General features: G+C 58.5%; 94 protein-coding genes and 14 pseudogenes (1 of these 108 only partly in view). 60 read left to right on the top strand and 48 right to left on the bottom strand.

All coding sequences use genetic code 11. The features are described from left to right. Positions 1–184 precede the first annotated feature (184 nt). Together purU and NLM31_RS07980 are read right to left on the bottom strand one after the other, a co-directional pair. Positions 185–425 (bottom strand): annotated as a pseudogene (gene purU, locus NLM31_RS07975) (formyltetrahydrofolate deformylase); the annotation flags it as partial. A gap of 10 nt (positions 426–435) precedes the next feature. After that, a complete protein-coding gene (locus NLM31_RS07980; protein ID WP_254191961.1) occupies positions 436–1,695 on the bottom strand; it encodes a Glu/Leu/Phe/Val dehydrogenase in 1,260 nt (419 codons plus the stop codon). Positions 1,696–1,786: 91 nt separating this feature from the next. Between NLM31_RS07980 and NLM31_RS43350 the strand changes: the two are divergent. Continuing rightward, positions 1,787–2,344 (top strand): annotated as a pseudogene (locus NLM31_RS43350) (M81 family metallopeptidase); the annotation flags it as partial. On the opposite strand, the gene NLM31_RS07985 reads toward NLM31_RS43350, so the two are convergent. From NLM31_RS07985 to NLM31_RS08030, 10 genes are all read right to left on the bottom strand, one after another. Next, a complete protein-coding gene (locus NLM31_RS07985) occupies positions 2,231–3,259 on the bottom strand; it encodes an ABC transporter ATP-binding protein (protein WP_254191962.1) in 1,029 nt (342 codons plus the stop codon). The pseudogene NLM31_RS43350 and the gene NLM31_RS07985 overlap by 114 nt on opposite strands. Further along, positions 3,252–4,262 carry an ABC transporter ATP-binding protein gene (locus tag NLM31_RS07990; protein WP_254191963.1) on the bottom strand — a complete coding sequence of 337 codons (1,011 nt, stop codon included), beginning with the start codon at positions 4,260–4,262 and terminating at the stop codon, positions 3,252–3,254. The genes NLM31_RS07985 and NLM31_RS07990 overlap by 8 nt, the downstream gene beginning before the upstream one ends. A gap of 1 nt (position 4,263) precedes the next feature. Then, the gene (locus NLM31_RS07995; protein WP_254191964.1) at positions 4,264–5,145 is read right to left on the bottom strand and encodes an ABC transporter permease; all 882 of its coding nucleotides are present in this window, start codon (positions 5,143–5,145) and stop codon (positions 4,264–4,266) included. Between the two features lies 1 nt (position 5,146). Continuing rightward, positions 5,147–6,088: an ABC transporter permease gene (locus tag NLM31_RS08000; protein WP_254191965.1), complete on the bottom strand. Its 942-nt coding sequence runs from the start codon at positions 6,086–6,088 to the stop codon at positions 5,147–5,149. Between the two features lie 6 nt (positions 6,089–6,094). Further along, on the bottom strand, positions 6,095–7,702 hold the full coding sequence (locus NLM31_RS08005) for an ABC transporter substrate-binding protein (protein ID WP_254191966.1): 1,608 nt from the start codon (positions 7,700–7,702) through the stop codon (positions 6,095–6,097). 205 nt (positions 7,703–7,907) lie between these two features. Beyond that, complete coding sequence (locus NLM31_RS08010) at positions 7,908–9,080, bottom strand: M20 aminoacylase family protein (RefSeq protein ID WP_254191967.1); 1,173 nt, start codon at positions 9,078–9,080, stop codon at positions 7,908–7,910. A gap of 850 nt (positions 9,081–9,930) precedes the next feature. Next, positions 9,931–11,100 (bottom strand): Xaa-Pro peptidase family protein, encoded by a 1,170-nt coding sequence (locus NLM31_RS08015; protein WP_254191968.1) that lies wholly within the window; start codon positions 11,098–11,100, stop codon positions 9,931–9,933. A gap of 238 nt (positions 11,101–11,338) precedes the next feature. Beyond that, complete coding sequence (locus tag NLM31_RS08020; protein WP_254191969.1) at positions 11,339–12,529, bottom strand: M20 family metallopeptidase; 1,191 nt, start codon at positions 12,527–12,529, stop codon at positions 11,339–11,341. Between the two features lie 257 nt (positions 12,530–12,786). Then, positions 12,787–13,098 carry a hypothetical protein gene (locus NLM31_RS08025; RefSeq protein WP_254191970.1) on the bottom strand — a complete coding sequence of 104 codons (312 nt, stop codon included), beginning with the start codon at positions 13,096–13,098 and terminating at the stop codon, positions 12,787–12,789. Positions 13,099–13,205: 107 nt separating this feature from the next. Then, positions 13,206–14,336 carry an IS630 family transposase gene (locus NLM31_RS08030; RefSeq protein ID WP_254191295.1) on the bottom strand — a complete coding sequence of 377 codons (1,131 nt, stop codon included), beginning with the start codon at positions 14,334–14,336 and terminating at the stop codon, positions 13,206–13,208. 37 nt (positions 14,337–14,373) lie between these two features. On the opposite strand from NLM31_RS08030, the gene NLM31_RS08035 reads away from it, so the two are divergent. From NLM31_RS08035 to NLM31_RS08045, 3 genes are all read left to right on the top strand, one after another. Next, entirely contained in the window at positions 14,374–14,667 is a 294-nt protein-coding gene (locus NLM31_RS08035) for a LexA family transcriptional regulator (protein WP_254128687.1), read from the top strand. Between the two features lie 408 nt (positions 14,668–15,075). Further along, the gene (locus tag NLM31_RS08040) at positions 15,076–15,408 is read left to right on the top strand and encodes a Crp/Fnr family transcriptional regulator (RefSeq protein WP_254196152.1); all 333 of its coding nucleotides are present in this window, start codon (positions 15,076–15,078) and stop codon (positions 15,406–15,408) included. A 1,832-nt stretch (positions 15,409–17,240) separates the two neighbouring features. Continuing rightward, entirely contained in the window at positions 17,241–18,752 is a 1,512-nt protein-coding gene (locus tag NLM31_RS08045; protein WP_254191971.1) for a porin, read from the top strand. A 565-nt stretch (positions 18,753–19,317) separates the two neighbouring features. Here the strand turns inward: NLM31_RS08045 and NLM31_RS08050 are convergent. Together NLM31_RS08050 and NLM31_RS08055 are read right to left on the bottom strand one after the other, a co-directional pair. Then, positions 19,318–20,099, bottom strand: a pseudogene (locus NLM31_RS08050) (SDR family oxidoreductase). A 295-nt stretch (positions 20,100–20,394) separates the two neighbouring features. Further along, a complete protein-coding gene (locus NLM31_RS08055; RefSeq protein ID WP_254191972.1) occupies positions 20,395–21,264 on the bottom strand; it encodes a LysR family transcriptional regulator in 870 nt (289 codons plus the stop codon). A 2-nt stretch (positions 21,265–21,266) separates the two neighbouring features. Between NLM31_RS08055 and NLM31_RS08060 the strand changes: the two genes are divergently transcribed. From NLM31_RS08060 to NLM31_RS08075, 4 genes are all read left to right on the top strand, one after another. Then, positions 21,267–21,665 (top strand): transposase, encoded by a 399-nt coding sequence (locus tag NLM31_RS08060; RefSeq protein WP_254191900.1) that lies wholly within the window; start codon positions 21,267–21,269, stop codon positions 21,663–21,665. Continuing rightward, the gene (gene tnpB / locus NLM31_RS08065) at positions 21,646–21,999 is read left to right on the top strand and encodes an IS66 family insertion sequence element accessory protein TnpB (protein WP_027584880.1); all 354 of its coding nucleotides are present in this window, start codon (positions 21,646–21,648) and stop codon (positions 21,997–21,999) included. Before NLM31_RS08060 ends, tnpB (NLM31_RS08065) begins: the two co-directional genes overlap by 20 nt. A 765-nt stretch (positions 22,000–22,764) precedes the next feature. Continuing rightward, a complete protein-coding gene (gene ltrA, locus NLM31_RS08070; RefSeq protein WP_254191973.1) occupies positions 22,765–23,940 on the top strand; it encodes a group II intron reverse transcriptase/maturase in 1,176 nt (391 codons plus the stop codon). 105 nt (positions 23,941–24,045) lie between these two features. Then, positions 24,046–25,647 (top strand): IS66 family transposase, encoded by a 1,602-nt coding sequence (locus tag NLM31_RS08075; protein WP_375167539.1) that lies wholly within the window; start codon positions 24,046–24,048, stop codon positions 25,645–25,647. A gap of 96 nt (positions 25,648–25,743) precedes the next feature. Here the strand turns inward: NLM31_RS08075 and NLM31_RS08080 are convergent. Further along, positions 25,744–25,851 (bottom strand): annotated as a pseudogene (locus tag NLM31_RS08080) (LysR family transcriptional regulator); the annotation flags it as partial. A gap of 104 nt (positions 25,852–25,955) precedes the next feature. Between NLM31_RS08080 and NLM31_RS08085 the strand changes: the two are divergent. The 5 genes from NLM31_RS08085 to NLM31_RS08105 all read left to right on the top strand — a co-directional run bounded on the left by NLM31_RS08085 (position 25,956) and on the right by NLM31_RS08105 (position 32,065). Beyond that, positions 25,956–27,455, top strand: coding sequence for a CoA-acylating methylmalonate-semialdehyde dehydrogenase (locus tag NLM31_RS08085; protein WP_254191974.1), 1,500 nt, complete (start codon positions 25,956–25,958; stop codon positions 27,453–27,455). Positions 27,456–28,587: 1,132 nt separating this feature from the next. Then, complete coding sequence (gene istA, locus NLM31_RS08090; RefSeq protein ID WP_254191935.1) at positions 28,588–30,093, top strand: IS21 family transposase; 1,506 nt, start codon at positions 28,588–28,590, stop codon at positions 30,091–30,093. After that, entirely contained in the window at positions 30,083–30,862 is a 780-nt protein-coding gene (gene istB, locus NLM31_RS08095; protein ID WP_254191783.1) for an IS21-like element helper ATPase IstB, read from the top strand. The genes istA (NLM31_RS08090) and istB (NLM31_RS08095) overlap by 11 nt, the downstream gene beginning before the upstream one ends. Beyond that, positions 30,859–31,080: a hypothetical protein gene (locus tag NLM31_RS08100; protein WP_254191782.1), complete on the top strand. Its 222-nt coding sequence runs from the start codon at positions 30,859–30,861 to the stop codon at positions 31,078–31,080. The genes istB (NLM31_RS08095) and NLM31_RS08100 overlap by 4 nt, the downstream gene beginning before the upstream one ends. 541 nt (positions 31,081–31,621) lie before the next feature. Then, the gene (locus NLM31_RS08105; RefSeq protein WP_254191975.1) at positions 31,622–32,065 is read left to right on the top strand and encodes a nuclear transport factor 2 family protein; all 444 of its coding nucleotides are present in this window, start codon (positions 31,622–31,624) and stop codon (positions 32,063–32,065) included. Between the two features lie 68 nt (positions 32,066–32,133). On the opposite strand, the gene NLM31_RS08110 is transcribed toward NLM31_RS08105, so the two are convergent. From NLM31_RS08110 to NLM31_RS08120, 3 genes and pseudogenes are all read right to left on the bottom strand, one after another. Continuing rightward, a complete protein-coding gene (locus tag NLM31_RS08110; protein ID WP_254191976.1) occupies positions 32,134–32,730 on the bottom strand; it encodes an aminodeoxychorismate/anthranilate synthase component II in 597 nt (198 codons plus the stop codon). After that, positions 32,727–33,999, bottom strand: a pseudogene (gene pabB / locus NLM31_RS08115) (aminodeoxychorismate synthase component I). The gene NLM31_RS08110 and the pseudogene pabB (NLM31_RS08115) overlap by 4 nt, the downstream one beginning before the upstream one ends. A 26-nt stretch (positions 34,000–34,025) precedes the next feature. Beyond that, a complete protein-coding gene (locus tag NLM31_RS08120; RefSeq protein ID WP_254191977.1) occupies positions 34,026–34,343 on the bottom strand; it encodes a Dabb family protein in 318 nt (105 codons plus the stop codon). Positions 34,344–34,762: 419 nt separating this feature from the next. On the opposite strand from NLM31_RS08120, the pseudogene bioB (NLM31_RS08125) reads away from it, so the two are divergent. From bioB (NLM31_RS08125) to NLM31_RS08165, 9 genes and pseudogenes are all read left to right on the top strand, one after another. Beyond that, positions 34,763–35,739, top strand: a pseudogene (gene bioB, locus NLM31_RS08125) (biotin synthase BioB). A 48-nt stretch (positions 35,740–35,787) separates the two neighbouring features. After that, complete coding sequence (gene panD, locus NLM31_RS08130; protein ID WP_254191978.1) at positions 35,788–36,207, top strand: aspartate 1-decarboxylase; 420 nt, start codon at positions 35,788–35,790, stop codon at positions 36,205–36,207. Positions 36,208–36,222: 15 nt separating this feature from the next. Beyond that, positions 36,223–37,374: pseudogene (locus NLM31_RS08135) on the top strand (8-amino-7-oxononanoate synthase). After that, positions 37,371–38,015, top strand: coding sequence for a dethiobiotin synthase (bioD, locus tag NLM31_RS08140; protein ID WP_254191979.1), 645 nt, complete (start codon positions 37,371–37,373; stop codon positions 38,013–38,015). The pseudogene NLM31_RS08135 and the gene bioD (NLM31_RS08140) overlap by 4 nt, the downstream one beginning before the upstream one ends. Beyond that, positions 38,006–39,267: pseudogene (locus tag NLM31_RS08145) on the top strand (adenosylmethionine--8-amino-7-oxononanoate transaminase). Before bioD (NLM31_RS08140) ends, NLM31_RS08145 begins: the two are co-directional and overlap by 10 nt. A gap of 680 nt (positions 39,268–39,947) precedes the next feature. Then, complete coding sequence (locus NLM31_RS08150) at positions 39,948–40,145, top strand: hypothetical protein (RefSeq protein ID WP_254191980.1); 198 nt, start codon at positions 39,948–39,950, stop codon at positions 40,143–40,145. A gap of 573 nt (positions 40,146–40,718) precedes the next feature. After that, positions 40,719–41,591: a 3-methyl-2-oxobutanoate hydroxymethyltransferase gene (gene panB, locus NLM31_RS08155; RefSeq protein ID WP_254191981.1), complete on the top strand. Its 873-nt coding sequence runs from the start codon at positions 40,719–40,721 to the stop codon at positions 41,589–41,591. Between the two features lie 13 nt (positions 41,592–41,604). After that, on the top strand, positions 41,605–42,474 hold the full coding sequence (panC, locus tag NLM31_RS08160; protein ID WP_254191982.1) for a pantoate--beta-alanine ligase: 870 nt from the start codon (positions 41,605–41,607) through the stop codon (positions 42,472–42,474). Positions 42,475–42,987: 513 nt separating this feature from the next. Further along, positions 42,988–43,905, top strand: coding sequence for a TauD/TfdA family dioxygenase (locus tag NLM31_RS08165; RefSeq protein ID WP_254191983.1), 918 nt, complete (start codon positions 42,988–42,990; stop codon positions 43,903–43,905). 57 nt (positions 43,906–43,962) lie between these two features. Here the strand turns inward: NLM31_RS08165 and NLM31_RS08170 are convergent, their stop codons facing one another. Further along, a complete protein-coding gene (locus NLM31_RS08170; RefSeq protein ID WP_254191295.1) occupies positions 43,963–45,093 on the bottom strand; it encodes an IS630 family transposase in 1,131 nt (376 codons plus the stop codon). 37 nt (positions 45,094–45,130) lie between these two features. On the opposite strand from NLM31_RS08170, the gene NLM31_RS08175 reads away from it, so the two are divergent. Then, positions 45,131–45,424 carry a LexA family transcriptional regulator gene (locus NLM31_RS08175; RefSeq protein WP_254128687.1) on the top strand — a complete coding sequence of 98 codons (294 nt, stop codon included), beginning with the start codon at positions 45,131–45,133 and terminating at the stop codon, positions 45,422–45,424. A 601-nt stretch (positions 45,425–46,025) separates the two neighbouring features. On the opposite strand, the gene NLM31_RS08180 is transcribed toward NLM31_RS08175, so the two are convergent. Continuing rightward, the gene (locus NLM31_RS08180) at positions 46,026–46,283 is read right to left on the bottom strand and encodes a hypothetical protein (protein WP_254191984.1); all 258 of its coding nucleotides are present in this window, start codon (positions 46,281–46,283) and stop codon (positions 46,026–46,028) included. Positions 46,284–46,470: 187 nt separating this feature from the next. Here NLM31_RS08180 and NLM31_RS08185 point away from each other — a divergent pair, with 187 nt between their 5' ends. The 3 genes and pseudogenes from NLM31_RS08185 to NLM31_RS08195 form a co-directional block, all read left to right on the top strand. Beyond that, positions 46,471–48,456, top strand: a complete 1,986-nt coding sequence (locus NLM31_RS08185) for a methyl-accepting chemotaxis protein (RefSeq protein ID WP_254191985.1) — start codon at positions 46,471–46,473, stop codon at positions 48,454–48,456. A gap of 739 nt (positions 48,457–49,195) precedes the next feature. Continuing rightward, positions 49,196–50,422, top strand: coding sequence for an ISL3 family transposase (locus NLM31_RS08190; RefSeq protein WP_254127840.1), 1,227 nt, complete (start codon positions 49,196–49,198; stop codon positions 50,420–50,422). Then, positions 50,413–51,345 (top strand): annotated as a pseudogene (locus tag NLM31_RS08195) (IS701 family transposase); the annotation flags it as partial. The gene NLM31_RS08190 and the pseudogene NLM31_RS08195, both read left to right, overlap by 10 nt. A gap of 87 nt (positions 51,346–51,432) precedes the next feature. Here the strand turns inward: NLM31_RS08195 and NLM31_RS08200 are convergent. Continuing rightward, a complete protein-coding gene (locus tag NLM31_RS08200; RefSeq protein WP_254191986.1) occupies positions 51,433–53,904 on the bottom strand; it encodes a CaiB/BaiF CoA-transferase family protein in 2,472 nt (823 codons plus the stop codon). Positions 53,905–54,720: 816 nt separating this feature from the next. After that, on the bottom strand, positions 54,721–55,956 hold the full coding sequence (locus NLM31_RS08205; protein WP_254191987.1) for an acyl-CoA dehydrogenase family protein: 1,236 nt from the start codon (positions 55,954–55,956) through the stop codon (positions 54,721–54,723). Positions 55,957–57,308: 1,352 nt separating this feature from the next. Here NLM31_RS08205 and NLM31_RS08210 point away from each other — a divergent pair. From NLM31_RS08210 to NLM31_RS08280, 16 genes are all read left to right on the top strand, one after another. Further along, the gene (locus NLM31_RS08210; RefSeq protein WP_375167472.1) at positions 57,309–58,064 is read left to right on the top strand and encodes an FAD-binding oxidoreductase; all 756 of its coding nucleotides are present in this window, start codon (positions 57,309–57,311) and stop codon (positions 58,062–58,064) included. Beyond that, positions 58,046–58,240, top strand: coding sequence for an FAD-linked oxidase C-terminal domain-containing protein (locus NLM31_RS43355; protein ID WP_375167473.1), 195 nt, complete (start codon positions 58,046–58,048; stop codon positions 58,238–58,240). The genes NLM31_RS08210 and NLM31_RS43355 overlap by 19 nt, the downstream gene beginning before the upstream one ends. A gap of 510 nt (positions 58,241–58,750) precedes the next feature. Continuing rightward, positions 58,751–59,632, top strand: a complete 882-nt coding sequence (locus NLM31_RS08215; RefSeq protein ID WP_254191988.1) for an ABC transporter permease — start codon at positions 58,751–58,753, stop codon at positions 59,630–59,632. Next, complete coding sequence (locus tag NLM31_RS08220; RefSeq protein WP_254191989.1) at positions 59,622–60,422, top strand: ABC transporter permease; 801 nt, start codon at positions 59,622–59,624, stop codon at positions 60,420–60,422. Before NLM31_RS08215 ends, NLM31_RS08220 begins: the two co-directional genes overlap by 11 nt. 35 nt (positions 60,423–60,457) lie before the next feature. After that, a complete protein-coding gene (locus tag NLM31_RS08225) occupies positions 60,458–61,519 on the top strand; it encodes an ABC transporter ATP-binding protein (RefSeq protein ID WP_254191990.1) in 1,062 nt (353 codons plus the stop codon). Positions 61,520–61,587: 68 nt separating this feature from the next. Next, a complete protein-coding gene (locus tag NLM31_RS08230) occupies positions 61,588–62,637 on the top strand; it encodes an extracellular solute-binding protein (RefSeq protein ID WP_254191991.1) in 1,050 nt (349 codons plus the stop codon). A gap of 253 nt (positions 62,638–62,890) precedes the next feature. Then, entirely contained in the window at positions 62,891–64,072 is a 1,182-nt protein-coding gene (locus NLM31_RS08235) for a M20 family metallopeptidase (RefSeq protein WP_254191992.1), read from the top strand. A 184-nt stretch (positions 64,073–64,256) separates the two neighbouring features. Then, on the top strand, positions 64,257–65,426 hold the full coding sequence (locus tag NLM31_RS08240) for a Xaa-Pro peptidase family protein (protein WP_254191993.1): 1,170 nt from the start codon (positions 64,257–64,259) through the stop codon (positions 65,424–65,426). 687 nt (positions 65,427–66,113) lie between these two features. Further along, a complete protein-coding gene (locus NLM31_RS08245; protein ID WP_254191994.1) occupies positions 66,114–66,464 on the top strand; it encodes a DUF6788 family protein in 351 nt (116 codons plus the stop codon). A 3-nt stretch (positions 66,465–66,467) separates the two neighbouring features. Further along, positions 66,468–67,610: a transposase gene (locus NLM31_RS08250; protein ID WP_254191995.1), complete on the top strand. Its 1,143-nt coding sequence runs from the start codon at positions 66,468–66,470 to the stop codon at positions 67,608–67,610. Between the two features lie 12 nt (positions 67,611–67,622). Then, entirely contained in the window at positions 67,623–67,889 is a 267-nt protein-coding gene (locus NLM31_RS08255; RefSeq protein ID WP_254191996.1) for a transposase, read from the top strand. 281 nt (positions 67,890–68,170) lie between these two features. Next, positions 68,171–69,094: a DUF1837 domain-containing protein gene (locus tag NLM31_RS08260; RefSeq protein WP_254191997.1), complete on the top strand. Its 924-nt coding sequence runs from the start codon at positions 68,171–68,173 to the stop codon at positions 69,092–69,094. Then, positions 69,094–69,315, top strand: coding sequence for a hypothetical protein (locus tag NLM31_RS08265; protein WP_254191998.1), 222 nt, complete (start codon positions 69,094–69,096; stop codon positions 69,313–69,315). Before NLM31_RS08260 ends, NLM31_RS08265 begins: the two co-directional genes overlap by 1 nt. A gap of 18 nt (positions 69,316–69,333) precedes the next feature. Continuing rightward, complete coding sequence (locus tag NLM31_RS08270; RefSeq protein ID WP_254191999.1) at positions 69,334–69,624, top strand: DEAD/DEAH box helicase; 291 nt, start codon at positions 69,334–69,336, stop codon at positions 69,622–69,624. Positions 69,625–70,606: 982 nt separating this feature from the next. Then, entirely contained in the window at positions 70,607–71,884 is a 1,278-nt protein-coding gene (gene ectB / locus NLM31_RS08275) for a diaminobutyrate--2-oxoglutarate transaminase (RefSeq protein WP_254196153.1), read from the top strand. Positions 71,885–71,909: 25 nt separating this feature from the next. After that, positions 71,910–72,800: a crotonase/enoyl-CoA hydratase family protein gene (locus NLM31_RS08280; RefSeq protein WP_254192000.1), complete on the top strand. Its 891-nt coding sequence runs from the start codon at positions 71,910–71,912 to the stop codon at positions 72,798–72,800. Between the two features lie 98 nt (positions 72,801–72,898). Here the strand turns inward: NLM31_RS08280 and NLM31_RS08285 are convergent. After that, a pseudogene (locus tag NLM31_RS08285) lies at positions 72,899–73,444 on the bottom strand (IS5 family transposase); the annotation flags it as partial. Between the two features lie 834 nt (positions 73,445–74,278). On the opposite strand from NLM31_RS08285, the gene istA (NLM31_RS08290) reads away from it, so the two are divergent. From istA (NLM31_RS08290) to NLM31_RS08300, 3 genes are read left to right on the top strand one after another with little or no spacing between them, the layout of a single operon-like run. Continuing rightward, complete coding sequence (gene istA, locus NLM31_RS08290) at positions 74,279–75,784, top strand: IS21 family transposase (protein WP_254191935.1); 1,506 nt, start codon at positions 74,279–74,281, stop codon at positions 75,782–75,784. Then, positions 75,774–76,553 (top strand): IS21-like element helper ATPase IstB, encoded by a 780-nt coding sequence (gene istB, locus NLM31_RS08295; protein WP_254191783.1) that lies wholly within the window; start codon positions 75,774–75,776, stop codon positions 76,551–76,553. Before istA (NLM31_RS08290) ends, istB (NLM31_RS08295) begins: the two co-directional genes overlap by 11 nt. Then, positions 76,550–76,771 carry a hypothetical protein gene (locus NLM31_RS08300; protein WP_254191782.1) on the top strand — a complete coding sequence of 74 codons (222 nt, stop codon included), beginning with the start codon at positions 76,550–76,552 and terminating at the stop codon, positions 76,769–76,771. The genes istB (NLM31_RS08295) and NLM31_RS08300 overlap by 4 nt, the downstream gene beginning before the upstream one ends. A 117-nt stretch (positions 76,772–76,888) precedes the next feature. Here NLM31_RS08300 and NLM31_RS08305 read toward each other — a convergent pair. Beyond that, positions 76,889–77,182 (bottom strand): annotated as a pseudogene (locus NLM31_RS08305) (transposase); the annotation flags it as partial. Between the two features lie 964 nt (positions 77,183–78,146). Between NLM31_RS08305 and NLM31_RS08310 the strand changes: the two are divergent. Then, positions 78,147–78,428 (top strand): annotated as a pseudogene (locus tag NLM31_RS08310) (hypothetical protein); the annotation flags it as partial. Positions 78,429–78,469: 41 nt separating this feature from the next. On the opposite strand, the gene NLM31_RS08315 reads toward NLM31_RS08310, so the two are convergent. Next, entirely contained in the window at positions 78,470–79,345 is an 876-nt protein-coding gene (locus NLM31_RS08315) for a DMT family transporter (protein WP_254192001.1), read from the bottom strand. Positions 79,346–81,677: 2,332 nt separating this feature from the next. Here NLM31_RS08315 and NLM31_RS08320 point away from each other — a divergent pair. Then, complete coding sequence (locus NLM31_RS08320) at positions 81,678–82,079, top strand: transposase (protein ID WP_254192002.1); 402 nt, start codon at positions 81,678–81,680, stop codon at positions 82,077–82,079. Further along, complete coding sequence (tnpB, locus tag NLM31_RS08325) at positions 82,076–82,285, top strand: IS66 family insertion sequence element accessory protein TnpB (protein ID WP_256561145.1); 210 nt, start codon at positions 82,076–82,078, stop codon at positions 82,283–82,285. Before NLM31_RS08320 ends, tnpB (NLM31_RS08325) begins: the two co-directional genes overlap by 4 nt. Before the next feature lie 6 nt (positions 82,286–82,291). On the opposite strand, the gene NLM31_RS08330 is transcribed toward tnpB (NLM31_RS08325), so the two are convergent. The 4 genes from NLM31_RS08330 to NLM31_RS43360 form a co-directional block, all read right to left on the bottom strand. After that, a complete protein-coding gene (locus tag NLM31_RS08330; RefSeq protein ID WP_254192004.1) occupies positions 82,292–84,409 on the bottom strand; it encodes a recombinase family protein in 2,118 nt (705 codons plus the stop codon). After that, entirely contained in the window at positions 84,406–84,714 is a 309-nt protein-coding gene (locus tag NLM31_RS08335) for a hypothetical protein (RefSeq protein WP_254192005.1), read from the bottom strand. Before NLM31_RS08335 ends, NLM31_RS08330 begins: the two co-directional genes overlap by 4 nt. Then, positions 84,711–85,175 (bottom strand): helix-turn-helix domain-containing protein, encoded by a 465-nt coding sequence (locus NLM31_RS08340; RefSeq protein ID WP_254192006.1) that lies wholly within the window; start codon positions 85,173–85,175, stop codon positions 84,711–84,713. Before NLM31_RS08340 ends, NLM31_RS08335 begins: the two co-directional genes overlap by 4 nt. Before the next feature lie 121 nt (positions 85,176–85,296). Continuing rightward, the gene (locus NLM31_RS43360) at positions 85,297–85,632 is read right to left on the bottom strand and encodes a DUF5372 family protein (protein WP_375167541.1); all 336 of its coding nucleotides are present in this window, start codon (positions 85,630–85,632) and stop codon (positions 85,297–85,299) included. A gap of 17 nt (positions 85,633–85,649) precedes the next feature. Between NLM31_RS43360 and tnpB (NLM31_RS43365) the strand changes: the two genes are divergently transcribed. Beyond that, the gene (gene tnpB / locus NLM31_RS43365; protein ID WP_375167474.1) at positions 85,650–85,781 is read left to right on the top strand and encodes an IS66 family insertion sequence element accessory protein TnpB; all 132 of its coding nucleotides are present in this window, start codon (positions 85,650–85,652) and stop codon (positions 85,779–85,781) included. Between the two features lie 34 nt (positions 85,782–85,815). Here tnpB (NLM31_RS43365) and NLM31_RS08345 read toward each other — a convergent pair whose 3' ends face one another. Both NLM31_RS08345 and NLM31_RS08350 read right to left on the bottom strand, forming a co-directional pair. After that, entirely contained in the window at positions 85,816–87,246 is a 1,431-nt protein-coding gene (locus NLM31_RS08345; protein ID WP_254128465.1) for an IS701 family transposase, read from the bottom strand. Positions 87,247–87,451: 205 nt separating this feature from the next. Next, a complete protein-coding gene (locus tag NLM31_RS08350) occupies positions 87,452–87,664 on the bottom strand; it encodes a hypothetical protein (protein WP_254192007.1) in 213 nt (70 codons plus the stop codon). Positions 87,665–88,917: 1,253 nt separating this feature from the next. On the opposite strand from NLM31_RS08350, the gene NLM31_RS43370 reads away from it, so the two are divergent. The 3 genes from NLM31_RS43370 to NLM31_RS43380 are packed head-to-tail and all read left to right on the top strand — an operon-like array spanning position 88,918 to position 90,644. Continuing rightward, complete coding sequence (locus NLM31_RS43370) at positions 88,918–89,799, top strand: hypothetical protein (protein WP_375167542.1); 882 nt, start codon at positions 88,918–88,920, stop codon at positions 89,797–89,799. Further along, complete coding sequence (locus NLM31_RS43375; protein ID WP_375167475.1) at positions 89,796–90,458, top strand: prolyl oligopeptidase family serine peptidase; 663 nt, start codon at positions 89,796–89,798, stop codon at positions 90,456–90,458. Before NLM31_RS43370 ends, NLM31_RS43375 begins: the two co-directional genes overlap by 4 nt. Positions 90,459–90,500: 42 nt before the next feature. Further along, positions 90,501–90,644 carry a hypothetical protein gene (locus NLM31_RS43380; RefSeq protein WP_375167476.1) on the top strand — a complete coding sequence of 48 codons (144 nt, stop codon included), beginning with the start codon at positions 90,501–90,503 and terminating at the stop codon, positions 90,642–90,644. Positions 90,645–91,496: 852 nt separating this feature from the next. Here NLM31_RS43380 and NLM31_RS08360 read toward each other — a convergent pair. The 10 genes from NLM31_RS08360 to NLM31_RS08405 form a co-directional block, all read right to left on the bottom strand. Next, positions 91,497–91,934 carry a hypothetical protein gene (locus NLM31_RS08360; RefSeq protein WP_254192008.1) on the bottom strand — a complete coding sequence of 146 codons (438 nt, stop codon included), beginning with the start codon at positions 91,932–91,934 and terminating at the stop codon, positions 91,497–91,499. A gap of 591 nt (positions 91,935–92,525) precedes the next feature. Further along, positions 92,526–92,822, bottom strand: a complete 297-nt coding sequence (locus tag NLM31_RS08365) for an aminotransferase class I/II-fold pyridoxal phosphate-dependent enzyme (RefSeq protein ID WP_254192009.1) — start codon at positions 92,820–92,822, stop codon at positions 92,526–92,528. A 204-nt stretch (positions 92,823–93,026) separates the two neighbouring features. Then, a complete protein-coding gene (locus NLM31_RS08370; RefSeq protein WP_254192010.1) occupies positions 93,027–94,616 on the bottom strand; it encodes a class I tRNA ligase family protein in 1,590 nt (529 codons plus the stop codon). Position 94,617: 1 nt separating this feature from the next. Further along, on the bottom strand, positions 94,618–94,947 hold the full coding sequence (locus NLM31_RS08375; protein ID WP_254192011.1) for a cupin domain-containing protein: 330 nt from the start codon (positions 94,945–94,947) through the stop codon (positions 94,618–94,620). Positions 94,948–95,055: 108 nt separating this feature from the next. Beyond that, a complete protein-coding gene (locus tag NLM31_RS08380; protein WP_254196359.1) occupies positions 95,056–95,403 on the bottom strand; it encodes a hypothetical protein in 348 nt (115 codons plus the stop codon). Beyond that, positions 95,294–95,821 carry a SidA/IucD/PvdA family monooxygenase gene (locus NLM31_RS08385; protein WP_309143678.1) on the bottom strand — a complete coding sequence of 176 codons (528 nt, stop codon included), beginning with the start codon at positions 95,819–95,821 and terminating at the stop codon, positions 95,294–95,296. Before NLM31_RS08385 ends, NLM31_RS08380 begins: the two co-directional genes overlap by 110 nt. 313 nt (positions 95,822–96,134) lie before the next feature. Beyond that, positions 96,135–96,719, bottom strand: coding sequence for an aminodeoxychorismate/anthranilate synthase component II (locus NLM31_RS08390; protein ID WP_254192013.1), 585 nt, complete (start codon positions 96,717–96,719; stop codon positions 96,135–96,137). After that, positions 96,716–98,110 carry an aminodeoxychorismate synthase component I gene (gene pabB, locus NLM31_RS08395; RefSeq protein ID WP_254192014.1) on the bottom strand — a complete coding sequence of 465 codons (1,395 nt, stop codon included), beginning with the start codon at positions 98,108–98,110 and terminating at the stop codon, positions 96,716–96,718. The genes NLM31_RS08390 and pabB (NLM31_RS08395) overlap by 4 nt, the downstream gene beginning before the upstream one ends. Positions 98,111–98,217: 107 nt before the next feature. Next, on the bottom strand, positions 98,218–98,553 hold the full coding sequence (locus tag NLM31_RS08400) for a Dabb family protein (RefSeq protein WP_254192015.1): 336 nt from the start codon (positions 98,551–98,553) through the stop codon (positions 98,218–98,220). Between the two features lie 148 nt (positions 98,554–98,701). Then, positions 98,702–99,334: a GntR family transcriptional regulator gene (locus NLM31_RS08405; RefSeq protein WP_254192016.1), complete on the bottom strand. Its 633-nt coding sequence runs from the start codon at positions 99,332–99,334 to the stop codon at positions 98,702–98,704. Positions 99,335–99,447: 113 nt separating this feature from the next. On the opposite strand from NLM31_RS08405, the gene bioB (NLM31_RS08410) reads away from it, so the two are divergent. The 5 genes from bioB (NLM31_RS08410) (at position 99,448) to NLM31_RS08430 (ending at position 103,996) form a co-directional block, all read left to right on the top strand. Beyond that, positions 99,448–100,443 carry a biotin synthase BioB gene (bioB, locus tag NLM31_RS08410; protein ID WP_254196154.1) on the top strand — a complete coding sequence of 332 codons (996 nt, stop codon included), beginning with the start codon at positions 99,448–99,450 and terminating at the stop codon, positions 100,441–100,443. Positions 100,444–100,494: 51 nt separating this feature from the next. Beyond that, complete coding sequence (panD, locus tag NLM31_RS08415) at positions 100,495–100,848, top strand: aspartate 1-decarboxylase (protein WP_254192017.1); 354 nt, start codon at positions 100,495–100,497, stop codon at positions 100,846–100,848. Positions 100,849–100,929: 81 nt separating this feature from the next. Beyond that, positions 100,930–102,075: an 8-amino-7-oxononanoate synthase gene (locus tag NLM31_RS08420; protein WP_254192018.1), complete on the top strand. Its 1,146-nt coding sequence runs from the start codon at positions 100,930–100,932 to the stop codon at positions 102,073–102,075. 6 nt (positions 102,076–102,081) lie between these two features. Further along, positions 102,082–102,726: a dethiobiotin synthase gene (bioD, locus tag NLM31_RS08425; protein ID WP_254192019.1), complete on the top strand. Its 645-nt coding sequence runs from the start codon at positions 102,082–102,084 to the stop codon at positions 102,724–102,726. After that, a complete protein-coding gene (locus tag NLM31_RS08430) occupies positions 102,713–103,996 on the top strand; it encodes an adenosylmethionine--8-amino-7-oxononanoate transaminase (protein WP_254192020.1) in 1,284 nt (427 codons plus the stop codon). Before bioD (NLM31_RS08425) ends, NLM31_RS08430 begins: the two co-directional genes overlap by 14 nt. Positions 103,997–104,387: 391 nt before the next feature. On the opposite strand, the pseudogene NLM31_RS08435 reads toward NLM31_RS08430, so the two are convergent. Beyond that, positions 104,388–104,603 (bottom strand): annotated as a pseudogene (locus tag NLM31_RS08435) (IS5/IS1182 family transposase); the annotation flags it as partial. Between the two features lie 138 nt (positions 104,604–104,741). On the opposite strand from NLM31_RS08435, the gene NLM31_RS08440 reads away from it, so the two are divergent. After that, positions 104,742–105,056: a hypothetical protein gene (locus NLM31_RS08440; protein ID WP_254192021.1), complete on the top strand. Its 315-nt coding sequence runs from the start codon at positions 104,742–104,744 to the stop codon at positions 105,054–105,056. A 16-nt stretch (positions 105,057–105,072) separates the two neighbouring features. Here NLM31_RS08440 and NLM31_RS08445 read toward each other — a convergent pair whose 3' ends face one another. Beyond that, the gene (locus NLM31_RS08445; RefSeq protein WP_254128687.1) at positions 105,073–105,366 is read right to left on the bottom strand and encodes a LexA family transcriptional regulator; all 294 of its coding nucleotides are present in this window, start codon (positions 105,364–105,366) and stop codon (positions 105,073–105,075) included. Positions 105,367–105,403: 37 nt separating this feature from the next. Between NLM31_RS08445 and NLM31_RS08450 the strand changes: the two genes are divergently transcribed. Continuing rightward, on the top strand, positions 105,404–106,534 hold the full coding sequence (locus tag NLM31_RS08450; protein ID WP_254191295.1) for an IS630 family transposase: 1,131 nt from the start codon (positions 105,404–105,406) through the stop codon (positions 106,532–106,534). A 137-nt stretch (positions 106,535–106,671) separates the two neighbouring features. Further along, a complete protein-coding gene (locus tag NLM31_RS08455; RefSeq protein WP_254192022.1) occupies positions 106,672–106,845 on the top strand; it encodes a hypothetical protein in 174 nt (57 codons plus the stop codon). Between the two features lie 885 nt (positions 106,846–107,730). Here NLM31_RS08455 and NLM31_RS08460 read toward each other — a convergent pair. The 5 genes and pseudogenes from NLM31_RS08460 to NLM31_RS08480 all read right to left on the bottom strand — a co-directional run. Beyond that, positions 107,731–107,937 carry a cold-shock protein gene (locus NLM31_RS08460; RefSeq protein ID WP_254128809.1) on the bottom strand — a complete coding sequence of 69 codons (207 nt, stop codon included), beginning with the start codon at positions 107,935–107,937 and terminating at the stop codon, positions 107,731–107,733. A 1,469-nt stretch (positions 107,938–109,406) separates the two neighbouring features. Beyond that, positions 109,407–110,603 (bottom strand): acyl-CoA dehydrogenase family protein, encoded by a 1,197-nt coding sequence (locus NLM31_RS08465; protein ID WP_254192023.1) that lies wholly within the window; start codon positions 110,601–110,603, stop codon positions 109,407–109,409. Positions 110,604–110,630: 27 nt separating this feature from the next. Beyond that, positions 110,631–111,419, bottom strand: a pseudogene (locus NLM31_RS08470) (ABC transporter ATP-binding protein). 50 nt (positions 111,420–111,469) lie between these two features. After that, positions 111,470–112,576, bottom strand: coding sequence for a dimethylsulfone monooxygenase SfnG (gene sfnG, locus NLM31_RS08475; RefSeq protein ID WP_254128807.1), 1,107 nt, complete (start codon positions 112,574–112,576; stop codon positions 111,470–111,472). A gap of 2,062 nt (positions 112,577–114,638) precedes the next feature. Next, on the bottom strand, positions 114,639–115,343 hold the final stretch of the coding sequence (locus NLM31_RS08480; RefSeq protein WP_254192024.1) for a hypothetical protein. Its footprint extends 999 nt past the window's final position; the window shows 705 of its 1,704 coding nt (coding positions 1,000–1,704); its start codon lies beyond the right edge, outside the window — the gene reads right to left on this strand; its stop codon occupies positions 114,639–114,641.

Here is a 115,343-nt window from a genome sequence, read left to right on the forward strand (position 1 = left end):
AAATTCGAAACGGCGCGCGCACACACAGGCAACCGGCCTCCATCTGCCACGGACACCAAAGCACACTTCGATCGGCAACGCTCGAACGTGAGCGGCCCGCTTGGGTGACTAGAATGGGCTCGCCGCGCGGGGCGATCACAGAGGAAGTCCGCAACGCGGCTGGCGCATGCCCTACCGAATCTCGTCAGCCGTTAAAGACAACGACTTTGCCATTGATCAACATCGATCCTCGAGGAGCCGGCAAACGACCCGCGCGAGTACGCGCCGTTCGATGTCCCGTCCCTTCCGGACCAGATCGTCTGGGTGCCGCGGGGTGAGATCCGTTCGACATCTTGCTTGGTGATAGGTCCCTCGTCGAGATCAGAGGTCACCTAATGTGCTGTCGCGCGGATCGATTTGACGCCGCGCTCGTGATCCTGGTGATAGAGCGTGGCCCTACGGGAATAGCCCACGCGTTTCCTTTGCTCGGCGCACACGCTCCACACCGATCGCCATAGCTGCGGTTCGGTTGAACACGTCGTCTTTCCTGCTGCGAGCCTGCACTTCCTCAAAGGCTCGGTCCAACACCTGATACTCGCGCCGCATAACTTCCTCCTCTTCCCAGAATAATCGCTGGAGGTCCTGCACCCATTCAAAGTAGCTGACCACTACTCCTCCTGCATTGCATAAAATGTCCGGGATCAGAAAGATCTCGTCGCGGCGTTGTTCCAGGACCAAATCGGCTTGAGGCGTGGTGGGGCCGTTAGCGCCTTCGGCGAGGATACGACAGCGCACGCTACTGGCCAGCTTCGCGTCAATCACGCGTTCGAGGGCGGCGGGGACAAGTATATCACAGGGCAAGGATAGGATCTCCGTCGGATCCAAATCGACCTCGTTGGAGTACCCCTCCAAGCTCCCTCGCGCAGCAGCATGTTCGATCAGTTCCGGGATATTGAGACCCTCGGGCCGATAGAGCCCCCCAGTGTGATCGTTTACAGCGATGACCTTGACGCCCTTGTTGTGCAGTTCCAGCGCGGCGATCGAACCGACGTTGCCGAAGCCCTGGACGACGGCCGTAGCACCACTGAGGCGGATGTTCAGCTCATCCGCGGCACGATGAATCAAATGCGCTACGCCTCGCCCAGTCGCTTCGCGCCTACCCAGCGTTCCGCCCGCGCTCACCGGCTTGCCCGTGACGATCTCGGCGACTGTTTGTCCTTGGTACATCGAGTATGTGTCCATGAACCAGGCCATTATTTGCTCGTTCGTGCCCATATCGGGCGCCATCACGTCGGTGTGCGGTCCAACGAATGGGATCATTTCCTGCATGTATCGACGTGAAAGAGCTTCGAGTTCACGCCTGGACAAGCTCAGCGGCTCGACAGTGATGCCGCCCTTCGCGCCACCATACGGCAGCCGGACCAACGCGCACTTCCAGCTCATCCAGATCGCGAGCGCCGCCACTTCTCCAAGATCGACGCTCGTCGCGAATCGAGTGCCTCCCTTCGTGGGCCCAAGCGTTAGATGATGTTGCACGCGATAGCCCTCGAAGACGGCCGTTGTGCCATCGTCGCGGTGAATCGGACAGGAGACCGCGACCGCTCGTTTCGGCATCAATAGTCGTGTCCTGGCATCGTCCGGTATGGACAGATAATCAGCGATCACGTCGAATTGCTTTACGGCCATGTCAAAAACTGGCCCACTGTACGCGGACATATCGGCTCCTTAACCACAAGTTGATCTAACTCGCTCACCAAGGACGCTCGCATGCGCAGAGCCGCTCTGGGTTGCGCGCCGCAGGGCGGCAACCGAGGGGTTCACACTTATCGAGGGGAGCTGCTTCGTGGCTACGCCAGCCGGCGCCACGAACCGGGATGCGTACGAGTTCATGCGCGGTCAAATCCTGGGCGAGCTCAAGGTGGCGATGCATCTCGACGGTGTGCTTCTAGGCCGGCGTGGCTTGAGGATGCTTGCCAGGCCGCAGGTAGATGCTCTCTCTAAAGCAGCCTCGGCTGGGCGGAAAGGCGAGAAGGTATTGGTTTCCATGGCGAGGGTGGCAGCGGACAAGCGCATGGACGGGCACTCCAACTTTGCAGAAATATACGCCGGAAGGCGGAGGGATCGGCAGCGAAGTAACGTCCCTTCCCTGGGTTATCGAGCGCCAGTCAGTGTGCTCTCGCTGACTTCTGACGTATCGATCGGAATTCAGCGATACCCATTCGTCCCCAAGATGCCGCCAAATAATTTGGGGCTATTCCACTGGAGTGAGTGGGGAATTGGCCGAAGTGACGGTCGGCGCCTGGACGCCAGGAGCTGGCGCGCGCACATGACAAGCGACTGTACGGCCATCTGCCATAGGGACTAAAGGCGGCAGCTCGATCCGGCAACGCTCGACCGCGAGCGGGCAGCGCGGGTGAAATGCACACCCGGCCGGAGGATTGATGGGACTGGGTACCTCTCCCTCCACAAGCACCTCCGGGCGGGCTCGCGTCGGATCCGGCACCGGTGCCGCTGCTATCAGCGCCTCGGTGTACGGGTGGACCGGCTTGGCGAAGAGCGCCTCGCACTGCGCGAGCTCCACGATTCGTCCCAAATACATGACCGCCACGCGGTGAGCGATATGCTCGACTACGCTAAGGTCGTGTGAGATAAAGACGAAAGCAATGCCCATTTGGTCCTGGAGATCCATGAGCAGGTTTAGGATCTGCGCTTGGACCGAGACGTCTAAGGCTGAAACCGCCTCGTCAGCAATGATCACCGATGGCTGGAGAGCCAACGCCCGCGCGATGCCGAGCCGTTGCCGCTGGCCTCCTGACAACTCGGACGGAAGCCGCTCCATCATCTCAGGGGACATACCGACTTTTCGAAGAAGATCGGCGGCAAGGGCTTGACGCTGCACTCGGTTGAGCCGCTCAAAGTTTTCCACCGGTTCGGTAATGATTTGGGCGACATTCAGCCGCGGGTTCAGCGATGAGTACGGATCTTGAAATACCATCTGCATCCGCCGGCGCCACGCGCGAAGGGCGTCCTTCGTGAGACCCGCGATGTCGGTCCCCTCGATCAGTACACGTCCGGCAGTTGGCTCCACGAGCCGCATCAAGAGTCGCGCGACGGTGGACTTGCCACAGCCGGATTCACCAACGATGCAAAACGTCTCGCCCGATTCCACGGAAAAGGACAGATCCTCGACCGCTCGGACGAGAACAGCTCTCTTCAGGATCCCAGCACCAATCGAATAATGCTTTGTCAGATTCTCAACTTTCAGCAGAGGATCACTCATGCGCCGCCACCTCCTCGGCCCGCCAGCAGGCCGCAGTGTGGCCCGGCAGTACATCGCGTAGGCTCGGGGCTCTCTCTCGACAAATGTCGCTCACAAACGAGCAACGAGGCGCAAAGCTGCACCCCACAGTGGGCTCGCGCAGGCTAGGCACAATGCCCGGAATTTCAGGAAGTCGTCGCCGCCGGCCGTGGCGCCGATCAGGAACCGATCGCATGAGGGCTTGGGTGTAGGGATGCGTGGGTCGCGCGAACAGGTCAACTACAGTTGCCTGCTCAACGATTCGGCCAGCATACATAACGATAACGCGTTGGCATGTCTCGGCGACAACACCTAGATCATGGGTGATGAACATGACTGCCGTCCCCATGCGCTCTTTCAACTCGATGATCAGCCGCAGGATCTGGGCCTGGATCGTGACGTCAAGAGCAGTCGTGGGCTCGTCTGCAATCAACAATTCCGGGGAGCAGGCAAGGGCCATAGCGATCATGGCACGCTGCCGCATACCACCTGACATTTCATACGGATAGTTCCGAATACGACGCTCGGGGTCTGCGATTCGGACCAGATTGAGCAATTCCAGAGACCTGGCCATCGCAGCTGACCGAGATGCCCCCGTGTGAATCTGTACCGCTTCTGCTATCTGGCGACCTACGGTCTGAACTGGATTCAAGCTTGTCATCGGCTCTTGAAAGATCATGGCCACCCGATCGCCCCGAATCTTCCGCATCTCCCCTTCAGAGAGTTTCAAGAGGTCACGTCCCTGGAAGCGGATCTCACCCCCGACGGTCTTTGCGGTCGCCTTCGGCAGCAGGCGAAGAATGGATAGGGCGGTAACACTCTTTCCGCATCCAGACTCGCCAACAACGCCGAGTGTTTCGCCACTCTTCACTTGGAACGTGATGCCGCCCAGAGCCCGAGTGACGCTGTCTTCACCGTAAAAATGTGTCTCGAGATCTCGAACATCGAGCAACACGTCGTCTGACGACCCCTTTTGGACTTGCATATCAGCGCCTCCGCTTTTGGCGGGGATCGAACAAGTCGCGCAAACCATCCCCAAGCAGGTTCACCGCGAGGATCGTGACGATTAAGCCTATGCCAGGAGCGAAAACGGTCCATGGAGCGATCGCGAGATACAAGCGAGAAGTTGAGATCATGTTGCCCCAGCTGGGTATGTCTGGCGGCACTCCCACACCTAGGAAGCTCAGCCCAGCCTCGGTCAGAATCGCAGTGGCGCAGAGATTGGCGCTTTGCACCATAAGCGCGGGCACGGTGCTCGGAATTACATGTCGCCACAGGACTCTCGGCTGACGTGCACCACCACAGATAGCGGCCTCCACATAGGGACGCTCCCGAACGCTAAGAACCAACGAGCGAACCAGCCGTGTGACACTTGGCATCTCAGGAATCGCGATCGCGATGATGAGAATGCCGATGCCCGGGGACGTTAGAGATATCAACGCGATGGCCAACAAGATCGTTGGGATCGACATGAGACCGTCCATGACCCGCATGATGATATTGTCGAAGGGGCGATTGTAGCCAGCGATCACACCAATCAGAACGCCACAAATAGTTGCTGTCCCTGCCGCTAATAATCCAACCACGAGAGAGATCCGAGCACCAAACGCCGTTCGTGCAAACACATCGCGGCCAAGATTATCAGTTCCAAGCCACATCTCCGCTGAAGGAGGTTGAAGGCTCTTGGCTGGATCCATGTTCAGTGGGTCGCCAGCGTAAAGCGGTGCGGCGATCGCGAGGATAACCAACAGCGACAACAGGCAGCCGCCTACATAGATCAGCGGATGTCTCCCCACCAAACGAGCCAGAGCAGATGCTTTTGGCCAGCCGCTCGGAACGATTTCAACTGTTGCTGAGGTCAAGGTCATGTCAGTAGCGGATGCGAGGATCGATTAAGGTGTACGACAGATCGACCAGAAGATTGATGAGGACGTACAGGCCCGAGACAAGGATGAGCACGCCTTGGATGATGGGATAGTCGCGATTGTTGATCGCATCGACGACCAGGCGTCCGACGCCAGGTATGTTGAACACGGTTTCTGTTATGACGACACCAGCGATCAGATAAGCGAAGCTTATGCCGATCACGGTGAGTATCGGGACACCAGCATTCCTCAAAGCGTGGCGGAAAAGCATCGAATATGACGAAGCACCTTTAGCGGCGGCCGTTCGCATATAGTCTTCCGACAGCACTTCGAGCATGCTGGCCCGCGTGATCCGGGCAAAGAGAGCAATATAACCAACGCCCAGAGCGGCTGTGGGCAGGATGAGGTGCACGAACCACGGCGCGAACCCTTGTTCGATGGCCCGGTATCCCTGAACTGGCAGCCAATGCGTGGTCACAGCGAACAAGTAGACGAAAAAGTAACTGACAACAAACACCGGGACAGAAAAGCCAAGAGCTGAGAAGGCTGTGAGGAAGCGATCAATGAAACCGCCCGCTCGCCAAGCGGCAAAGATGCCCAGGGCAACTCCGGTTGTCACCGAAAAGACCATCGTCAGGATTGACAGCGAGATGGTCGGCTCTATCCGCTGCGAGATCAGTTGGAGAACCGGCCGCCCGGCAAAAATCGAGGTCCCCAAATTGCCTCGGAAGATGTCCAGCGCCCAATGTACGAATTGAATTGGCAGAGCATCGTCGAGCCCCAGCTTTTCGCGAATGCCAGCAATCATCTCTGGTGTAGCAGTATCGCCGGCGATGATCATCGCCGGGTCACCTGGCGCCAGCCTGAGGAGCAGAAACACGAAGATCCCGATCATCGCCATGACGGAGACGGCCGAGACCAGTCTGCGAAGAATGTAAGCGGCCATTATCCCTCAGACCTTTTGCATGTTCCACATCGCCATGGAGGACGTTGGCATGGCAATCAGATTGGTGAGGTTCTTGCGCCGCGCGCTTGGCACGAAGACCTGGCCCAACAACGCCATGCCGGCGAAGTCCCAGTACTCGCGCTGCATCGAGCGGGCGAGCGCCTTACGCTCTTCAGTTGTTTCGACATCAGCCCATTTGGCCCGAAGCACCTCATATTCGTCGTTCTTCGGCCAGCCATACCAACCCTTCTCACCATTCGCAGCAAGGATTGATCCACCGATGGGATCGCTGAAGCCGTAGTTAGCCCAATAGGTGATGAAGATGCTCCAGCCGCCATTGTCCACGGGCCCCTTGTTCGCCCGGCGCGCGGCGAGCCCGCCCCACTCGCCCGGCGCTAGTTCAGCATTAACACCGACCTTCCGCAGCGTGGCCGCAAGAAGTTGCGCCGCATTATCGACCGCCGGCCAGTTCGTAGGATCAAGAATAACGACCTTCTCGCCGGCATAACCAGCCTCCTTAAAGAGCTGCCTTGCCTTTTCCAGATCACCGCCCTTTTTAAACCATCCCGTATTTTCGGCGTTTGTATAGAGCGTATCATTTCCAAAAAGAGAAGTGACGGGGCGATTGTATTTTGGGGCAGGATTAATGACGCGCAAGAACGCCTCTTGATCCACAAGGTGGAGCATCGCTTGGCGCGCTTTCACGTTGTCGAATGGCTTCTGTAGCCAATTCATGCGCAGTACGTAGTTGGTCCCCGACGTGTTGAGAACTTGCAGCTCCAGGTTAGGATCGCTCTCGAGCGTGGGGAGTAGATTCGCGGGTGGCGAATACAAGAAATCGACCTCACCCGCTTGCAGCGCCCCGAAAGCAGTTTGCGGATCAGGGATGTTGTCCCAGACGACACGATCGAGCTTAACGGTTTTGCCGCCAGCAAATCCGTCGGGCGCTTCGCTGCGCGCCAGGTAATTTTCGTTGCGATCGTACGTGAAGTTCGCTCCAGGTTTGGCAAGAGCATTGTTGAACCTGAACGGGCCCGATCCGATATTCTCAGTCACCTGCTCGGTTGCCGGGCGATTTGCATCCTTCTCACGCATAACAGACAGGTATAGGCTTGATAGACATCCCCCTAGCAGGTCGATCAGGAGGTTGAGCGGCGCGTTCAGCGCGATCGTGAAGGTTCTCTCGTCCTTCTTTGAAATATCCTTGGCCCGCGCCATGATCAACTGTCCACCAGTGTCGACTTGAGCCCAGCGGCGGATCGAGGCGACACAGTCCGCCGCAGTAACGGCCGTGCCGTCGTGCCAAGTCAGGCCATCCCGGAGTTCGAACGTATAGGTCTTCTTGTCGTCAGAAACGCCCCATTTTCCTACCATCTGCGGCCGAGTCACAAGCTTGGAGTCGGGCGCAAACAGAGTGTCATAGATCATCATGGCATGACTTTGGGTCGTGGCGGTCGTCGAATAGACCGGATCGAAGATACGCAGACTATCCATCACCATGCGAGCCGTCCTCCCGGCGCTAGGCGCCGTCTGCGCCCGGAGCAGGGACGGCATCGCGATCGTGGTACCGGCGGCTACACCCAACTTGACGAGATTGCGTCGCGAGATTTTCATGTTGTTCCCCTCTTCAGTTAGTTGCGCGGTCGATCCGCGCCGTTTTTGGGACTTCCATCGGGCACACCGAGGAGCCGCCAACGATTAGGTCAGGCCGCTCTTCCCGGCCGATCTGGGTCGCGTTGGCAAGCATGGGGCAGTTCATCTACCGTGCCCATCTCGTGAATGGGCGTCCTCAGCTTCGGCAGTAGATCAGCTCCCAAGATCAAACGGCCGGCATGGCTCGTTCGACTAGCCTCGTCCAATACGAGCAGCCGAAGGGAATCGCCTCGTCGTTGAAATCGAACTTTGGATGATGGACGCTCGCGCTGTCACCATTCCCGATGTAAATGAATGCGCCAGGACGCGCGTTCAGCATAAATGAGAAATCCTCGTTGCCGAGCTCTGGCAGAGCATTCCGATTAACGCGCCGCTCGTCTACCACTTCGGCAGCAGCGTCGGCCGCGAAGGACGTCTCCGCTTCGGAGTTGCGAGTGATGGGAACTCCTCGTTCGTAGGTGAGCACGGCTTTTGCGTCATGAGCATTGGCCGTGTGCTCAACGATGCGCTTCATCTGAGCCTCGATCAGATCCTGTACGCCGGCATCGAACGTGCGGACGGTGCCCTTGATTTGGACCGTTTGTGGAATAATGTTGGTAGCGTCCGTAGACGTATGAAACGACGCCACCGAGACTACGGCCGATTCCAGTGCAGGGACGGACCGCGATACGATCGACTGGAGCGCGACGACCATCTGCGCTCCAATGAGCGTCGTGTCGACGCAATTGTGAGGATAGGCCGCGTGCCCTCCCCGACCTTCGATGTCAATTGTGAACCCATCCCCCGCCGCCAGGAAAGCACCGGGACGGATCGCGAACTCGCCGACCGGCACGCCCGGCACATTGTGCATTCCGTAAACCTCTTGGATGCCGAAGCGCTCCATCATCCCGTCATCGACCATTGCACGCGCTCCATAGCCACCTTCTTCGGCCGGCTGGAAGATAACGACCGCCGTGCCATTGAAATTGCGCGTTTCGCAGAGATATTTTGCTGCCCCGAGAAGCATTGCGGTGTGACCATCATGCCCGCACGCGTGCATCCGGCCCGGGACTTTGGACGCATACGGCAGGCCCGTCGCCTCGAGGATGGGAAGCGCATCCATATCGGCGCGCAGACCGATGACACGTCCTGAGCGGGTCTGCCTGCCCCTGATCACACCAACCACCCCGGTCTTGCCGATTCCGGTTGCGAGCTCGTCAACGCCAAACTCTGTAAGCTTCTCAGCAACTAATCGAGCCGTCCGCTGGACGTCGTAGCCGAGCTCGGGATTGGCGTGGATATCGCGGCGCCATGCCGCAATATCCACGTGGAGATCGGCGAACCGGTTCACAATTGGCATGTCGTATTGTTTCCTCCCGGCACTTGGTTTACGCGACCTAGCTAGGAGCCGGATTGTTCATGTCGCAGGCAGTTATTGCCCAACCTTACCGCTGAATTTCACCAATATGGATGGTGATCGGGCCGGAATACTGCGCGCCCCCCGGGGAGGGTTGAAGGTTTCACGAGCGAACAGACGATCCGGCCTCTATGACTATAAGTCGCTTGTTGTCCGCTCTTGACGTGCGCTTCTCCGATGAAGGCTTTGCTCGCAATAGCAGCACGGGAATACCTGATTGCCTCGCAACGGTGGATGATCCCTCGTTGCCGATCTGAAATAGGCGGTCTCTAACAAGCAAAGGAAGCGACATTGAACCTTATGAGAGGCGGAAAATCTTTTCCGGATTCATAATGTTTTTCGGAACGAGCGCGCGCTTGATTCTTCGCCGAGCTCGGTCACCGAGCGGTAGTGTGCCAACTCGTCAATTTTTCGATGCCGATGCCATGTTCCACGAAGATCGAGCCTCCCACGGAGGTGACGAGATCGTTCACGACTCGCGTGATCGCGACAGAATAGCGGCGTCCAACATTTGGAGATTCTCCGCAAGGCCGGCGCCGTGTCCCCACAATACTCGGCAGATCAAAGACCAAAAAGTTGACCGCGACGATGAAACGGCGCGCTTTGAAGGTCCGAAAATCTGAGCGTCCCTCGTCTTCCTGAGAGCGATTACACATCGCCTCGATTCAGAAGCGGAACCGCCAAATACGGGAATCGCGCTTGTTCTGCGAAGCGATCTGCCACGAAAAGCCTGCAGCCACTGGATCGCTGTGCCTGCAGGCGGGCGGCAATTATCGTGATATCGCGTTCCGAATCAAATCTCGAATAGCTCGCGCGGCAATTTCGTGAAAGGTTCGCCGCCAGCGTCGGTAACGCGAAACGTTTCGCTGATCACATAGCCGACATCTTCATCGATCCAGTTTCCAAGCATGAGGTGAAAAGTCATGTTTGGCTTCAGGATGGTCATATCACCTTCCTTCAGGCTGGCCGTCGGTTCGGTCCAATCAATCCCGACGGCGTAGCCACACCGCGACTCCTTCTCAAAACCATGCTTTTTTAGCGTGGTGTTGAAAGCCACCGCGACATCGCTACAGGTCTTTCCGGTCTTGGCAGCAGCAAGTGCCGCTTCCAGGCCAGCAACCTCTCCTTCATGCAGCCGTCGTATACGGTCTGACGGCTTGCCAATTGACATCGTGCGCATCAGCGGGGATGTATAGCCGTGGCGCACGCCGCTAAATTCAAGGTTGATCTGTGAACCCTGTTGGAAGACGTCCTCGGTCCAGCGAATGTGACACGTAGACGTGCGAGGCGTAGCGCACAGAAAAAAGCTCGAGATATCGGTGCCGGGCTTTCCGTTAGCGCCGCGTACCAGCGTCGCAACGATCTCCGCGGACGCATCGGCTTCGCGCACGCCGGCCCGAATAACTTCCCTCGCCTTGAGCATTCCGGCGTCGGAAATGGCGGCGGCTTCGCGCATCATCGCAATTTCCAGGTCCGATTTCACGCCTCGAACCCAGGTAACAGCGTTGGTGCAATCGACAATTTTCGCTTCGGCCGCTCGTGACTTAAACTTCTCAACGGTCAGGGCCGGTAAAAGCTTCGCTTCAAGGCCGATTCCCTTGCGGCCAAGCCGCTTGTCCAGAATAAAGTCGATTATCGCATCATATCCGTCCCGATCAGGGTTAGCGATCAGAGCTTCCGGGTAGCCAATCACGCGACTGCGATCAATAAACATCTGGTGGAGTGCCGCTGGCCCGTCCATGCGCCGCGTAATGAAGGTCGGCTCTTCATCCGTTAAGGAGACGACCAGGCCTTGAGGCACGTATCCGGACTTTGACGTGTACCCCGAAAGGTACGTAATGTTGGCTGGCGACGTGACCACCAGCACTTCGACCTGGCGTCGTTCTATCTCAGACTTAACGGCAGTCAATCTTCGTAGATACTCAGAGCGGGGAAACGCCTGGGAACCTTTTGGCATTGTCATGGTCTTAACTCCTTCCGTGAAATGCTGGGTTCTTCTGTTGTGCTCTCGATTAGACCAGTGCGCGCACACCCGGTTTGTTGCGGTGGATCGGAGCGACTTGCCTTTCGCGGCGACTGGCCAACTTCAAACTCTACAACTGGAACGCTAGCAAGACGCCGATCCGACACGCGAGCGGCTTAAGCAGGGTACGATCCATCATCGACTTGCGGATCGCCTTGTGGCTCGGGTCGAACACCGCTTACGAATTCAGCATTTCCAAGCAAAATCGAACCGTCAGCTCAGTTGTCGGAACAAGCAGGTCGTCTGACGCTCCGAATGTTGGCGTGTGCACGCCGGACTCGTTTCCCGGTTCCTGGCTGCCAAACCAGAAATAGATCGAAGGCACGCAGGCGGAATAGAAACCGAAATCGTCAGCGCCGCCGCCGGCGGTTGGCGACTTTTTGTCCGAAAATTTCCCATCGCCCGCCGTCTCGATGACCAGTCGCCGAAAGCGTTCAACCATCACAGCATCGTTGATGACAGGCGGCTCGCCGAATCTGTGGGAAAATTCTGCTTTCCCTCGATGCATGGCGGCGACGCCTTCTGCTATTTCGCGAACGCGCTGAACCAAGAGCGTTCTTCGCTCTGCACTGCTTGTTCTGATTGTCCCGGTCATGGTCACGGAGGGACAAATGATGTTTGTAGCCTCGCCACCAGCGATAGTGCCAATGGTGATGATCGCGCCATCGTCGAACGGCATTTCTCGAGACACGACTTTTTGGACCTCGTTGATAAACGCACCTGCCATCGCAATTGCGTCCACCCCGGCATGTGGCCTAGCACCGTGAGCCATGATCCCGATGAGCTTGAGCGCGAATTGATCGGCCGATTTGGTCACCGCGCCTGCTCGTGCGCCGTACATTCCAGCGGGCAAATCAGTCTTGACGTGGAAGCCCACGGCGCCATCGAACCCTGTGAGCAACCCCTCTTCAACTACCGAACGGCCACCGAGTGGCTCAGCCTCCTCAGCAGGCTGGAAAAACACGCGAAGCTTGCCAGAAAAACGCTCGCGCATCCGATGGAATGCGAGCGCGGTGCCCAAAGCGATCGACGTATGCATATCGTGACCACAGGCGTGCATCACGCCCGGGACTTGCGACCGATAGGGCAGATCTTCCCGCGTTTCCTGGATCGGCAACGCATCGATGTCGCCGCGCACAGCGACGGCACGCCGCGGCCCGTGCGCCAAGCCTTCGATGTCGACGTAAAGGCCGGTTTTGTGAAACGTTTTCGCGCCCGTTAGTCCAAATCTTTCCAGGGTTTCGCGGAGCCGTTGCTGAGTTTTCCATTCATTGTTGGAAAGCTCGGGCTCGCGATGCATGGCATGACGCATCTCGATTATGGCCCCCTGTTCGGCATCGGAAAGCAAGTTATTTGCGATTGCGTTCATTCTCATCTCGCACCGAGTCGAGTCGAAGCTTGAGTCCTAAGATAGCAGATCGAGACCGACGGAAACCGTCGAGCTGCTGGCCACCCAGCGCAGCAATACTGCAAGATTTTTCCGGACGCGCACATTCGCGGTGGCGGCTAGTCTTAGATCAATGCTTCTCCGATGGTCATGTTCGTCCAGGGGACCCAGAAGGGCCCCCGAAATCGAAGAATCGAGGACCCAAGCGTTGATTCGAGGCGATCCCGCTAGGGTTGGAATTACCAGCCTATTAGCTCCTTGGCCTTCCTCTCTCCGAGAGGTGCGCTCTGCTCCATGAAGGCCTTCCTGTCAATCGGCCTCTTCAATGCCACCCGCTCGCGAGAATTGAGAAGGATATCAGTCGCGAGTTCTCCGAGCGCCACGTCCGTAGTCGGCCCGAAGCGGAGCGCTTTCGGCACGGAAAGGATGCCTTGATCAGAAAGAAGCTGGTTGATGTAAGCTGGAGCGGCCTCCTTGTTGCGACATCCTCGCACGAAGTTCGTGGAGGAGGTGACGGCGTAAATGCCCTCTCGAGCGACAACCGTTTCCAACGGCGTTCCCGATTTCCGCGCCTCGTACGCCTGGCCATTCCCCAAGGTACCTGCCTGCGCCTCGCCCTGTGTAAAGGCCTGGAGCTGGTGACCGAGCTAGTAGCTTGTCACAGTGATTGTGACTCTTTGGACGTTGCGGGATAGGCGCGGCCCATTTTGGCGCGGGCTTTTTCGGTCGTGAACATCCATTTGATGCGGGCGCCAGCGGCATTTCGTTGTTTCTCCCATGCGGCGATTTCGCGGCGGAGCCAGTTTGGGTCGTCGATCCTGCGGTCGAGGCACTGACCGCGGAGCACGCCGATCTCGATCTCGACCATGTTGAGCCAACTGGCGTGCTTTGGGGTGTAGTGGAACTCCAGGCGGCGCAGAATTCGCCGGGCTTCGTCAGGCGCGAATGCCTCATAGAGGGAGCCTACGGAGTGGGTCGACAGATTGTCCTGCACGACGCGGATGCACCCGGCGTCGGGATAATGAACATCGACGAGTTCGCGCATGCACTGGGCGTAATCTTCTGCCGCCCGTCGCTCTGTGACTTTGACTTTGCGCCATGGCCGATGCACGTCGATGCAGACGAAGAGATTGACGGTGCCGTTGCGGCGATACTCGCAATCGTAACGTTCGAGTTGGCCCGGCTCGGCGGGGATCGGCTCGCGAACCTCGCCGATGAGCTGGACCGGGCTCTCGTCGAAGCAGACCACCGGCCGGTCGGGATCAGGCGCCTCGGCATATAGGTCGAGCACGTCTTCCATGCGGGCGACATATTCGCCATCGACCTTTGGAATGCACCACATATCCTTGCGCCACGGCTTGAGGCCGTTTTCGGCCAGCCGCCGGCGCACCGTCTCGCCCGACAGGCTCTCGTGGTCGGTGAGCCTGACCATGGCGTCGGCCAAAAGCTCCAGCGTCCAGCGGGCGCGACCCTCGGGAGGGGTTGCGCAAGCCGTTGCCACCAGCAGGGCTTCCTCCTTGCCGGTGAGCTTGCGCTCCGCGCCTGGACGCGGATCCTCGCTCAGCGCCCGCTCCAGATTGCCTTCCACGAAGCGCCGTTTGGTCCGGTACACGGTGGAACCGCCCACCGCCACGGCGCGGGCAATCTCTTCATCGCTGCGGCCGGCATCGGCCGCCAGCAATATCTGGGCGCGCTTGAGCTTGCGGGCAGCCCGCTTGCCCTTGCTCAACATCGCGGTGAGTTCACAGCGTTCGGCTTGGCTCAATTCGACCCGATAACGTACATTCATCGCGACCTCCTTGTCGGAGGACCGGACGAATCGACAAATGAATCGAAAATCAGGCGCCGCTCGCAGCCTCAGCCCTCAAGGCTTCACCGAAAAGCAGGGCCAGTACCTGGCCTTCATCTACACCTACGCGCACATGTTCCGACGCCCGCCCGCCGAGACCGACATGCAGCGCCACTTTCAAGTCAGCCCGCCTTCGGTCCACCAGATGATCGTGACCCTCGAACGAAATGGTCTCATCCGGCGCCAACCCGGCGTCGCTCGAAGCATCCAAATCCTCGTGGCTCCGAAAGACCTGCCCATCCTGAACTGGCTCGGAATCAACCAGTCATAATCAGTGTGACGAGGTACTAGTACGCGGCGCTTTGTTAAGAACGAAATTCTCGCACGAATATCTCTTCAAGATCTAGCGGCGATGGGAGAGTTCCTTGAACCGGTTGTCTTGCGAGAACACATGGTCTTGCAGGAGCCAAAAAAGCAGCTTGACCACGTTTATTTCGTAGAATCAGGTCTCGTCTCGCTGAGGATCGTTGCGGCGGGAGCCATTCTTGAAACAGCAGTGATCGGGAATCGCGGGGCGGTCGGCGCTTCACTGCTAGTGGGAGGGCATCTGCCAACGCACCAGTGTGTTGTGCTCGTCCCCGGGAGCGCTCACAGGATTCGTGTCGAGGATTTGCGGCGCGTGATGCGCGAGCGCTCCGGAATCCGAGAAAATGTTTCTGCATTCGTTCAGGCACTGAGCATGCATTGCGCTCAGACAGGACTATGCGGCGTTCGACACGATCGCGAAAAGCGGCTCGCGTGCTGGCTCTGTCTGGCGAGTGATGCTCTTGCGTCAGATGTGCTGCCAGTTACGCACGACTACCTCTCATCCCTCCTAGGCTTGCGCCGCCCTGGGGTTACGCAGACACTAATCCGGTTCGAAGAACAAGGTTTGATTCACAAGACGCGGGGCTTGTTGCGTATTGAGGAGCGGGCGCTCTTCGAACAAAAAGCGTGCAGTTGTTACAAGCTTATCTCAGGAGCCTATCTCTCAAATGAGCCGGCTTTTTGCCCCGTGGATCTTGCGGGCTAGCACAGGCTGCTTTGGACTGCGGCGACATTAGATCAAGGGTACGTGTTCGGGAGCAACACCCGACCGGTCATCATCTCCTGCGTTATCGAATGCGGCATCGAGTCATCGCAATTCACGAGTTGCAACTCTGGCTGCTGCCTACGCGAAGCAGGAAATCCGTACCGAGCCCCTTCGTCCGGCACTCCAAAGGGCGCAACGAGTTGAACGCTTCGAATCGTCGGGCATAAGTTTGCCGGGCGGCCGCGTGGATCAGCGGGATCATCCTGTCCATCGGAAAGGCCGCCTGGACGCCCTCCGCGTCGCGGTCAATGTTACCCGTTGTCTGTATCCCCGCCCTGATCGCCAACTCAATCTCGATGCGCCTCCGGAGGCTGATTTGGCCGGCAGCTACTTTTGGAAACGCGCTTGTTGGTGAGAGCGCGGGGGTTGCTCGGCACCGCCCTCCTGATCAGCTCGAACTAAGCGGCGCTATCGCAACAGTTCAACCGCGAGATACCATGTCGTGTCGCCGCCAGTTCGCGGGATGCTTGCAAATCATGGACGATCATTGATCTTCTTCATAATTGGGCCAACGTCATCCATCTCGATCAATCTGAGAACCGTAAGTATCCCTATCCCCGAAGGGCTGGGCTCGACACGGCGGTCTACATGATATGGCGGGCATCCCACAGCTGCTTGCTCTGGGTACATCGAGGGATAGGTGAATTGTGGGCGCAATGAGCGGGAAGTGGCTCACAATGGCCAGACGTCGATGAAAGTAGCGGACCTTGGATGCCGGGAGATCCATTTCACCCATCCTGGTCGCGTACCGCCGATACTCATCATTGATACAAGGAACTAAGCTGAAAATATCGGAATGAAGACAATTTTCCGCTTCACTAGCTGGTTGCCGTTTACCTTCCACCGCATGGCACAGTCATGGAAGCGCCGATGATGGAGGCGAGGTTCAACCAGGTCGAGCCGTACGCCTAGCTCGCTGATATTTTCTGCCGCATCAACGGCCACGAGGTCCAAAAACTGGATCAACATTGCTATGGGCTGGACTGGAGAGCGCGGTCAAGCTGCAGCATGACTGTAGCCGTTATCGACTACTTCGCTAACCCGCGGCTCGCACGACGGATTACCACACGGGCGTGCATCCTTTTTGTCTAGAGCCAGAGTACAGCTCTCTTTCAAGGGCTGCGCCTTCGTGAAGCTCCACATGAAATGAAGGAAAGTCGGCGCAAAGCGCAAGGTGCGCCGATGCGCGTCTGAAAAGGCGATCGTGCCAAGCACATGCGTTACCAATGCGAAGTGCTAGCGTTCGCAGCGCTTATTCTCGGCATGGCTCCCGGATTTTTGCCTGTTAGAACAGCAGCAGTCGAGCAGCGCGCTAGAGGAGTGGGGTTCACTCATCCCGGCGCGTCGCATCATGGCCCGCAGCTAGCGCAGTGAGTCGCCGCTTCTCTCAGAGTCTGGCATGTTCTCCACACTCGGAATTAGTGGCGCTGGTTGGAGACACATGATCAGCCGAAATCTAAGGCGCGTTTTTACGTACAGATCGTACGCTCGTTCGCGCAACAAGTACAAATCGTACGGTTATGACGCGCTCAGAACACGTTGCCCCAGAGCGCTCGCGCGTCCGTTCGTTTCGTACGAAGTTTTCGCGCCGTCAATCAACACAGTGTGTCATCGTAATTGGGCGAGCGGCGGAATGGTCCGTGCCGCGACGTCGCTGGTGCGATCTATCAGTTGGCGTTCGAGGAAGGCCCTTCAGGTCGTGAATGATTGGGGGCGAAGGTGGCTAGTCTCTTGAAGGGGGGAGCAGCCGCTGAAAAATTTGGAGGTCTCTTATGAAGATGGCGAAGCGCCTTTTTCTAGGTTCGGCGGCGGGTCTTATCGCAGTGAGTGGGGCACAAGCAGCTGATCTGCCTGTGAAGGCGAAAGCGATCGAGTATGTGAAGATCTGTTCGCTCTATGGTGCGGGATTCTACTATGTTCCCGGCACCGACACCTGCATCAAATTCGGCGGATATGTGCGCGCCGAAGCCACGCTTAATACGACCGCTCATTACAGTCCGCCGGACCAGGGGCTCGGGGCTGCTCACAATCGCCTGAGCGACTATTACAGCTCTCGGTCTCGTATGGACTTGACCGTCGATACGCGCACTGCCACCGAATACGGCGTGGTTCGTACGTTCGCCGAAGTGGTGTGGACCTATACGGGCGGCACCTATAGCGGTGCCGGCAATGGCGGGACGACGTACTCGTCGGCAGTCGGTGCCCAGCCCTCTCAGGGCACTCCCGGCCTCTACTATGCCTTCATCCAGTTCGCTGGCTTCACTTTCGGTCGAGCGACGTCCCAGTTCAGTACCCCTTGGGCTGAGTATCCGGCGAACTCTTTCGAACTGCCGGGCGCCGCTGGTTGGGACCCCATCAACCAGGTCGCCTATACCTATGATCTCGGGCAAGGCGTCTCGGCCTCGTTCGCACTCGAGGATGGTGTTGCGCATAACCAACTCGCTCTGTGGAACGTGAGCGGAGCGACAGCTGCCGGAATGGCGGCCGGTGTGTGGGGAGCCAACGACTTCGGCGGCTCGCGAGCACCGGACCTCGTCGCGTCAGTGACTGCTGACCAGGCCTGGGGCTACTTCAAAGCCTCAGCCGCTGCGCACAATAACCATGCGGCCTACTACGGCGCCACGGAGCCCACTGGTGCTCCGAGCGATAAGTGGGGCTGGGCTGGCCAGCTGGCATTGTCGATCAAGAACATCCCGACAGGGGCTGGTGATACGATCAACATGTCGGCGGTGTATACGAATGGTGCAAGCCGCTACAACTTCCACGACTACGGCAATGCGCCAAGCTTCGCGATGTACGGAAGCTCGGGCCTTCCGGGTGCCTACCAGAGCGTCGGAATCGCCGGCGTGTCTGACGCCGTCTTTGTCGCTGGGGCCGGCCAGGAACTGACCACGACCTATGGCTTCGCCGGTGGCTACACCCACAACTGGAATCCGCAGTGGAACACCAGCCTCTTCGGCGCGTATTCCGCTGTTCGCTACAACAATACTGCCAAAGGCTACATCTGTAGCGGATTGGTGGCGAACCTCGCGCTCTCGACGGGGCTTGCAGGCTGCAACCCTGACTTCAACTACTCCGTTATCGGAACTGGAACGCGTTGGACTCCAGTCAAGAACCTGACCTTCACCGCCGAACTTGCCTACACGATGCTTGACGTGAAGCATGCGAGCGGCAGCACGGTGACGTTGCCGGTACAGACATCAATTGCCAAGCCGGCGGGCGTGTATGAACTGAAGGACCAGAATGCCCTTACGCTTCTGCTCCGTGCTCAGCGCAATTTCTGATTTGATCGCAACCCAGCGGAAGGAGAACAAAGCGGCTCAATAACTGAGTGTTACCTCCAAGAAGGCCTCTGGCATGCCCGCCGGAGGCCTTCTCATTATGTCGAGTAGGAACTCGTAGGTTCGTCCTGCTTTGCCGCGCCAGAGCGGCTCAAATGCGGATTCAATCTGAACTCATACGCCGGCCCGCTCTGTTACGTAGTTGAATCGTCTGTCGCTTGAGGTCGATGGAGAATGACGTGCGTGTGATCGCGGATGCTGTGATCAAGCTCTCAAGAGAGTAACCTTGTTGAGGCCGCGGATCGCCGTAATGCGCGGGTACGGCAGCAAAGCGGCCTTGCGGGCCGGCCGATCTCCTCGATGCAAGCTAATCCGGGGCGTCGATGGCGTAGGTTTCACGCTGCCATCGCCTCTGGTTATGATGCGGCGCATGTGACTAACCGCCACTTCGTGCAGGTCTCGATGAAGTCCCGACGGTTCTCAGAGAGCGGGCGAACAGCGCGGTGGACAATTCGTGGGTTGGGCCCACCAGCGGCCTGATAGGATAACTGTCGATCTCACCTCCCTGCTACAGCACCCCAGGAAAGGCGCCGCCGTCGAGGAGGATGTTTTGTCCTGTGATGAAGCCGGCCTTTTCTCCGCATAAGAATGCGCAGAACAGGCCAAATTCCTCGGGGTCGCCGATTCGGCCCGCGGCGATGCTCTCGCTGTATTCGGCAATCAGTTCATCGATCGATATTCCGCGCTTGTCGGCATCTGCTTGGGCGTCCGGTTCGCGCAGCCGATTCGTGTCGAACACACCTGGCAACAGACTGTTTATCGTAACATTGTTGACCACGGTCTTACGCGCAAGCCCCGCGATGAATCCGGTCAGCCCGGCACGTGCTCCATTGGAGAGTCCTCGTGATGTCGGCGCCTTCACCGCCGAGGAGGTGATGTTGACGATGCGGCCGGATTTGCGGGCCATCATACCGTCGACCGTCCTTTTGATCAGCTCGATAGGTGTGAGCATGTTGGCGTCGATCGCCCTGATCCAGTCGTCCCGAGCCCAGTTTCGAAAATCTCCACTCGGCGGTCCATTCGCATTGTTGATCAGAATGTCAGGCTCCGGACATGCGTTCAGCACTGCATCACGGCCTTCAGGGGTTGTGATATCGCCGACGATTTCCGTTACCATGCATCCGGATTGGCCTTGCGGATGTCACTTGCCGTTTTGCTGAGCGCCTCCGCGCCGCGCGCCGTGAGCGTGACATGCACGCCCTCATTTGCCAGAGCAATGGCGCAAGCCCGGCCCAATCCCTTGGAGGAAGCGCACACGATAGCACGACGGCCTCTGATTCTAAGATCCATTATTCTGCTTCCGCTACAGGTCCATCTCCGCCAAAAACTTTAACAGGGGGCCGGAAGCCAAATTTCGCAAATCCGGTGCTTCTATTGACGAAATTCCGTCGCTTGTTTGAAGAATGCGCAGCTTTCTTTATGCGAGGATCCGTCCCGAGCTAAGGGAAGGAGAGGGACCTGAGCGCTTTGAGCGTGCGACCCATGGGTCTGACCGGTGTGCTTGATACCGAAGGCCCTCTTGCGCGACAGGCTAGCTTAGGTGCAATGGCGCTCTGCACGACCTCTCACATGTCTTCGGTTCTCTTCAGTTTGACTCGAAGCTCGCTCGAGCTCCTTTCACCGACGCTGCGATGAACCGATGAACTTCCTGAACCCGTCGCGTTTCGTGCGTGTCGGGGTGCGAGGTCAGCCAATAGCTTCGCACGAATTGCACGCCAGGGAGCAGGCGCTTGAGTTCGGGATAACGGCGGGCGGCATAATCGTGCAAGATGCCGACACCGTGGCCGCTTCGCACGGCCTCCATTTGAGCGACCACGCTCCCGCACTCGTATCGGCGCGACATCAGCCGACCGAGGGTTGATGCGTAGTCCAGCGCATTGCTGTACACGAAATCTTCGACATGCGTGACGAACAGCTGTCCCGCCAGGTCGGATTGATTTCGAATCAGGCCTACGCGCGATAGATAGCTCTCCGCTGCGTAGACGCTGAGCGTGTAGTCGGTCAATTTCGACAGGATGAGTCGCCCCTGTTTCGGCCGGTCAAGAGTGATTGCAATATCCGCTTCTCTCCGTGACAACGAAAACGTGCGAGGAAGCGGCACAAGTTGAATGACAAGTCCAGGATGTCTGGCGGCCAGCGTGCCCAAACGGTCCGCCAGAAAGTAATTGCCCAGTCCGTCTGGTGCCCCAACGCGCACCGTTCCGGTAATGGCTTCGCTGGCGCCTCCAATGCTCGCGCCCACTTTGAGAAACTCGCTCTCGGCGCGTTCCGCCGCGGCGACCAACGTCTCGCCTGCCGATGTGAGTGTGCAGCCAGAGGTGTGGCGCTCGAGCAGCTTGACCTTGAGACTCTCCTCCAATGCCGTGAGCTGACGGTAAGCGCTCCTTTCTACGCACCTATGCAGTTGAGCGCGGGGATGGGATGAGGTGTCCACCATGAGCGAGGTGGACACCATCGATGATCACTCCAGAAGAACCTTTGAGACTTGAGACGGTCGGCGTGTTGTGCAATGGCCGGCGTCGCTATGATCCGGCCAGCAAACAGCGACTGGTCGAGGCCTGTCTGCAGCCTGGCGTGTCGCTGGCGGGGCTGGCGTTGCACCACGGCGTGAACGCGAACCTGCTGCGCAAGTGGGTGGCCAAGCGACAACTTCAGAACGGGGATGACCAGCCGGAGGCGCGGGCGCCGATTGCGCCAGCTTTTATTCCGGTTTGCGCGACGGAGCGATCCTGTGCAGGGCGGCTGACGGCATCGATGCCCAACGGCGTGACGCTTTCGCTGGAAGGCGGCGACGCGCAGTTGCTGTCGGCGGTGATTGAAGCGCTGGGGCGTTGCGATGTTCCGACTGGCGTCTGATCTTCGGGTCTACCTTCACCGCGAACCGATTGACTTCCGGGCGGGCATCAACAGCCTGGCGATCGTGGTGGAGCAGTCGATGGGGCTGGATCCGTTCCAACGCGCGGTGTTCGCGTTCTGCAATCGTCGCCGCGACCGGATCAAGCTGCTGATTTATGATCGGTCAGGATTTTGGATGCTGCTGAAGCGGCTGGAGGCCGACAGATTCCACTGGCCCCGAAGTCAGGAGGCGGTGCTGACGCTGACGATGGAGGAGCTGCACTGGCTGCTTGACGGCATCAACATCGCGGCGATGCGTCGTCATCCGGTGCGGCAATATCAGAGCGTGGGCTGAGCGTGTTCGATGCGGGCGGCGTCATCGGGCTTCGGCATGGCCGTTCTCAGATGACGCCGCCGAAGACATGACGAAGACATGGGAGCCCGGTTGACGCGGCGGCATGACTTCGATTCAAGACTACGATGAGTGTGCGTCCAGCGAAGGCTGGCATGTTCAGTAGGAGTTAGTCCTACCGGGGTAAAAGTCAGTGCCCTGTAGCACGGATAGCAGGAGGGGAGGAAACGAACCTTTTGAAGCCTATCGACAAGTCTCCCGACGGGGAGATCGCGAGTCATCGGGCCGTATCGAAAGAGAACGCGTTGTGGCCTCGAAATATTGAAGACCGAGGGCCGAGCCCCCATTCATCGGGCGAAGGCAACATGGGCAGCCGAAAACTGACTGACACGGCTGTGCACCTCGGCGGGGTGGAAGCGACAGCACGATGACAAGGACATGCCGAGCAACTGGAGAAGCCCTCCTCGTCCCGGCAAGAAATTGTCGGAGCAAGATAGGCCATATAACCGGCGAACACCGGGAAAGTGGTCGAAGACGAGAGGGTGGCGGCCGGGTCCGTATGTAGCTGCGAAGTGGCGTAACGGCCGTGGAGCGAAGGGACCCTGCCATTTGTGAAGTCTCCAACGCAAGGAAGGCAAGGACGAAATGATAAAAGCGTCCATCGATTTGCAGGACCTGAGGCGGAGACTATACGTCAAGGCGAAGGCTGAACCGTCCTGGCGTTTCTGGGGCCTATATGTCCACGTCTGCAAGGTGGAGACGCTACGCATGGCGTATGAGATGGCCAGAAAAAATGACGGCGCTCCGGGAATAGACGGAGTGACCTTCGAAGCCATCGAGGCGCAAGGCGTAGATGCTCTGCTTGAGCAGCTACGGGACGAACTGATCGGGCATACCTATCGACCACTTCTGGCGCGGAGACAGGAAATACCGAAGGACGGGAATAAAGTTCGAGTCCTTTCGATTCCGGCGATCCGCGATCGGGTGGTCCAAGGTGCGCTCAAACTCATACTCGAACCTGTCTTCGAGGCGGACTTCCAATCGGGGTCGTTTGGATACCGGCCCAAGCGGGCAGCACATGACGCGATCAAGCGAGTAGCAAAGGCAATAACGCAACGGAAGACGCGGGTCCTCGATTTTGATTTGCGAGCGTATTTCGACAATATTCGGCATGACCGGTTGTTGACGAAAGTGGCGCAGCGGATCAACGACGCGGACATCATGCACCTTCTAAAGGTTATGCTGAAAACCTCTGGCAAGAAGGGCGTTCCGCAAGGCGGAGTGATTTCACCCTTGCTCAGTAATCTCTACCTCAACGAGGTGGACAAGATGCTGGAGCGGGCGCGGGACGTCACACGCATCGGCAAGTACACCGGTGTCGACTACGCGAGATTCGCAGACGATCTGGTGATCTTGATTGACGCCCACAAACGTCGTGACTGGCTGGTTGGTGCCGTTATCAAACGGCTACGGGAGGAATTTGTCAAACTTCAGGTAGAAGTCAATGATGAGAAGAGCCGTACAGTCGACCTGGAGCGAGGCGAGAGCTTTGGCTTTCTAGGTTTCGACTTCCGCTATCTCCGCAGTCGACGTGGAGTGATGCGGCCGCATATGACGCCTAAGCTCAAGAAGCGAACGGCGATTATGCGGGAGCTCAAGGAAGTATTTCGACGGCATCGGTCGCAGCCGATTGAGAGGATAATCAACCTGATCAATCCGAAGCTCCGTGGCTGGGTGAACTACTTTGCGGTTGGGCACTCCAGTGAGTGCTTCAGCTACATCAAAGAGTGGGTAGAGAAGAAGGTCAGGCGTCATCTGACGCGGGCGCAGAAACGGAAGGGTTTCGGCTGGAGGCGGTGGAGTACATCATGGCTGTACGGTACCCTAAAGCTGTTTAATGGCTATCAGGTGACATACAACATGACGAAAGCTGCCCCAGTGTGATGAGCCCATAAACCTTAGCGCGAAGCAAATGGGTGCGCGTAGTGCGGGAAATCTGCACGCTGCGTGCGACGAGGCGGGGGCTGGAAACGTGCTCGACCAAGAGATCTGGTCGAGTGGCGCGCCAGCCCTCGACCCTACCGCAAGCCCACGACGCACGAGCTGGAAGCCTTGATCGCGGCGCTGAAGGCCGAGAACGAGAAGCTCGCGCAGCGCGTGAGGCACCTTGAGGAGCAGTTGCGGCTGGAGCGGCTGCATCGCTACGCGCCACGCAGCGAGAAGCTCAAGGATCGCATCTTCAACGAAGCCGAACAGGCTTCCGCCGAAGAAGGCGCGGAACAGGACGATCTCGAACCGGCGGTCGTGCCGGATACGGGGCGGCCGGAGGGTGAGACGCCCGCGCCGAAGAAGCGCGGCCGCAAGCCTCTGCCGGCGGATCTGCCGCGCCAGCGTATCGAACATGATCTGCCCGAGGACCGGAAGGCCTGCCCGTGCTGCCGGAATCGGATGCACCGGATGGGCGAGAACGTCACCGAACAACTGCATATCGAGGTGAAGGCGACAGTGCTGCAGCACGTGCGGTTCAAGTACGCGTGCCGTCACTGCGAGCGCACTGCGCTGAACACCCCGATCGTGATCGCACCGATGCCGGCGCAGCCATTGCCGGGCAGCGTCGCCACGGCTTCGACGCTGGCGCTCGTGCTGGCCAACAAATACGTCGACGGCACGCCGCTGTATCGTCTGGCGGACGCGCTGGCACGCGCCAACGTCAGCGTCGGCCGCGGCGCCCTGGCCAATTGGGTGATCCGGTCGAGCGAATTGCACCTGCAACGCGTGTATGATGCGCTGAAGCAAACGCTCCGGTCGCAGCCTCTGATCCATGGCGACGAGACGTGGGTCAAGGTCCTCAAGGAGGACGGGCGGGATGCGCAGACCAAATCGTACATGTGGGTCTACCGCAGTGGCCAGGACAGCGCCCAGCCAGTCGTGTTGTTCGATTACCAGCCCGGTCGCGGCCAGGAGCATCCACAGGCCTTCCTGGCCAGTTGGGGCGGCCTGTTGATGAGCGACGGCTATGACGCCTGGCGCACGCTCTCCGGTGTCACTCATCTTGGCTGCATGGCGCACGCGCGCAGGAAATTTACCGACGCGCTCAAGGCGATGAAGAAGCCCGGCGGCCTCTCGTTGCAGGCACTCAGGTTCTTCGAGGCATTGTATGAGGTCGAGAGGCTGGCGCGCCAGACGCCGCCCGACGGCAAAACGCGCGCCGAATACGCCTTGCGGCTGCGCCAGCAGCACAGCGTCCCGGTCCTGGCTGCGTTCAAAAATTGGCTCGACGATCAGGCGCCGAACGTGCTGCCCGAAAGCCTGACCGGCAAGGCCATCGCCTATGCCCGCAACCAATGGGATTATCTGGCCCGCTACGCCAATGATGGCCTTGCGCCGATCGACAACAATGTTCTCGAACGCGACATCAGACCCTTTGTGACCGGAAGAAAAAACTGGTTGTTCAGCGACACCGTCGCCGGCGCAAAGGCCAGCGCGGTGATCTACAGCCTGGTGCTGACATGCCGGGCCTGCGACGTTGAGCCCTACGCCTGGCTATGTCACGTGCTCGCTGAACTGCCGCAGCGTCCGCCCGACGCCGACATCGAAGACCTGTTGCCATTCAACTTTGCCAAGCACGCACAGACCGTCAACCCTGGCTGATCGCCTTAAAGCCAACAGGGACACTCCACCAATCAAAATCCCCGCCCTGCGCAGACGAGGAGATCATGCTGCACCGTGCGTCAAAAAGCGCGCTTACAGCTGACGGGCAACGGTCGCATGGTTTAACCGCAGGCGCTTTGCGGCTTTCAAGATTTGCCCGGAGCGAGCGACTTCCAGGAATATCCGAACCCGTTCCCAATTCATCGAATATACTTTCTGCACAACGGACCCGCGAATTCTGCCGTTGAGATGCAAATGTATGTGCTCGATACCGATCATAATCAAGTTCTCGAGCAAGGAGCGGGGCTATGTGCCAGACCATATCGCACTTCATCAATGGAGAAGTGGTGCAAAGCCGGGGTGACAGGACCTCTCCTGTTTTCAATCCCGCAACCGGTGAAAAATCTGGAACGCTCGGCTTGGCTTCCACCGAGGACGTCCGAGCTGCCGTCCTTGCAGCCCGCGCGGCGTTTCCGGGTTGGACGAACACGCCGCCCCTGCGGCGCGCACGCATTCTCAACCGCTTCTTGCGCATCCTTGAGGATCGGATCGATGAACTCGCCAAAATCATCACTGCCGAACATGGCAAGGTGCTCTCCGACGCAAAGGGCGAGATCCAGCGCGGAATGGAGGTCGTAGAATTTGCGACCGGTGCGCCGCAACTTCTCAAGGGCGAAATCACCGAAAACGTCGGTACCCGGGTCGATTCCCATTCGCTCCGGCAGCCCTTGGGCGTCGTAGCGGGTATCACCCCGTTCAACTTTCCTGCAATGGTCCCAATGTGGATGTTCCCCGTCGCGCTGGCTTGCGGAAACACTTTCATTCTCAAGCCATCGGAGCGCGACCCGTCAGCCTCTCTCATTATGGCGAAATGGCTGATCGAAGCGGGCTTGCCCCCCGGGGTATTCAACGTCGTCCAGGGTGACAAGCAGGCAGTCGATGGACTTCTCACCGATCCTGACGTGGCGGCGGTCAGTTTCGTTGGTTCGACTCCAATTGCTCGCTACATCTACGAAACGGCAGCGCATCATGGCAAACGCTGCCAGGCACTCGGCGGGGCCAAGAACCATATGATCGTCATGCCCGATGCTGATATGGATCAGGCTGTTGATGCACTCATTGGCGCGGCCTACGGGTCGGCAGGCGAACGCTGCATGGCAATCTCGGTCGCCGTACCTATTGGCGATACCACGGCTCAAAGGCTAATTGAAAAGCTGGCTCCCAAGGTACGCGATCTCAACATCGGGCCCGGCACCGACCCCGAGGCGGAGATGGGCCCTTTGGTAACCAAACAGCATCTCGAAAAGGTCCGTGGCTATATCGATTCCGGTGTTGCGGATGGAGCAGAGCTCCTCGTCGACGGACGCAGTTTCAAGCGCCAGGGCTACGAGAAAGGCTACTTCATTGGAGGGACGCTCTTCGATCGCGTGACAACGGACATGAAGATCTATCGAGAAGAAGTCTTTGGTCCAGTCCTGGCGGTGGTCCGCGCCAAGTCGTACGATCACGCCGCCGATATCATCAATCAGCACGAGTTCGGCAACGGCACCGCCATATTCACCAGAGATGGCGACGCGGCTCGAGAATTCGCACACCAAATTCAGGTCGGCATGGTGGGTATTAACGTGCCGATCCCGGTTCCGATGGCCTTCCATTCGTTCGGCGGCTGGAAAGCGTCTCTCTTCGGCGACCACCACATGCACGGTCCGGAAGGAGTTCGATTTTACACAAAACTCAAAACCATTACCACGCGGTGGCCAACAGGTATCCGGGCGGGCGCTGAATTCGTCATGCCGACGATGAGTTGACCACTTTCCCGCGGCCAAGTTTTAGCCGTTGCACAATGCAGAGCGCGGCTCGCCGCTTTCGGCCCCCCAAACACTATGAGGCAAAAGGTGTATGAGAGGAGGCACCGATGGCGCATGCCGCGAGCCGTAGTGGCGCCGGCCGGCATGAGTATGGTTCACGCTGAACTTCTGCGTTAAGAGAAGAAATTCGCCTTTAGATTGCAAGGCGCAGCAGAAGCTTGCCGAATATCCTCTCTTACCATCGATAAACTGCCCCTTAAGGGTTGCTGGGTCGCTCGACCTAAGCCGGTGTTGGTGACTTTCTAAAACCGCGCAAAAATGACGACAAGGTATGACGGCAGTAGAGCGAAGGCGTCCGCACGCGCGCTCACCGATAGCGCCGTAGCGGGCGGACGCCTTTGCGGCGACGACCAACGTCTGAGTTGAGGAATAAAAGACGCGGGGCACGTCTCCGGGGCCCTGAGGCATCCTTTCGACGTACCCCGCTTTGCGCCTGCCTTATGGTAGATCTGCGGGTAATCAGCGCCGCAGAAACAAAACCGGGCGTAACACCGATCTCAACTGGCAAGTGGGGCTCGATGTCACGCCCCTCGGATGGTGCGCGGCCTGCACTATCGCACTGTCCGCGCGTTCCGTCGACCTTTTCCAGCAACCTCCGGCGGCGCTCCGAAAGGACCGCCGCGGATGCTCACGGGCCGCTTCTTTCTGTGCGGCCGCTGCCGTTCGCAGGTCACGATCTGCCGCAACTGCGACCGGGGACAACGCTATTGCGGCCATGACTGCGCCCGTGCTGCCCGCCGCGAGAGCCTGCGCGAGGCGGGACAGCGTTATCAGCGCAGCCGCCGCGGACGCCTGGCGCATGCGACCCGGGCCCGACGATACCGGGCGCGGCACAATAACGTGACGCATCACTCTCCACCCGCATGCCCTGTCGGTTCACTACTGCGCCGGCCTGCGGACGATGTCGTCGTTGCACCTACTGACGTCGGCGAGCGAGCGACGACATCGATCATGCCCATGCCGAGCTGTCGGCTCTGCGGCTGTCGGTTGTCGATGTTCGTTCGTACCGGCTTCGTGCGTCGCCGGGGGCCTCGTCATGCGCACCCCGCCTATGGAGGCCGAGACCCGACCGATGACCGTTATCCCTGAATTGGAAGCGCAGATCCTGCGTCTGTATCACGTCGAGAAATGGCGCTGCGGCACCATTGCGAAGCAGTTGCGGGTTCATCACACGACCGTGCATCGCGTCCTGACCCAGGCCGGACTGCCCAGGAATAGGCCGATATTGCGGCCCACGAAGATCGAGCCCTATCTGCCGATCGTCCTGAAGACGCTGGAGCAGTTCCCCGCACTCACGGCCAGCCGCCTGTATGCGATGATGCGTGAGCGCGGCTACCGCGGGTCGCCCAGCTACTTCCGGCACCTGATCGCTTTGCACCGTCCACGCAAGCCAGCCGAGGCGTTCCTGCGGCTGCGCACGTTGCCGTCTGAACAAGGGCAGGTGGATTGGGGGCACTTCGGTCACATCGAGATCGGTCGCGCCCGCCGTCCGCTGATGGCGTTCGTCATGGTGCTGTCGTACTCGCGCGACATCTACCTGCGCTTCTTCCTCGATGCGCGCATGGAAAACTTCCTGCGCGGCCACATCGGCGCGTTCAACACATGGTGTGGGCTGCCCCGGGTCCTGCTCTACGACAATCTTAAGAGCGCGGTGCTCGAGCGCCAGGGTGATGCGATCCGATTCCATCCCACGCTGCTTGCCTTCGCCGGCCATTATCGGTTCGAGCCGCGTCCTGTCGCGGTTGCCCGGGGCAACGAAAAAGGCCGTGTCGAGCGCGCTATACGGCATATCCGGGAGGCATTCTTCATCGCCCGCAAGTTCACCGATCTCGACGACCTGAATGCCCAGGCCGAACAATGGTGCCGATCCGAAGCGGCGGACCGACCATGTCCGGAGGATCGCGAGATGACAGTACGCCAGGCGTTCGCAAAGGAGCAACCACTGCTTCTGCCGCTGCCCGCCAACCCGTATCCCGTTGAGGAGCAGGTCGCCGTGAAGGTCGGCAAAACGCCCTATGTGCGGTTCGACCTGAACGACTACACGGTTCCCCATACCCATGTTCGGCGCATGCTGAGCGTGCGGGCCGATCTCAGCCAGGTCCGGATCTTCGACGGCGCGCAAATGATCGCCAGTCACCGTCGCAGCTATGATCGTGGCCAAGAGATCGAAGACCGACGACACCTGAAGGATCTCGTCGAGATCAAGCGTGAGGCGCGCCAGCATCGCGGCCTCAACAGCCTCACCCGAGCCGTGCCGGTCTGTCAGACCCTGATGATCAGGGCCGCCGAACGTGGCGCCAACATCGGTGCGCTCACGACCGCGCTGCTGCGGCTGCTCGATCGCTACGGCGCAACGGAATTGCAGGCTGCGGTCGAGGACGCTTTGCGTGCGGGCTCCGTCCATGCGGCGACGGTCCGCGCCGCACTCGAACGTCGGCGCCTTGAGCGTGGTGAACCGCCGCCCGTCGAAACCAGCCTGCCCGAACATGTGCGGCGCAAGGATACAACGGTCCGGCCGCACCGCCTCGACAGCTACGACCAACTGACCCCTTCTGGAGATAACGACGATGAGCACTGATGATGCCCTGCTGAACCGCGCCAAGGCGCTGCGCCTCAACGGCCTGGTCGAACACTGGGACGAAATCGCCGGCGCCCCATGGCTGGCCCCCATGCTGCAATGGGAGGAGGAGGAACGTGCCCGGCGCTCGCTGCAGCGACGCCTGCGCGACGCCAGGATCGGTCACTTCAAACCGATGGCCGATTACGACTGGCTCTGGTCCAGGCGCCTCGACCGCGCCGCAGTGGAGCAATTGATGTCGCTGTCCTTCATGAACGACGCAACCAACATCGTCTTCGTCGGACCAAACGGCGTCGGAAAGTCGACCCTCGCGCAGAATATCGCCTACCAGGCGCTCATCGCCGGTCACTCGGTCTTGTTCCGATCGGCCAGCGAAATGCTCGGCGAGCTTGCCGCCCTCGACAGCGATACCGCTTTGCGCCGAAGGCTCCATCACTACGCCGCCGCCGACGTTCTGGCGATCGACGAGGTGGGATATCTATCCTACTCGAACCGTCACGCAGACCTGCTGTTCGAACTCGTCAGCCGGCGCTATCAGGCCCGCTCCACAATCGTGACCACCAACAAGCCCTTCGCCGCATGGACGGAGGTCTTCCCAAATGCCGCATGTGTCGTCAGCCTGGTCGACCGCCTCGTGCACCGATCCGAGGTGATCTCCATCGACGGCGAATCCTACCGCCTCAAGGAAGCTCTGGAACGCGCCGAGGCCCAGAGCACACAGCATCGAAGCCGGCCCGCCAGCACCAACGAGAAGGAGCACGTTGCATGACCAGAAACCACCATCAACCATCCGGCCTCAACTTCGGGATCAGCTTCCTCATCAATCCCGAATGGACCCCGGAGCAGGCGCTCGCTGTCCACGAGCTCCTCAAGGATCTATCCGACAACATCTGGTCGCACTACTGCCTCAAGATCCAGGAACTCATCCAGGAGCAACAAGCGCCGGCCGATCACCGCGACGACGAAGAGCAACCATACTCCTTCTGAAACACACACCACTGCGACACTCGGCGGCGGCCCTTGCGGGCCGCCTTTTTAGTTCCCTCACCATCCTACTGCCCATTCTTGTCGTCATTTTTGTGCGGTTTTAGAAAGTCACCAACACCAGGGGCAAGCCGGATGGGCACAAGCAGCACCGCGTTCTGGCGCATTCCGAGCGTGAGGCTCGGGTCACGCCGCGACATCGGGTGCATCGACGCCCACCGCCCTCCACCTCGAACTGGAAGGCGCATCGATAGGCTGAATGCATTCAGACGGCAGTTCGGCGCCAATGGCGAGCTGATTTGCGCCGTGCTTGAGGGCAACGTCTTCCATTGCCGCCGAATTCGCATGGGCCGCCGCACCGGCTCAACAACGGACGCGACGCCGCTTTTCCGGTGCGCCGCGATAGTAAGGCGTCAGACGTCGATTGCTGTCATCCCCCACAACCGGCAGCGATCGAACGGCCAATGAGTTGGGGCGCCCAACAGACGCGGACGCAGACTCCAGGCTGTATTTGCTCATTGAAAGCCGTTTCAGGAAGGAAACCATGACAGAGCACTGCTTCTGGCGCTTCTCGCGCGCGTTGCATCGCGCGATCAACGATCGTTGTCTGAACGGTTTGGATGACCTTATCCACGAAGACGTTGACCGGGCGCTCTATGGGCCGATCGACATGTTTCCGTTTCTTGGCACTCGACATGGCAAACACGCTGTCCTTGACGTCATCCGCCATATTGCCGCCAATGTCCACATAAGGCGCTTTGATCGCGAAGCGACCATGTTGAGTGCCGATTCGGCAGCCTCGATGCTTCGATATTCGCTAACGCCGCGGGACTGCGACAAGCCAATCGCGCTGCGTTTGGCGCAGTTCGCTCATTTCAAAGCCGGCCGGGTCATCTCTATGCGCGTGCTTGTCGATACATTCGATCTGGTCGAGCAGGCGCTCGTTCGACCAATCCATCTCCCGAAAATCATCAACAAGGGGCAATGACCAGAGGAAATGTGTCCGACATCGTTTCGCGCCTCGCGAGCGCGACCAACCGTCGGACGTGCGCGACCTTATCTCCTGTCCTGCGCCCCGAAATCGCGAGCCAGGCGCAAGAAATTGGCAAATAACTCCAGACCTTGTTGCGTAAGAATAGACTCTGGATGGAACTGAACGCCGTAGGTTGGTTGATAGCGGTGCGCGAGGGCCATGACCTCGCCCTCCTCGGAGCGAGCTGTCACCGTCACATCTGGTGCGCATGTGTCATTCAGCTCAATAACAAGAGAATGATAGCGCCCAACGGGAAGTGGAGAGGGGAGTTCGTGAAAGAGACTTCGTCCGTCGTGCGCTATCCTGGAGGAGCGGCCGTGCATAGGATGACGTGCACGCACCACTCGTCCGCCGAACACGCTCCCAATACATTGGTGTCCCAGGCAGATGCCGAGAAGTGGGACGCGACCTGAAAGCTCACGGATCACGGCAGCAGATATGCCGGCTTCCGTTGGGGTGCGGGGACCCGGTGAAATTACGATGGCATGCGGCTTGAGACCCACAAGGTCGTTGATACTGATCGCGTCATTCCTCACTACCTCTGTTGCTTCGCCAAGCTTACGGAAATACCGCGCGATGTTGAAAACGAAGGAGTCGTAGTTATCGATGATGGCAATCAAGACGCACCGGGTGTTTCCGCGCCAAATGCCTCGAAGATGCGCTGCGCCTTGGCGAGCGTCTCTTCGTATTCGGCTTGCGGATCCGACATCGCTGTAATTCCACTACCTGCATGAAAGACAGCAAGGTTGTCGTTCATGGTGACAGTCCGAATCGCAACATTCGTGTCCATGTGCCCATCGAAACCGATGAAGCCTATTGCGCCACAATAAACGTTTCGGGCCACTCGCTCGACTTCGGTGATGATTTCCATCGATCGCACCTTTGGCGCCCCTGTAATGGAGCCCCCGGGAAAACAGGCTCGGATCAGAGAAACGGCATCATGGTCTTGAGCAAGTTCTCCACTGACGATCGAAACGAGGTGGTGCAGTGACGCATAGGATTCAAGCCCGCAGAGTGTCGTAACTTCAACCGAATGCGGCGTACAGACTCGTGATAGGTCATTTCGCAGGAGGTCGACGATCATTGTGTTCTCGGCACGGTCCTTCTCGGACGCGACGAGGAGTTCAGCGCGGCGCTTATCCTCCTTGACGTCCGCAGAACGCGTGATCGTGCCCTTGATGGGCCGCGTTTCGACTTGTCGACCATCTAGCTTGAGGAACCGCTCCGGCGAGCTCGATGCAATTGTGAGTTGGCCATAGCGTAACAGCGCTGCAAAGGGCGCCGGGTTCAATGCTCTTAATCGGCAATAAAAGGCAAGCGGATCGAACGAGGTCGCGAGCTTGGTGTTGAAGCTTTGCGCGATGTTTGCTTGGAAGATGTCGCCAGCCAGAATCAAATCAATAACACGCTCTACCGCCGCAACGTAGCTGTCTCGGCTGAAGTTCGAACACCATGCGCCGGCTATGCCAACCGAGTGACCCGGGGCGGGAATTGGCTGGGCAAGAAGAGCTGCAAATTCTTCGGCTCGCTGGCGCGCACGCGCGCTTCGATCTGCGCAAGTCTGCTCAGGCCAGCCGGTCGAAACAATCCAGCACCTGCCTTGTTCGTGGTCGAAGCTTACCACCACATCATAGAAGTGAAGGATAGATTCGGGAAAACCTAGACCAAGACTTGCCGGCTTCCGCAAAACTTCCAACGTTCTGTTCAAGTCATAGGCAAGAAAGCCGGCCACGCCTCCTGAACGTCTTGAACGGGTCGCAAGTCAGATATGAATAACGGCCAAGAAAGGTGTGTTGTGCTGCGCTGTCGAGAAACGTTAGGTGAGGGCGGCGCGAGAGTGATCGCATCGCCGTGACGGGTTCGATCCATCGCAGTTCATGTACGTGCATTCATCGTCAACCAAGCGCGGCCGAGGCTATGAGATGCATTCCGGAAGCAGTGCCGCTGTCGATATGTCGTAGTCGGCAGCGAATCGTAGCTCCCGGAGCGGGCGTACCCGTCCGATCGATTCTTGATATAGATCGTGAGCTTTGTAGGCCGCGAGCGCGCTCTCATCGTCGAATTCACCATAGACGATGACGTCAATGTCATTGCCAAGCTGGTCGGCCTGCTGGTTCCGCGCGACCTCAAGCCGCCGTGCGTGCGGAATTCCAGCAAGAACCGATAGGCCTTCGATGACCTGGTTGATCTTGGCTTTATCCTTGGCGGTAAACAGGACGATGTGACGAATCATGGATGGTCCTACAGGTCGCAAGTGAGCTCGACAATTGTTCTGAGATCGGGACGGCCGCAATGGTGGCGCGGTCTCACCGCCAGGAGAGCTCGGATCGTTTTCCAGATAGCGTTGAAGCCAATGTCGCGTCCTTCGGAGCACGCGACATGGCACCGAGATTACATCTAGACGCTTGCCTCGAACCGTAAACTCTAAGATGTGCTCAAATCTTGCAGGAATTATCCGATATCTGACAAATTTTCGCTGTCTTCGTGCGTCTATCCATATCTACATTTTGCCAACGAGCTCCTGCCGGGCGCCGGGGGAATGACTGCAGGCTGCTCGGATCACTTCCCCACATCATCTGCTTGAGCATCTCAACCAGCGTCGGCCGGCGTTCAGTTCGTGTGATCGGGTCGGCGGATTTGGAAGCAAGTCTCATGGAAGTATACCGGAACGACAGCATCTGGGCGCCGGTTCGGTCAGACTGGGCGCGCACGGAGGTCGAAGCGCTTTATGGTCTTCCTTTCACTGACCTAATGTTCCAGGCGCAAAGTGTTCATCGCACCAACTTCGATCCAAACCGTATCGAGACCGCGAGCCTGCTCAGTGTAAAGACTGGCGGCTGTCCCGAAGACTGCGGTTACTGCTCGCAGAGCGCTCACTACAACAGCGGCGTGAAAGCGACCCGTCTGTTGGACTGCGACGACGTGATCGCCACCGCGCGTCGCGCCAAGGACGCTGGCGCCACTCGCTTTTGCATGGCGGCGGCCTGGCGCAGCCCGAAAGACCGCGATCTCGACCGCATCTGCGATATGATCAGCGGGGTTAAGAGCCTTGGCATGGAGAGCTGCGTGACACTCGGCATGCTGACGCCAGACCAGGCTGTTCGGCTTGCCGAGGCCGGCCTGGACTTCTACAATCACAACGTCGACACCTCTCCCGAATATTACGGCAAAATCATCACCACCCGCACATTGCAAGAGCGCATCGACACGCTCGGAATGGTGCGCGACGCAGGCATCAGAGTCTGCTGCGGCGGGATTATCGGCATGGGCGAGACCGTTGAGGATCGGCTCGGCCTGCTCCTGCTGCTCGCTAATCCCAGCCATCCTGAAAGCGTGCCGATCAATCTGTGGAGCGAGGTTAAGGGGTGCCGGTCAATGACGCCGCGGAGCGCCCCGATCCGATCGCGCTGGCGCGCTTCGTCGCAACGGCGCGGATCATGATGCCCAAGAGTGTGGTGCGGTTGTCCGCCGGACGCCAGTATATGACCGATGAATTGCAGGCGCTGTGCTTTTTGGCGGGCGCGAATTCTATCTTCATCGGTGATGTGCTGCTCACCACAAATAATCCGCGGCGAGACCGCGACGCGGACCTGCTCAACCGGCTCGGCATGACATCCGGACTTGCGTAAGTGAGGCGGCGCGCGAGCAGATATCGCAACCTGGATCTTGGGTGAGAAATGCTGATTAGTTTGATGAAGGGCAAGATCAATTGCGCGTCGGTAACTGAGGTCGATCTTCACCATGAAGGCTCGATTTCGATCGACCACGCGCAGCTAGATGCGGCGGGAATCCTGGCCAATGAGCGTGTCGAGATCTACAACACCGAAACCGGAGCGGGCGGTATCGCATATGTTGTCGAAGCACCTCGTGGATCGGGCATCATAGATCTGAACGGCGCGGTTGCGCCATTCGCCATGCCGGGAGACAAAATTGCTATCGTCGCATATGCCTCATTTGACGAGGTCGAAGCTAGAAGCTTCAGACCGCGCGTTGTCTCCGTTGGCAGAGAGAATCGCATCCTCACACATGGTGAAATCCGGGGCGACGAAAGCGGAGGGTCCGACGGCCAATGGGATCTGTGCGCACTTGGTGGATAGCCGGCGAGTGACAGCATGAGCCTCGGCGCAACTAAACTCGGCGACTATGCCGCAGACTTGAATGCCCTGAAAGACGACAACCGACTGCGTGGTCTCCAGTCGCGCACCGGGGTTGATTTTTCGTCCAACGATTATCTGGCGCTGGCGAACGCGCCGCGTATGAAGATGGCTGTCTCTGCCGCGCTCGATGCCGGAACGCCTGTCGGGGCAGGCGGTTCGCGGCTCCTACGGGGCAATTGCGAGGAGCACGAAGCTCTCGAAGCTGAGGCGGCCAGCTTCTTTCGCACAGAGACCGCCCTTTTCTTTGGTGGCGGGTATGTCGCGAATTTTTCGCTTTTGACAGCGTTGCCACGGCCAGGCGATCTGTTGGTCCTCGATGCCCTGGTGCATGCAAGTATTCATGAAGGCGCACGAGCCGGTCGGGCCGAGTTTCGGATAAGTGCTCACAATGATGCCCTATCAATCGAAAGCACAATTCGTGACTGGAGAACCAAGGGCGGAACGGGTCGTGTCTGGATTGTCGTCGAAAGTCTCTACAGCATGGATGGCGATTTTGCGCCTCTGGCAGAACTGATTGAGATCGCTGATCGTTACGATGCGTTTGTGATCGTAGATGAGGCTCACGCGACGGGCGTCTATGGCGAACAGGGTTGAGGACTCGCTGCGCAGTACGAATCGCGCGAAAATCTCCTGGTCGTCCATACCTGCGGCAAAGCGCTCGGCGCTGCAGGCGCACTTGTCACTGCCTCCGGCGTGCTGCGCGACTTCATGGTCAACCGTTGCCGGCCGTTTATCTTCGCAACTGCGCCTTCGCCGTTAATGGCTGTCGCTGTGCGGCAAGCGCTCTTCATCCTGCAGGAAGAGCCCGAACGTCAGGAGCGTCTGGCTAGCCTGGTTGCGTTCACACATCGAGAAATGGATCAGCGCGGCGGCCGAAGATCCTCAGATTCGCAAATCGTGCCGTACATCATTGGCGACAATATGCGTGCGATGCGTCTTGCCTCTGCTCTGCAGGCGCGCGGCTTTGATATCCGGGCGATCCGGCCGCCTAGCGTGCCGGCGGGCACAGCCGGTCTGCGAATTTCGCTGACCCTCAATGTTAGGGAGGAAGATGTGCGTGCAATGCTCGATGCGCTGTTCGAGGAGACGAAGGGATGGGCTCAATGAGCCGGCGGATCGTGGTGACCGGGACAAATACCGGGGTTGGCAAAACGGTGTTCTCCGCGGGTCTTGCTCATCTCATTGGTGCAAATTATTGGAAACCGATCCAGGCCGGTCTTGAAGGGCATACCGACGCCGAACTCGTCGCGACCCTGGGTGATCTCTCGGCCGACCGGATCTTGCCGGAGCTTTACCGTCTTCGCACACCTGCTTCCCCCCATCACTCCGCGGAGATCGACGGCATTCGTATCGACGTGGATGCGCTCGATCTTCCGGAAGCGGGTGAGCGGCCGCTCGTGATAGAAGGCGCCGGCGGGCTCATGGTGCCGTTGAATTATGGCACGCTCTTCGTTGACATTTTCGAGCGATGGCGCGCTCCCGTCGTGCTGTGCGCGAGCACGGCACTGGGTACCATCAATCACTCTCTACTCTCGATAGAGGCCCTGCGAAAGCGGCATATTCGAATTCTTGGCATTGCATTTATAGGCGACAGAAATTCCGAGAGCCAAAGCGCGATCTGCGAGATCGGGCGAGTACGTTTCCTGGGCCGATTGCCATGGATTGATCCCCTCACGCCACTGGCGCTGCAGACCGCGTTCAAAGACTCGTTTGTGGCTGAGGATTTCTTGAACCCACAATGCCTATAAACCATTCGCCGATCTGGCACCCGTTCACGCAACATGCGCTTCAAGATGAGATCATAGAGATTGTTCGGGGTGACGGTGCTTATCTCTACACCGCCGATGGACGCCGCATCATAGATGCAATCTCATCTTGGTGGGTCGTCACGCACGGTCACTGCCACCCTCAGATTGTGCGCGCGATACAAGAGCAAGCAGCTAGACTTAACCAGATTATCTTTGCCGGTTATACCCACGATCCGGCCGAGGAGGTTGCGTCATTGCTTTTGCAGCTCGCCCCCGTGGCCTCGACTACGTCTTCTTCTCCGACAGCGGAGCCACGAGCGTGGAAGTAGCCATAAAAATGGCTCTCGGCTATTGGCATAACATCGGCGTGCGTCGAAGGCGCATTGTCGTGATGCAACATTCCTACCACGGCGACACTATCGGTGCGATGTCGGTGGGAGCGCGAGGTGTGTTCAACGCGGCGTACGGTCCATTGTTGTTCGATGTCACCTCAATTCCATTCCCTGCGAAGGGTCGTGAGCAGGCAACGCTCGACGCGCTTGAGTCTGCATGTCGAGGCGAAAGTCCCGCGGCCTTCATTGTGGAGCCTTTGGTATTGGGGGCGGGTGGGATGCTCATGTACCCGGCCTGGGTGCTCGCGGAGATGAAGCGGATCTGCGAGGCGTCAAACGTCCTGTTTATTGCCGACGAGGTCATGACAGGGTGGGGCCGTACCGGAACCCTTTTTGCGTGCGAGCATGCCAAGATCACGCCCGATATCGCCTGCTATTCAAAAGGCCTCACGGGCGGGGCGCTCCCGCTTGCGGTGACACTCTGCCGGGCAGACATTTTCGAGGCACACTATTCGCAAGATCGCACGCGAACCTTTTTTCATTCCAGTTCGTATACGGCAAATCCAGTGGCATGCGCCGCGGCAAAGGCGAGCCTGAATCTCTGGAAAGATCGCGAAAGTCATAAGCGACTGGCCTGCCTCGCCAGAATGCAGGAGCAGGCCGTTGAGCCATTCCGAGCCGATTCGAGGTTTGCAGATGTCCGCTGGACCGGCACCATCACGGCACTCGAGCTGAAGACGGGTGATGCAGGCTATCTTGCAGGTATCGGGCCGAAACTTCAGGCCTTCTTCAAAGGAAGGAATCTACTGCTGCGCCCGCTCGGCAACACCATCTATGTGATGCCGCCGTATTGCGTTACGGCGGCCGACCTCGATGAAATCTATGGCGCAATCCGCGACGCTGCTCACAGCCTGACCTGAGCACGCGCCTCACGTGGAAAGATAACAGCGGCGCCGTCTAGCCGTTATCGCAGGGCGCATCGGCAGATTTCCGAGGAAGCCGAGAGGACGCCGCGCATCTGCTGCAGCAAGGCGTTGAAATGTCGTGCGACGTTGAAATTCGGCGAGCATTACTGCTGTTACGCAGTATTTTGCCGAAGAAGCCCAGTAAATTGCGCTAATCAGGATCTCGATGTCCGATAAATTGAGAGAGACGCGGTGGAGGTCGCTTCACCTGCGAGGCGTAAATCAGCCTCAACCTCTGGCGTCTGTAAATATCGAGAAGACTTCGTATCGGTGGCGCCTCGCTTGTGTGCGAGCGCGCTGTTGCCGCGGAGAGAATGCGGGGGGGGGCTTATCAACCTTGTGCCGACAGGAGGCGAGAATGCGCAATAACCTCCATGCTTTGCCCCATGTCTCAGTGGCCTGCTGTGCGATGTGCGGCCGAAAGTTCGGGTTGATCCGCTACTATTGCTGGCGCACGGCTCTGTGCTCCAAGAGCTGTGTAAGCCGGTTCAAGCTTCGCCGGGAGGCCGACCAGAAATGGCTTCGCTGGTTACGAACGGCCTAGGCTTTGCGGTCTCAGTCACCAGGCCTGCGGTGACCGCACCGGGAGTGGACCTCATCCCTGGCGTGTAGCCCCAAGACACAGGAAAATTTGCATGGAAGTATCAGAGAGGACGGCAACAATCGTCGATTTTGCTGCCTACAGGATGAAGAAGCGCGCGCGGGTTGACCTGTCGCGCGGCGAAGTGCGCGCAGCCCATGGTGCGGTCCTGCCCCTTGTGTTGTTTTCTCTCTTCCTGGCCTGGGTCCCGTTCGCTTACATGGGCTGGCCCGGAGCGGGCCACGACCCATGAGTACTCCCATCGGGACCATTGGCTTCGCCTCGGCACGCAAGCACGCTATGACAAAGGGCCGTCCTGTGGTCGGTCTTTCCCTATTCTGGTAATGTGAGCAGGCGCCCTCGTGAGCCGCCCCAGCACCGGGATAGACCGAGTTTTGGATACAGGAAGGGAGGTCAGGCCCGGAAGGCCTGATATCATGTGCGATCGCTTTCAAGTCTATAAGGTTGCCTTGAAACCACGTGGGCGAAGGTGGTTGTGGTCGGTCTGTACGACCGAAGGCTCATTGGTGATGACCGATCAAAAAGCAGTCGACCTGCGGCCAACTATGAAGCCAATCGAGCGCTTCTTCTATTGCTGCTAGGCACGCCATACCATTCGCATTCCACACTCTCCCCTGATGCGCGACGACGCCAGCCAAGACGACTCTCGTGACGAGCCCCCATCGAGAAGTGCTTGCTCAGGGCTGGGTGTGTTCTGATTCGTCTAAGCTGGAGCTGACGGCTTTCTTCCAACCATCGACAGTCCTCTCTTCGCTTCTTTAAGGAATCGTACGGCTGCTGGGTATGCCGATGCAGGAAATCCAACATGAGCTTCACTTCAGAGCAGCATTGTGAACGCATCACGATCCCAAGCCTGCAGCAATACAAGACGCAGGGGCGCCGCATCACAATGACGACCGCCTATGATGCGGTTTCTGCGCGCATTGCGGATCCAGTCGTGGACGTCATCCTGGTCGGCGACAGTGTAGGTAACGTCTGTCTTGGTCTCGACAACACGTTGCCAGTCAGCATGGCCATGATGAATCATCACCTGGAGGCAGTTGCACGCACAAGACCTCGTGCCTTGCTCGTGGCCGATATGCCCTTCCTTAGTTTTCATGTCAGTCCAGAGGAGACGATATGCAATGCCGGAGGCTTCCTCCAACGTGGCGCCGACGCGGTGAAACTCGAGGGCGGTGCCAAGCGCGTCAAAATGGTGCGCGCATTGGTCGATTGCGAAATCCCGGTGATGGGCCATCTTGGCCTTACTCCACAGAGCGTCAACGTTATGGGTGGATTCAAGGTGCAGGGCAAAAGCGGCGGAGACGCCGTAGGCCTGCTCGACGATGCTCACCGTTTGCAAGACGCCGGTTGCTTTGCCTTGGTCTTGGAAGGCATCCCGGCGGAACTCGCGGCACGAGCAACCGAATCCCTGAGTATACCCACTATCGGAATCGGCGCGGGACCAGGTTGCTCTGGGCAAGTGCTCGTCTTCCATGACGTGCTGGGTTTAACACAAGATCGTCGCCCCAAATTCGTTCGCACCTACGCGGATGGTTTCCAGCTATTGCAAGAGGCACTCTCGTGCTGGGCTACCGATGTCCGTAGCGGCGCATTCCCGGAGCCACAAGAGTCTTACCGGCTTCCAGAAGGGCTGACGAGCACGGTCGCGAACTGGAAACCATCTCGCGCAACCTGATGGAAGGCTCGGCATGCAAACAATCACGACAGCTACTGAGCTCCGCCACGCCCTGGCAGAGGCGCGCAGGAGGGGTAAACGAATCGGCTTTGTGCCGACTATGGGCTATTTGCACGATGGCCACCTTGCTCTCGTCAATGCGAGCCGGGCGCGAAGCGATCTGACGATCGTCAGCATCTTCGTCAATCCGACTCAGTTCGGAGCGAATGAGGATCTCAGCAGCTATCCGCGGAACTTTCTACGGGACGAAACGCTCTGCCGAGAGGCCGGCGTTACAATCGTGTTTGCGCCGGATACCCAGGAGGTCTATCCGGCCGGATTTCAAACCGTTGTCGAACCAGGCGAGCTCGCAGAGCCGTTGTGCGGAGCGTTCAGGCCTGGGCATTTTCGCGGGGTCGCGACAGTCGTCTGCAAGCTCTTCAATATGGTGCAGCCGGACGTCGCATTCTTTGGCCAGAAAGATTTTCAGCAGTGCACAGTGATCCGGCGCATGACAGCTGATCTCAATTTTCCCATCGAGATCGTCATCGTGCCAACTGTGCGGGAGGCTGACGGCCTCGCCATGAGCAGTCGCAATCGCTATCTGCACGCGCAAGAGCGTCAGCAGGCGGTTGCCATCAGCCGCGGCTTGTTGGCCGCAGCCGATGAGTTTCGCTCAGGAGAGCGCGACGTGAGCAAGCTGGTTGCAACGGCAAAGGAACATTTTGCGGAAATCGATCAGCTCCAGTATCTTGAGCTCGTCGATGCTGAGACACTCAAACCTGCAGCGAGTCCTCTGCAGCGACCAGCAGCGTTATGCCTCGCTGCGTATGTCGGTTCGACGCGGTTGATCGATAATGTGATAATGTCGTTCCCAAGCCCGTTACTTGGTTCAAGTACCTGATAGCGACTCGCAACTTTACTTCCTTTCGACTGTGGCTGCCTTGCTCAGACTGCTGCATCGACACCTGAGAGACTAGTTCGACGCTGAGCGGGAACTAGTTCTCAATCGACCCAACAGTTTGTTGCTCGGGAAGCTGATTCAAAATCGGTGCGCTTCGCGCCGGCAAACCAAGTCGAAAGCAAGTCGGCCGTCTCAAATATGTGTGTCTTGAAGGGCGCGAGATGCCGGCCTAAGACGCGTGCGTCGAAAACTCTCAGCGTACGATTTCCAGCAAACGAAAAGTTCTTTCCGACCGAGAACAAAGCTCGTTTCATTTCATTGACTGGACGCTGGTAGACCTTACGATTTCAGCGAGATGAAGTCGATCTGATGATCGTGCCCTGCCGTCACTAACGGGGGCCTTCGTCGATCAAGTCCGATGAAGAAAAAGTGACCTCGTTAATATTGACTGTCGTCTTCGCGACGTATGGCCGAGATATTGTTCGAAGATCGCAAGTAAATGAGAATACAACCATGAATAAGATGACACAAATTGACAGCTCTATTCCTGCTGCGGACATCGTCAGGCGCGGCGCGCGACTTGGAGCCGAAATTAAGAACATCAGGCTATCGGGCGATATGTCCGACGAGGTCATGCATGCGATTTATCGAGAATTGCTCGAGCATAGGGTCGTGTTCGTCGCCGATCAGCGACATCTCGACGATTCGGAGCAGGAGCGCTTTGCCGTTCGGCTCGGAAAGCTGTTTACGCAGCCCACTGTCGAAACGACCGCCAGGGAATCAATCCTCCCAGATCGGGGTCGGAACAGCCATTGCAACGACCGGGGGAAGATGGATGACTCGTTCATCGATACCTATCCGAAAATTTCGGTGGTCCGCGGTGCAGTAATCCCACCTTCCGGCGGACAGTCAATTTGGTCGAACGTCGCGGCTGCGTATCTGGATCTTCCGGCGCCACTGCGCAAGCTTGCCGACGAGCTCTGGGCAGTTCACAGCAACAGCTATGAACATGCTGTGCGAGCGCGTAGCAGCGAGTTCGACCACCACAACGAAGTATTCACTGGAACCATCCATGAGACGGCGCAGCCGGTGGTGCGGATCTATCCCGAGACAGGCGAGCGCACTCTCGCACTGGGGAGCTCCGTGCAGCGCTTCATCGGTCTACAAGAATATACGGGTCAAAGACTCTTCGAACTCTTGCGATCCCACATTATGGCTCCAGAAAATACGGTACGCTGGAACTGGAAGGCCGGCGACGTCGTAATCTGGGACAACCGCGCAGCGCAGCACTACGCAGGAAATGAAGATGGCGATCAAAATACACTCGTGCCCCACGCGACCTTCGCTAGCGTTCTAGCACTCAATAACGACGCTCTTTCGGGCGGCACGCAGGCCAAGATACTCAGGCAACAAGCGGCCAGGGCTGCTTGAATCGGGCCGCTAGTTTACATGCCCTTGTCGCCGGGGCACACCAGAACTAGTAGCTTGTCACAGTGATTGTGACTCTTTGGACGTTGCGGGATAGGCGCGGCCCATTTTGGCGCGGGCTTTTTCGGTCGTGAACATCCATTTGATGCGGGCGCCAGCGGCATTTCGTTGTTTCTCCCATGCGGCGATTTCGCGGCGGAGCCAGTTTGGGTCGTCGATCCTGCGGTCGAGGCACTGACCGCGGAGCACGCCGATCTCGATCTCGACCATGTTGAGCCAACTGGCGTGCTTTGGGGTGTAGTGGAACTCCAGGCGGCGCAGAATTCGCCGGGCTTCGTCAGGCGCGAATGCCTCATAGAGGGAGCCTACGGAGTGGGTCGACAGATTGTCCTGCACGACGCGGATGCACCCGGCGTCGGGATAATGAACATCGACGAGTTCGCGCATGCACTGGGCGTAATCTTCTGCCGCCCGTCGCTCTGTGACTTTGACTTTGCGCCATGGCCGATGCACGTCGATGCAGACGAAGAGATTGACGGTGCCGTTGCGGCGATACTCGCAATCGTAACGTTCGAGTTGGCCCGGCTCGGCGGGGATCGGCTCGCGAACCTCGCCGATGAGCTGGACCGGGCTCTCGTCGAAGCAGACCACCGGCCGGTCGGGATCAGGCGCCTCGGCATATAGGTCGAGCACGTCTTCCATGCGGGCGACATATTCGCCATCGACCTTTGGAATGCACCACATATCCTTGCGCCACGGCTTGAGGCCGTTTTCGGCCAGCCGCCGGCGCACCGTCTCGCCCGACAGGCTCTCGTGGTCGGTGAGCCTGACCATGGCGTCGGCCAAAAGCTCCAGCGTCCAGCGGGCGCGACCCTCGGGAGGGGTTGCGCAAGCCGTTGCCACCAGCAGGGCTTCCTCCTTGCCGGTGAGCTTGCGCTCCGCGCCTGGACGCGGATCCTCGCTCAGCGCCCGCTCCAGATTGCCTTCCACGAAGCGCCGTTTGGTCCGGTACACGGTGGAACCGCCCACCGCCACGGCGCGGGCAATCTCTTCATCGCTGCGGCCGGCATCGGCCGCCAGCAATATCTGGGCGCGCTTGAGCTTGCGGGCAGCCCGCTTGCCCTTGCTCAACATCGCGGTGAGTTCACAGCGTTCGGCTTGGCTCAATTCGACCCGATAACGTACATTCATCGCGACCTCCTTGTCGGAGGACCGGACGAATCGACAAATGAATCGAAAATCAGGCGCCGCTCGCAGCCTCAGCCCTCAAGGCTTCACCGAAAAGCAGGGCCAGTACCTGGCCTTCATCTACACCTACGCGCACATGTTCCGACGCCCGCCCGCCGAGACCGACATGCAGCGCCACTTTCAAGTCAGCCCGCCTTCGGTCCACCAGATGATCGTGACCCTCGAACGAAATGGTCTCATTCGGCGCCAACCCGGCGTCGCTCGAAGCATCCAAATCCTCGTGGCTCCGAAAGACCTGCCCATCCTGAACTGGCTCGGAATCAACCAGTCATAATCAGTGTGACGAGGTACTAGTAGCGTATCCCGAATAGCTAGGGCCGCCTTAAGAGGAAATCGAAGAGATGGGGCTGCCCCGTCTCGACACGGCAAAGATGGCGAGATGCGCTCAGCACTAGAGGAGATCGCAAGCCACACGACGCGATCGCGATCGATCTCCGGCTGATCTGCTGCGAAGACGAGTACGATTGGCGGGCGTGATCCGAGGCGCAACCAGTACAGCTCGTCCGGTCAAATGCGCCAAATTCCGAGTACCAGCTCTTGCGTCCGTTAGATCCTGAAAAAGGCCGCGCGAATAGAGCGCGCGGCCAAGTCAGGGAGGAAACGCCCCAAAGGGCAAGGAGGGAGTATCTGGATCAGCGGATCTATCGCTCATCCAGAGCTCCAGGCGCGAGACTGCTATAAAAAGCTCAATCTCGCGCGCAAACGATGCATAGCGGAATTCCCGCGCCGCTTGGCAGCGAATTGTGACTATCCCGCGCATCTTTTAAGCGAAACAGAGCGGCATATTGCGAATTCATGCTTCCCCGCGCTGGCAGTCACGTCCGTCGCACGCAACATTCGAGAGAAACGTCTCGTCAACGCGCAAAGGTTCGCCGTCAGGTGACGTTCGTAAGGGCGAACTCCCGGAGTTGTCGAAGCTCGCTCAGCCAAGAATCCCGCGCTTCAAAATCCTGCGGAAAGAGACTGGCGATCACGCGCTGCATCTTTTCTGTCGTTTTTCTTCTTTCGTGCGCGAATTCGGCGCCCACATCAATAATCTGGATTAGAAAAGTCGGGCGGTGAAGTTCTATTCGCGTCGTTTCGAGGCGCAGGAAGTTTGCATGGTGCTCCGTCAGCAGTGGTTCAAGACTCACATCGCGACATACGCCACGTCAGGAACATCGACATCGTCGCTGTGCATATTCGGTCAAGTTCAGCATTTTGAAATCAATCTCACCTAGTGAGCTGCTCGTCACCCGCGACGCGTGTCGATTCAACATCGAAAGGCGTCAGGCTGGGCTCGGCATCACATCAAGAGCGCGAACTCACTTGGAGAATGACATGAGCAAAGTCGCGATGTGGCTCGGCTGGCCGTCAATCAGGCTGCGCATTGGATTGCGCGGCCAAATGGCGTTGCTCGGGCTTTCCGGTGTCGTCGTCACCGGCGCAATTTGCGCGGCGGCCTTGCAATACGCGGGCCGCGTTCAGGACGTTGCGAACGACAGCAATGAATTCAAGGCGCGTGTCTCGTCACTGTCACAAAGCTTTCTTGAGTCGCGGCAAATCACGAGCGACTTCCTACGCAAGCCAAGCGAGGCTCTGATCCTGAGTTATGCTCAAAATAGCGAGCGACAGCTTGCGGACTTAAGTCAAGTTGAGGCATTTGTGGCGATCTTGCACGACGATGACCCGCTGAAGGAAGCAACGTCTCTCCGTTCCGTGATCAATCTCTATGCGACGCGCTTTCATAACGTGGTCTCAGCGCAGCGCAATCTCGGATTCAGCGAGGATAACGGATTTCAAGGCAAGCTGCGCAGTGCGTTTAACGGTCTCGAGCGGCGCCTGGCGGAACTTGACCGACCGCGCCTGACATCCTTGATGCTAATGATGCGCCGTTACGAGAACGACTTCATCTTGCATGGCGAAGAAAAGTATGGTGATCGCCTGGTCGAGCAGGAGGCGGAATTCGAGGCTGCCATCGCTCAGCTCGACCTGACATCGGAGGTGAAATCCGAGCTATTGGGTCTCGTCCGCGCATACAAATCGAACTTTGTTTCCTTCATGGTGACCCAACAGACTGTCAGCGACCAAGTCGATGATCTCAGCCAAATTTACGATCGGATCCGCCCGGCGCTTCTGAAGACCTTGGTCGCAGCCGATGCGCGTTCGCAAACCGCAGAGATTCGAGCTGAAAAGATTCGGCGAACGCTCATCTGGTTGATCGGACTTGCAACCATTCTCGTAGGCTCGGCTGCGCTGCTGTTCGGTCGACGGATCGCCAGGACGGTCGCTTCGATGACCGCAGCGATGCGCCAGCTCGGCGAGGGACGGTTCGACGTTGTGCTGCCGGGGCTCGGCCGAAAAGACGAGCTCGGCGCGATGGCCGAAGCGGTTGAAATGTTCAAGCTGAAGGCCGGAGAGAGGGCCCAGGCCGAGCTCGATGCAAAGGGTGATCGCGACCGGGCCGCCGCCGAGCATCGTAAAGCCGATATCGCGCGCCTCGCAGACGAATTCGAAGCGGCCGTCGGAAAAGTCATCGATACGGTCTCGTGCGCCTCATCGAAACTCGAGCTCTCCGCGCGCAGCCTTACCCGCACAGCCGACCACGGCCGACAACTTTCCGTAAACGTCGCGTCTTCATCAGGGGAGGCATCGGTCAACGTTCAGCGCGTCGCAACCGCAACGAGCGAAATGGCGCAGTTGGTCGCGGGGATTGGCCGACAGGTCGAAGAGGTGGCCGGTATTGCGCGCGAAGCGGTCCGTAAGGCCGCAGAGAGCGATCAGCGCATTGCCAGCCTAGCCTCCGCGACTGAGCGAGTCGGCAGCGTCGTTCAATTGATCGCTGCGATAGCGCGGCAAACAAATTTGCTCGCTCTGAACGCTACGATCGAGGCCGCACGTGCCGGCGATCGGGGTAAAGGTTTCGCGGTTGTCGCTCAGGAAGTGAAGTCTCTTGCGACTCAAACAGCGCATGCGACGGTTGAGATCAGCGACCATATTGCCGGCATCCAAACGGCGACGGCGGAGTCAGTCGATGCCATTACCGAAATCGGGGTTACCGTGAACCGCATCTCGCAGATTGCCGAGAGTGTGGCCGATGCCATCGCAGAGCAGGAAACGATGACCCAAAGCATCGCGCTAAACGTACGAGAAGCGGCCGGAAGAACCACGCAGGTCGCGGCGAGCGCCGGCGAAGTGACCGACGGTGCCAAGCAAACCGGAGAGGCATCGATGGAGGTGCTGGCATCCGCCGAATTGCTCTCCGGCGAAAGTCATCGGCTCAAGCAGGAGCTGAACAGTTTCCTGGTCAGGATCCAGGCAGCTTAAGAGCTTAGCGCCCTCGGATGAGCTCGGTGAGCCAACCCTCGGCTTTCCAGCTTCAGAAGGAGTGAGCAAAGCGGTGCTTTAAGACATTGGAGTATCCCGTGGTGCCACCGTCAGAATAAATCCGAGCTCGCTGCTTGGACCAAATCGGTGGACTAAGGGACGTTGACAGGTGGCATGGACGCAGTCGGACGCAGCACCAGATGATCCCGGTGCGGGCTGTCTGCAGACCACGTAATTGCAAGAAAAAGCATAAGGAAGATTAGAGAACCGCGCATGCGAGAAGGCTGCTCCAAAGGCTGTGTCAGAACGATGAAGCAGGCATCCGACGCATCTTGAGTGCACCACAGCCACTGATTGTTGTTGCTGAGTGGAAATGGCTATATGCCGAGTTGTTTGCAGCAATGCAGCGAAGTCTCGCGGTATCGCGCGGGAAAAATGCTTACCAGCCAGATCAGAGCCGGAATCGTGCGTCTGGTTTGAGTTAATATATGCCTCTTTTGAAAACCGAGTGGGTGCAGTGACGGCTTTGGCCGCTTGACGACGAGCGCCGCGTTCATCCCTATGTTCGACCGGATGAGAGACCATCCCTCCGTCCCGACCTGCCTTGCCCGGTGCAAGGGGGCGTTCGGCGGTCAAGGATGGCCGCAGGCCACCGCACCGCGGCGCGAAGCGTCCTTGAGGGCCGACCGCCCCCTTGCGATGCTGGGTGCAGGTGGGGCTCTGGGAGGCGTGTGGGACGGTGCAAAATCAGCTCTTCGAATCGGCGCTTGGGATTACCAAGCCGTGGTACGTTCGGGGCGTCGACTTCGACGCTGCCAAGAAGGTTCTGACGATCACTGTCGATTTCGTCGCCGGGACGCGATTTGCGGTCGCCGGTGTCGCGGGCGTCCACCCGGTTCATGACACCCAGATCAAGCGGCTGCGACATCTCAACTTCTTCCAGCACGAATGCTTCCTGGAGGTTCGGACGCCGCGGGTGAAGCTGCCCGATGGGAAGGTCGTCCTGGCCGAGCCCGCTTGGTTCGGCAAGCTCGCCGGCTTCACCCTGCTGTTCGAAGCGCTGGTGCTGGCCATGGCCCAGCAGATGACCTTTGCGGCCGTCGCCAAGCTGGTCGACGAATCCTGGCATCGGGTCCACGCGATCTGCTCGCGCTATGTCAATCTCGCCTTGGCCGAGGCGGACCTTTCGGCAGTGACCGCCGTGGCGATCGACGAGACGTCCTGCCGGCGCGGCCACAATTATCTGACCATCACCGCCGACACCGATGAGCGGAAGGTAGTGTTCGTCACCGAGGGCAAGGACGCCAAGACGGTGGCCGATTTCGCCGCCGATCTGGCCGCCCACAAAGGTACCGCCGAGCAGGTCCGTTTGGTCAGCATCGACATGTCGCCGGCCTTCATCAAGGGCGTCGCAGATCATCTGCCCAACGCCCGCATCACCTTCGACAAGTTCCATGTCGTCGCCCACGCTTCCACTGCCGTCGACAAGATGCGGCGCCTCGAACAGCGCACAGATCCAAGCCTCAAAGGGCTGCGCTGGACGTTGCTCAAGGACCGCGGCCGGCTGTCGGACGAAAGTCGCGCCGATCTCGACACCTTGATTGCTCAGGCCGCGACCAAACGCACGGCGCGTGCCTGGCTCTATCGCGAGCATCTGCGCGACATCCTCGATCGCAAGCAGATCAACGTCGTCTCCGCCATGCTCAAACAGTGGTGCACCAACGTCCTGCGCTCCAGGGTCGAGCCGATGAAGGAGGTCGCCAGAATGATCCGCAAGCACTTCGACGGCATCGTCGCCTGGACGCAAACCCGCCAGACCAACGGCTACATCGAAGCCCTCAACGGCCTATTCCAGGCGGCTAAACGCAAGGCCCGCGGCTATACCCGTTTCACAACGATGCGCACCGTCCTCTTCCTCATCGCCGGAAAACTCGACTTCACTCCGATCAACCCCCATGCCGCGTAGCCCACTCAAAGTTCAAAAGAGCCAGCTTTAAGACCAAGCCAGAGATCGCGCTTGAACAGATCGAAGCAGCCTGCAGAACCGGGCTTCCTCGCGGCGTGGTGCTGATGGATGCCGGATATGGCTGCAACACGGACCTGCGGACCAGCATCAGCGCGTTGGCGTTGACCTATGTGGCTGGTATCTTGCCAAACACCACGGTGTGGACATCCGACACGGCGCCGCTACCGCCGAAAAAATGGTCGGGCAAAGGGCGACCACCAAAGCTGCTGCGCCGCGACCACAAGCATCAACCGATTTCGGTCAAGGAGCTTGCTCTTTGCCTTCCTAAGCGGGTCTGGCGCACGATCAAGTGGCGAGAGGGCGCGGCCGAGCGGCTATCGTCGCGCTTCGCTCGCGCGCGCGTTTGCGTCGCGCATCGAGATTACCAACTCACCGAAAGCCGACCGGAAGAATGGCTTTTGATCGAATGGCCAGAAGGTGAGGACGAGCCGACCAAATACTGGCTTTCAACGTTGCCGGAAACGATCACTTTTGGAAGGCTAGTCGATCTAACCAAGCTGCGCTGGCGCATCGAGCGCGATTATCAGGATCTCAAACAAGAGGTCGGGCTCGGGCATTTCGAAGGGCGAGGTTGGCGTGGCTTCCACCACCACGCTACGCTGTGCATCGCAGCCTACGGATTCCTGGTCTCCGAGAGGGAGACGATTCCCCCCTCGGGATCTCGTTCCACCAGGCCGTTCAAGAGACTTGCGGTTTCCAACGGTTACCGACCCAGAGGCTCCGCTGCTGCGACCCGAACGTCACATCCCGAACTCGATTGCGACGATGCGGCGAAGACTGATCGTTGCCATCGTCCGCACCCTCTCACGCTGTCCCTGTTGCATTCGCCCGATCAAACAGCGCCTTCTTTTGTGACGCAGTAAGACTAGCGGAGAGTAGAGCGAACTTCTGACCAGCAGACCTTCGATCTGAAAAACTGGGTTCCTCGTCTGGTCCGTGGCGTCGATTTGTTAGCCTGACGACACCTTCCTTGTTTTGGCGAGCTCTCCTTCGGAAAGCATCACCGTACCAATGATACCCGATCTCGCCAAATGCGCGATCTCTGCGTCTGAAAGCCCGAGAAGACCTGATAGAACCTCTTTGTTATGTTGTCCAAGTGTCGGGGCTGCCGCGCGGATTGCACAGGGCTCCTCACCTTCTCGAATCGGCATTGAGGGCTGCGGATGCAAGCCAATGAAAGCGCGTTCGACTTCTTGCAAAAACGCGCGCGCCCTGAGATGCTGATCGTTGAGCAGGTCAATTGGCAAGCGGGAGACGCCCGCCGCAACCTTTGCGGCCTGCAATTCGGACATGGCCTGATCCGCGTCGCGGGTGAGCGTCCAGGCTTCGATACTTCTCTCGATCAAATCTTCGATGCCGCGTCGCCCTTCAGTAGATTTCAGCGATGCGTCGGTGGCCCAGTCTGGCCGCCCAATGAGAAAAGCAAGCCTCTGCCACATCTCCGCGTCCATCGCGGTTACCATGATCCAGTTGTCCTCACCTCTACATCGGAAGCAGCCGTGCGGCACGAATTGCGGATGTCGATTGCCGTATCTTTTCGGCGGCGTACCGCCGATCGAATGGACGGTGATCCATGGCGCCGCAAATGGCATCATGCAGTCGATCTGCGCAAGATCAATGAACTGTCCCTGCCCGGCGGCGCGGGCGTGAATGAGCGCAACGAGAACCGCGGCGCAGCCGTTCAATCCACCGACGGCGTCCCCGAAAGCGAAGTGGCTCATCACGGGTGGCCCTTCAACGCTTCCGATCACGCTTGGCAAGCCGGAACCCTGCTCGAGAGTCGAGCCGTACGCCCGGCAATCGCGATGGATGCTGTTCTTGCCAAAGGCTGACATCGACAGTACGATTAGCCGCGGGTTTAGCGTTTTCAACACGTCGTAGCCGAGCCCGAGCTTCGGCAGTACATCGACGGAATAATTGTCAACGACGATATCGGCTCCTGTCAACAACCGCTTGGCAAGCGCGATGCCCTGCGGCCGCGTCAGGTCGAGTGTGATACCGCGCTTGTTACGATTCATGATGCAGAAGCCCGGCACCGTTTCGTACATCCGGCCATCGACGTAAGTGGATCGCCGGTCGACGCCGCGCCACCAGTCCGGATATTGCATCGCCTCGATTTTGATGACGTCCGCACCGAGATCAGCCAGTGTGCGGGTACACAACGGGCCCGCCCAGCCCATCGAGAAGTCGACGACGCAAATTCCCTGCAGTGGCTGCCGACTGTCATCAGCGCCGCCGGACGATCCCGGCCAAGTGTCGGTCACGCGCGTTCTGGTTCTGTCGACCCCTTGCTGCTCGCCGGGAGCCGGAACCTTTCCGCCCCGGCGTGGCGGCGTTAATGTCAGTCGCTGCATCGAGCCAACCGTCAGGCCCTCTTCTTCGCCAAACAGAACAGGCACGATGGCACCGCGGGCTTTCTTCTCCGAGTCCTGGAGCAGATCGGATATTTCGGGTATTGGCACAATAGGGATCTTGCGCTTCAGTCCCTCCGCAAACCACTCCTGCGCTGTCCGCGTCTTCAGCCTCGGCATGAACTGTCGTTCGATCTCCTCCATCTGTTGGAGACGATCTTGACTCAGAATCAGAGCTGGATCGTCACGCAATTCGTACAGACCCACCATGTCGCAGAAGGCGCGCCATTGTGCCGGCGTGCCCGTCGTGATGCCGAGCCAGCCCTTTTTGGTTTCGTAAATGCCGGCCGGAAAGGTCGGCCAGAATCGGTTAGTGCCGATACGGCGCATCACGTTGCCGCGCGCAAACGCTTCGAACGTGTGATACTCGCTAAGAGCGAGACTCGATTCAAAAATGCTGAGAGACCATGATCGCCCCGCTCCCGCGCGCGTCCGCGCAACCACTGAAGATGCCGCGGCAATGAAGCCCCACAGACCGGCCAAAACACCCGTCTGAAAATCCGGTGCGTGCATCGGCGGGCCATCGGCCGCTCCAACCAGTTTAATGAGGCCAGCGAGCGCGCGGACGGTCGAGTCGGTTGCGGCAAACCCTGCGTAGGGCCCGTTGCGGCCGAACCAGTTCGCTTCAAGGTAGATCAGCCCTGGATTTCGCTGCCGGATCGCAGCGACATCAATGGACGGGCAATCCGCGGAATCAACATCGCGGCCATCGATGAGGATGTCGCAATCGTCGATGAGTGCGGTCAACCGTGTGTCCACGTTCGGTTCGGCGCGGTCTATGATGATGCTTGATTTGTTGAAGTTGAGAAAAGCGAACCACGCGCTCTGGCCACCGGGCGTGAGTGGCGCGCTCCGGCGGAGTGGATCGCCTGCTGGCGGCTCGACCTTCTGAACATCGGCGCCGAAATCCGCAAATAGCCGCGCACAATAGCTGGTGGCGGCCGCGCTACCGACTTCGACGACGCGCAGATGCGACAACACTCCGATTGACGACTCCATTTTCTCAGCCATACTGACACTCCGTAATAGTATCTGTCACGCCATGCGAGCATACGAACACCGGGAGCGCGGTTGCCTCCCATAGCGCTGTGGATCGCGTCGTCGAGATGCCTGGGGTTACTCTTGATCAAGCTTGCCGCATGCGGATCAACGCCGGAGCCATGCTTACCGCCCTGCCGAATCCCGTTCGAGCAACAAAGCCACTCGGCCAATTCGCCCGGGATTTTGTAGATGCACAGGCACATGCCCGGAATTGCACTCCGTGGCTGGTCTACCATTTCTAATCCCCTGTAGCGGGCGGCTTTCGGCCGAAATGGCGGTGTTGCCTTTGCGACGCTCGCGAGGACTTCGTACTCTGGCGCGTTCTTGATCACGCCTCGAGCAGCAGCTTCTGTGTCGCATCGCGAGTGCATCTTGTTGATTTGTCCTGCGCGTGACTGCCCTAGCGTGGTCCTCGTCAAGCGTATGGACCTGGAGTTCCATTGACTCCAGCAGACCCGGACAGTTGTAGTCGAGGTCGGCCTCAGTGCTCCGGAAGTATCCGTTTGCAAAGCCTATCTGAGTGGTGATCAGCTGTTGCATTTCATTTTCGTTCTCATCTGCCAAGAACATGCGCCGGACCACTAAGGTGGACCGGCACGACAGCCCGGCTTAGCGGCACCTGACCGAGTTGGTCCTGTACGCATGAGTTTGCTGAAAGGCTTGGGCGCATAACATGCGGCCAGAGGGACTGCATGCCGCCCCCGCCTCCTGGCTGGGATCTGCTCATCCTTCCGCCGCCAAGGTGGCGCTCACTTCGTCGCGGGAGAGCCACGTGGCTCTCCCGCCTTAATGCACCGGACGATCTACATGCTTCCGAAGTTCAAGTCTGGCGATGGCACGGCAGTGCACTTCATCGGGGCCATCGGCCAGCCGCATGGTGCGCACTAACCCATAGTCGCGCGCAAGGCCTGCGTCGTCTGAGACGCCGGCGCCACCAAAGGCCTGGATCGCCTGGTCGATGACCCTGAGCGCCATGCGGGGCGCCGCCACCTTGATCATGGCGATCTCCAGTTGAGCGGCCTTGTTGCCGACGCGGTCCATCATGTCGGCTGCTTTCAGGCACAAGAGCCGGCTCATTTCGATATCGATTCTTGCTTCCGCGATGCGCTGCTCCCAGACCGAGTGCTCGATGATTTTCTTGCCGAAAGCAACGCGCGAATTGAGCCGCTTGACCATATTCTCCAGCGCAGCTTCGGCCTTGCCGATTGTGCGCATGCAGTGATGGATGCGGCCCGGGCCGAGCCGGCCTTGCGCGATCTCAAACCCTCTGCCCTCGCCCAGCAACATATTACTCGCGGGAACGCGGACATTTTCAAGCAGTATCTCGCCATGGCCGTGCGGTGCATCGTCATAGCCAAACACGGGCAACATTCTTTCGATTTTGATGCCCGGCGTGTCTAAGGGTACCAAGATCTGCGACTGCTGCTGGTGGCGTGGCGCCTTGAAATCGGTCTTGCCCATCACAATTGCGAACTTGCAGCGGGGATCGCCCGCGCCCGAGGACCACCATTTGCGACCGTTCACGACGTAGTTGTCGCCGTCGCGCTCGATTCGGGTCTCGATATTGGCGGCATCCGATGAGGCAACCGCAGGCTCTGTCATCAAGAAGGCCGAGCGGATCTCCCCGTTCATCAAGGGCTTGAGCCATTGCCGTTTTTGCTCCTTGGTGCCGTAACGCATCAAGACTTCCATGTTGCCGGTATCGGGCGCGGAGCAGTTGAAAACTTCCGAAGCCCAGATGATGCGCCCCATTTCTTCGGCAAGCGGCGCATATTCCAAATTGCTCAATCCCGCGCCGCGGAGTTCGTCGTCCTCATGCAACGAAGGCGGCAGAAACATGTTCCACAGACCATCGGCGCGCGCCTTCTTCTTTAGGCTCTCGATCAGGGGGATCGGCTTCCAGCGGTCAGCCCCGGCGTCCTGCAGCTTGTAAGGGGGTACGGCGGGCAAGACGTGTTTGGTCATGAACGACTGTACACGGCCCAGCCATTCATTCTGCTTTGGCGACGTCGTGAAATCCATGTGACGCTCTTTCTTCTCTGCATGGGCCACTCGTCCGGCCGCATCGCTGTTCGCGCTCATCGCCTCAACGGACGTACTAGGCGCCGGGTTTGTTACCGCGGGGAATGTGCGCATTGACAAGGTCCACCTCCAAACTTTCCTACAAACGCTTGACGTGCAACTCTCAAGTTTGGGAGGTGATCCAAGCCTAGCGATCAAACTCACATCGCTGGTAATGGCCATCGCCATTTGCTCCGCGTGCACAAAAACGGTCGCTATCGGAGCGAACCGGACATGGTCGAATTGCTGATGGGGCTGGCCCCCCCCCCGAATGGCATCGATGTGCCAAAGGGAGGTGTTGAGAACCACGCGAGGAGGCGTCCGTGTCAGAGGTTACCATAATCGGCATGGATATCATCAAGCATGTCTTTCACGCGCACGGCGCGATGAGCAGGGCCGATCACTATTCGGCAAGCGGATCAGTCGAGGAAAGCTGCTGGATTTCTTCGAGGCCCTACCAGGTTATACTGTCGCGCTCGACGCGGTGAAGCACACACTGGGCCCGTCAGTTCATCCAGCTTGGCGATGAGGTTCGGCTCACTCCGCTCGCCTATGTAAAGCCCTTCGTGAAGCGGCAAAAGAACGGCGCGCATCGTCTGGGCGCTACTTGTAAAGCAGGAAAACTACATAGCGCCGGTTCGCGGCCAAGGCGTGAGCCTGGCGGACCTGAGGTCCGTCGCAGGTGTAGTCGGTCGAAGAAGGGTATGACTTCGGTGAAACGGGGCTAGATAACCAGATGCACTCATCGTGACTGGAGCACGCATTTTATGATTTGGTTTCGGTCCGCGAAATCCTATACGGCCCCGCAGCTCCATCGCTGCGTCAGAGGCCGGACAGATGGCAGCATCCAAATACGTGCGACCTTCTTCAAAAACCGCTTGCATCTGGCGGGGCGCCACAGATAGGTACACGCCCTGCTGTAGTGGGCCTGATGTTGTCAAGCCGCCCGATTGGACATCACGCCGCCGAGCTCATGCTTCTGTCCCTGGTCAACGCCTGGCCGCCACATCATGCTGAGAGGGAGCGGTGAGCCTATCTAGTCGGCCGTGAACAAGGCTCTAAGCGATTGAGCAGGAGTCTGTTTTCGGGTTTTGGAGGCGTTTGAGATTGCAGGGATTTGGGGCTTGAGGCTTCCAAACCCTGCAAATTGGTTTTTGGATTTCCTTTTGCTGCGGGCCATGATTCTGTGGTGCATCGGAGAAGACGATGCGGCCGAAGAAGCACAAGACCACGGGATCGAATGACCTGTTCCGGGCACGGCTTCCACAAATGCGGTCGGCACCACTGCGCTCGCCTATGGTGTTGCGCGTGACATGGCGCTGGGGCTGGAGGTCGTGCTGGCAGATGGCCGCGCGCTCAACGTCCTATCGAAGCTTAAGAAGGACAATACCGGATACGATCTGCGCAATCTCTTCATCGGCGCGGAAGGGACGCTTGGCATCATCACAGCAGCAACACTAAAGCTGTTTCCGAAACCTCGTACGATCGGGACGGCATTCGTTGGGCTGAAGTCTCCAGTAGCGGCTCTGAAGCTGCTGTCGATTGCGCAAAGAGAAGCCGCCGGCGCGCTGACGAGCTTTGAGCTCTTGAGCGAAGTTGCGGTCGATTTCTCGATTCGCCATGGCATCGACGTCCGGAATCCGTTGGGCGAAAGGCATCCTTGGTATGTGTTGATGGAATTGTCCTCACCGCGCGAGGATGCGAGCGTCACGATCGAGGCGATCCTTGCAAACGCGCTGGAAAGAGAGATCATCTGCGACGCAGTGATCGCAGCCAATCTTAGCCAACGGCTTGCTTTCTGGAGGCTGCGTGAGGAGATCTCGGCCGCGCAAAAACCCGAGGGCGGCTCGATCAAGTACGACATTTCCCTGCCGATCGCCGCGGTGCCCGAATTTGTCGAACGGGCAGATGCTGCTGTGACTAAGCTTATTCGGGGCGCGCGCCCGGCACCGTTTGGTCATCTGGGCGACGGAAACATCCATTACAATGTGAGCCAGCCGATCGGCGCTAACACCACCGAGTTCCTGGCGGCTGGCACGATGTCAACGCGGTGGTATTCGCGCTCGTAGCCGAGCTCGGCGGCTCAATCTCGGCCGAGCACGGCATCGGCGTACTCAAGCGCAACGATCTGCCCAAAGTGAAGGACAAAGTGGCTATCGAGCTCATGCGATCCATGAAAGCGATGCTGGATCCGCTGGGCATCATGAATCCGGGAAAGGTGTTACGACGTTGTCGAACGCGGTAAGCTAGGCGGCGCTGACGAATGCGTCCTCTGGTGACGAGAGGATATTGCGGCGCCATCAACGGCAGTCGCCACGCGCCCTCCCGCTGTCAACATCACCCGATCAAGCGACCGTCCTGGGCGGCCGCGACATTGCCAATGCCGTTCCGTCTGCGCCGGTCGGGAAGAGCCGCTGGGTCCACATTCCTTCGAAGACGATGATCCACGTGGCTCGCAACGGCCCACCTGGGCGTCAAGAGAAAGAGAGTAATCGGGCCCAAGCAGGCCTGAATGCGTCCACGTAAGGCTCTCTATCTTCAGCGCGCAATATACGCACAAATCTTGCGCAAAAACTTGAAATGTGAAGAAGTTAAGCGTCATATTCCTTCAGTTCGCAGTTTTGCTTCGAACTCTTGCGGCTAGCCTTTGCCTTACCGACACGAGAGCCGAGAAGCGCGTGTGTCGAGATTTTAGTAGGCTTGAAGTGCAAGCGAACGGATAGGCGCGGGTTCAACAACTTCTCCGAGGATCGGAATGGACTCGTCAACAGCTGAGTCGAAAGACAGAAAACGGTCCGGGTTGCTGCTCCTGGCACCCGCGTCGCTTGTCCTTATCGTCTTCCTGTTGATCCCGGCCGGCATCGTCCTGCGGATAAGCTTTTATCCCGGTAGCACGAGCATTGGGGCAGAGGGTTACTCACTCGCTCAGTATGTGAAGTTCTTCAGCAACTCGCTGTACTTGTCAGTGCTTGGCGAGACGATAGCGTACGCGCTCATCGTTTGCCTTGGCTGCTTGGTCCTTGGCTTTCCCGTTGGCTATTCCCTCGCACGGCACTCGCCAGCTAAACGGCGTCTGCGCATGCTGATGGTGATCGTCCCTTTGACGTTAAGCCTGGTGGTGGTCGTCTTTGGCTGGATGGTGCTGCTGGGCCGGCAAGGTCTGGTCAATAGTATTATGGTATCGCTGGGGATTGTCTCGACTCCGCAGCAGCTTCTGTTCAATCGTACTGCAGTCGTAATCGTTCTGATTCAGCAATTTCTACCATTCATGATCCTTTCGGTCATGAATGTTGTGATGCAGATTGATCCTATTCTTGAGCAAGCCTCGACGAGCCTTCGTGCCAATCGCGCGCGGACCTTCATAAAGGTCATCATTCCTCTGTCGACGCCGGGGATCCTCGCAGGCCTGTCTCTGATATTCGTCATGGCTGTTTCTGCATTTGTGACCCCGCGGCTGGTTGGGGGACCGCGTGCCCAGATGGTCGGCGGATTTATCTATGATCAAATCCTCACGACAGCGAACTGGCCGTTCGGCGGCGCGATGGCATTCATTCTCCTTGCCATAGCCTTCGGACTGATGGCTGTCCTAAACGCGGTGATCATTCGCCCGCTCACGAGAGGCCTCCATGTTCGGTGACATCATCGATAGAGCACTGGCCAAGGCTGGCGTGTTGGTTCGCGCGCTTGTATATCTCACGCTAATTCTACCGGCCGTTATCGTGGTCGCCACGTCCTTTACGTCTGGGGAAGCGATGCGGTTCCCGCCGACCGGCTTCTCCCTGCGTTGGTATTACGCGTTCTGGCAGAGCTCGCTTTTTATCGACTCGCTGAGTCTGAGCCTCAAACTGGCTGCAATTGCGACAGCTCTATCGCTTGCTATCGGTTTCGCAGCTGCCTTCGCCATCGAGCGACATAAATTCTCTGGTCGAGAGCTCATACGGGGATTCATGCTTTCTCCGTTGCTGATTCCGGCGGTGGTCCTGGGCCTGGGACTGATGCAGTTGCAAGTCTGGATGGGCATAAGTCAGACTTTCCTCGGCCTGCTCATCGGACATGTCGTGGTGACGCTCCCCTATGTCGTCCGCACCCTCTCGGCCAGCATGGTGTTGTTCGATCGCAATCTAGAGCAGGCGGCAATGAGCTTGCGGGCAACGCCCGCGAGGGTCCTGTGGACAATTACGATCCCCCTGCTGGTACCGGGCATGATTTCCGCTGGCGTATTCGCGCTCGTCACGTCATTCGGAAATGTCAGTCTTTCAGTCTTTCTCGGAGCGGGAGGTAATGTCACCCTCCCAGTCCAGGTGCTGGCCTACGTTGAGCAAACCGTCGATCCGCTGGTTGCCGCCGTTTCCTCCGTCGTCATCATCTTCACATTGCTGGCCATCTTGATCGCCGACCGTATCTCGGGGCCGAAGTCCGTCATTTGAGGAGAAACATGCATAGTCTCGTTCAAGATGCTCGCATGTCCGGTCTGCGGAGCGAAACGATCGTCTCCTTTCGAAACCTTCGGAAGGACTACGGTGAAATCACGGTTGTGCCCGACTTTTCGCTCGAGATCCGCCGCGGCGAACTAGTGTGTCTTCTCGGCCCGTCGGGATGCGGCAAGACAACGACGCTGCGAATGTTGGCGGGGTTTGTTTCGCCGACAAGCGGAGAGATCCTGATCGAGGGGCAGGACGTGACTTGCATTCCCGCATACAAACGCGACGTCGGTATCGTCTTTCAGAACTACGCCCTCTTTCCGCACATGACCGTCGCCAAGAACGTGGAGTACGGGCTGGTCAATATTGGCATGAAGCGGCAGGAAAGGGGTGACCGCGTTCAGGACATGTTGCGCCGCGTGGAGCTTCAGCAGCTCGCCGCGCGCTATCCGCGAGAGCTCTCGGGAGGGCAGCAACAACGTGTTGCGCTCGCCCGAGCTCTTGCTCTTCAACCGAAAGTGCTCCTGCTGGATGAGCCGTTTTCGAATCTCGATGCGCAACTTCGCGTGCGTCTTCGAGAGGATCTGCACAACCTGATACGAAGTCTCGAGATGACCACGCTCTTTGTAACCCACGATCAAGAAGAGGCCCTTACACTCGCCGATCGTATTGTCGTCATGAACAAGGGTGCGGTGGAGCAGGTCGGCAGCCCGGAGGAGATCTACGATTCGCCGGCGACGAGGTTTGTCGCCCAATTCATCGGGCAATGCTCTCTCTTGGAAGGACATATCCTCGACGGGGAGATCTTTAGTGCGGACGATGGATTGACACTGCCCGCCGCCGGCCAGACAGGAAAAGCGACGGCCGTGATCAGGCCCGAAAGCATAAAGAAAGCGCACGAGATGCCATCGGTGCATGCGCGAAGGGCAATGATCGAGGCGAGTGACTATCACGGTGCCCTTACGCGACTCCACCTTCGCATTGGAGCATCCAAACTGATCATGGATACCCAGTTTCCCGTCGGCCAAAAGCCCACATCAGGGGAAGAGATCGACATCGCCATTGACCCGCGCGGCGTCCGTTTTGTACCCGCACTGCAATGATGATGTTGCGTGCACCGCGGATGGGGTCACGCCAAGCCTTCGTAAGCAGAATTGTATAGGAGGAATTCATGAAAAGACGGGACTTCCTTGCTCTTAGTGCCACGGCGGCTCTGGCGCCCCTTATGGCTCCGGCAGTGCACGCTCAGCAGAAGAAGTTTTCCGGCGTCACGCTCCGGATCAATGGCTACGGAGGAACATACGACAAGGCTCTCATCGAGGGTGTGGCGAAGCCTCTCGAGGAAAGCACCGGCCTCAAAATCGAATATATTCCCTCGACACCAAGTGCTGACATCGCCAAACTTATCTCGAACAAGAACAACCCGCACCTTGATATGTTCATGGCGGACAGCCCGCTCATGCCTCAGGCAATTGCGGGTGACATATTGGAGAGCTTCAGCGCTTCAGATGCTCCCAATCTCTCGCGCGTTCTTCCAGGTTTTCGTGAATTCGGCGACTACGGCGCGCCATTTAGTGTTGCGTCGATCGTACCCGTCTACAACTCGAGCACGGTCAAGCCGCCGCTGACCTCTTTCTCGGATATCGCGCGGCCCGACCTGAAGGGCAAGGTTGTGACCATGCCGGGCAATGTCTTTACGGGGTGGATTGTCTTACTTGCCCTGGCCGAAGGCAACGGCGGGTCTTTGGCAAACATGGAGCCGGCCTTCAAACTGATCTCGGCAGCAAAGGACAACATCATCGCGACGCCCCCAAGCTCGGTCGCGCAACTGCAAGCCTTTACCCAGGGAGAAGCGCAGGCAGGAACGCTTTGGGATGGTCGGGCCTTTGAGGCGAGGAAATCGGGAACGCCGCTCGAAACCGTTGTGGCACGAGAGGGCATTTACGCCGTCACTTCCTACACGAATATCGTCCGGGGATGCCGGAACAAGGAAGCTGCCCTCGCCTACATCAATCAGCTTCTTTCCGATCAGGGCATGCTTGCCGTGCCAAAAGCACTCCGCTACGGACCGACTACCGACGTCGCTCTCGGCGATATTGCGGCGGACATCCTCGTCAATTCTCGCGAACGGGCAGCACTGAAGCGGCAGATCGACTGGAAAGCCTTTATGGCGCAAGGGCCGGCTCTGGGAGAGAGGATGACCAAGGAGCTCCGGGGCTAGCAGGTCTTTAGCTTTTTTTGGCAGATCTCGGAGCCTCGGCCCTTCCACAGGATCGCTTCCTGCGGCCTTACGAACCCAGATCATTCCTCGGCAACGCATCGATTCAGTATGGTTGAGGTTGAGTCCGCGACGTGCGCCTAGGATATAAAACTCGCAGCATTGCTGCGCGATATCCTTAGGACTCGATCTTTCTGTCGGCTTCAGTCTGCTAATTTGCAGACTGAAGCTTCCACTCGACAGCGGCGAGACGACCATGGAAACACTCCGGAACAACTTGCTATCAACTTCTGAGCAGGATGCCTTGATCGAGATGCGTCACGCCATGCACCGCGAGCCGGAGCTATCCAATCAGGAGTGGAAGACTCAGCAACGAATTCGCGCAACACTGGATCGCTTCGGATTGACGGGCGTGCGGGCCTTTCACAAAACTGGCTTATACGTCGATATCGAAGGATTGGCCCCCGGGCCGCAGCGTTGTATCGCCGTCCGGGGCGACATCGATGCATTGCCGATCCAAGAAACGCGTGAAGATCTGCCCTACCGGTCGCAAGTGCCGGGCGTGATGCACGCCTGTGGCCACGACATGCATGCCTCGGTCGCGATGGGCACCGCGCTCGCGTTGCATCGGATGCGACAAACGTTTTCTGGCAAGGTGCGCGTATTTTTCCAACCTGCTGAGGAGGCTGAGCCCCTCGGTGGCCGATCGGTGGCAGAAGAAGGCTTGCTCCACGGATTCGACGCCGCCATCGGCTTCCACGTCAAAACCGACCTGCCCGTCGGCATGTACGGCGCACGCGCAGGCGCTGTAACCAAGTCGGCCGATCAATTCGCGCTAAAACTGATCGGGACCATGGCCCATGGGGCAAGGCCGCATGCCGGAGTGGACGCAATTGCCATGGCGGGGGCCTTCATCAACGAGGTCCAAAAGGTCGTATCGCGAGAGATGCCCTTTGACGATGGCGCGATCATCACGATCGGCACTATCGCCGGCGGCGAGGCTACAAATATTATCTGTCCTAGCGTCAACATGACAGGGACGATCAGAACGAGCAGCGCAGAGCGGAGAACGCTTTTGGTTCAGCGTGTTCGCGAAATCGCCGAAGGCGTCGCCGCCATGCATCGGGGGAAAGCAGAATTTTCTTACAGGCTCGGCGAGCCGCCTGTCGTCAATGACGCAGCGATGGTCGAAAGTTTTCAGCGGCTAGTCATCGAAACGGTCGGCGAAAACAAGTTTAGTTCGCCTGTCGCCGGCGGTGGTAGCGATGATTTCGGCTTCTATTCCGCGTGCGTGCCTTCGATCTATTTCTGGATTGGCAGCAAAGAACCGAACAACCAATCTGAGGTACACACGCCGACTTTCGGAGCCTCCGACAACCTGCTTGTTCCGACAACTGAGCTGACAGCTCGGTACTGCCTTGACATGCTGAATTCGTGACGGCGCTGATGTGCGATCTCCACCACAAATGATGCGCTCCTCAAATGGACGGCAGACGTCGCTCTGCCTTAGCCGCACATAGCGTCGTGTCACGCTCCAGCCTGTGGACGTCCAGGGTGATCACGCGGACACAGGCAACAACACAACAGAAGAACCCCATCATCTTAGCCAAGGAGTTGAAATCATGACGATGCCAAAGGGGACGCTAGTGTTCCCCCGCTCTGAATATCTGCGACGATTGAGTGCAGTTAAATCGGATATGGAACGACGAGAGATTGAAGTTCTGGTGGTCACAGCCCCAGCACATATTACATACCTTACGGGATATACGTCGAAATCAGGATATGTGCCTCAAGGCCTGGTCGTCAGTTTGAAGGATGAAGAACCAACCTTCATTACTCGGCGTATGGACGGACCGGCGGCTCTCCACCAGATGTACATCGATCGTAGTCGCGTGATCGGCTATCCGGAGGCCCTCATCGCCAATCCCGAGCGGGACGGATACGATGCAATCATCGATTTCATTCTGGAGAAGGGTCTTGGCCGCAAGGGGATTGGCCTTGAGGCGAAGCTCCTGCCGGCTTTGACTGTTGAGAAGTTCAAGTCGCGAGCGGATGGGGCGAAGATCGTTGATTGCACGAACGCTATTACCTGGATTCGAGGCGTGAAATCGGATCTGGAAATCGCGATGATGCGCGAAGCCGGCGCCATTTCCGATGCCGGAATGCTCAAAGCGAAGGACGTTATTCGCCCGGGTGTCCGGGAAGCCGATGCATCCGCCGAGATCATTGCTACGCTGGTGCGGGGCGCCAACGGTAAGCCCGGAACCGATGTCGCTGGTTTCTTTCTGTGCGCGACGCCCCGCACGTCTACGTGTCACATTCGATGGACCGAAGATGTCTTTCAGCCGGGCTCCCAGATCAATCTCGAATTCAGCGGTGTACGCCACGGGTATACGTCTCCCCTGATGCGGACGATCTCAATCGGCAAGCCGTCGGACAATATTCGCCGGCTGCATGAAGGAGAGGTTGCCGGCTTGGAAGCGGCGCTCGCCGCAGCCAAGACCGGAAACACCTGCAGCGATGTCGCGGTGGCCTTCAATGCCACGCTGAAGAAGCATGGCTTTGAGAAGGAGTCCCGGTGTGGCTATGCCGTCGGGATCGATTGGACTGAACCAACCGCCAGTCTGAAGGAAGGTGATATGACAGTCCTGAAGCCGAATATGACCTTTCACCTCATGCTTGGGAACTGGATCGATGAAGATGTCGGCTATGTGATCAGCGAAACGTTTCGCGTTACCGACGCAGGCGGCGAATCGTTCACGAACATTCCACGCGAGCTGTTCGAAGTTTGATCCGACGTATCTTCGCACCAATTCCAACCACCCGCAGGCACGGCGATCCCGAGCCTGCGGGTCATCGTTCTGTTCAAGATGGCTCACACACCCAATCGCGCTTCATTGGCACTAGGGTCATGACTTGCTGACCGAGGAGTTCGATAGCTACCGCTCCCCCATAGCAGCCCGTCGAGTTTGAGGCGCCTTCAATCGCGAGCCGCCGGTGCAATGCGGCAAGGTGTGGCTCAAACCTTAACGCGTTTCAGTCTTTCGCGCGGAAGCTAGGAGCATTCGCCTGAGCACTTCCTGACGGAGAGCGCAGAATCGGTTGCTGCCGCGGATGCCGTGTTACAGCAATGGCGACGTTTGGCGGGGGCTCACCTAGTCTGGCAGACATAGAGACGGTGCGACATCGCGCGCGGAATCGCAAGATGCGGAAGAGCCATACTTGGCGCCGGCTATAGCTCATCCTTTCAACAGGCTCGGCGCCTCCGAGAAAACGGCGCCGTTACCGCGGTCTCGCGATGCACTTGCCGGCGGCCATATCGCCTTGGACGGCACGAACAAGAAAAGTATGATTCTTGCTGCCCTGCTACCTAGTTTCTGTCGCGAAACACATTTCGCCCTTTAAAATACGGGGTATCGCGCGATTTTCGAGTACGTTTTTTCTTGCGACGCACATGTGCACGGTATCACATACTTCATATGAAGCATGTTGATTCGGAATCGCCTTCTGATGTCGCGCACTGGCTGCGGAGTGAATCGGCAATTCTTTGGCCTGCGCTTCTCGGTTCGCTGAGCCTGCGGCGGAGCCGGTGCATCCGCGAGAATTGCGCGGCGTGCCGGTCTGGCGAACAGCATCAAAGCTATGTCCTGTACGGTCGGGCAAATGGGCGCCGTGTTGCCGTCTACGTGCCGGAAGAGCTTGTGCCGGAGGTCCAGCGCAGCCTGGACAACGGGCGCGCGCTGCAGGATCTGCTGCACCAAGCGGCGCCGCGATACGTGAAGGCGCTGAAGCGAGCCCGCGCCGGAGCTGCGGAGAGCGACGAGGATTGAGCAGTGTCTCGGACAGCGGAGCGGCAGGTCAGTTTTGCTGATTGGAAGCTGGTGCGTCAGGGCCTGCGGCTGGAGCCGTTGCTGCAGGCCATTTCCGATTTTCTTGACGACCAGAAGGACCTGATCGACCAAGTCCGCTGCGATCTGACGCGGGGCTTGAAGAAGGCCGAGACGGGTCGCAGCGGCCTGACGCCGCAACAGGTGCTGCGCTCGCTGGTTCTGATGCGCGTCAAGAACTGGAACTATCGCGAATTACGTGAGCGGATTGCCGACGGATGCACACTACGCCAGTTCACGGACTTCTATTGTCTGGCGGTGCCGCGACACGATGCGTTCCACCGCGGCTTCAATCGGCTCACGCCCGAGACGCTCAAGGCGATCAATGATCTGGTGGTGCAGGCGGCCGTCGAGCTCGGACTGGAGGACGGCCAAAAGCTGCGCGTCGACACCACGGTGGTGCAGACTGACATTCATCATCCGACCGACAATACGCTGTTGTGGGATGTCGTTCGTGTTGTCACGCGCCTGATCGGTCGTCTTGCCGCAGCGCTGGGGCGCCGGCGTATCAAGGGGTTCCGGAACCGGACGCGGTCGGCGCGGCGCCGGATGCAAGAGATTCAAAGGATGACCTCAAGGCAGCGCCAGGATCATCAGACCGGGACATACCGTGAGCTCATCGGCATCGCCGAGGAGGTCATCGAAAGTGCACGAATGGCGCTCCGGCGGACCGGCAAAGCACGCGGCAAAGATATGATCACCGATCTGGCGATCGCGGAGACGCGCAAGGAGCTTGAGCACTTTTGTGCTCTGGGAGCTCGTGTGACGGATCAGTCGCGCCGCCGTGTGCTCAACGGCGAGCAGGTCCCAACGGTCGAGAAGCTCTATTCGATTTTTGAGCCCCACACGGACCTCATCAAGCGCGGTAAGGTTCAGTCGCCGATCGAGTTCGGCCACAAGGTCTTCCTCGCCGAAAGCGCACGCGGCTTGATCACGCAGTATGAAGTGTTGGACGGAAATCCCATCGACGAACAGCATGTGGTTATCTCGCTGGTACGCCACAGGCAAACCTTCGGCGACGTCCCCAAATTATATGGATCGGATCGCGGCTTCTTCAGCGATAAGAACGTGATGTCGTGCAAGCAGTAAGGCGTCAAGGCGGTGTGCATCCCACAGCGGGGCGGCACCAAGTCGCCCGAGCGCGAAGCCTATGAGAAGAGCCGGGAGTTCAAGGACGGCCAGCGCTTTCGTGCGGGCATCGAGGGGCGCATCTCGGTGTTGTTCCGCGGTCGCGGCATGAAGCGCTGTCTCGCCGAAGGTCGCGAGCGCTTTGAGCTATGGGTTGCAGCCGCCGTGCTCGCCAACAACCTCATGAAGATCGCAGCCCTGGTGACGGAACGGTCATCGCGCAGACGAAAAGCCGCCTAACGATATCCTTCAAGTCACATCGTTTGTCGCGGCACGATATCCCGCCGTACTATCTTGCAACCGCCGTCGTCCCTGTGGCGCTTGGTGAAATCGCGACGAAAATCAGCGTCTAAATGCCCGGTAAATGCCCGCATCCAACGTCAGTTCACCCGGGTTTTATTGGGGAAATGGCGCGCCTAAGTCCAAATGAAGGTGTTTCGCGACAGAAACTACCTAGGCATGTGCGTTAGGAATCTGTATCAATTCGCAATATTTGCTTATGTTTGGGGGCATTTATATCGATGGCCGTCTTGGCATTTGAGATCCTTATTGATGACACTCTTGCCAAAATCACCTCCGTTGCTCAGCTCACGGGCCTCATAAACAAACGGGTTCTTAGCTTAATCAATGATTTCGAGGACGCCGAGTGGCGGTATCCCAAATTTCAGAGTTACCTCTGGGATAACATAGCTCAAACCGCCCTGTCGCAGAGAGAGCGATCAGCACTTGTGGACCAAAATCACAGCAGCCTCATGGCGGCCGCTCAGAACCTTAGATTGACTGACAAGGATGAGATGGGCCAGGGCAGCGAAATAGCAGAAGTGTTCTTATATGGACTGATGCGTCATCGCTTCGGAGCATTACCTGTCGTTCCGAAGATATTTTACAAGCAGAACGTTCAGGATAACGCAAAGGGGGCAGATAGCGTTCATATCGTAGTGAACGGCGACGATTTTACACTCTGGTTCGGCGAGGTGAAGTTCTACACCTCCATCGCTGACGCTAGGCTCGACGCAGTGGTGACTTCAGTATTGAACTCGCTATCGACCGATAAGCTGAAGAAAGAAAACGCGATCATAACCAGCGTTTCGGATCTGGATGGGCTGCCGATTGCCCCAACTCTTCGCGACAAGATCAAGGCCGCTTTGGATAATCGAGAATCCATCGACAATCTGAAATCGAGAATTCACATTCCAATTCTCTTGCTGCACGAATGCGCGACGACGGCAGGCACCAAAGAACTGTCGAAGAAATATAAAGCAGAGATGGCTGCATTCCACAAAGAAAGAGCTGAGTCCTACTTTGCCAGGCAGCTCGCAAAGGCCGGCTCGGTTCACAAATACGACGATCTGAACTTCCATATCATACTGTTCCCGGTTCCAAGCAAGAAGAAGATCGTTGACGCGTTTGTGCAGGCCGTCGCGTTCTACAAGGGGCAGCCGTAATGGAAATTTTTGAGACCTGTCAGGAGATCAATGGCCTGCTGTCCGTGCGGAACGAGATGGCCGCCAGAAATTTGTTGGTTCGGTTGCTGGCCGAGTTGGATCGAACCAACACGCCCTACCCCCATGTGGTGAACCACATGATCCGAGCAACGGGTCTGTTTCCCTACCTGCAACTCGAAAGCGCATCGTGGGACGAAAAATATGTACACCGAGCCTTTTAGGTCGACGTCGGCCGTCGATTGGCAACCCTGCACCGTGAGCAATCCAATGTCCTGGCAAGGCTCCTGGACGGAAAGAGCATCGCCGTAAGCGCGCCGACGAGCTTCGGGAAGAGCTTCATCATCGACGCATTTATAGCCGCGAAGCATCCAGACACCGTCGTAATCATTGTTCCGACGATCGCTCTGATGGACGAAACGCGAAGGCGGCTCTTTAAGAAATTCTCGGAGCACTACACCATCATAACGGCGCCCGATACGCGGCTCGGACCTAATCTAGAGCTTGCTGTCCGACGACCTCCGTTCCGTTGACAAATCACACCCGGGATGAGTTTCGGCAATGACATAGCTAGCCGCTATTGGCGGTCTCGGCGAGCTTGAAGATCATTTTCGAGAGGAGCATCTCTTGAGGCGCAGGGTGTAATGGTGCGCTGTCGCGAGATGCGCTCCCGATGACGTTCGTCGCGCGTAGATGCTTGGGAATCTCGGCTGGTAGTACGAGGGAGAGAAGCGCGTCGCGATAATCGATCAAGCAGTTCGGCGCCGTTTTTCTATGGCACAGTCTCCATAGTGGCAGCTTTGAGGAAACCAAGAGAGAGCGTGCTGTTATTGTCCCGGAGCAGAATCGCATGGTCGAGGAGTCGCAGTGATGGCCTATAAAATTATCGTTTTCAGTGCACGTATGTGTGGCGTGTCAATTCGAGTGCCCTCAACGCCTCGTCCCAGAGCGCCACTCCAGACTCGGTTCGCGCCTACACAAATTGCTCGGTGGCGCTCTTCGACCGTTCCGTCGTACCGGCACCTGCGGCGCCTCCTTTGCGCATAACGCACCCGAAAGGGTTGCCATCAAGTGGTAAACCTGTGGTCGGGGAGCAGGTGCCAGACCGATCGTCGCACCACACGCCATCCGGGTTGTACGATCAAGCTATGGCACCGACCTCGGCAAGCGGCAGGCGATGGGCAGGCCGCCTGCAAAGATAGCACGCTTGCAAGCTCAGGTTTGCTTCGGGTGGAGATACTTTATCAAAGCCCCGCTGGACTAATTGCCTCCGATCCTCCACCAGGCAGCTTAAATCAGCTGCGGGAATACTACTAAGCCTAGTAGGTTCGTTGTTCCCGGTTCTCAGGTAGGTGGAGCATTGTAAGAGACGCGCAACGTGCAACATAACGCGTGCGAACACCCGCTCAGCTTCCGGTCGCTGTGCTAATAGATCTGAGAAAGTCTGGCTGTGCATTGAATCGCTCACTTGCAGAGGAGACGACCATGGGTAGAACGATTTGCGAACGACGTAGAATGCAGGCCTTCGAAGCTCTAGAATCAAACGTCCGGTCCTATTCACGTTCGTTCCCGGCCATCTTCAGTCGAGCGCTCGGCTCCACTATGTCAACGGAGGCAGGCCGAACGGTCATTGATTTCCTCTCCGGTGCTGGAACGCTGAATTACGGTCACAACAATCGCGACATCAAAGCGGCTATTACTGAGTATCTAGCGTCGGATGCCCTAGTCCACGGGCTCGACATGGCAACGCCTGCAAAGCTTGAGTTTATGGAGACGTTCAACTCCGTCATACTTCGGGAGCGCGATCTGCAATACCGATTCCAATTCACCGGACCAACAGGTGCTAACGCTATCGAAGCAGCTTTAAAGCTCTCACGCAAAATCACGGGACGTCAAAATATCATTTCATTTACGCGCGGATATCATGGCATGAGTCTAGGAGCGATCGCCGCGACTGGTAATCGTTTTTATCGCAAAGCCAGCGGCAACACTTTGTCTGGCGCAACTTTCATGCCTTATGATGGCTATCTTGGGCCAGCTGTTGATACGGCTGACTACCTGCGAAGCGTATTGATGGACGAGAGCAGTGGTGTCGACAGTCCAGCGGCGATCCTCGTCGAAACTGTGCAGGGAGAAGGCGGCATAAATGTAGCTAGCAAGGAATGGTTGCAGTCAATTGCGGCTACAGCAAAAAGTGTTGGGGCGCTTTTTATAGTCGACGATATCCAAATGGGCTGTGGTCGCACGGGCGAATTCTTTAGCTTCGAGTTCGCGACGTTGTCACCGGATATTGTCGTACTGTCGAAATCGCTAAGTGGATACGGTCTGCCATTATCAATGTTGTTGATCAAAGAGGGGGTTGACGCATGGCTGCCAGGAGAACACACGGGCACGTTTCGAGGAAACAACCTTGCACTTGTATCCGCAACAGCGGCTATAAATCTTTATTGGCGCAGCCGGACTTTCTCGCAAAGTGTTCAGCGCTTGGGAGAGCTTATGCGGCGGCGACTTGAGACCATTGCATCTCGGCATGGAACCAGTTTTTCTGTTCGAGGGCGGGGTATGGCGTTGGGTTTTGATTGCAGATTGGCTGAGATCGCAGAGGCTACGACCCGCAAGGCATTTGAGAAGGGATTGATTCTCGAACGATGCGGGCCAGTTGATCAGGTCATTAAATTTCTGCCTGCACTCACGATCGACCGGGAGACACTAAATCAAGGCCTTGAGATATTCGACGAATCGTTGGTCGAAACGCTGAGTAGGCGAGGGTGTGATGGTTTGGTCACCTGTTGATCCATTTAACAAGTGAAGGAAAGTGATGGCATACGAGACGATCAAATATGAGCTCGCCGAGCAGATACTCACAATCACCCTGAACCGGCCGGAGAAGCTCAACGCTTGGACATTGATCATGTGTCGGGAACTAATAGGAGCATTCGATCGGGCCGACCAGGATGACGACGTTCGCGCAATCATTGTAACAGGGGAAGGTCGCGCTTTTTGCGCCGGGGCTGATCTCTCTCCGGCTGCCGACTCATTTGACATCGACGTGAGGCGCGGGGCGGTGAAACGGCTACCCGATAACACCGTGGATTACAGCGATTCCAATCTCCGCGACAGCGGCGGCCAGCTCACCTTACGGATCTTCAGATGCCTGAAGCCTGTAATCGCCGCGGTGAACGGGCCAGCGATCGGTATCGGGGTCAACATGCAGCTCGCGATGGATATCCGCATTGCGTCTGAAGCCGCGCTCTTTGGATTTGTGTTCTCGCAGCTTGGCATTGTGCCGGAGGGGGCCTCGAGCTGGTTCCTGCCGCGCATCGTCGGCATCGCGCAAGCGCTGGAGTGGTGTTATGCCGCAAGGGTATTCCCAGCGCAGGAAGCGCTGGCTGGCCGACTAGTCAGCAGGGTAGTTCCGCCGGATCAACTGCTGCCCACGGCGCGGTCCTTGGCCCGCGACATTGTCGAGAAGAAGGCTCCTGTATCGATCGCGCTCACCCGGCAGATGATGTGGCGTATGTTGGGCGCCGATGACCCTATGGAAGCCCACAAGATCGACAGCCGCATCAGTTATGCGCTGGGTCGTTCCCGCGATGCCAGGGAAGGTGTAATAGCTTTCTTGGAGAAGCGGCCTGCGGTGTTCAAGGACAAGGTATCGGTAGATATGCCGGATTGTTTTCCATGGTGGACAGAGCGGGAGTACAAATAGTCTTCCGTCATTCCGCGCGCCGGGACCTTGCGTCTATTTGCTGCACGCGAGAGGTGGAATGCATCGGCAAGGGTCGACCTTAGAGTCCGTTTTGAAATTCAGGGATGGGCGTTTCTGCGGATGAGATTGCCGCCCATGGCGACGAGGATCATGGCGTGCGAGACGTCGATGCGCTTCTCGTAGTCGCGCACGAGGCGCCGCCAGCGGGTCATCCAGCCGAAGGTTCGCTCCACCACCCAGCGGCGGGGCAGAACCTGGAAGCCCCGCTGATCGTCGCAGCGCTTGATGATCTCAATGACGAAGTCGAGGTAGGCGGCCTTGTCCATGAGCTTGAGGCGATCGTAGGCGCCGTCAGCGAACAGGTGCTTCACCCAGGGCCAGCGCTTACGGATGCTGTCCAGAATGGCCTGGGCACCGGCGCTGTCGGAGATGTCGGCGGTCGTCAGATTGACCATCAGCAAGCGGCCATCGGTGTCGACGGCGATATGGCGCTTGCGGCCCACGATTTTCTTGCCGGCGTCGTAACCTCTTGTTTCTGCGTGCGGAGCCTTGACCGACTGGCTGTCGATCACCCCCGCCGACGGGCTCGCCTCGCGGCCAGCCCGCTCACGGTCCAGCATCAGCGCTACATCATGTGTCGTTGACTGTCGAAAACCGCGCAAAAATGACGACAAGGTATGACGGCAGTAGAGCGAAGGCGTCCGCACGCGCGCTCACCGATAGCGCCGTAGCGGGCGGACGCCTTTGCGGCGACGACCAACGTCTGAGTTGAGGAATAAAAGACGCGGGGCACGTCTCCGGGGCCCTGAGGCATCCTTTCGACGTACCCCGCTTTGCGCCTGCCTTATGGTAGATCTGCGGGTAATCAGCGCCGCAGAAACAAAACCGGGCGTAACACCGATCTCAACTGGCAAGTGGGGCTCGATGTCACGCCCCTCGGATGGTGCGCGGCCTGCACTATCGCACTGTCCGCGCGTTCCGTCGACCTTTTCCAGCAACCTCCGGCGGCGCTCCGAAAGGACCGCCGCGGATGCTCACGGGCCGCTTCTTTCTGTGCGGCCGCTGCCGTTCGCAGGTCACGATCTGCCGCAACTGCGACCGGGGACAACGCTATTGCGGCCATGACTGCGCCCGTGCTGCCCGCCGCGAGAGCCTGCGCGAGGCGGGACAGCGTTATCAGCGCAGCCGCCGCGGACGCCTGGCGCATGCGACCCGGGCCCGACGATACCGGGCGCGGCACAATAACGTGACGCATCACTCTCCACCCGCATGCCCTGTCGGTTCACTACTGCGCCGGCCTGCGGACGATGTCGTCGTTGCACCTACTGACGTCGGCGAGCGAGCGACGACATCGATCATGCCCATGCCGAGCTGTCGGCTCTGCGGCTGTCGGTTGTCGATGTTCGTTCGTACCGGCTTCGTGCGTCGCCGGGGGCCTCGTCATGCGCACCCCGCCTATGGAGGCCGAGACCCGACCGATGACCGTTATCCCTGAATTGGAAGCGCAGATCCTGCGTCTGTATCACGTCGAGAAATGGCGCTGCGGCACCATTGCGAAGCAGTTGCGGGTTCATCACACGACCGTGCATCGCGTCCTGACCCAGGCCGGACTGCCCAGGAATAGGCCGATATTGCGGCCCACGAAGATCGAGCCCTATCTGCCGATCGTCCTGAAGACGCTGGAGCAGTTCCCCGCACTCACGGCCAGCCGCCTGTATGCGATGATGCGTGAGCGCGGCTACCGCGGGTCGCCCAGCTACTTCCGGCACCTGATCGCTTTGCACCGTCCACGCAAGCCAGCCGAGGCGTTCCTGCGGCTGCGCACGTTGCCGTCTGAACAAGGGCAGGTGGATTGGGGGCACTTCGGTCACATCGAGATCGGTCGCGCCCGCCGTCCGCTGATGGCGTTCGTCATGGTGCTGTCGTACTCGCGCGACATCTACCTGCGCTTCTTCCTCGATGCGCGCATGGAAAACTTCCTGCGCGGCCACATCGGCGCGTTCAACACATGGTGTGGGCTGCCCCGGGTCCTGCTCTACGACAATCTTAAGAGCGCGGTGCTCGAGCGCCAGGGTGATGCGATCCGATTCCATCCCACGCTGCTTGCCTTCGCCGGCCATTATCGGTTCGAGCCGCGTCCTGTCGCGGTTGCCCGGGGCAACGAAAAAGGCCGTGTCGAGCGCGCTATACGGCATATCCGGGAGGCATTCTTCATCGCCCGCAAGTTCACCGATCTCGACGACCTGAATGCCCAGGCCGAACAATGGTGCCGATCCGAAGCGGCGGACCGACCATGTCCGGAGGATCGCGAGATGACAGTACGCCAGGCGTTCGCAAAGGAGCAACCACTGCTTCTGCCGCTGCCCGCCAACCCGTATCCCGTTGAGGAGCAGGTCGCCGTGAAGGTCGGCAAAACGCCCTATGTGCGGTTCGACCTGAACGACTACACGGTTCCCCATACCCATGTTCGGCGCATGCTGAGCGTGCGGGCCGATCTCAGCCAGGTCCGGATCTTCGACGGCGCGCAAATGATCGCCAGTCACCGTCGCAGCTATGATCGTGGCCAAGAGATCGAAGACCGACGACACCTGAAGGATCTCGTCGAGATCAAGCGTGAGGCGCGCCAGCATCGCGGCCTCAACAGCCTCACCCGAGCCGTGCCGGTCTGTCAGACCCTGATGATCAGGGCCGCCGAACGTGGCGCCAACATCGGTGCGCTCACGACCGCGCTGCTGCGGCTGCTCGATCGCTACGGCGCAACGGAATTGCAGGCTGCGGTCGAGGACGCTTTGCGTGCGGGCTCCGTCCATGCGGCGACGGTCCGCGCCGCACTCGAACGTCGGCGCCTTGAGCGTGGTGAACCGCCGCCCGTCGAAACCAGCCTGCCCGAACATGTGCGGCGCAAGGATACAACGGTCCGGCCGCACCGCCTCGACAGCTACGACCAACTGACCCCTTCTGGAGATAACGACGATGAGCACTGATGATGCCCTGCTGAACCGCGCCAAGGCGCTGCGCCTCAACGGCCTGGTCGAACACTGGGACGAAATCGCCGGCGCCCCATGGCTGGCCCCCATGCTGCAATGGGAGGAGGAGGAACGTGCCCGGCGCTCGCTGCAGCGACGCCTGCGCGACGCCAGGATCGGTCACTTCAAACCGATGGCCGATTACGACTGGCTCTGGTCCAGGCGCCTCGACCGCGCCGCAGTGGAGCAATTGATGTCGCTGTCCTTCATGAACGACGCAACCAACATCGTCTTCGTCGGACCAAACGGCGTCGGAAAGTCGACCCTCGCGCAGAATATCGCCTACCAGGCGCTCATCGCCGGTCACTCGGTCTTGTTCCGATCGGCCAGCGAAATGCTCGGCGAGCTTGCCGCCCTCGACAGCGATACCGCTTTGCGCCGAAGGCTCCATCACTACGCCGCCGCCGACGTTCTGGCGATCGACGAGGTGGGATATCTATCCTACTCGAACCGTCACGCAGACCTGCTGTTCGAACTCGTCAGCCGGCGCTATCAGGCCCGCTCCACAATCGTGACCACCAACAAGCCCTTCGCCGCATGGACGGAGGTCTTCCCAAATGCCGCATGTGTCGTCAGCCTGGTCGACCGCCTCGTGCACCGATCCGAGGTGATCTCCATCGACGGCGAATCCTACCGCCTCAAGGAAGCTCTGGAACGCGCCGAGGCCCAGAGCACACAGCATCGAAGCCGGCCCGCCAGCACCAACGAGAAGGAGCACGTTGCATGACCAGAAACCACCATCAACCATCCGGCCTCAACTTCGGGATCAGCTTCCTCATCAATCCCGAATGGACCCCGGAGCAGGCGCTCGCTGTCCACGAGCTCCTCAAGGATCTATCCGACAACATCTGGTCGCACTACTGCCTCAAGATCCAGGAACTCATCCAGGAGCAACAAGCGCCGGCCGATCACCGCGACGACGAAGAGCAACCATACTCCTTCTGAAACACACACCACTGCGACACTCGGCGGCGGCCCTTGCGGGCCGCCTTTTTAGTTCCCTCACCATCCTACTGCCCATTCTTGTCGTCATTTTTGTGCGGTTTTAGAAAGTCACCAACAATCATGGATGGTCTGGAAGAGAAACCGCCGCGCCAACTCCCGGAACCAGGCGTAAACGGTCTGCCACGCCCCGAAGTGGATCGGCAGCATTCGCCAGCCACAGCCGGAGCGCACCAGATAACGCACCGCGTTGATCACCTCCCGGAAGTCAACCTCGCGCGGCCGCCCCCGACGCCCTGGCTTCGGCATCAGCGGCGCAATCTGCTCCCACTCCTCGTCCGTCAGATCAGATGGGTAGCGCTTGGTCTTCTTGGCGATCTTGGCCATCCGGCCGCGGCTCTGCTCGGTCCACATCCCAAGCTTGAATCACAACCGCGACCCTGCCGATAGCCCCAGAGCCGATTTTCAAAACGGTCTCTTACGAGTTCGGTGTCAAGAGCTCCGTTGCAACGACGTTATCGCACGCCATCGGCGGTCAGTTCGCGACCATGGATGCGCTTCCCCGGCTCACTATGACGGCCACACGCTTGCAGCCGTGATCCCCGGATGGAGTCGCGAGCGGCAACCAGCGTGTTCTCGTCGGCATTGGCCGTTTGGCGGCGGTAGGCGCGGAGTGGCCTTTGTCCTGGGCCGGCGGTCCCCCACTGGACGACAAGGCCACGATGATCCCGTTGCTGGCCCGCGTGTGCGGGTGTGGCTCGCGAATCGCTACCCCGAGATGAGGAATTATGTCGAGCGTATGATTATGTGGAGTGCGTGGCGGGTAGAGGCCTCTCGCTGCGGTTCTCTGGGCGCGTTCACTCCGCATAGCGGCCGACCATCCTCAGGCATGGGACCGGCGCCATTGCGGTCGCCGCTTCCAGTTCTCGGTCAGATCGGCTTGCAGGGGAAACTGCGTGCTTTGGAAGCTCGCGTGTCCTCGCCTTTCGAATGCCACGGAGCGCCTGCAGGGTATGCATTGCACAGGTGTGACGTAGCACGTGCGCCCGCCGTCACCCCGTGCTGGCGGTGGACGGCTCTCTCCACGCAGCCGTGGCGGCGATGAGCAGACGGGAGCGCAAGTACGCAGATGACGTGGTCTACGCGGTGTGGACACTAAGGATTCGATTTTGAGATCAAAACAGATACAAGGCTTCTACGGACCTACGACGCTTCATTGAGGTCGAGACGGCGCGCGTGATGGCGTCTAGACGCTCGGCGCGCCTGCACATGAACTTTTCCAACCGTCGTTCAGGCTCCAGGAGAAGCCTCGCGAGGCCGCGCAGATCATCAAGCGCTATCATCCGCCAGCAACACCATACGAGCGTGCGCTCGCGTGTCCGGCTCCATCGAGAGTTTCAATGGCCGGATGCGCGATGAACTTTTCAAGGAGACCCTGTTCTTCACTCCCAACGACCCGGGCGGATGGCCTACTGGACCAGCCGACTACGACATTCGTCGGCCTTACTCGTCGCTGAGATACCGGATCCCTGAGGCCTATGCCACTAACCTTTCCGCAACGGACGATCGGCTACGCAACCCCGACAAGTTCCGTCGATCGTCTTTGCTCTATCCGCGCCACTACGCGTACCAACCCGGAGGATCTAACGACGTTAAATGAAATCAGTAACAGGCCATCCCGCCTACATACCTCTACTGACTTCAAGTGCCAGATCGTTTCTCTGCCAGGGCAATTGAAGAGCCAAATAAGATAAGACCAACACCGAGCCACATGAGCGGCGTAGGAAATTCGGCAAAGCACACCAAGCCAACAGCCAGACTGGCGGGTAGGCCAATAAAGTCTCCAAATGGAGCGCCTCGGCCTAGACGCGCCAGCGTGTAACCTCTTGTCAGGGTGACCTGCACCAACATCCCCAAGGCCCCGATAAGGACTAGCAAAGGCCAAACGCCAGGCGGCGGCCATACCCATTGTGGGAGTGCGAGCGGCAGGCCCATCGTACAGCTCCAGAGTGCGAGGCTAAGCGCGATCCGCTCAGGAGCCTCGCTGCCCGAAATGCGCCTCACCATCATTACATCTAAGCTACTGAGGAAAGCGCCAGCCAGGCCGACAACAATCCAACCGGTCATGTTGCCGACGCTCGGTTGGACGACGGCAAGCATGCCCAGCAAGCCAAAGGTTAGACCGATGATCGGCGTGACCGCTGGCCTTTCCTTTAGGAGGAATACGGACAACAGCAGTGACCAGATAGGGCTTGTGTAAGAGATAGCGGAAACAGCCGATAGGGGAAGCCGCGATATGCAAAGAATGAATAGTACAAAATGCGCATAGCCGAAAAGAGATCTGAGAAAATGCTCCCTGGTCAGGAAAAATAGAAGATCGAATGTGCCGCGTTTCGGCAGCATAAGCAAAAGAATTGGTATCGACAACATGTTGCGCAGAAAGGAAACCTCCAGGGGAGGGAGTGTGATGGTAACGATCTTGATGATCGAAGACATGATGACGAATATCAGGTTGGAGAAGGCGATATAGACTATGCCTCTAAGTTCTGCATCGCGGATCATTTGCAACTTCTTCATCGATTCGCCGGCCTAGAATGAGGCTCAGATTGGCTGCGAGCAGGTCATTTCGATGCGTGACAAATCAGCTCATGACAGCCTCGGCCATATCAGCGATCTACAATCCCAAAAGCGGCCACGGTGTTGTACCTAGGTCCTCAGATCGGAAGACATGCAGGACGTGAGGGCCTAGAATTGGTGTCGCCGACAACGTCCAAGATCCTTGCTCCAACAGCTAGGCGGAAAAAGGAAGTCAACCAGCCGCTAAGAGTCAGGTCCTCGGTCCGATGAAGCGTGCACTTGGTGACCAGAGTCGTTGAAACGATTCACCCGAAGTGTGCAAATCCGGGCGAAGATCGGCCCCGCCGATATAGGCGCCGGCAAGGCATTGGTCAGAATGATCAGGACGACCGCTGGCAATGTGCAGGCGCTTACAAGCTGCGCGAGCGCATCGAGGTCCTTGGCGACCCGCGCTGTTTCTACCGTTCGGGGTGCCCTTTGAAACCACGGCATCGAGATAAGTGGCCAGCAGCGCCCAAAAAGGTGATTGGGATGGGGCAGGACGGGCCGCTTTGTTGCGTCAGCGTGATCGCGATGACGTATTTGGCGCTGGCACGCGAATAGCCGTGATGTGACCAGCAGGAACGGGGCAGATATTAGCGACGCCAAATCCCTCAGTAGCAACGAGAGCTTGCCAGCGTAGTCATACATAGACGTCGCGAGACCGCCTGGTAGATAGTGTGGCCGAATCGGTAGAGGCTGTTTCCCATTTTCGAAAGATCCGGTCACGATTTGTCGCTGGCGGAAGAAAGAAGACGATCTCCGGCTGTTATGCCGGTCACTTGTCTCAAGGATACTCTGCATTAGCTCCTGCGCTTTGTCCGCTCCTCATATGGCAGCCATCAGCGGCTTTCGGTCCTTAAAATGCGCTCCGTCATAGGCAGTTTTTCAGTGCTGCCCATTTCGTGCTACCATGCGATCATTGCCTCCCAGCGATCTACAGGCACGGAAGCTCCTCTGTGTAGACAACGTGGACCGCCCAGCGACATAGTCGAATTTCGAGCTTGCCAAAACTGCGGCAGCCATAATGAATGGCAGCTTGCTTCCGGCGATCAGCGCCTCGATCCGAGCGACGAGGACCAAAATCGTCTACCGCTGTACCCACTCTGCTCGCATCAGCCGGAGAATTCGCCGATGGATCTTGCATGTCGAACTCGTTGCGGCTGACGTGTGACCCATCCGACTCTCATCAACCGATCAATGCACGCCCCAGTTATCTAGATCAATTACCAGCCTTGGTAGTTGATTGGTGACTGAAAACATCACTCAATGGAAGGAAATCGGCGCACCGGGACGTATACGATCCGATATGTTGCCGCATTCATCGCGATCCGTTGCCGCATTCATCGCGATCCAAAGCATCGTCAGGTGCAAATCAGGCTAGGGGATCTCTTGTTGATCTGTAACACGAGCAAGCAACCGTTCCGCCGCGGGACGATAGAGCACCTCCGATAAGCGGGAGCACCCTGCTGGTATTGCATCAGCAGGGGCATTCATGGACTCCTCTACGGAGACCGGAAGGATACAGTCGCTTGTCATAGTCGCTCTGGGTTTCGCCAACATTCTGCTAAGCGCGCAAACTGTACCCAGTGAGCTAGAACACGTCTCGGAAGTTGCCGAGTCGTACCAAACCTGGCTGAAGTCTTGGGCAAGTGACCCGGTGGCTCCGCAAGGCTGCTGCGATGACTTCGCATCCCTTCTCCATGGCACAGCGATGGACGAGCGTCACGATAAAACCCGTCCGCGCGGTTCCAGCAGTGTGGCAATGCGGTGAGCAACAAAGTTAGTGACATCGAGATCTCTATCGCTACGTTGATTGAGGGCGAAATAGCTAGTGGCCAGCTTCCCAAAATGCAGATAGGCCACGACTTGAAGCCGAACAGTCGTATCCTATTGCTGCGGTTTGGAAGAACCGGTATGCTCCCGCGCAGCTGCTTGCGCAGTTCGTCGCCGTCGTTGGCGGTGCTGCTGAGTCCGTACTTCCATACCTTGACTCTGCGGTCACACGCTGGGCGATCTGGTAGTCTTGTGCCTCGTCTCCAGTCAGCAGGATATCGATCGGACGCCGAGCATCTGAAATTCTTGCATTTTCATGCTACGCCCTCCGACGCAAGAGCCAAGTGCCCTGTTGCGACCCCTTTGGCGCCCGCTTCGAAGCAATGCATTGTGACGCGCTTGGAGTCGATCATGTACAAGAAATTGGGTTTCCTAAATCGTATTCCTCCGTTGAGGGCCGCCTTGTTTGACGGACGCGAACGCTGCAGGTCCTAGGGGTAATCCCAGGAGAAGCGCTATGACGATTTCGCGGGCAGAGGTGATCACATCGGTCGAGCGGCGGCGTCGGTGGTCGCAGGATGAGAAGGAACGGCTAGTTGCAGCATCGCTCGGGCCCGGAGCCACTGTTTCCGAGGTGGCTCGCATGGCCGGCCTTCATGTGAGCCAGCTGTTCAGGTGGCGCAAAGAGCTTTGCAAGCACAATGATGCGAGTATAGCACCGTTAGTGCCGGTCGAGATTGGGCCGTCTGTGCCGCCCCGGGATGTGGCCGAAGCGCCCTTGACGACGGCACCGGCGCGTCGACGAAGGAGCCAGGGTATCATCGAGATTGATCTTGGTAGCGGACACCGCATCCGGGTCGATGGCGAGGTTGATGGAGACGCGCTGCGTCGAGTTCTCGATGCTCTGGTGCGCCGATGATCCCGGTTCCGACAGGTGCGCGAGTGTGGCTCGCAACAGGCTACACGGATATGCGGAGAGGCTTTCCGTCGTTGGCGCTCCAAGTGCAGGAGGTGCTGCGCAAAGACCCGCTCGGCGGTCATCTGTTCGTCTTCCGCGGTCGCCGCAGCGATCTTGTGAAGATGATCTGGCACGATGGCCAGGGCGCATGCCTGTTTACCAACTAATTGGCTTCATACTACAGCCCTTTCTTTGGGATCGATGCATTTTGAAGAGTTGAGCTGACGAATGATCTCAGCGCGGTGGGCAAGCTGATTCCATCTGCTGCATTGCTTGGCCGGAACGTGCGGTCCTGGCGGTTCATAGAGGCCGATATAGCCATTGTAGGCATGTCTTTTCACGATGCCGTATTTCGCCCACCTGACCAGGGTACTTTCGGTGATGCCGAGTTTGGCGCAGGCCTCCGCTTTTGTCAGCATCCCCCGTTCGCGCAGCCGATCATAGCGAGAGCGCAGACCATACTGTTTAACAAGATAGATGACCCGCAAATCAGTGAACTTCGCGTCGGCTTTACCACGGCGTGCTGAGCCGCCGGGGCGGATCCCTTGGTCATTCAGGATATCGGCGATTTCGGCACAGATGTGATCGTCGAGAAGCTTGTCGACCAGTTCGACCACCTCGGGTCGGGTCTTTACCTGTTGCGCGGAGGATTGTGGGTTCTGAGTAGTCAATGTTTCGGTCTTTCCGCCTTTGAAGCGAATGTGGATCCGGGTCTCTCCCTCGTCCGGGAACTTGAGCAAGGTGACGTCTTCGACGAGATAGGCAAGGAGCCGCTTGCGTTCGCGGTTCGGCAAGGTCCGGTCACACCAGACTGTTTTGAAGTCGACCGTCATGGCGATCAATCGATCTCGGATCGCATCGTCGAGCGTCACCCGATCTTCGCACAGAGCACGTTCTCTTTCTTCTCGCGCATCAGCCAGCATGCGCAGTTTGTCGTTCCATTCGCCTTCAAGAGTGTCGGCAACCAGGCGGTTGTTCGGATCAACCAGCATGAACCGCCGTTGTGCAAGATCGGCGTCAATCTGAGCGCGTTCGACGGCACGGAGCCGGAGTTTGTCCGCTTCGTCATGACGCGCTTCGATCTCTTTTCGGATCTCCAATGCTAACTCCACGGCGGCAGGCGTCATTTCGGCGGCGATCAATTCGCCGACCGCTTCGTCGATGGGCCAGCCTGCGATCGACTGACAGTGGGGTTCGCCGCGAGAGGCGTAAGCGCGGTGACAGACATACCAGGTGTCCACCTGACCACGTCGGGCCGCGTAACGGGCGCTCATATGACTGCCGCAACGCCCGCATATGACGCGCACTTGTAGTAAAGCCGCGCCTTCGCGCGGCGGCGAAGCGCGCACGGCTTGATAACCTTGGCCATTGGCCTCGAGTACCTTGAGGTTGTACTGGAACTGCTCCCAGCTGATATAGCCGGGATGGGCGTCCGGAATGCAGGCGAGCCATTCCTTGGGGTCCCGTTTGCGGAGCTGTTTCTTTCCATCGACGGTCCGGCGGTAAAGACGCTGGCCATAGGCATAGACACCCGCGTAACGAGGATTGTGCAGCGTGCGCATGGCGGTCGATGTGGTCAACTGTTGGAACACCACTTGTTTGCCGTTGCGCAGACGTGAGGGGAAGAGCAGACCCTCCCTGGTGAACGTCTTGACGGTCTGCGTAGCCGACCCGACTCGCGAGAACGTCTCGAAGAAGTGGGAGATCATCTCCCGGATCTGAGCGTCCGGATCGAGAACGACATCGCCAATCTCATCATAGATAAAGCCGGTTGGCAGAGGGCAACGATACTCACCACGACGCACCTTGTTGAGGATACCGCCGCGTAATCGGGCCTTGATAACATGCAGTTCAGCTTCGCTCATCGTGCCCTTGAGGCCGAGCAGAAGACGGTCATTGAAGTTGGCCGGATCGTACACGCCGTCTTCATCGAGGATAAGTGTGTCAGCTAGGGCGCATATCTCTAGCAGCCGGTGCCAGTCTGCGTTGTTTCTGGCGAGGCGGGATACCTCCAGCCCCATGACAATTCCCGCGCGCCCCATGCCGACATCGGACACCAAGTGCTGGAAGCCCTCGCGCCACGACGCAGATGCGCCGGATTCGCCCTGGTCGCTGTCGATGACGATGATCTGATCGTCGCGCCATCCAAGTCCGATCGCGCGACCCCGAAGATCGTATTGGCGCTTGGTGCTTTCGACGTTCTCCATGACCTGTCGCATCGACGACTGCCGGATGTAGAGATAAGCGCACCGCTCGAGATGATGCGATTGGATCTTGAGCTTTTCGTTCATGCTGTTTTCCGTTCAGGGATCGCCATCACGATGGCGGCAAGCAAGTGGATGATCGTGTGTCGCTCGGAAGTTTCGTCCGCGATGGGCAGGCCAGCCCACAGCGGCATGGCAATGGGTTGGCGCTGGCAAGGCTCACGCAAAATCGCACGGGTCCACGCCCATATGCCGCGGTGCAGAAGGATGATAAGGCCGCTGCGCGCCTCCGGCGGCAAAACGGCGCCGAGCGCGGCTGCGCGCAGTATTTCGTATTGTTCGGTGGCGCTGGACTGCATCGCGCAATGCGGTCCAGCGCCATCGTCGGTCACACTGTTTTTTTTACGCCGAGCGCACGCTCGATCGTTCTGGGGTGGATATCGAGGCCGAATTCGGCACGAAGTCGGTTCGCCAGTTCGCGCGCCCGAATGGGTCCGTCCGGCTCCACCTGTGCCTTGAGGAAGGCCAGTACTTCGCCCTGGATCTTGTGTGGTCCGCGCGGTCCGCGTTTCCTGGGCACCAAACCGACCAGGCCCGCGTCCTCGAAGTCCGTCTTGGCCTGGTAGAAGGTCGGCCGAGAGACGCCATATTCGTCGGACACCTCCGTTACCGACATTTTGTCGACGGACACGCGCCGCAGCATTTCGTACTTCACTTGCACGATGTCGCGCCGATCGAAGAAGCCGTTCTCCTGGAATTTCGGGTCGCCGACTTTCTCCGGAGCCGGATTGAGCACCCCATCCGCGGCCAGAGCGCTGACCTTCGATCGCTTGTGTTTGACGCCGTCCGACACCTGCGCCGCCGCTCTCCAAGCTCGACTCAATTAACGTAATTATTATTGTGCCGCGAACGACTAAATCGTCAAGCACCGCATCGTCACTTACTGGCGTAAATGATCTGCAAACAAGCAGCATTTAGCGAAGCGTCCATGGGCTTTGCGGCGTTATTTTTCTTACATTTGCGGCAGATTTTCCCTTACGGTCTTTCGGCGTCACGGACCTGCCTTGCAACGTGAGGCGCTCTACAAGATCGCTGAGCGCCAGTAGATCGCCGAGACCGCACAGTGCGCGCCCGTCTCCCACCACACCCTCGAGACTAGGGCCTGCTGCATCGGTCCATTGCGGCGGAACAGAGCAAATTCGGCCATCGTCAAAGCGCAACAGCAACAGCTTGCCCGCTCGGTTGCCGCGCCTCCCGACGCAGGCACCCCTCTGACCGGAATACGGATGAAAGGGATGGGTCACCGTCACAAGCTGCAACGGGACTGATGAACCGCTCGCATTTCCAACTGAGTTACAAAAGACTCGAGAGAGGAAGGTTCATTTGGCCATCGGTTGCCGGTGAATCGGTAACGATCTCGCCCGCGCAGTTGAGCTATCTGTTCGATCACCCATGTTGATGCCCCTCCTTATTAGGCTGACAGATTCTTAGTCTTACTGCGTCACAAAAGAAGGCGCTGTTTGATCGGGCGAATGCAACAGGGACAGCGTGAGAGGGTGCGGACGATGGCAACGATCAGTCTTCGCCGCATCGTCGCAATCGAGTTCGGGATGTGACGTTCGGGTCGCAGCAGCGGAGCCTCTGGGTCGGTAACCGTTGGAAACCGCAAGTCTCTTGAACGGCCTGGTGGAACGAGATCCCGAGGGGGGAATCGTCTCCCTCTCGGAGACCAGGAATCCGTAGGCTGCGATGCACAGCGTAGCGTGGTGGTGGAAGCCACGCCAACCTCGCCCTTCGAAATGCCCGAGCCCGACCTCTTGTTTGAGATCCTGATAATCGCGCTCGATGCGCCAGCGCAGCTTGGTTAGATCGACTAGCCTTCCAAAAGTGATCGTTTCCGGCAACGTTGAAAGCCAGTATTTGGTCGGCTCGTCCTCACCTTCTGGCCATTCGATCAAAAGCCATTCTTCCGGTCGGCTTTCGGTGAGTTGGTAATCTCGATGCGCGACGCAAACGCGCGCGCGAGCGAAGCGCGACGATAGCCGCTCGGCCGCGCCCTCTCGCCACTTGATCGTGCGCCAGACCCGCTTAGGAAGGCAAAGAGCAAGCTCCTTGACCGAAATCGGTTGATGCTTGTGGTCGCGGCGCAGCAGCTTTGGTGGTCGCCCTTTGCCCGACCATTTTTTCGGCGGTAGCGGCGCCGTGTCGGATGTCCACACCGTGGTGTTTGGCAAGATACCAGCCACATAGGTCAACGCCAACGCGCTGATGCTGGTCCGCAGGTCCGTGTTGCAGCCATATCCGGCATCCATCAGCACCACGCCGCGAGGAAGCCCGGTTCTGCAGGCTGCTTCGATCTGTTCAAGCGCGATCTCTGGCTTGGTCTTAAAGCTGATCTCCTTGGGCACGCCCGCTTTGCGCCGACGTTTCTTATCTGCCGCCCATTCCTGCGGCAGATAGAGACGATACATCGCCGGCAGACTGGCGTGGTGATTGGCAAGCGACAGGGATACCGCGACTTGGCAGTTATCCTGCTTGCCGAGCTGCCCGCAATATTGACGCGCCACACCGACCGAGTGCGCTCCCTTCTTGGGAAAACCGGTGTCATCGATGATCCACGCTTCGATCGGTCCATGGCGCTCTATCGCCGGCAGTACCATCTCACCCACTTTGGCCAAAACACCCTCGTCAGACCAAGGCGATTGGCCGACGAAGTGCAGCAGCGACTGATGCTGCGCCGCCGTCCGATCAGGTGCCGTTACCGCTGCCATAGGCTCAACGCTTTTACGCTCCCCCGGCATGATTAAGCCGATGCAATAATCAAACAACGGCTGGGCCCGGTCCGCATGTCCGATCACACTCACAAGTTTCTCGACAAAAGCCGAAAATCGCGATTCACTGCCGCCTGATGTCCGGAGATCCATATCAGCCCCCGTTGCCGATGCCTGAATCTCAACAGGTAACTGATTCTCACAGGATCTCGCCCGCGATCTTTTGAATCAGACACTTTTCTGACTCAGTAGTATTAGGGCTTGTTAAGAAATAACGTAGTCACTTTCTTGAGCGCTTCCTCTAAGGGGACGGTGAGAGCGGCGATGTATCGTTTTGGTGGTGAGTTCACAATCCCTATTAACCCGATTTGGGGCGGGGAATGAGCATGCCGACTTGTCTTTTATGTTGGCCGTACTGCTGCCCGAACAGCTGGAGAAGATCCCGCTCTACGAAGAAAATCCCGACAAAGACGTAGGTGGTGGTCAAGCGTGCAGAGAGCGGAGCAGCGCAAAACAAGAGAAGACGCGGTGTGATCAGCACCAGAGCGATATGATAACGAGCAGGTCTCATTGTAAAATCCAGGCACCTGTCCGCTGTGAGTCGCCCTGGTTGCGGGGCTTTCGTCCTCATCGCTGCTAAAGGCGTACGATTGCGGAATAGGGGGCTGCTGACTTGACGAGAGAACACGCACGCCACCGCCCGCGAATAATGTTCGGACGTTCGGGATTTCGGACGTCGCCGTAGTTACCAGACACGGTTGGCAAGGCACGGATCTGATGCCAGCCACTCCTCGCGCCGCGCTTGCGCGAGTCTAGAGGGTGATCTGCCCTATGACGGCTCGGTGCCGTAGTGCTCGGATACGCCTTCAGAACTCAATGGGGCGAGTGGCTCGAGAGGCATGTCCGGACTTCCAACCCGTACCTGGTCATCCCCATTGATGCCGCGAGTCGCCGGGCGTGCCGCGAGCTTTTCGAAGCGCTCATCGGGGTCGATGACGCCCACGGCCTGGCGGTACGGCCAGGCTTGCTGAGCATTGGGAGCGGATCGATGGTCAGTCGCTGGGCTTTCCATCCTCACGAGGTAGCCCGAAGACGGCCGCCTTCAGCCTCGGCCCCGATCATCTGTCGAGGTCTCGACGGAATGGAATGACTGAGGCGCGGCAGTCGCTCGATCAACGCGAGAGGAGGTTCATCGGCCTCTCACCGCAATCGCACACGTCAACGGCGGCGAAACAGTCCTCGTGGCGTCGCGGACGCTCCGGCTGCGGAAATTCCGTGTTTCTTGGCCACTGTCAACAAGCGGCTGTTCGCCACTTGTGAGCGCAAGGGGTGAAAGTTACGCGACGCCTCCTAACCTGCCCGCCAGCGCTCAGTTCACATAAAGCGGCGATCTGAAGAATATTAGAGCCTGAATTCTCTCCTGATACGCGGAAGATCCAGCTCCTCAGGCCGTGCAGGGCCGGAGACGCGGACGTCGCAGTATTTTACTCGAAAGAATGAGCTTGAAGTGACGGGCGCGCTAGATTGTAGGTTAAAGGCCAATTAATGCATGCATTAGCGGTGTATCGAAACGCGGCCGATACCGACGTTGGGGCGATATGTGGCTGAAGGTAGCTCGCCGAGAGAGCTAGGCGGGGAAGGCCCGCGCTCTCCGCTCCTGATGATGATCCCTATCTCTGGTCGGAAGAGATAGAAGGCCCGAAAGCGCTCGAGTTTGTCGAGCCGCAGAATGGCAAAACTCCGCAGGTGTTCGGAGGAGCGACATTCACGCGAGATCGTGACGCGCTGGCTTCGATCTAGGACCGGCCGGACAATATTCCCTATATCAGCCGGCGCGGCGACCATCTCTACAATCTTTGGAAAGATGCCAACAATCCGCGGGGCCTCTGGCGTCGGACGACTCTGGATGAATTTCGAAAATCTAAGTCGTCATGGGATGTCCTACTCGATGTGGATCGGCTCGCGGCCATTGAAGCCGAGGACTGGCTTGTAAGCTCGACCGCCGTGCTGCCTGGGAGCTCGCACGTCCTACTTGCTCTGTCGCGGGGCGGCAGCGATGCTGTGACGCTGCGCGAGTTCGACATGATCACAAAGAGCTTGTGCCTGATGGGTTTGTGCTGCCGGAAGCGAGCCGCTTTGGTCGATCAGGACACGCTGCTATTGTCCAGCGCCTACGGCGAGGGGATGGCGACATTGTCGGGCTATGCCAGGATCGTCCGATTGTGGCGCCGCGGTGACCCCATCGAACGAGCGGCGGTGGTGGTGTTCGAGATCGCGCCAGATCACATCGGTGTCAGTTGCAGGATCGATCGAACCGGCCAAGAGAAACGCGTCTGGTTCATCGATCAGCTGGACTTCTTCAATTCCCACACATGGCTCGGAACCGAGTCAGGGGCGAACATCAAGCTCGACCTTCCTGCCGATATCTGGCTGCAGGCGCATCAGGATTGGCTCCCGGTGAAGCTCCGCTCGGCTACGGCAATCGCCGGAGTGATCTACCCGGCCGATACTCTGATCGGCATATCCTTGACAGCCTTTCTCGCTGGGAAGCGCAATTTCCCCGTCCTCTTAGTGGCTCGCCCTCGGCGAGTGTTGCCGGGGCTTTTCTGGTCGCGCGGTAAGCTCGTCCTCTCCATCCTAGACGAGTTGCGGCCGGTGTTCGAGATCAGCACGCCTTTCGCTACGACCTGGACCGCGAGCCGGTGAGCGTGCTTCCTGATACAGGCCTCGTTGATGTCTGGCCGCTTGATTGGGATCCATCGGAGAGTAATGGTGACCTGCATGCAAAGATCCAGGATCCGCTCACGCCTCCGTTACTAATGCACTTGGAGCAGGGTGTCGCAGGCCCAACCGTGCTGAAGGAGGCGCCGAAGACCCTTATCGCTGATGGTCTCGTGATAACCCAGCGAGAGGCGATCTCGGTCGACGGCGAGCGCATTCCCTATGTGCAGACCAGCCCGAAACAGGAGACGGGCGAGGTGCCCGTCCACATGAGCGGTGACGGCGGGTTCGGCATTTCAGTGAAGCCGTACTACAATTCTGCGCTCGGCAAACTGTGGCTCGAGCGAGGAGGCACCACGGTGCAGGCCCATTTGCGCGGCGGCGAGTTCGGCACGCGCTGGCACGATGCCGGGCAGCTCGCCGGCAAGCGGCTCTCTCATGATGATTTCGCAAGTGTTGCGGCCGACCTTGTCCGGCGCGGCGTCACACAGGCAAAGCGGATCGCGGCCGAGGGCGGATCGAACGGCAGCATTCTCATCACCAATATGCTGACGCGCTACCCTAAGTGTTTCGGCGCGCCGTTCTGCACCATTCCGCTGATCAGCATGAGCCGCTACACGAAGCTGCTCGCGGGCGCGAGTTGAATCGCGGAATTTGGCGATCCTGATAAGCCCCGAAGAATGGGAATGGCTCATGACCATTCCGCCTACCATATTGCCAAGCCCGGGCAGGACTACCCGCCGATCCTGATTGCGACGACGCGTCGGGACGATTGCGTTCATCCCGGACACGCCCGCAAGATGGTCGCCAAGCTTCAGGGGATTGGCTAGGAGGCTTATCTCTACGAGCCGAACGCAGGCGGTCACGGCTATCGCAGGGACAACAAGGAGCATGCCAGCTTTCAGGTGCCGGGCTTTCAATTCCTGGAAAGTAAGATCGGCTGGCTGGGCGAGAAGGCGTAAGCGAGCTTCGCCCCTACGATCTCAATCGCTGGCCGGATTTCTAGGCGACCTGGACCAGCGCGAGATCCAAATCGAGCGCAGGTTTTTCGAGTTTGCGAACGCTCGTTCGATGCGTTCGTGCAAATCGATGTGTACCGCCCAGAGTTCTGCTCGCCAGTGACATATTCGCGTGACCCAACCGCGAGGTTTGCTTCTCGTTAAATGGGCCATCCCCAAGTTTGAAAAAAGTCAGGGGTATCCGATGAGTTCAAGAGGACTAGCACATGCAACTCAGGCGTGCTTGGCAGCTTTACTTTATCCCTGCTAGATGTGCGCTCAGAATGCCAAGGGAGCTATTATGGCCAAGACGCTGACTAAGAAGGCCGTACGTCGCGAGTACACGAAGACAGATGTGAAGGAACTGCGCGCACACTCGAGGGCGAAAACACCCGTTACGAAAATCGCGAAGCTTACAAAGCGAACGACCGGATCTCTGCGTCAGAAGGCGCGAAAGTTAGGCATCCCGCTCGGACACCGACGGTAGTAAGCGCGCCGTGTGGATGGAAGCACGCGCGCGAAGCACCCCAAATCGAGTACATCGGAAACCAGAAGCTCAACGTCATCCGAGTTTGGTGTCTGCACTCGTCATCACCACCATCCACAGGCCATTCACCTGGGCCAGCTCGTGCTGCACGCAGGGCGGTGCTGGGCGAGCGTATGACGATGGCACGCTCGGTGGCGTCAAAAAGCTGCCACCGGGATCTCGCCGGCCACATCATCGAGCACACCTCTGTCGAAGAGGAGCGATTTTATCGGACCGGCGCCGTGTCTTGCTCTTGCGAGAAGAGCGGTCTTCTTCGGCGCAATCAAACGCGCGCTCAGACGCCACTCTTCCATCGAGCCTTTAGGTTGGTCGCATGAAGGCCGACGGTCACCTCGGCCGCTGCTATCTCGATCGCGCTCATAGTGGAAGGCCTTCATTTCCAGATATTGGAAGTCATCCCTACTGTTCGGGCGGCGTTCTAGACGCGATGCCAACGTCAATTGATAGATGCCACTTCTCGAACTTGCATACAATTGAGCGGCTGTGTCACTGCTAGGCAGCAAATTGGCCATGTCAGCGTTCGAATCGGCCGTTTTCCGCGAACGTTCGTCAGGATCTGCCGTACTGCTTTGCATGCAGCTTATCCAATCTCGCTAGTCCCTCCTCAGCTAAATTTGTCGGGAGGTAGCTAAAGCACAGGCGTAGATGCTGGCCATTTCGTGGGCCATAATGACGGCCATGCACAAGTTGCACGTCGTGCTCACTGCGCGCAAGCTCAGTGCAAGTCTCAGCCTCAATTCCATGGGCGAGCCGTACCCAAAACGAGAAACCGCCGCTTGGGAGGAGATAGTCTGGCTCACAAACCGACTATCCCGCAGCAACGTGTTCAAGATATCGCGCTGGGCCACGATAATGTCGGCGTAGCTGCACAATTTGCGTATAAAGTGCGTCCGACTGCAGAAACGATAGAACAATATTGCTGACGCCGCCGTCGCATTTGAGGCGTGCCGACCTGATGATAACATCCGAATCTGCAAGGACCCAACCCACCCGCAATTCCGGTCCAGCCAGCTTGGAGATGCCGTGGATATTTATGACGTTGCCGCCCGCGGCAGCCAATCAGCTACGCCGTTGTACGACAACTCCGAATAGAAGAGATCCTGTACCAGCGCCACCCCGTGCTGGGCTAGCATCGTTGCAAGGCGGGCCATATGGGCGCGGTCGGATTATGAAATGCTGGCGACGTGAAAAAGTTTCACGCGGGCATTGCGGCGCAAGGTCGATTCAAGCTCGCTCAGATCGACGCCGTCGGCACTCATCCCAAGCTGGAGAATGATGGCCCCCGCGATCGAAAAGGTACGCAGTGCACCGAGGTAAGACGGGTCCTCAGTCAGGACCGCATCGCCCGGGTCGAGCCAGGCATCGCCAACCAATTGCTGAGCCTGTGAAGCACCAGCGGTAAGGATCACCTCCTGATGCCGTAAATTACAACGTTGTGCGAGCCTTGTCCGCAGCTTCGGCAAACCAACCGCATCCGTTTACTGAAGCAGATTGGCGGTTGTGACACCGGTATCTTGGCTTAATGCGTGCGGCCAGGCCAGCTCTGAGAACATGTCGGATCGGGTAGCCCATACGCGAAATTGATGGCGTGCTTCGCACTTGAGTAGTTGAACGGCGCAAAGCCCTGAGCAAGCGAGCTGCGTCGGACCGGCAGGTTCATGGCTTCCTCATTTGTATCCCGCCAATTTTGCGTGAGCTTGGCGCCTGCGAAAGCGCTCATTGTACGCTGCGATGAATTCCGTGGGTACCGCGGCGCTGAGTGGGAAGTCTATCTTTGGTGGCAGGCCGGCTTTTGGTGCCAGTTTGCCGAAGGAGGGCTGCCATGCTGTCCCGAAGAAATGCCGGCCATATCGGAGCGCAAGCTCAGGTACCACAGGATAGAGCAGGCTCAGGAACAGCGAGATCTCGACGGCGTTCCACATGCCGCTGTTGTCACGCGCAAAATCGGCGACCTCGAAGTACCTATCGACGATATCAAGGGCATCCCAGAATCGGAGGTCCTCGATTGCATCCGCGTAACGCTGAGCGAGGATGCGTAGACGGGATCTAAGACGTCTAGTGTCCAGCGTGCGCGCGTTGTTGGCGTATTGGCCCAATGCATCTTCCCAGACCCGGAGGTGCGATGCCGCCGTGATTAGCCGATCAATATCGAACTCGTTTTCGTCTCTGCCGAATGGCCGTGCAATTCGGGCGAGCGCGTAACGCACGACGTTGGGGTCCACCTCGCGCGCGACCTCGTCGACCCAAAGCGCATGGTCGCGGCTGGTCGAAAACGTTTCGCCTTCGAGCTTGTAGAAATCCTGGATTGAGTGGTTTGCCGGAATTGGATAACCACGTGCGAGCAGGGCGCCGGTCACACCTATTGTGTAGTAGAAGCGGTTGTCCTGGCCCATGAAAAACACAAGCCGGGTGGTGGGATCGTGCATGGTTGATTTTGCGTCCAAAAACTCGTTGGCGCATTGCTCGCGAATTCCGGTGTCGAAGCACCACAAGCCCTCAAACCACGTGAGCAGGGTTTGACCGGACAAACGTTCCGGCTGTAGTAGCTCTATACCATGACTGAAGTGACGCGACATCGGCAAACCCCGCATATCGTGGGCCAGCCAAGATCGCGCCTTGTCTCGTATGGGCTCGGCCCAGTCGCTTTGTCCAATTGCTTTGTCCAGCGCATGCGCGAGGCGAGGCGTATCGAACACGGCATGCTCGACGGTCCTCAGGACAAGATTATGGCCGCATGTCGTGTGCCGGGCATTGCGTAATGTGGCGTGGCGAACTGCCAGTCCACAGTTCTCGCACAGGTTACTGTCGGTAGGTGAATTGCATGCCGGACAATTGCCGACTGCTAGCGAGTCCGCGACAAATTCATCGCAATGCTCGCAATAGAGTTGGACACCCTTGCGGACTTTGACGTAACCAGCCTCCTGCAGCTCGCAGAAGATCGCGAGAGCATTCTCCTTATGTAGCTCGCTGGATGTGCGAACGAAGACATCAGGCGTGATGTGCACTGCACGGAGGCACTGCAGGATCTCGTCAATGTACTTTTGCGCGACCTCGCCGACGGGTTGCCCGAGCTTTCGCGCTTTTTGAAGCGTATACGTGCCGTGCTCATCTGCGCCCGTGATGAAGTGCGCGCGATGGCCGGCCATACGCTGAAAGCGCACGAAGATGTCGGCGAGCAAGTATACGCCGCCGACATGACCGAGATGCAATTTGCCGTTAGGGCAGGAGGGAGCCGGACATACGAAATAGGTGCGCATGTCAATCCCACCAGATGGAGAGGAGTTTCAGCGTATCCTCCTGGCTGAGATTGCGGAGGGCATAGGTCTGGTGCGGGGGCATGTAGAACAAAGTCACGTCCTTTACCGACCGGCTGTGCCCGCCGGCTTCGAAGTCTCCCTCGCCGGAAATCAGCACCCACAATTCGTGTTCGTGGTGCGCATGCAGATCGACCGCCCCGCCGGGCGTGACCTCAACGACCGAGGCACCGAACTCGGGGCTGAGATCGTCCGGCAAACGTACCAGCAAGCGGCAAACCAGCACGCCATATTCGGTTCGCATCAGGGAGCGATCGATCTGCTTCGTGTACACGACGTCTTTCTTTTAAGAGTTGCGATCACTCGCGATAGAAGATGCCGTTGGGCGTTCTTAGACCCTGGAGATCAACGATCTTGCCGACTGGTGGGTTGTAAGCACGCTTCATCCGGTTGTATTCGGCACGATCAGGACCGCCAGTAGATGCCCGCTGGAGCACCAAATAGAGCGTTCGGCGAGAGCGATCGCTCTTGTTCGGGAGTGAGTAGTGGGGCGCGTAGGGCCGTCTGTAAGCGAGGCGGTCCGCGGCGCCAGGGGGACATCGACGATACGCAAGTTAGAGGACCGCGCCGCGCTAATGTGATCGCGGTCATCTTTTTCCGCCGATATCAATGAATCCGATTCAGCGTTCAGCCCTGCATCGTCTGCATCCTCGTAACCGCCCAGGAGTTGCCCAGATTGATCGAGATAAAACGGCTGTCCGCGAAGACTGTTGATCAGATTGTCCTCCATGTGCGCGCTGCCCAGGAGCGACCGAAAAAAGGGGGGAGTGCGCGGCTGAAAGCCCGTGGCGTGCACTATGCGATCGCTTGTTGATAAAACTGTAGAGCCGCCCGTTTTGCGCGAGGCAATTCAGGAAAGAATAGGGACTGGTTGGGCTTACCAAGGTCACGCAATCTTTGAATGGCGACACTTGCAGGCGGCTGTTCGGCAGCGCTCGTCCGGGATGCCAGCAAAATGCCTCGCGCTTCTCCAGGAATAGTGCGCGCAGTCGGGTAGGTTCAATCAGCGCTGCCAGGCTGAGATTGAAAGGACCGGTCCCGACGCCAATGACGTCCAGCGTATCCACGAAGGTCTCTCTCTCGCTTGTGTAAGGTCCCGCTTGAGGAAGGTGGTTGGTTGCTGCGTAGAAAAGCCTACAATCTGACACTGCGTGAGATACAAGAGGTTTATCGTCTCACTGAGCCGGATCCTTTGGGTCAGGTGCCGCTCCTCGCCGATCGCGAAATGCGCTTTTCATGCGGGGCGTCTCGTCAATGAGGCTGGGCGCAAAGCGCTGCCCGACATCGGCTATGATGATGACCCGGTCGTGCGCTAAGAGGCGTACACGCCTGCCGCATCTGCGGAACGCGCGCTTTATGGGCTGCTGGCGGAAACAGATGGCCGAGAAACGATGCGACCCGAAGTATTGCGGATGCGCCGCCGCCTGCAGTTGCGGAGGCGTAGGATAGGAAAGCCGATCCTCAAGCCCGAAAGCTCTTTGCCCGTCGCAGAAAGTTCTTAAACAGAGCGCCCCCATGCTGGGTCAGTATCGATTCGGGATGGAACTGCACGCCGTAGGTAGGGTGATCGCGATGGGCAAGAGCCATGATCTCACCATCGTCCGAACGTGCCGTGACCACAAGATGTGAGGTGTGCGACTCATCGATCTCAACAACAAGGGAATGGTAGCGCCCGACGCAGAGAGGAGAAGGGATTCCGTCGAACAGCCCTACGCCGTTATGCGTGAGATACGAGGACCGGCCGTGCATGGGGCGACGTGCACGTGCCACCGTTCCGCCGAAAACACTCCCGATGCACTGGTGCCCAAGGCAGATGCCTAAGATCGGGACATGACCAGAGAGCTCGCGAACGATCGAAGTCGATATTCCCGCCTCTGTTGGGGAGCAGGGACCGGGGGAGATGACCACGGCGTGCGGCTTGCGAAGGACGATATCACTGACGCTGATCGCGTCGTTGCGGATCACGTCCGTTGCTTCACCAAGCCGGCGGAAATAGCGGGCAATGTTGAAGACGAAGGAATCGTAGTTGTCGATGATGACAATCAAGAGCCACCGGAAGAATTGGTGGCGAATGCGTCAAACATTCGCTGCGCCTTGACGAGTGTCTCCTCGTATTCGGCCGCTGGATCCGACATCGCCGTTATCCCGCCACCCACGTGAAAGGCAGCCAAATCGGCGTCGATCGTGACAGTGCGGATCGCGATATTCGTATCCATGTGCCCGTTGAAGGCGATGAAGCCGATTGCTCCGCAATAAGCCTCTCGCGCTATGCGCTCGATTTCCGTAACAATCTCCATCGATCTCACTTTCGGCGCTCCGGTGATTGATCCGCCTGGAAAGCAGGCGCGAAGAAGGGCGACGGCGTCTTGGCGCTCTTCAAGTTGACCCGTAACCACCGACACGAGGTGGTGCACCGAGGCGTAGGATTCGAGATCGCACAGCGCAGGAACCTCGACTGAATGCGGAGTGCATACACGCGACAGATCACTCCGCAGGAGGTCGACGATCATGATGTTTTCGGCACGATCTTTGTCTGACGTGACCAGAAGTTGAGCGCGGCGCTGGTCCTCCTCGGCGTCGGCAGAGCGCGCGCTTGTGCCTTTGATGGGGCGCGTCTCGACCCGTCGACCGTCGAGATTCAGGAAACGCTCCGGCGAGCTTGATGCAATAGTGAGAGTGCCGTAACGCAGGAGCGCTGCGAACGGTGCGGGGTTCAATGACCTCAATTGGCAGTAGAAGGCAACCGGATCAAACGAGTTCGGCAAGTGCGCGCTAAAACGCTGCGCAATGTTGACTTGGAAGACGTCTCCGGCCTGGATCAGGTCGATGACGCGCTGTACTGCGGCAATGTAGCCCGCACGGCTGAAGTTCGAATGCCATGGTCCGACTGCGCCGTGGGCGTCATTTCTCGCCAAGTCTGCGGTGGCAAGAAGAGCTGCAAATTCATCGGCTCGCTGGCGTGCGCGCGCGGCGCGGCGCGCGGGATCCTGCTCGGGCCACCCTGTGGAGACGATCCAACTTCTGTCGTTGCGGTGATCGTAGCTGACGACCACGTCATAAAAATGCAGAATGGATTGAGGCAAGCCGTGTCCGGAGGCTGCCGGAACCGGCAATCGCTCTAATGTCCTGTTCAGGTCGTAACCGAAGAATCCGGCCGCTCCTCCCTGAAAGGGCGGGAGATCGGGGCGATGCTCTTGTGGATGCCTAGCAAGCAGGGTGCGAAGGACGTCCCACGGGTCGCCGTCAAGAGTCTGTCCGTTCCAACTCGCCCCTCCGTCCGCGACCATATAGGTGCCGAACGGGTCGCAGGCCAGATATGAGTAGCGCCCAAGTAGCTCGTGGCTCGCGGCACTATCAAGAAACGTAAGATGAGGTCGGCGGGCGAGGCGCCGAAATGCCGTGACAGGGGCAATCCATTGCAGCTCTTGAACGTGCATTGGCTATCCGTCACCGGCGAGTGGCGTTCGCGCGCTTCCGGCGATGGCTCGCCAAACGAGCGCGACGTTTGATCGAAATTGGCAAGCTCGTGAGACCGGTGGTCAGCCTAGCCTCCGCCAGCGGAGACCGCGCGGCGAGTGACGAGCCGCACATCCGTCGACACATCGTAGTCTGCCGCGAACCGCAGTTCGCGCAATGGCCGTACCCGCCTGATCGATTCCTGGTATAGATCATGTGCTTTGTAGGCTGCGAGTTCCGCCTCGCTCTCGAACTCACCATAGACGACGACGTCGATGTCGTTCCCGAGCTGATCGGTCTTGCGATTGCGAGCAACCTCCAGCCGGCGTGCATGCGGAATGGTCGTGAGAACCGAGAGGCCCTCGATTATCCCGTCAATGTGCCCCTCATCCTTGGCGGTGAACAAAACGATGTGGCAGATCATGAATGGCTCTATGAGTGTTAGAGATGGGTGCATAGCTAACTTGGGATCGCGCTCTCCGCAACGCAACCCCTTCCGCATCGCCGGTTGATCGATCGTTCGCGCTTGTGCCGCGCGCTGCGCAACTCACCTCGCTAGAATCGCTTCTTGGTCAACAGCTCGGGAGAGCCAGGCGCTCAATGGTCTGAATATGACGCGCGAGCAGGTTACAGGCTTGGTCAAGGTTGCGGGCTCGCAGGGCCTGCAAAATCAGACGGTGATCTTGGTTGGACCGTGGGCGCCAGCCAGTCGACCGCGCCATCGCGAACACCAGCCGAGAGTTTGCAAGCTGTAGTTCGTCAAGGCTGGCGAGCAGGCGCGGCATCGCGCAGGGCGCAACCAGGGCATAGTGAAAGGTCCGGTTGGCCATCTCAAACTCCTCAATCGTCTTGGCATTGTCTCCTTCGATGAGGGCAAGTTCAATGCGTGCCATGTGGATCGATGAGAGCTTTGGAGCCGCGTTGCGTAGCGCGACCACCTCGAGCGCCGCACGCATCTCGGCGATCTCCTTGACCGAGTTCGTGTCGAGCGGAGCGACCCGCGCGCCGCGCCGAGGTGCACTCACGACAAGATGTTGTGCCTCCAATTGTCGAAAAGCCTCGCGCACCGGGACATGACTGGAATTGAATTCTCGCGCGACATGATCCTGCCGGAGCGGCGAGTCCGGCTGCAGGGCGCCGTTGATAATGCGCTCACCGATCGATTCGGCGATGCGTCCGGCAGTCGTCCTGTTCTCGCTCATCATAGATTATCTATCGGAAAAGTGGGTGCGCCCCGATAGCACATCGATTAGCATCGATCCAATATCGCTGACGATAGATAATTTACGTGATTATCTATGATTACGGACCCGAGGCTATGGACGTTTGTGCTGGAGTTGACCGGAACGGAAGCTGCGGGCTCCCACGGGTTCGTGGAGAATGGAAGCGTGCCGAGGCCGAGGCGCTCTATGGTTTGCCATTCGCAGAGCTGATGTTTCGAGCGCAAAGCGTTCATCGCGATAACTTCGATCCGAACCACGTCGAAACAGCAAGCCTGCTCAGCATCAAGACGGGTGGCTGCCCGGAAGACTGCGGCTACTGCGCACAGAGCGCGCACTACGAGACGGGGGTGAAAGCGAGCCGCCTGATGGATCGCGCCGATGTGGTCGCCACCGCGCAACGTGCCAAGGAGGCTGGCGCAACCCGCTTCTGCATGGCTGCGGCCTGGCGCAGTCCGAAAGACCGTGATCTCGATCGGGTCTGCGAAATGGTCAGCGCCGTCAAAGGGCTTGGCATGGAAACCTGTGTCACACTCGGCATGCTGACGCCGAAACAGGCGGCGCAGCTTTCCGAGGCAGGGCTCGACTTCTACAATCACAACGTCGACACCTCGCCTGAGTTCTACGGCAGGATCATCACAACGCGCACGCTGCAGGACCGAATTGACACGCTCGAGCATGTGCGCGAGGCGGGCATCAAGATCTGCTGTGGCGGCATTATCGGCATGGGCGAGCGCGTTGAGGACCGTCTCGACATGCTCATCCTGCTCGCCAATCTCCGAAAGCCACCGGAAAGCGTGCCAATCAATCTTTGGAACGAGGTCAAGGGGGTTCCCGTCGTTGACACCGCGATGCGTCCCGATTCGATCGCACTGGTGCGTCTGGTCGCAACTGCTCGGATCATGATGCCGACGAGCGTCGTGCGGTTGTCTGCCGGACGGCATGACATGACCGATGAATTGCACGCGCTGTGCTTTTTGGCCGGCGCAAATTCAATTTTCATCGGGGACGTGCTGCTGACGACCAATAATCCAAAAACCGATCGCGATGCAAACTTGCTCACCAGGCTCGGCATCACGTCAGGGCTTGCCTAAACCACACAGGGCGGCGAGCTATCTCGTAAACTCCTTAAGCTTAGGTGAGAAATGCAAATTACGTTGATGAAAGGCAAAATCCATTGCGCATCGGTGACCGAAGCCGATCTGCATTATGAGGGCTCGATTTCAATCGATCGTACATTGCTGGACGCGGCAGGGATTTTGCTCAACGAACGTGTCGAAATCCACAACGTCGAAACCGGGGTGCGGTTCGCCACTTTCGTCACCGAAGCGCCGAGCGGCTCGGGGACCATTGACTTGAACGGTGCGGCTGCGCGACTGGCGCTTCCCGGAGATAAAATTAGCATCCTTGCATACGCCTTGCTTGATGAGGCGGAGGCCAAGACCTTTAGACCCCGTATTGTGCTCGTCGATCGCGAAAATCGAATATTGCCGGTTTGACCATCAAGGCGCCAAAGCGAAGCCGTTTTTCTGCGCACATCGTGAGAATTTTGCGCGATTTCAAAGCCCTCAGAGTGCAGAATGAATTCAATCCACGCGGGAAAGGCTGTCCGATATAGCTCGGCGTTGAACGTCTTGAAAGAAGACCACCGCTTGCGCAGCCTCAGTCCGCGTGCAGGAAAAGATTTCACGTCGAACGACTATTTGGCGCTCGCGAACGCGCCGCGCATCAAGAAGGCCGTCTTGGCGGCGGTCGAGGCCGGCACACCGATCGGAGCCGGCGGATCGCGGCTCCTGCGCGGCAATTGCGAGGAGCATGAAAGTCTGGAAGCTGAAGCTGCCAGCTTCTTTGGGGCCGAGACGGCGCTCTTCTTTGGCGGCGGCTATGTCGCAAATTTTGCGGTCCTGACGACGGTGCCGCAGAAAGGCGATCTGCTCGTTCTCGATTCTCTGGTACATGCGAGTATCCATGAAGGCGCGCGGGCGGGCCGCGCTGACTTTCGGATAAGCGCACATAACGACCTGGATTCGGTCGAAAGCACAATTCGTGACTGGCGGGCAAAGGGCGGAGTTGGCCGCATCTGGATCGTGGCCGAAAGTCTCTACAGCATGGACGGCGATTTTGCGCCGCTCCAAGAGCTGGTTGCGCTCGCCGACCTGCATGATGCGTTTTTGATGGTGGATGAGGCCCATGCCACAGGTGTTTACGGTGCGAAGGGACGGGGGCTCACCGCTCCTTACGAGGGACGAGAAAATCTCCTGGTCGTTCATACTTGCGGCAAGGCGCTGGGCGCTGCTGGCGCGCTCGTCACGGCGTCGGGCATCCTGCGAGACTTTATGATCAATCGGTGCCGTCCCTTTATCTTCGCCACCGCCCCCTCACCGTTGATCGCCGTCGCCGTGCAAGAGGCTATTCTGATGCTGCAGCAGGAACCCGAGCGTCAGCAGCGCCTCATCGAACTCGTCGCGTTCACACATCGGCAGATCAAACAGCGCGGTTTGAAGGGTCCTTCGGACTCGCAGATCGTACCGTTCATCGTAGGCGACAACGCGCGTGCGATGCGGCTTGCCTCGGCGCTGCAGGCTCGTGGCTTCGACATCCGCGGCATCCGGCCGCCGACCGTGCCGGCGGGCACGGCTCGTTTGCGCATCTCGTTGACACTCAACGTCATCGAAGATGACGTGTGCGCAATGCTCGACGCCTTGGCCGAGGAGACAAAAAGGTGAATTTCGATGGCTCTGCGGATCGTGGTAACGGGCACAGATACTGGAATCGGAAAGACGGTGTTTTCCGCGGGGCTCGCAAACCTTCTCGGCGCGAATTATTGGAAGCCGATTCAGGCCGGGCTCGATGGAGAGACCGACACGGAGACTGTCGCGCGGCTCGGCGGCTTGTCGGCCGACCGCATCTTGCCAGAGCGCTACCGCCTGCAAACACCAGCCTCGCCGCACTATTCCGCCGCGGTTGACGGCGTTCGGGTCGCGGCAGAGTCGCTCGATGTGCCAGATACTGGTCAGCAGCCATTGGTTATCGAGGGCGCGGGCGGGCTCATGGTGCCCCTGACCGGCGATACTCTTTACATTGATGTGTTCGAGCGATGGCGCCTTCCAGTCGTGCTTTGCGCGAGCACGGAGCTGGGCACCATCAATCATTCGCTCCTGTCGATAGAGGCTCTCCGAAAGCGTGATATCCCCATTCTCGGCATGGCCTTCATCGGCGAAACAAATGCCGAGACTCAGACCGTTATTCGTGAGATGGGGCGGGTGCGTTGGCTGGGACGATTGCCGTGGCTCTCGCCCCTCACCGTGGACACGCTGCAAGCCACATTCAGAACCTCATTCCGGGCAGATAGTTTCAAGCCATATGCCAAGGAATAGATCTCCGATCTGGCATCCGTTCACACAACACGCTCTTCAAGACGAGATGACGAGAGTTGTTCGGGGGAATGGTGCCTATCTCCACACCGCCGATGGTGGCCGTATCATCGATGCAATCTCATCCTGGTGGGTGGTGACGCATGGTCATTGTCATCCACATATCGTGCGCGCGATTCAGGAACAGGCAGCCGAGCTCAACCAGGTCATCTTTGCCGGCCATACCCACGAACCTGCGGAGGATGTTGCGGCACGACTCTTGAAGTGCGCGCCGCCTGGGCTTGAGCATGTCTTCTTTTCCGACAGCGGCTCGGCTAGCGTCGAAGTGGCCCTAAAAATGGCACTCGGCTATTGGCATCATATCGGCAAGCAGCGAATACGCATTGTCGTGATGCAACATTCCTATCACGGCGACACAGTCGGCGGGATGTCGGTTGGTGCGCGGGGCGTGTTCAACGAGGCGTACGGGCCTTTGTTGTTTGACGTCACCTCAATCCCGTTTCCTGCAACAGGTCGAGAGCAGGACACGCTCGACGCCCTTGAGTCTGCGTGTCGGAACGAAGTTCCTGCAGCCTTTATAGTGGAGCCTCTGATATTGGGGGCCGGCGGAATGCTGATGTACCCAGCCTGGGTGCTCAGAGAGATGAAGCGGATCTGCGAGGCATCGGAGGTCCTGTTCATTGCCGACGAGGTCATGACGGGCTGGGGCCGCACTGGAACTCTCTTTGCGTGCGAGCAGGCCGATATCACACCCGATATCGTCTGCTATTCCAAGGGAATTACGGGCGGAGCGCTCCCCCTCGCGGTGACGCTCTGCCGCGCCGACATATTCGATGCCCACTATTCGAAGGATCGCGCGCGCACGTTCTTTCATTCGAGCTCCTATACCGCAAATCCGGTGGCCTGTGCGGCCGCAAGAGCCAATCTGGATCTTTGGCAAGATCCCGAAACCCGCCAACGCGTGGCGGCGATCGCCGCGATGCAAGAACAGGCAATTGAGCCATTCCGGGACGATGCGCGCTTCGGAGACGTTCGTCAAACCGGCACCATTACAGCACTCGATCTGAAGACGAGCGATGCGGGCTATCTGGCGGACATCGGTCCGAAGCTTCACGCCTTCTTCAAGGATCGAAATCTGCTGCTACGGCCGCTCGGCAATACGATCTACGTAATGCCGCCGTACTGTGCGACAGCGGCAGATCTTGATGAAATCTATGCGGGTATCAAAGATGCCGCCGATGCGCTGGCTGGAAGGAACCCTCTGCGTGCATAGGCACGCGAGCGCCAACTTCGTCCTATTATTCCGACCGATCGGGCGAGTATCGCGCCTACCCGATCCTGAGTCCGCGGTGGGTTTTGGCGAAGGAGCCGGTAAAGGTTCGTCACGCTCGCAAGATTGAAAGGGGCGTCCGATTTATGGACAGCTCTCGTTTGTTCGTGGAGTGTGGCAACCGCCGCCCCGAAGCTCGTTGAGATCGCCGCAGGCATTGAGCCGGTTCAGCCGGGCGCGATCTTCATCACTGATGAACGCGCCGTTTCACTGGTCAGGCGGAGTTGGACACGATATCGGGCCCACAGCCTGACGCCGTTGCGGGGGCTCCCGAGTGACGAAGGGGGGCTGACCGTAAGTCGTCGTTTGTAAGGAACGTTTCTGAGTACCGTTCTTACGCAAGGTGTGACTGCGATGGGGGGCGACAGAGTATCCATAACAGGCCGCGTAAATGTTCCGCGTGCCAGTGGCGGAGCAGGCTGAAGCTGTAGCCGGCGGCGGCGAGCGTGGCGTTGATGCGGTTGCCGTCGCGGCCCTTGAGATGGTTACGGCGCATCCGGTGGTCGTCCTTGAGATGGCCGATCACAGGCTCGACGGCGGCGCGGCGACGCGGATTTGATGCGCAACCGATTTTGCGACTCAGGCTATGTCTCGACCCAGCGGTTGGGAGAGAGGACTGTCGTCATGTCACCAATAGAACTGAGAACTGCTGGGCCGGCGGACGGTTCGTTGCTTTCTGATCGGGAGCATGCTGTTTGGTCTGAACATGCTGATCACCTGCCTGCTGTTCAGGATGAACCGTAACGATGCGTTCAGTTCGCTGCGGATCGGCGCGTACAACAACTTCCTGCGGTTCCGACTGACGGAAGATGGGTTCGACATGTTTGTGGTCGGGCTGGAGAACGTCCCACAGCGGGATGACTGGAGCGCCAATTCCAAACACGACAAAGACAAGCCCGATCCCGAGGTTCCGGTGTTCGTCCCGAAGGTTGAATTCAAACCGCATCTGATTGAACGGCTTTCGATCAGACTGGGGCCGAAGCGGGCCGCTCCAACCGCCTAGTACCTCGTCACACTGATTATGACTGGTTGATTCCGAGCCAGTTCAGGATGGGCAGGTCTTTCGGAGCCACGAGGATTTGGATGCTTCGAGCGACGCCGGGTTGGCGCCGAATGAGACCATTTCGTTCGAGGGTCACGATCATCTGGTGGACCGAAGGCGGGCTGACTTGAAAGTGGCGCTGCATGTCGGTCTCGGCGGGCGGGCGTCGGAACATGTGCGCGTAGGTGTAGATGAAGGCCAGGTACTGGCCCTGCTTTTCGGTGAAGCCTTGAGGGCTGAGGCTGCGAGCGGCGCCTGATTTTCGATTCATTTGTCGATTCGTCCGGTCCTCCGACAAGGAGGTCGCGATGAATGTACGTTATCGGGTCGAATTGAGCCAAGCCGAACGCTGTGAACTCACCGCGATGTTGAGCAAGGGCAAGCGGGCTGCCCGCAAGCTCAAGCGCGCCCAGATATTGCTGGCGGCCGATGCCGGCCGCAGCGATGAAGAGATTGCCCGCGCCGTGGCGGTGGGCGGTTCCACCGTGTACCGGACCAAACGGCGCTTCGTGGAAGGCAATCTGGAGCGGGCGCTGAGCGAGGATCCGCGTCCAGGCGCGGAGCGCAAGCTCACCGGCAAGGAGGAAGCCCTGCTGGTGGCAACGGCTTGCGCAACCCCTCCCGAGGGTCGCGCCCGCTGGACGCTGGAGCTTTTGGCCGACGCCATGGTCAGGCTCACCGACCACGAGAGCCTGTCGGGCGAGACGGTGCGCCGGCGGCTGGCCGAAAACGGCCTCAAGCCGTGGCGCAAGGATATGTGGTGCATTCCAAAGGTCGATGGCGAATATGTCGCCCGCATGGAAGACGTGCTCGACCTATATGCCGAGGCGCCTGATCCCGACCGGCCGGTGGTCTGCTTCGACGAGAGCCCGGTCCAGCTCATCGGCGAGGTTCGCGAGCCGATCCCCGCCGAGCCGGGCCAACTCGAACGTTACGATTGCGAGTATCGCCGCAACGGCACCGTCAATCTCTTCGTCTGCATCGACGTGCATCGGCCATGGCGCAAAGTCAAAGTCACAGAGCGACGGGCGGCAGAAGATTACGCCCAGTGCATGCGCGAACTCGTCGATGTTCATTATCCCGACGCCGGGTGCATCCGCGTCGTGCAGGACAATCTGTCGACCCACTCCGTAGGCTCCCTCTATGAGGCATTCGCGCCTGACGAAGCCCGGCGAATTCTGCGCCGCCTGGAGTTCCACTACACCCCAAAGCACGCCAGTTGGCTCAACATGGTCGAGATCGAGATCGGCGTGCTCCGCGGTCAGTGCCTCGACCGCAGGATCGACGACCCAAACTGGCTCCGCCGCGAAATCGCCGCATGGGAGAAACAACGAAATGCCGCTGGCGCCCGCATCAAATGGATGTTCACGACCGAAAAAGCCCGCGCCAAAATGGGCCGCGCCTATCCCGCAACGTCCAAAGAGTCACAATCACTGTGACAAGCTACTAGTACGGACATGCCTCGGCCCATCACGACGGGCAAGAGCCTTCCGATCAGTGTCGTTGCTGGCTCCTCTTCTGTACTGATGCAAATAATTGCTGGGGCGGCTGAACTGTGACTGTTCGCGGGCCAGTAGTGAGCGACGATCTCAACTTGATCACAGCAATCGATTGGGACTCGCTCGATCTTCTGTTGCAGCGCTCCGAGTTTTTGAATGACGGCGTTGATCTTGGCCGGAAGGCGTGCGCCTTCTGGACCGTATTCACAGGCCAGCCGCCTGGCAACTTCAAAGGCGGTCAGCGCGCATAGCCAATCTTCTGCCGCCTCATCAAAGTATCCCTTCTCTATATTCGTATCACCGAGAAGGCGATGGGCATCTCCGATGTTAGTCCATCTAATAGCCCATTCACTTCGACTTATGCTTATACAGGCGGCTTCGAGATTATTGAGGAACGCCGCAGCGCCCCATCGCGTGGATGAAAGATCGCCCCTCACCTGGGGCCACGCAGCGCCGTCCATCCCATCTGCCCCTTAGTGTGGATCTGAAGAGATAGCCGGTTCTACAGCGCCAGCTTAGCTCCACGTGTCACGGAGATAGTAGCTGACACCGCAGGAGAAACTTCGCGGTATTGAGCCATGGTACGCTGCAATTCTGCCTTTGGTCGCGGGGCCGCGCAGTTTTTCATCCGACTGAGCATCAGGCCTTCCGCTGCACTCAGTAACTACGAGCGAACCGCGCAGCGCTTGGAATAAGCGCCTAAAGACCGTCAGGGGTGCCGAACCCTAGCAATGCCTCTATCCCGTGAACCTGGGCGCCGATTGAGACGGCTGGCGCCACGATGAAAGCGGACCTGGTACAAGAGCTGGCTGAACGAGCGCCGCGCTTCAAATCCATTCTGGGTAATGTGTTCGGAAGTTCCAAGCGAGGCTGCCCTTCGAAGTCGCCTTGCCCTTGTTCGCAGCGGCGGACATCCAAGTCAAAAGGCAGCGTCCGGAAAGGCTTCAGCATAGGCGCCGGCTGACGCAACTCACACAGCTGATCCCCTGATCGGGGCCGGGAATCACAGCCCTAGATAAGGAAACGGCCTCAGCGGCTCCGGGGGATATGCTGAGGCCGTACCTACGCCTCGCGGACAAGCCGGAGGCGGAGCCAGAACAAGAACGGTTGGCTGATTTTCGTTTGCGCGAGGAAGACTATCCAAGTCGGAGATCTTCGGCGGACACCTTGCCAGAACGTCCGGTCGTTATCTCATAGCTAATCTTTGCACCCTCTGCCAGCTCGCTATAGCCGGCCCTTTCAACGGCACGAATGTGTACGAAGACATCAGGGCCGCCGTCATCCGGCTTGATAAAGCCGTAGCCCTTAGTTGCGCTGAACCATTTCACAGTACCGATCGCCACCACATTAACTCCAAGTTGAACGCGCGCGATTTAGCCAGAGTTCCCACTGAGCATCAAGACCATCCGCAGTGTGAGACGTCCGTGTTGCTGACCGCGCGATCGTAACGAAACCGCGACCGCGTACCATAGCCGCGCCTGCGACTCCAAGCGTTTTCATGCATGATGTTTACTCCGGCTCACTGGAGTGAAACAGCGCAAAATGATGCTTAAGCGCATCAAAGCTAGCTTGGCCATCTGACTGCCATTGGCTGCTCGAATCTCGACTCAATAGAGAAGGACCATCGAGCGACAGCGCTATCATGTCCGCTGCCAGACGACCTGGTGTCTCAGAAAGCACGTCGCGCACGATCGAGGTCGTCGAGCGGTGGCCTGGCCACTGGCACAGGCCTCCACGAGCCTTGAGGTGGACGTGAGGGCGCACGTCGATTTCGTGCTTGGCATGGTCTTGCAAACATTATCGAGGACCCGCGCGCACTCCGCGACCGCATGTGGGGGGCTGATTGCCTGATGTTTGAAGGCAATTCCACGGGCGCACAGCGTTGAGAAAGATTCCGTGTCACTTCTGATGACGTCAATTCAGCGGGTCACGGCCTCGGCCGCATCGCATCTGTCTCGGACTTGCTGGTCCGCCGCACCGAACCTATGCTCCGATTACGTCAATTCATTCCATACGCATCAAACTGGACTGCAGCCAAGCCCTTGCGATAGGTCGCGCTTGCTGCGCCGAAACAATGTCTCGGCATAGGTGCCCATACGGAGGCGGTAGAAATGGCTGGCCATGCTCCGCTGCTATGCCGCGGGCCGACTTGATCTCGATACCTGCGTCGCTGCAATCGGCAACCCGAGATCACCGTACCTCACCTGCAAAGTATTGGTTTATTGATGTTGATTGATGCAATGAATGGCGCATTGGCGCATAAATTCGGCCAGCCAGGCTCTTTTTCGATGGATTCCGCTAATCGATGATCGGCTTCCGCTTGTGGCGAAACCGACCGCCTTGTCATCGCGCACGAAAAATTACCGACGGAGGTGCCGCCGAGCCAAGAAAGCCGAACTATGATTCTCGCACGCTGACTGCTGCACTGTCTTCGCCGCTTCAGAGGCCGGCGCGCTGAGCGTCCAAGCCGCTCGCGAGATTCGAGCGGTTTCTCAGGCCTCGTGATAGGCAGAAGAAGTCTCGTTGTATTTTGCTAGGATGGGAACCTATAGACGCACCGGGCTGACGGCTTGCCGTTGTGCCTCGGATAGCCGACACGTGATGCCGCTTCCCGGAGGTCGGCCTTTCGCATGTTGCTTCACTTCCGTCGATAGAAGAGCACTTTGCCCGCCGGCAACAGTCGCAGCGGGATACCGAAGTCGGCAACGTTGGCGGTCCGCACCGAGAAGCCCAATTTTTGTGCCTGCAAAAGCAGCACGCAGTCCGGCAAAGCGCGGTTCCAATCTTCCGCGGTTGCCCTACGAAGTTCGAATTATTCTCCGCCTTCGTAGAACAGCTCTAGCGGCAGCCCGACCAGCGATTTGCCGATCCAGTCCCGAGCGATGATGTTGGAAGGCCCCATTGCAATGGCAGCACGCGCGTCGCGGAAGGAACGCTCGATCGGCCCGCGGTGATAGCCGTAACCTCCCGTCACCGTTAGTGCAGCGGCAGCGACCTTGTTCGCGACTTCGGCGGCGTGCACCTTGAATTCGGTCAGTGGGATCAGGATTTCACTTTGCGGCTTGCCGGCGCGCCAGAGTTCGTCCAGCCTTGCTGCCAGTTCAAGGCGCCACGGTCGCAACGATTCGACGAGCACCTTGGCCGCGCCGAGCTCCTGTCGGATTGCCTGATAGTCCGCAAGTCTTTTGTTCCGATCCTTGTGTACGAAACTTGCGGTGTGCTTGACGGCTGCATTGAACACGCCCCTCGCCAGGCCTTCCCAGACGGCGCCAAGCCCGATCAGATAGACTGGCGAGACACCGTTGTAGATGATTTCCTTTCCTTGTCCTTCTGCGCCGAGCCGGTCCCGTTGCGGTACCCGCACGCTGGTGTACTGGATTGGCCCTGAGTGATTGGCACGCACGCCGAGTGCGTTCCAAGGTTTCGATTCGATCCCGGGAGACTTGCCGTCCACGATGAGGAAGACAATGTCGGCCTGATCCTTGGCGCCGGGCGTGCGTGTCTGCACGACATAGAAGTCAGCCTGACCGGAGCTCGTTGTGAATGATTTCTTGGCATCGAGCAGATAGTCGTCACCGTCGCGCGATGCCTCGGACAGATTGTACCACCAGTGTCCCCCGGTCGCGCGTTCGCTGGTCGAATATGTACCCAGCAAAGCACCGTCCTTCGCCTTGAGCCAGCGCTCCTTCTGGTCATCGCTGCCATATAGATTGATGGTCTGAGCCGCGCCGACATGCATGACGTAGATGAGGCCGGTCGATGCATCAACCTGACCAATCCGATTGGCAGCTTCGGCAAAATCGATATGGCCTAGGCCAAGGCCGCCAAACCGGGAGTCGTTCAGGACGCCGGACCAGCCCGCTTGCGCCAACGCCTCGAGATTCTCTCTGGGAAAGCGGCCTTCGAGATCGTTGCGATCGGCATTGACCCTTACGGTCGCATCGATGGCAGCATCCAGCCGGGAATAAGGGTGTTGACTGAAATTGTCTGCCAGCTTGGCTGAAGCCATTCTCTGTCTCTCCAATATCTTGCGAACTCAAACAACCGCGTGCGTCAGCACGTTCTTTCTGGATTCAGTTTGCGGTAAACGGCCGAGGTTAAGCGCCTTAATATCGTCGCGGTTGCGCAAGGCGACTGATGCACCGGGCAGGACGCTATGGCCGTACTCGCGGACGACCGCGTGGTCGGAAAAGCGTAGCGCTACCGTCGAATTTTGTTCAGCTACCAGGATCGAGAGGCCCTGCTCTCTGTTGAGCTGCTTAGTGCTCGGAAAATGCCCTCAACGACAAGCCGAGCAAGTCTCATCGGCGGTTCATCGAGCACCAACGGCCGAGGGCGCGACATCAGAGCGCAGCCAATCGCAGCCATCTGCTGCTCCCTGCTCGAAATCAGCCCGGACATGGACCTGCGAACATCCTTCACTCGGGAGGCAAAGGTCGCAGATCTCCTTCAGGCCAGCGCGGATCACGCGGGACTGAGCAGCCCCGCCAATGGCACCCTCATGAGACTCTCCTCCACCGTCAGTGAGGGGAAGCAGTGCCGGCCTTCAGGCACGCTAACGATTCCGGATCGGACCAATCTTGCGGGCGACGCAAACAGGATGTCGCGATGGTCAAAAATGATCCACCCGGCGGTCACCTGGCCGCCCCGCGCCGGCAGGAGGCCTGAGATCCACTGAAGCGGCGTGGACTTGCCCGCACCGTGGGCACCGGACACGGCGACAATCTCGTCCCGCCGGACCGCGAATGACACTGCGTCCACGGCCAGGATGGCATGACCAAAGGTCGCGGCCAACTTCTCAACCGACAAGCAAAATGTCACTCATACCTGAATCCGCGCATCCCGGTAGAGACCTGCGATCCATAACGGACTCGATTATTCGGCAGCTTGCGCCCGCACGGGCGCGCTCGCCTCGAACTCCCGAACGAGTGGGATCACATGCTTGCCGAAATATTCGACCTCTTCCTGGAAATGGAGGAAGCCGAGCAGGATCAGATCGGCACCAGCGCGCTTGAGCTCGATAATGCGTTCGGCGACCTGTTGCGGGGTTCCGATCAGGTTCGAACGGAAGCCATCATTGTATTGAACGAGGTCCTGGAAGGTGGACTTGGCCCAGTTGCCCTCGCGCTCGGGGCTGGCATTGCCGGCATTCTGGACCTCGTGGTGGAATCCGCGAACCGCATCGGGGATCGCCTTATCAACGATCTCCTGCAAGACCTCTTTAGCTTCGTCTTCTGTTTGCCGGACGATACCGAAGGCATTGATTCCAATCTTGGTGCGCCAGCCCTTGCCGAAAGCCTGTTCCTTGATCCTAATGTCCTCAACCTGGGCCTTCAGGCCGTCCGGCGTATTGCCGTTGGTGAAATACCAGTCGGACACACGGGCAGCCATGTCGCGGGCTGCCCGCGAGGAGCCGCCCTGAAAGATCTCTGGCAGCGGATCGAGCGGCTTTGGCTTGAGCGAATAATCGTTGAACCGATAGAAGTCGCCCTTCAGGGTGAAGTTCTCCTCGGTCCAGATCCCGCGCAGCGCGTTGATGAATTCCTCCGAACGGCGATAGCGCTCGTCATGGTCCAGCCAGGGCTCGCCGATCGCATGGAATTCGCCCCGGAACCAGCCCGAGACGATGTTGACCGCGACACGCGCATGAGTCAGCTGGCTAATTGTCGCAATCTGCTTTGCGGCCAGCGCCGGGTTCCAAGGCCCGGGAAGGAGAGCGGCGATAACCTTGAGCTTCTCGGTCGCGGCAAGAAGCGCGTGGGAGAAGCTGACGGACTCGTGTTGTTTGTCAGCGCCATAACCTGCAGTGAATCGGATCTGGCTCAAAGCATAGTCGAAGCCAGACTTCTCGGCGATCTGAGCAAGTTTGCGATTGTAATCGATCTCCCAGCTGGTGCGCTGCTCGATCGAAGAAATCACAAGGCCGCCGGATACGTTCGGCACCCAATAAGCGAATTTGATCGGATTGTTGCTCACAGTCATCTTGTTTGTTCCTCAAGAATTAGGCTTGCGTGGAGAAGAGCGACGATCTCAGGCAGGCGAGATCATGCTGTCGCGCCCGTCGAGACGGGCGCGGCTCACGTGCTGTTCGTCGTCGTCGTTTAGGCTATTGATTCGGAAGCGTTACAATCGTCTCGGACACTATCCGAGCGCGCGCATTTCAGCCGCGCCAACACAAGTTCACACAAACGCATCGGCAAGCCGTTGGCTTGGTCAAATCACTCACCCCGTCCACGTTATTGTTGCGCATCATGCGCGTCCCTTGCTGGCATCATCGCGTCATGATTATCGTCTCAGAGAACACTCGACGGCGCGAGTCGAAGACGAACTATTTTTCCTACGCTGGAGATAATCCGATTTTGTAGTTTTTCATCAGACGCGACGTTTATTGCACGATTGAAAACTCTCACCGGCTGAACACCTACGACCTTGTCGTAAAGCTCCCGATCATCAGCCAACGTCTTTCTTGTTAGTCGAAAAGAGCTTCAATCTTCTGACAGTCAGGAGAGGAGCACTCTTGCTTATCGTCCCATAAGCTTTTCTAAAATCCTCGCCGTGCTCTCTCGGGGCACAACGCACGCACCCGCTAGGATCACTTGTCCCCACAATTTCGTCTGCATGCTGGAGCGGCCTTTTGACTGGCTGCCGAATTCCGCACTCTGCTCACAAATCGAGATCAGCTGCCGCAAGCAAGATAGACATCTGGAGCACGCGACGAGGGTTGATATGCTTCGTACCGCCGAGGCTGGACGCTAACGTCGCGCCTTGAGATGTTCATCGCTCACGGAGCGGCTTTTCGTTAGTGACCATCCATAGGAAACAATCATGGAGGATAGCGGACGAACTATGTCCGCCGTCACCGGCGAGCGGATCGTGCTACTTTGAATCGCGGCGGCGTCTGTGCTCGTCTGCGCGCCCGCCGATACCACGCTCTCATCCGCGAGTGAGGCAAGCGCCTCAAGCTTGATCAGTCAACGCTGGCCAGACGCATCAGCGCTGATCCAAGCCGGGCACGGTCACCCGCATGCAGAGCTCCGACCGGATCTCCACGCCTCGACGCCTCGCGAAGGATTGCGGTTGCTGTGAAATGGGACACATTCGCCAAAGGGGAAAGGATCTGAGCTACGCGGACGTTACACCCGCCGTGAGCGATGCCGTCAACGAGGGCCGATTGGACGTCGGGATTCGACCCAACTACCGCAACCTGGAGCGCAAAAGTATTCTGGCCCAAAGGAAGCCAGCCAAGTGGCTTACAATGCTTTTTTGAATGCCACGCTATCTGCGCGTGTTAGTGGAGACCCGTGCGGAGACCACTCCGCGACACGGGGACGCTCTAGGGAATTCAGTCTGCCCGATCGCGGCCGGCCCGCGCATGCTACGCACTTGCGTGGCGCGCTTGACGCGTCACGTGCGCAACGGGGACAGTTCCCCGTTCTAATGGGGAACGAATTTTACGAATCTAACGGGCCACTCCCTTGAAATTTTCATTTCACACGCATTCGTCCTCACGCCAGGTAAGCTTACGGCAAGCTCCGCGTCATGCAACGATACTGATTGCTAAAACAACGAATGTCTTGCTCTCAAAGTGCGATCGGCGGGTGTCCAAAAACCGACATTGGCGATGGAGACCTGACGAAACGGGAGGATCGCTATCCCCTCCCAGATATGAGACTTGAAGCGCGCATTGCGCGCGCGTTGGGAGTTTGGAGGTGCGCTTTTTCGCGCTCGCAACTGCTGTGGTCGTTCATCTACAAGGAACCATTCATAACGCTTCGGCTGTTGCTTTGCTCAGCAACTCCTGCTGCGGGAGTGTGTAATCCTCCAGGACCTGCTCGTCTCCCAGCCGCTCGGGGGAGCAAGCGATCATCCGCCGCGGCCGTGGGACGAGGCTTTCGGATTCGACAGGGCCTTGAGGTCCTAGAACCGTGCCGGCGCCTGCCTGATTAACGCCGCGAGCCGGCGAATACGGAACCGTCAGGCCTTGCCGAAAATTGGTCGTCCTCCCAACTGCCGGTTGGCAACTGGGTCGCTCGTTCCGGCCCCGTCAAATTTTCTGCGGATCGACGGCTTGCACCTGCGATGAGACGGTCGGCTCTGACTCTCGCACCGTAAGCTCTGGCAAATTGGATGGTGAAGGCATCCCTTGCCAAAAATCCGGCGATCCCCAACTGTCGGTTGGCAACTGGATAGCTTGTTCCGGTCCAGGCCAAAGTTCTTCCGGATCGACGGCTTGCACCTGCGATGGGACGGTCGGCTCTGGCTCACGCACGGTGAGCCCAGGTATGTTGGATGGCGAGGGCATGCCTTGCCAAAAATCCATCGGTCCCCAACTGTCGGTTGGCAACTGGATAGCTTGTTCTGGTCCACGCCAGAGTTCGTCCGGATCGTCGGCTTGCACTTGCGATGGGACGGTCGGCTCTGGCTCGCGCACGGTGGGCCCTAGCAAATTGGATGGCGAGGGCATGCCTTGCCAAAAATCCGCCGATCCCCAACTTTCAGTTGGCAATTGGATAGCTTGTTCCGACCCCTGCCAAATCTCCTCCGGATCGTCAGGCTGCGCGAGCGAATGGGGAACCTGTCCACCCGTCGGCCGAGAGTCCCCCGGCCACGAAACGGCTTGCTCGAGGCTGTTTCGGTAATCTCCGGTCATGGTCAACTCGGCGGTGAGTGTCGTCTGCGGGAGCGTCACATCACCGAGAACAGGCCCACCTTTCCGAGAGGCCCGAGGACCTTGGGAACCGGCATCAGC

Source organism: Bradyrhizobium sp. CCGUVB4N, assembly GCF_024199945.1.
In the GTDB taxonomy this organism is placed as follows: domain Bacteria; phylum Pseudomonadota; class Alphaproteobacteria; order Rhizobiales; family Xanthobacteraceae; genus Bradyrhizobium.

Excerpts from the sequence above, each read along its gene's own strand:
- NLM31_RS07980 (WP_254191961.1), bottom strand. The coding sequence starts at position 1,695 with ATGTCCGCGTACAGTGGGCCAGTTTTTGACATGGCCGTAAAGCAATTC.
- NLM31_RS07985 (WP_254191962.1), bottom strand. The coding sequence starts at position 3,259 with ATGAGTGATCCTCTGCTGAAAGTTGAGAATCTGACAAAGCATTATTCG.
- NLM31_RS07990 (WP_254191963.1), bottom strand. The coding sequence starts at position 4,262 with ATGCAAGTCCAAAAGGGGTCGTCAGACGACGTGTTGCTCGATGTTCGA.
- NLM31_RS07995 (WP_254191964.1), bottom strand. The coding sequence starts at position 5,145 with ATGACCTTGACCTCAGCAACAGTTGAAATCGTTCCGAGCGGCTGGCCA.
- NLM31_RS08000 (WP_254191965.1), bottom strand. The coding sequence starts at position 6,088 with ATGGCCGCTTACATTCTTCGCAGACTGGTCTCGGCCGTCTCCGTCATG.
- NLM31_RS08005 (WP_254191966.1), bottom strand. The coding sequence starts at position 7,702 with ATGAAAATCTCGCGACGCAATCTCGTCAAGTTGGGTGTAGCCGCCGGT.
- NLM31_RS08010 (WP_254191967.1), bottom strand. The coding sequence starts at position 9,080 with ATGCCAATTGTGAACCGGTTCGCCGATCTCCACGTGGATATTGCGGCA.
- NLM31_RS08015 (WP_254191968.1), bottom strand. The coding sequence starts at position 11,100 with ATGACAATGCCAAAAGGTTCCCAGGCGTTTCCCCGCTCTGAGTATCTA.
- NLM31_RS08020 (WP_254191969.1), bottom strand. The coding sequence starts at position 12,529 with ATGAACGCAATCGCAAATAACTTGCTTTCCGATGCCGAACAGGGGGCC.
- NLM31_RS08030 (WP_254191295.1), bottom strand. The coding sequence starts at position 14,336 with ATGAATGTACGTTATCGGGTCGAATTGAGCCAAGCCGAACGCTGTGAA.
- NLM31_RS08035 (WP_254128687.1), top strand. The coding sequence starts at position 14,374 with ATGAATCGAAAATCAGGCGCCGCTCGCAGCCTCAGCCCTCAAGGCTTC.
- NLM31_RS08040 (WP_254196152.1), top strand. The coding sequence starts at position 15,076 with ATGCATTGCGCTCAGACAGGACTATGCGGCGTTCGACACGATCGCGAA.
- NLM31_RS08045 (WP_254191971.1), top strand. The coding sequence starts at position 17,241 with ATGAAGATGGCGAAGCGCCTTTTTCTAGGTTCGGCGGCGGGTCTTATC.
- NLM31_RS08055 (WP_254191972.1), bottom strand. The coding sequence starts at position 21,264 with ATGGTGTCCACCTCGCTCATGGTGGACACCTCATCCCATCCCCGCGCT.
- NLM31_RS08060 (WP_254191900.1), top strand. The coding sequence starts at position 21,267 with ATGATCACTCCAGAAGAACCTTTGAGACTTGAGACGGTCGGCGTGTTG.
- tnpB (WP_027584880.1), top strand. The coding sequence starts at position 21,646 with ATGTTCCGACTGGCGTCTGATCTTCGGGTCTACCTTCACCGCGAACCG.
- ltrA (WP_254191973.1), top strand. The coding sequence starts at position 22,765 with ATGGCGTATGAGATGGCCAGAAAAAATGACGGCGCTCCGGGAATAGAC.
- NLM31_RS08085 (WP_254191974.1), top strand. The coding sequence starts at position 25,956 with ATGTGCCAGACCATATCGCACTTCATCAATGGAGAAGTGGTGCAAAGC.
- istA (WP_254191935.1), top strand. The coding sequence starts at position 28,588 with ATGACCGTTATCCCTGAATTGGAAGCGCAGATCCTGCGTCTGTATCAC.
- istB (WP_254191783.1), top strand. The coding sequence starts at position 30,083 with ATGAGCACTGATGATGCCCTGCTGAACCGCGCCAAGGCGCTGCGCCTC.
- NLM31_RS08100 (WP_254191782.1), top strand. The coding sequence starts at position 30,859 with ATGACCAGAAACCACCATCAACCATCCGGCCTCAACTTCGGGATCAGC.
- NLM31_RS08105 (WP_254191975.1), top strand. The coding sequence starts at position 31,622 with ATGACAGAGCACTGCTTCTGGCGCTTCTCGCGCGCGTTGCATCGCGCG.
- NLM31_RS08120 (WP_254191977.1), bottom strand. The coding sequence starts at position 34,343 with ATGATTCGTCACATCGTCCTGTTTACCGCCAAGGATAAAGCCAAGATC.
- panD (WP_254191978.1), top strand. The coding sequence starts at position 35,788 with ATGCTGATTAGTTTGATGAAGGGCAAGATCAATTGCGCGTCGGTAACT.
- bioD (WP_254191979.1), top strand. The coding sequence starts at position 37,371 with ATGAGCCGGCGGATCGTGGTGACCGGGACAAATACCGGGGTTGGCAAA.
- NLM31_RS08150 (WP_254191980.1), top strand. The coding sequence starts at position 39,948 with ATGGAAGTATCAGAGAGGACGGCAACAATCGTCGATTTTGCTGCCTAC.
- panB (WP_254191981.1), top strand. The coding sequence starts at position 40,719 with ATGAGCTTCACTTCAGAGCAGCATTGTGAACGCATCACGATCCCAAGC.
- panC (WP_254191982.1), top strand. The coding sequence starts at position 41,605 with ATGCAAACAATCACGACAGCTACTGAGCTCCGCCACGCCCTGGCAGAG.
- NLM31_RS08165 (WP_254191983.1), top strand. The coding sequence starts at position 42,988 with ATGAATAAGATGACACAAATTGACAGCTCTATTCCTGCTGCGGACATC.
- NLM31_RS08170 (WP_254191295.1), bottom strand. The coding sequence starts at position 45,093 with ATGAATGTACGTTATCGGGTCGAATTGAGCCAAGCCGAACGCTGTGAA.
- NLM31_RS08175 (WP_254128687.1), top strand. The coding sequence starts at position 45,131 with ATGAATCGAAAATCAGGCGCCGCTCGCAGCCTCAGCCCTCAAGGCTTC.
- NLM31_RS08185 (WP_254191985.1), top strand. The coding sequence starts at position 46,471 with ATGAGCAAAGTCGCGATGTGGCTCGGCTGGCCGTCAATCAGGCTGCGC.
- NLM31_RS08200 (WP_254191986.1), bottom strand. The coding sequence starts at position 53,904 with ATGGCTGAGAAAATGGAGTCGTCAATCGGAGTGTTGTCGCATCTGCGC.
- NLM31_RS08205 (WP_254191987.1), bottom strand. The coding sequence starts at position 55,956 with ATGGATTTCACGACGTCGCCAAAGCAGAATGAATGGCTGGGCCGTGTA.
- NLM31_RS08210 (WP_375167472.1), top strand. The coding sequence starts at position 57,309 with ATGGCGCTGGGGCTGGAGGTCGTGCTGGCAGATGGCCGCGCGCTCAAC.
- NLM31_RS08215 (WP_254191988.1), top strand. The coding sequence starts at position 58,751 with ATGGACTCGTCAACAGCTGAGTCGAAAGACAGAAAACGGTCCGGGTTG.
- NLM31_RS08220 (WP_254191989.1), top strand. The coding sequence starts at position 59,622 with ATGTTCGGTGACATCATCGATAGAGCACTGGCCAAGGCTGGCGTGTTG.
- NLM31_RS08225 (WP_254191990.1), top strand. The coding sequence starts at position 60,458 with ATGTCCGGTCTGCGGAGCGAAACGATCGTCTCCTTTCGAAACCTTCGG.
- NLM31_RS08230 (WP_254191991.1), top strand. The coding sequence starts at position 61,588 with ATGAAAAGACGGGACTTCCTTGCTCTTAGTGCCACGGCGGCTCTGGCG.
- NLM31_RS08235 (WP_254191992.1), top strand. The coding sequence starts at position 62,891 with ATGGAAACACTCCGGAACAACTTGCTATCAACTTCTGAGCAGGATGCC.
- NLM31_RS08240 (WP_254191993.1), top strand. The coding sequence starts at position 64,257 with ATGACGATGCCAAAGGGGACGCTAGTGTTCCCCCGCTCTGAATATCTG.
- NLM31_RS08245 (WP_254191994.1), top strand. The coding sequence starts at position 66,114 with ATGAAGCATGTTGATTCGGAATCGCCTTCTGATGTCGCGCACTGGCTG.
- NLM31_RS08260 (WP_254191997.1), top strand. The coding sequence starts at position 68,171 with ATGGCCGTCTTGGCATTTGAGATCCTTATTGATGACACTCTTGCCAAA.
- NLM31_RS08265 (WP_254191998.1), top strand. The coding sequence starts at position 69,094 with ATGGAAATTTTTGAGACCTGTCAGGAGATCAATGGCCTGCTGTCCGTG.
- ectB (WP_254196153.1), top strand. The coding sequence starts at position 70,607 with ATGCAGGCCTTCGAAGCTCTAGAATCAAACGTCCGGTCCTATTCACGT.
- NLM31_RS08280 (WP_254192000.1), top strand. The coding sequence starts at position 71,910 with ATGGCATACGAGACGATCAAATATGAGCTCGCCGAGCAGATACTCACA.
- istA (WP_254191935.1), top strand. The coding sequence starts at position 74,279 with ATGACCGTTATCCCTGAATTGGAAGCGCAGATCCTGCGTCTGTATCAC.
- istB (WP_254191783.1), top strand. The coding sequence starts at position 75,774 with ATGAGCACTGATGATGCCCTGCTGAACCGCGCCAAGGCGCTGCGCCTC.
- NLM31_RS08300 (WP_254191782.1), top strand. The coding sequence starts at position 76,550 with ATGACCAGAAACCACCATCAACCATCCGGCCTCAACTTCGGGATCAGC.
- NLM31_RS08315 (WP_254192001.1), bottom strand. The coding sequence starts at position 79,345 with ATGAAGAAGTTGCAAATGATCCGCGATGCAGAACTTAGAGGCATAGTC.
- NLM31_RS08320 (WP_254192002.1), top strand. The coding sequence starts at position 81,678 with ATGACGATTTCGCGGGCAGAGGTGATCACATCGGTCGAGCGGCGGCGT.
- tnpB (WP_256561145.1), top strand. The coding sequence starts at position 82,076 with ATGATCCCGGTTCCGACAGGTGCGCGAGTGTGGCTCGCAACAGGCTAC.
- NLM31_RS08330 (WP_254192004.1), bottom strand. The coding sequence starts at position 84,409 with ATGAACGAAAAGCTCAAGATCCAATCGCATCATCTCGAGCGGTGCGCT.
- tnpB (WP_375167474.1), top strand. The coding sequence starts at position 85,650 with ATGAACCGCTCGCATTTCCAACTGAGTTACAAAAGACTCGAGAGAGGA.
- NLM31_RS08345 (WP_254128465.1), bottom strand. The coding sequence starts at position 87,246 with ATGGATCTCCGGACATCAGGCGGCAGTGAATCGCGATTTTCGGCTTTT.
- NLM31_RS08350 (WP_254192007.1), bottom strand. The coding sequence starts at position 87,664 with ATGAGACCTGCTCGTTATCATATCGCTCTGGTGCTGATCACACCGCGT.
- NLM31_RS43380 (WP_375167476.1), top strand. The coding sequence starts at position 90,501 with ATGGCTCATGACCATTCCGCCTACCATATTGCCAAGCCCGGGCAGGAC.
- NLM31_RS08360 (WP_254192008.1), bottom strand. The coding sequence starts at position 91,934 with ATGCAAAGCAGTACGGCAGATCCTGACGAACGTTCGCGGAAAACGGCC.
- NLM31_RS08370 (WP_254192010.1), bottom strand. The coding sequence starts at position 94,616 with ATGCGCACCTATTTCGTATGTCCGGCTCCCTCCTGCCCTAACGGCAAA.
- NLM31_RS08380 (WP_254196359.1), bottom strand. The coding sequence starts at position 95,403 with ATGGAGGACAATCTGATCAACAGTCTTCGCGGACAGCCGTTTTATCTC.
- pabB (WP_254192014.1), bottom strand. The coding sequence starts at position 98,110 with ATGCACGTTCAAGAGCTGCAATGGATTGCCCCTGTCACGGCATTTCGG.
- NLM31_RS08400 (WP_254192015.1), bottom strand. The coding sequence starts at position 98,553 with ATGATCTGCCACATCGTTTTGTTCACCGCCAAGGATGAGGGGCACATT.
- NLM31_RS08405 (WP_254192016.1), bottom strand. The coding sequence starts at position 99,334 with ATGATGAGCGAGAACAGGACGACTGCCGGACGCATCGCCGAATCGATC.
- bioB (WP_254196154.1), top strand. The coding sequence starts at position 99,448 with ATGGACGTTTGTGCTGGAGTTGACCGGAACGGAAGCTGCGGGCTCCCA.
- panD (WP_254192017.1), top strand. The coding sequence starts at position 100,495 with ATGCAAATTACGTTGATGAAAGGCAAAATCCATTGCGCATCGGTGACC.
- NLM31_RS08420 (WP_254192018.1), top strand. The coding sequence starts at position 100,930 with ATGAATTCAATCCACGCGGGAAAGGCTGTCCGATATAGCTCGGCGTTG.
- bioD (WP_254192019.1), top strand. The coding sequence starts at position 102,082 with ATGGCTCTGCGGATCGTGGTAACGGGCACAGATACTGGAATCGGAAAG.
- NLM31_RS08430 (WP_254192020.1), top strand. The coding sequence starts at position 102,713 with ATGCCAAGGAATAGATCTCCGATCTGGCATCCGTTCACACAACACGCT.
- NLM31_RS08440 (WP_254192021.1), top strand. The coding sequence starts at position 104,742 with ATGCTGTTTGGTCTGAACATGCTGATCACCTGCCTGCTGTTCAGGATG.
- NLM31_RS08445 (WP_254128687.1), bottom strand. The coding sequence starts at position 105,366 with ATGAATCGAAAATCAGGCGCCGCTCGCAGCCTCAGCCCTCAAGGCTTC.
- NLM31_RS08450 (WP_254191295.1), top strand. The coding sequence starts at position 105,404 with ATGAATGTACGTTATCGGGTCGAATTGAGCCAAGCCGAACGCTGTGAA.
- NLM31_RS08465 (WP_254192023.1), bottom strand. The coding sequence starts at position 110,603 with ATGGCTTCAGCCAAGCTGGCAGACAATTTCAGTCAACACCCTTATTCC.
- sfnG (WP_254128807.1), bottom strand. The coding sequence starts at position 112,576 with ATGACTGTGAGCAACAATCCGATCAAATTCGCTTATTGGGTGCCGAAC.